The sequence below is a fragment of the Azospira sp. MPR-LB4 genome (assembly GCF_058809525.1).
In genome coordinates this window covers 3,415,412-3,525,970 of record NZ_CM179521.1, presented here as the reverse complement: position 1 = coordinate 3,525,970, position 110,559 = coordinate 3,415,412, and the positions used below count along the sequence as shown (strand labels likewise).

At 67.3% G+C, this 110,559-nt stretch carries 103 protein-coding genes, 1 tRNA gene and 1 pseudogene (2 of these 105 only partly in view); 56 read left to right on the top strand and 49 right to left on the bottom strand.

What is annotated here, in order from left to right:
- The 5 genes from AC3QLZ_RS16485 to AC3QLZ_RS16465 all read left to right on the top strand — a co-directional run.
- On the top strand, window positions 1–224 hold the 3' portion of the coding sequence (locus AC3QLZ_RS16485; protein WP_492783278.1) for a TonB-dependent receptor plug domain-containing protein. Its footprint begins 2,056 nt before the window's first position; only the last 224 of its 2,280 coding nucleotides appear in the window; its start codon lies beyond the left edge, outside the window; the stop codon is at window positions 222–224.
- A gap of 14 nt (window positions 225–238) precedes the next feature.
- On the top strand, window positions 239–847 hold the full coding sequence (locus AC3QLZ_RS16480; RefSeq protein WP_014236993.1) for a MotA/TolQ/ExbB proton channel family protein: 609 nt from the start codon (window positions 239–241) through the stop codon (window positions 845–847).
- The gene (locus AC3QLZ_RS16475) at window positions 825–1,166 is read left to right on the top strand and encodes a DUF2149 domain-containing protein (protein WP_014236992.1); all 342 of its coding nucleotides are present in this window, start codon (window positions 825–827) and stop codon (window positions 1,164–1,166) included. Before AC3QLZ_RS16480 ends, AC3QLZ_RS16475 begins: the two co-directional genes overlap by 23 nt.
- A complete protein-coding gene (locus AC3QLZ_RS16470; protein WP_014236991.1) occupies window positions 1,150–5,127 on the top strand; it encodes a cobaltochelatase subunit CobN in 3,978 nt (1,325 codons plus the stop codon). The genes AC3QLZ_RS16475 and AC3QLZ_RS16470 overlap by 17 nt, the downstream gene beginning before the upstream one ends.
- 210 nt (window positions 5,128–5,337) lie before the next feature.
- On the top strand, window positions 5,338–7,551 hold the full coding sequence (locus AC3QLZ_RS16465; protein WP_014236990.1) for an OsmC domain/YcaO domain-containing protein: 2,214 nt from the start codon (window positions 5,338–5,340) through the stop codon (window positions 7,549–7,551).
- A 96-nt stretch (window positions 7,552–7,647) separates the two neighbouring features.
- On the opposite strand, the gene cydX is transcribed toward AC3QLZ_RS16465, so the two are convergent.
- From cydX to cydP, 4 genes are read right to left on the bottom strand one after another with little or no spacing between them, the layout of a single operon-like run.
- Window positions 7,648–7,743: a cytochrome bd-I oxidase subunit CydX gene (gene cydX / locus AC3QLZ_RS16460; protein WP_014236989.1), complete on the bottom strand. Its 96-nt coding sequence runs from the start codon at window positions 7,741–7,743 to the stop codon at window positions 7,648–7,650.
- Between the two features lie 21 nt (window positions 7,744–7,764).
- Complete coding sequence (gene cydB / locus AC3QLZ_RS16455; RefSeq protein WP_014236988.1) at window positions 7,765–8,904, bottom strand: cytochrome d ubiquinol oxidase subunit II; 1,140 nt, start codon at window positions 8,902–8,904, stop codon at window positions 7,765–7,767.
- Window positions 8,905–8,917: 13 nt separating this feature from the next.
- A complete protein-coding gene (locus AC3QLZ_RS16450; RefSeq protein ID WP_014236987.1) occupies window positions 8,918–10,465 on the bottom strand; it encodes a cytochrome ubiquinol oxidase subunit I in 1,548 nt (515 codons plus the stop codon).
- The gene (gene cydP / locus AC3QLZ_RS16445) at window positions 10,443–10,691 is read right to left on the bottom strand and encodes a cytochrome oxidase putative small subunit CydP (protein WP_014236986.1); all 249 of its coding nucleotides are present in this window, start codon (window positions 10,689–10,691) and stop codon (window positions 10,443–10,445) included. Before cydP ends, AC3QLZ_RS16450 begins: the two co-directional genes overlap by 23 nt.
- A gap of 218 nt (window positions 10,692–10,909) precedes the next feature.
- Here cydP and AC3QLZ_RS16440 point away from each other — a divergent pair, with 218 nt between their 5' ends.
- The 4 genes from AC3QLZ_RS16440 to AC3QLZ_RS16425 all read left to right on the top strand — a co-directional run bounded on the left by AC3QLZ_RS16440 (window position 10,910) and on the right by AC3QLZ_RS16425 (window position 14,317).
- A complete protein-coding gene (locus tag AC3QLZ_RS16440) occupies window positions 10,910–12,172 on the top strand; it encodes a sensor histidine kinase (RefSeq protein WP_014236985.1) in 1,263 nt (420 codons plus the stop codon).
- 1 nt (window position 12,173) lies between these two features.
- Window positions 12,174–12,737, top strand: a complete 564-nt coding sequence (locus AC3QLZ_RS16435) for a response regulator transcription factor (RefSeq protein ID WP_014236984.1) — start codon at window positions 12,174–12,176, stop codon at window positions 12,735–12,737.
- A gap of 159 nt (window positions 12,738–12,896) precedes the next feature.
- Window positions 12,897–13,835 carry a ParB/RepB/Spo0J family partition protein gene (locus tag AC3QLZ_RS16430; protein WP_014236983.1) on the top strand — a complete coding sequence of 313 codons (939 nt, stop codon included), beginning with the start codon at window positions 12,897–12,899 and terminating at the stop codon, window positions 13,833–13,835.
- A 134-nt stretch (window positions 13,836–13,969) separates the two neighbouring features.
- The gene (locus AC3QLZ_RS16425) at window positions 13,970–14,317 is read left to right on the top strand and encodes a hypothetical protein (protein WP_014236982.1); all 348 of its coding nucleotides are present in this window, start codon (window positions 13,970–13,972) and stop codon (window positions 14,315–14,317) included.
- 87 nt (window positions 14,318–14,404) lie between these two features.
- Here AC3QLZ_RS16425 and AC3QLZ_RS16420 read toward each other — a convergent pair whose 3' ends face one another.
- The 3 genes from AC3QLZ_RS16420 to AC3QLZ_RS16410 all read right to left on the bottom strand — a co-directional run bounded on the left by AC3QLZ_RS16420 (window position 14,405) and on the right by AC3QLZ_RS16410 (window position 16,980).
- Entirely contained in the window at window positions 14,405–14,866 is a 462-nt protein-coding gene (locus AC3QLZ_RS16420) for a PM0630 family protein (RefSeq protein WP_492783277.1), read from the bottom strand.
- A 41-nt stretch (window positions 14,867–14,907) separates the two neighbouring features.
- On the bottom strand, window positions 14,908–16,011 hold the full coding sequence (locus AC3QLZ_RS16415) for an RNA methyltransferase (protein ID WP_492783276.1): 1,104 nt from the start codon (window positions 16,009–16,011) through the stop codon (window positions 14,908–14,910).
- A 75-nt stretch (window positions 16,012–16,086) separates the two neighbouring features.
- Window positions 16,087–16,980, bottom strand: coding sequence for a LysR family transcriptional regulator (locus tag AC3QLZ_RS16410; protein WP_043798023.1), 894 nt, complete (start codon window positions 16,978–16,980; stop codon window positions 16,087–16,089).
- Between the two features lie 153 nt (window positions 16,981–17,133).
- Here AC3QLZ_RS16410 and AC3QLZ_RS16405 point away from each other — a divergent pair, with 153 nt between their 5' ends.
- The 3 genes from AC3QLZ_RS16405 (at window position 17,134) to AC3QLZ_RS16395 (ending at window position 21,986) form a co-directional block, all read left to right on the top strand.
- On the top strand, window positions 17,134–17,850 hold the full coding sequence (locus AC3QLZ_RS16405; RefSeq protein ID WP_014236979.1) for a DUF554 domain-containing protein: 717 nt from the start codon (window positions 17,134–17,136) through the stop codon (window positions 17,848–17,850).
- Window positions 17,851–18,111: 261 nt separating this feature from the next.
- On the top strand, window positions 18,112–20,631 hold the full coding sequence (locus tag AC3QLZ_RS16400) for a response regulator (protein ID WP_014236978.1): 2,520 nt from the start codon (window positions 18,112–18,114) through the stop codon (window positions 20,629–20,631).
- A 158-nt stretch (window positions 20,632–20,789) separates the two neighbouring features.
- Window positions 20,790–21,986 carry an amino acid aminotransferase gene (locus AC3QLZ_RS16395; protein WP_014236977.1) on the top strand — a complete coding sequence of 399 codons (1,197 nt, stop codon included), beginning with the start codon at window positions 20,790–20,792 and terminating at the stop codon, window positions 21,984–21,986.
- Between the two features lie 611 nt (window positions 21,987–22,597).
- Here AC3QLZ_RS16395 and AC3QLZ_RS16390 read toward each other — a convergent pair.
- From AC3QLZ_RS16390 to rlmB, 5 genes are all read right to left on the bottom strand, one after another.
- Window positions 22,598–24,148 (bottom strand): B12-binding domain-containing radical SAM protein, encoded by a 1,551-nt coding sequence (locus tag AC3QLZ_RS16390; RefSeq protein ID WP_014236976.1) that lies wholly within the window; start codon window positions 24,146–24,148, stop codon window positions 22,598–22,600.
- Window positions 24,149–24,808: 660 nt separating this feature from the next.
- Complete coding sequence (gene ahpF / locus AC3QLZ_RS16385; protein WP_014236975.1) at window positions 24,809–26,371, bottom strand: alkyl hydroperoxide reductase subunit F; 1,563 nt, start codon at window positions 26,369–26,371, stop codon at window positions 24,809–24,811.
- 184 nt (window positions 26,372–26,555) lie between these two features.
- Window positions 26,556–27,125 carry an alkyl hydroperoxide reductase subunit C gene (gene ahpC, locus AC3QLZ_RS16380; protein WP_014236974.1) on the bottom strand — a complete coding sequence of 190 codons (570 nt, stop codon included), beginning with the start codon at window positions 27,123–27,125 and terminating at the stop codon, window positions 26,556–26,558.
- A gap of 375 nt (window positions 27,126–27,500) precedes the next feature.
- On the bottom strand, window positions 27,501–28,067 hold the full coding sequence (locus AC3QLZ_RS16375) for a hypothetical protein (protein WP_014236973.1): 567 nt from the start codon (window positions 28,065–28,067) through the stop codon (window positions 27,501–27,503).
- Window positions 28,068–28,144: 77 nt separating this feature from the next.
- On the bottom strand, window positions 28,145–28,906 hold the full coding sequence (rlmB, locus tag AC3QLZ_RS16370) for a 23S rRNA (guanosine(2251)-2'-O)-methyltransferase RlmB (protein WP_014236972.1): 762 nt from the start codon (window positions 28,904–28,906) through the stop codon (window positions 28,145–28,147).
- A 192-nt stretch (window positions 28,907–29,098) separates the two neighbouring features.
- Between rlmB and AC3QLZ_RS16365 the strand changes: the two genes are divergently transcribed.
- The gene (locus tag AC3QLZ_RS16365) at window positions 29,099–30,007 is read left to right on the top strand and encodes an HDOD domain-containing protein (RefSeq protein ID WP_014236971.1); all 909 of its coding nucleotides are present in this window, start codon (window positions 29,099–29,101) and stop codon (window positions 30,005–30,007) included.
- On the opposite strand, the gene AC3QLZ_RS16360 is transcribed toward AC3QLZ_RS16365, so the two are convergent.
- Together AC3QLZ_RS16360 and AC3QLZ_RS16355 are read right to left on the bottom strand one after the other, a co-directional pair.
- Window positions 29,995–30,129, bottom strand: coding sequence for a hypothetical protein (locus AC3QLZ_RS16360; RefSeq protein ID WP_014236970.1), 135 nt, complete (start codon window positions 30,127–30,129; stop codon window positions 29,995–29,997). The two genes, AC3QLZ_RS16365 and AC3QLZ_RS16360, sit on opposite strands and share 13 nt — an antisense overlap.
- A gap of 1 nt (window position 30,130) precedes the next feature.
- Window positions 30,131–31,351 carry an MFS transporter gene (locus AC3QLZ_RS16355; RefSeq protein WP_043798019.1) on the bottom strand — a complete coding sequence of 407 codons (1,221 nt, stop codon included), beginning with the start codon at window positions 31,349–31,351 and terminating at the stop codon, window positions 30,131–30,133.
- 105 nt (window positions 31,352–31,456) lie between these two features.
- Here AC3QLZ_RS16355 and AC3QLZ_RS16350 point away from each other — a divergent pair, with 105 nt between their 5' ends.
- The 3 genes from AC3QLZ_RS16350 to AC3QLZ_RS16340 are packed head-to-tail and all read left to right on the top strand — an operon-like array spanning window position 31,457 to window position 33,339.
- Window positions 31,457–32,029, top strand: a complete 573-nt coding sequence (locus AC3QLZ_RS16350) for a LemA family protein (protein ID WP_014236968.1) — start codon at window positions 31,457–31,459, stop codon at window positions 32,027–32,029.
- The gene (locus AC3QLZ_RS16345; RefSeq protein WP_014236967.1) at window positions 32,026–32,931 is read left to right on the top strand and encodes a GIDE domain-containing protein; all 906 of its coding nucleotides are present in this window, start codon (window positions 32,026–32,028) and stop codon (window positions 32,929–32,931) included. Before AC3QLZ_RS16350 ends, AC3QLZ_RS16345 begins: the two co-directional genes overlap by 4 nt.
- 36 nt (window positions 32,932–32,967) lie before the next feature.
- Window positions 32,968–33,339, top strand: coding sequence for a DUF1304 domain-containing protein (locus AC3QLZ_RS16340; protein ID WP_014236966.1), 372 nt, complete (start codon window positions 32,968–32,970; stop codon window positions 33,337–33,339).
- A 45-nt stretch (window positions 33,340–33,384) separates the two neighbouring features.
- On the opposite strand, the gene AC3QLZ_RS16335 is transcribed toward AC3QLZ_RS16340, so the two are convergent.
- On the bottom strand, window positions 33,385–34,272 hold the full coding sequence (locus tag AC3QLZ_RS16335; protein WP_492783275.1) for a LysR family transcriptional regulator: 888 nt from the start codon (window positions 34,270–34,272) through the stop codon (window positions 33,385–33,387).
- Between the two features lie 159 nt (window positions 34,273–34,431).
- Between AC3QLZ_RS16335 and AC3QLZ_RS16330 the strand changes: the two genes are divergently transcribed.
- From AC3QLZ_RS16330 to AC3QLZ_RS16295, 8 genes are all read left to right on the top strand, one after another.
- Window positions 34,432–35,601 (top strand): mandelate racemase/muconate lactonizing enzyme family protein, encoded by a 1,170-nt coding sequence (locus AC3QLZ_RS16330; protein WP_014236964.1) that lies wholly within the window; start codon window positions 34,432–34,434, stop codon window positions 35,599–35,601.
- A 144-nt stretch (window positions 35,602–35,745) separates the two neighbouring features.
- On the top strand, window positions 35,746–38,286 hold the full coding sequence (locus AC3QLZ_RS16325; protein ID WP_014236963.1) for an EAL domain-containing protein: 2,541 nt from the start codon (window positions 35,746–35,748) through the stop codon (window positions 38,284–38,286).
- A complete protein-coding gene (locus tag AC3QLZ_RS16320; protein WP_014236962.1) occupies window positions 38,283–38,606 on the top strand; it encodes a hypothetical protein in 324 nt (107 codons plus the stop codon). Before AC3QLZ_RS16325 ends, AC3QLZ_RS16320 begins: the two co-directional genes overlap by 4 nt.
- Before the next feature lies 1 nt (window position 38,607).
- The gene (locus AC3QLZ_RS16315) at window positions 38,608–39,471 is read left to right on the top strand and encodes an HDOD domain-containing protein (RefSeq protein ID WP_014236961.1); all 864 of its coding nucleotides are present in this window, start codon (window positions 38,608–38,610) and stop codon (window positions 39,469–39,471) included.
- Window positions 39,455–41,665, top strand: coding sequence for a PAS domain S-box protein (locus AC3QLZ_RS16310; RefSeq protein ID WP_014236960.1), 2,211 nt, complete (start codon window positions 39,455–39,457; stop codon window positions 41,663–41,665). Before AC3QLZ_RS16315 ends, AC3QLZ_RS16310 begins: the two co-directional genes overlap by 17 nt.
- On the top strand, window positions 41,662–42,975 hold the full coding sequence (nosR, locus tag AC3QLZ_RS16305) for a response regulator c-di-GMP phosphodiesterase, NosR family (RefSeq protein WP_014236959.1): 1,314 nt from the start codon (window positions 41,662–41,664) through the stop codon (window positions 42,973–42,975). Before AC3QLZ_RS16310 ends, nosR begins: the two co-directional genes overlap by 4 nt.
- Complete coding sequence (locus AC3QLZ_RS16300; RefSeq protein ID WP_014236958.1) at window positions 42,968–43,510, top strand: response regulator; 543 nt, start codon at window positions 42,968–42,970, stop codon at window positions 43,508–43,510. The genes nosR and AC3QLZ_RS16300 overlap by 8 nt, the downstream gene beginning before the upstream one ends.
- Window positions 43,511–43,523: 13 nt before the next feature.
- Window positions 43,524–44,687, top strand: a complete 1,164-nt coding sequence (locus AC3QLZ_RS16295) for an ATP-binding protein (protein WP_492783274.1) — start codon at window positions 43,524–43,526, stop codon at window positions 44,685–44,687.
- Here AC3QLZ_RS16295 and AC3QLZ_RS16290 read toward each other — a convergent pair whose 3' ends face one another.
- Window positions 44,688–46,610: an ATP-binding cassette domain-containing protein gene (locus AC3QLZ_RS16290; RefSeq protein ID WP_492783273.1), complete on the bottom strand. Its 1,923-nt coding sequence runs from the start codon at window positions 46,608–46,610 to the stop codon at window positions 44,688–44,690.
- Window positions 46,611–46,713: 103 nt separating this feature from the next.
- On the opposite strand from AC3QLZ_RS16290, the gene AC3QLZ_RS16285 reads away from it, so the two are divergent.
- A complete protein-coding gene (locus tag AC3QLZ_RS16285) occupies window positions 46,714–47,211 on the top strand; it encodes a YbaK/EbsC family protein (protein ID WP_492783272.1) in 498 nt (165 codons plus the stop codon).
- A gap of 61 nt (window positions 47,212–47,272) precedes the next feature.
- Here AC3QLZ_RS16285 and AC3QLZ_RS16280 read toward each other — a convergent pair whose 3' ends face one another.
- The gene (locus AC3QLZ_RS16280; protein WP_492783639.1) at window positions 47,273–47,977 is read right to left on the bottom strand and encodes a methyl-accepting chemotaxis protein; all 705 of its coding nucleotides are present in this window, start codon (window positions 47,975–47,977) and stop codon (window positions 47,273–47,275) included.
- A gap of 420 nt (window positions 47,978–48,397) precedes the next feature.
- Window positions 48,398–49,153: pseudogene (locus AC3QLZ_RS16275) on the bottom strand (Cache 3/Cache 2 fusion domain-containing protein); the annotation flags it as partial.
- 389 nt (window positions 49,154–49,542) lie between these two features.
- Between AC3QLZ_RS16275 and AC3QLZ_RS16270 the strand changes: the two are divergent.
- Window positions 49,543–49,617, top strand: a tRNA-Arg gene (locus AC3QLZ_RS16270).
- Window positions 49,618–49,813: 196 nt separating this feature from the next.
- On the opposite strand, the gene AC3QLZ_RS16265 is transcribed toward AC3QLZ_RS16270, so the two are convergent.
- The 4 genes from AC3QLZ_RS16265 to AC3QLZ_RS16250 form a co-directional block, all read right to left on the bottom strand.
- Window positions 49,814–50,815: an LLM class flavin-dependent oxidoreductase gene (locus AC3QLZ_RS16265; RefSeq protein WP_492783271.1), complete on the bottom strand. Its 1,002-nt coding sequence runs from the start codon at window positions 50,813–50,815 to the stop codon at window positions 49,814–49,816.
- Window positions 50,812–51,741 (bottom strand): DMT family transporter, encoded by a 930-nt coding sequence (locus AC3QLZ_RS16260; RefSeq protein ID WP_014236952.1) that lies wholly within the window; start codon window positions 51,739–51,741, stop codon window positions 50,812–50,814. The genes AC3QLZ_RS16265 and AC3QLZ_RS16260 overlap by 4 nt, the downstream gene beginning before the upstream one ends.
- 69 nt (window positions 51,742–51,810) lie before the next feature.
- Window positions 51,811–52,893 carry an alkene reductase gene (locus AC3QLZ_RS16255; RefSeq protein ID WP_014236951.1) on the bottom strand — a complete coding sequence of 361 codons (1,083 nt, stop codon included), beginning with the start codon at window positions 52,891–52,893 and terminating at the stop codon, window positions 51,811–51,813.
- Window positions 52,894–52,990: 97 nt separating this feature from the next.
- Window positions 52,991–53,575: a TetR/AcrR family transcriptional regulator gene (locus tag AC3QLZ_RS16250; RefSeq protein ID WP_014236950.1), complete on the bottom strand. Its 585-nt coding sequence runs from the start codon at window positions 53,573–53,575 to the stop codon at window positions 52,991–52,993.
- A 146-nt stretch (window positions 53,576–53,721) separates the two neighbouring features.
- Here AC3QLZ_RS16250 and AC3QLZ_RS16245 point away from each other — a divergent pair, with 146 nt between their 5' ends.
- The gene (locus AC3QLZ_RS16245; protein WP_014236949.1) at window positions 53,722–53,895 is read left to right on the top strand and encodes a hypothetical protein; all 174 of its coding nucleotides are present in this window, start codon (window positions 53,722–53,724) and stop codon (window positions 53,893–53,895) included.
- 66 nt (window positions 53,896–53,961) lie between these two features.
- Here the strand turns inward: AC3QLZ_RS16245 and AC3QLZ_RS16240 are convergent, their stop codons facing one another.
- Both AC3QLZ_RS16240 and AC3QLZ_RS16235 read right to left on the bottom strand, forming a co-directional pair.
- Entirely contained in the window at window positions 53,962–54,294 is a 333-nt protein-coding gene (locus AC3QLZ_RS16240; RefSeq protein ID WP_014236948.1) for a YnfA family protein, read from the bottom strand.
- On the bottom strand, window positions 54,294–54,908 hold the full coding sequence (locus AC3QLZ_RS16235; RefSeq protein WP_014236947.1) for a TetR family transcriptional regulator: 615 nt from the start codon (window positions 54,906–54,908) through the stop codon (window positions 54,294–54,296). The genes AC3QLZ_RS16240 and AC3QLZ_RS16235 overlap by 1 nt, the downstream gene beginning before the upstream one ends.
- Window positions 54,909–55,078: 170 nt before the next feature.
- Here AC3QLZ_RS16235 and AC3QLZ_RS16230 point away from each other — a divergent pair, with 170 nt between their 5' ends.
- From AC3QLZ_RS16230 to AC3QLZ_RS16220, 3 genes are read left to right on the top strand one after another with little or no spacing between them, the layout of a single operon-like run.
- Window positions 55,079–56,338 (top strand): efflux RND transporter periplasmic adaptor subunit, encoded by a 1,260-nt coding sequence (locus AC3QLZ_RS16230; protein WP_014236946.1) that lies wholly within the window; start codon window positions 55,079–55,081, stop codon window positions 56,336–56,338.
- 29 nt (window positions 56,339–56,367) lie between these two features.
- Entirely contained in the window at window positions 56,368–59,502 is a 3,135-nt protein-coding gene (locus tag AC3QLZ_RS16225; RefSeq protein WP_014236945.1) for an efflux RND transporter permease subunit, read from the top strand.
- Window positions 59,499–61,001, top strand: coding sequence for an efflux transporter outer membrane subunit (locus tag AC3QLZ_RS16220; RefSeq protein ID WP_014236944.1), 1,503 nt, complete (start codon window positions 59,499–59,501; stop codon window positions 60,999–61,001). Before AC3QLZ_RS16225 ends, AC3QLZ_RS16220 begins: the two co-directional genes overlap by 4 nt.
- A gap of 130 nt (window positions 61,002–61,131) precedes the next feature.
- On the opposite strand, the gene AC3QLZ_RS16215 is transcribed toward AC3QLZ_RS16220, so the two are convergent.
- Window positions 61,132–61,410, bottom strand: coding sequence for a type II toxin-antitoxin system HicA family toxin (locus AC3QLZ_RS16215; protein WP_014236943.1), 279 nt, complete (start codon window positions 61,408–61,410; stop codon window positions 61,132–61,134).
- Window positions 61,411–61,732: 322 nt separating this feature from the next.
- Window positions 61,733–62,977, bottom strand: a complete 1,245-nt coding sequence (locus AC3QLZ_RS16210; protein WP_014236942.1) for an HD-GYP domain-containing protein — start codon at window positions 62,975–62,977, stop codon at window positions 61,733–61,735.
- A gap of 190 nt (window positions 62,978–63,167) precedes the next feature.
- Between AC3QLZ_RS16210 and AC3QLZ_RS16205 the strand changes: the two genes are divergently transcribed.
- Window positions 63,168–64,844: a cache domain-containing sensor histidine kinase gene (locus AC3QLZ_RS16205; protein WP_014236941.1), complete on the top strand. Its 1,677-nt coding sequence runs from the start codon at window positions 63,168–63,170 to the stop codon at window positions 64,842–64,844.
- The gene (locus AC3QLZ_RS16200) at window positions 64,841–65,203 is read left to right on the top strand and encodes a response regulator (protein WP_043798013.1); all 363 of its coding nucleotides are present in this window, start codon (window positions 64,841–64,843) and stop codon (window positions 65,201–65,203) included. The genes AC3QLZ_RS16205 and AC3QLZ_RS16200 overlap by 4 nt, the downstream gene beginning before the upstream one ends.
- Window positions 65,204–65,242: 39 nt before the next feature.
- Here AC3QLZ_RS16200 and AC3QLZ_RS16195 read toward each other — a convergent pair whose 3' ends face one another.
- The 3 genes from AC3QLZ_RS16195 to AC3QLZ_RS16185 are packed head-to-tail and all read right to left on the bottom strand — an operon-like array spanning window position 65,243 to window position 70,574.
- Entirely contained in the window at window positions 65,243–68,323 is a 3,081-nt protein-coding gene (locus AC3QLZ_RS16195; RefSeq protein WP_014236939.1) for a hybrid sensor histidine kinase/response regulator, read from the bottom strand.
- A 5-nt stretch (window positions 68,324–68,328) separates the two neighbouring features.
- Window positions 68,329–69,492 carry an FIST signal transduction protein gene (locus AC3QLZ_RS16190; RefSeq protein ID WP_014236938.1) on the bottom strand — a complete coding sequence of 388 codons (1,164 nt, stop codon included), beginning with the start codon at window positions 69,490–69,492 and terminating at the stop codon, window positions 68,329–68,331.
- Between the two features lie 41 nt (window positions 69,493–69,533).
- Window positions 69,534–70,574 carry an HD-GYP domain-containing protein gene (locus AC3QLZ_RS16185; RefSeq protein ID WP_014236937.1) on the bottom strand — a complete coding sequence of 347 codons (1,041 nt, stop codon included), beginning with the start codon at window positions 70,572–70,574 and terminating at the stop codon, window positions 69,534–69,536.
- Window positions 70,575–70,765: 191 nt separating this feature from the next.
- Between AC3QLZ_RS16185 and AC3QLZ_RS16180 the strand changes: the two genes are divergently transcribed.
- Window positions 70,766–71,419, top strand: a complete 654-nt coding sequence (locus tag AC3QLZ_RS16180; RefSeq protein ID WP_014236936.1) for a response regulator — start codon at window positions 70,766–70,768, stop codon at window positions 71,417–71,419.
- 15 nt (window positions 71,420–71,434) lie between these two features.
- Here the strand turns inward: AC3QLZ_RS16180 and AC3QLZ_RS16175 are convergent, their stop codons facing one another.
- Window positions 71,435–71,833, bottom strand: coding sequence for an Hpt domain-containing protein (locus AC3QLZ_RS16175; protein ID WP_014236935.1), 399 nt, complete (start codon window positions 71,831–71,833; stop codon window positions 71,435–71,437).
- Window positions 71,834–72,164: 331 nt separating this feature from the next.
- Between AC3QLZ_RS16175 and AC3QLZ_RS16170 the strand changes: the two genes are divergently transcribed.
- On the top strand, window positions 72,165–73,814 hold the full coding sequence (locus AC3QLZ_RS16170) for a methyl-accepting chemotaxis protein (RefSeq protein WP_014236934.1): 1,650 nt from the start codon (window positions 72,165–72,167) through the stop codon (window positions 73,812–73,814).
- A gap of 13 nt (window positions 73,815–73,827) precedes the next feature.
- Here the strand turns inward: AC3QLZ_RS16170 and AC3QLZ_RS16165 are convergent, their stop codons facing one another.
- Entirely contained in the window at window positions 73,828–74,181 is a 354-nt protein-coding gene (locus tag AC3QLZ_RS16165) for a hypothetical protein (RefSeq protein ID WP_014236933.1), read from the bottom strand.
- 18 nt (window positions 74,182–74,199) lie between these two features.
- Window positions 74,200–75,084 (bottom strand): LysR family transcriptional regulator, encoded by an 885-nt coding sequence (locus tag AC3QLZ_RS16160; RefSeq protein WP_014236932.1) that lies wholly within the window; start codon window positions 75,082–75,084, stop codon window positions 74,200–74,202.
- 154 nt (window positions 75,085–75,238) lie between these two features.
- Between AC3QLZ_RS16160 and AC3QLZ_RS16155 the strand changes: the two genes are divergently transcribed.
- Both AC3QLZ_RS16155 and AC3QLZ_RS16150 read left to right on the top strand, forming a co-directional pair.
- Window positions 75,239–76,138 (top strand): DMT family transporter, encoded by a 900-nt coding sequence (locus tag AC3QLZ_RS16155; RefSeq protein WP_014236931.1) that lies wholly within the window; start codon window positions 75,239–75,241, stop codon window positions 76,136–76,138.
- Entirely contained in the window at window positions 76,126–76,335 is a 210-nt protein-coding gene (locus tag AC3QLZ_RS16150; protein WP_014236930.1) for a 2-hydroxymuconate tautomerase family protein, read from the top strand. The genes AC3QLZ_RS16155 and AC3QLZ_RS16150 overlap by 13 nt, the downstream gene beginning before the upstream one ends.
- A 102-nt stretch (window positions 76,336–76,437) precedes the next feature.
- Here AC3QLZ_RS16150 and AC3QLZ_RS16145 read toward each other — a convergent pair whose 3' ends face one another.
- From AC3QLZ_RS16145 to AC3QLZ_RS16135, 3 genes are all read right to left on the bottom strand, one after another.
- Window positions 76,438–77,376: an EF-hand domain-containing protein gene (locus AC3QLZ_RS16145; RefSeq protein WP_014236929.1), complete on the bottom strand. Its 939-nt coding sequence runs from the start codon at window positions 77,374–77,376 to the stop codon at window positions 76,438–76,440.
- 384 nt (window positions 77,377–77,760) lie between these two features.
- Window positions 77,761–79,026, bottom strand: coding sequence for an alpha/beta hydrolase family protein (locus AC3QLZ_RS16140; RefSeq protein ID WP_014236928.1), 1,266 nt, complete (start codon window positions 79,024–79,026; stop codon window positions 77,761–77,763).
- A gap of 1 nt (window position 79,027) precedes the next feature.
- Window positions 79,028–79,594 carry a Spy/CpxP family protein refolding chaperone gene (locus AC3QLZ_RS16135; protein ID WP_014236927.1) on the bottom strand — a complete coding sequence of 189 codons (567 nt, stop codon included), beginning with the start codon at window positions 79,592–79,594 and terminating at the stop codon, window positions 79,028–79,030.
- Window positions 79,595–79,809: 215 nt separating this feature from the next.
- Between AC3QLZ_RS16135 and AC3QLZ_RS16130 the strand changes: the two genes are divergently transcribed.
- The 9 genes from AC3QLZ_RS16130 (at window position 79,810) to AC3QLZ_RS16090 (ending at window position 87,688) form a co-directional block, all read left to right on the top strand.
- Window positions 79,810–80,499: a response regulator transcription factor gene (locus tag AC3QLZ_RS16130; RefSeq protein WP_014236926.1), complete on the top strand. Its 690-nt coding sequence runs from the start codon at window positions 79,810–79,812 to the stop codon at window positions 80,497–80,499.
- 3 nt (window positions 80,500–80,502) lie between these two features.
- The gene (locus AC3QLZ_RS16125; protein ID WP_014236925.1) at window positions 80,503–81,927 is read left to right on the top strand and encodes an ATP-binding protein; all 1,425 of its coding nucleotides are present in this window, start codon (window positions 80,503–80,505) and stop codon (window positions 81,925–81,927) included.
- 319 nt (window positions 81,928–82,246) lie between these two features.
- Entirely contained in the window at window positions 82,247–82,630 is a 384-nt protein-coding gene (locus tag AC3QLZ_RS16120; protein ID WP_492783270.1) for an ArsR/SmtB family transcription factor, read from the top strand.
- 3 nt (window positions 82,631–82,633) lie between these two features.
- Entirely contained in the window at window positions 82,634–83,113 is a 480-nt protein-coding gene (locus tag AC3QLZ_RS16115; protein WP_014236923.1) for an arsenate reductase ArsC, read from the top strand.
- Window positions 83,114–83,164: 51 nt separating this feature from the next.
- Entirely contained in the window at window positions 83,165–84,220 is a 1,056-nt protein-coding gene (arsB, locus tag AC3QLZ_RS16110) for an ACR3 family arsenite efflux transporter (RefSeq protein WP_014236922.1), read from the top strand.
- A complete protein-coding gene (gene arsN2 / locus AC3QLZ_RS16105) occupies window positions 84,204–84,656 on the top strand; it encodes an arsenic resistance N-acetyltransferase ArsN2 (protein WP_014236921.1) in 453 nt (150 codons plus the stop codon). Before arsB ends, arsN2 begins: the two co-directional genes overlap by 17 nt.
- Window positions 84,657–84,717: 61 nt before the next feature.
- Complete coding sequence (locus AC3QLZ_RS16100) at window positions 84,718–85,878, top strand: phospholipase A (protein ID WP_014236920.1); 1,161 nt, start codon at window positions 84,718–84,720, stop codon at window positions 85,876–85,878.
- Between the two features lie 101 nt (window positions 85,879–85,979).
- A complete protein-coding gene (locus AC3QLZ_RS16095) occupies window positions 85,980–87,023 on the top strand; it encodes an inorganic phosphate transporter (RefSeq protein WP_014236919.1) in 1,044 nt (347 codons plus the stop codon).
- 11 nt (window positions 87,024–87,034) lie between these two features.
- Window positions 87,035–87,688: a DUF47 domain-containing protein gene (locus AC3QLZ_RS16090; protein WP_014236918.1), complete on the top strand. Its 654-nt coding sequence runs from the start codon at window positions 87,035–87,037 to the stop codon at window positions 87,686–87,688.
- A 61-nt stretch (window positions 87,689–87,749) separates the two neighbouring features.
- Here the strand turns inward: AC3QLZ_RS16090 and AC3QLZ_RS16085 are convergent, their stop codons facing one another.
- The gene (locus AC3QLZ_RS16085; protein ID WP_043798011.1) at window positions 87,750–88,070 is read right to left on the bottom strand and encodes a hypothetical protein; all 321 of its coding nucleotides are present in this window, start codon (window positions 88,068–88,070) and stop codon (window positions 87,750–87,752) included.
- A gap of 868 nt (window positions 88,071–88,938) precedes the next feature.
- Between AC3QLZ_RS16085 and AC3QLZ_RS16080 the strand changes: the two genes are divergently transcribed.
- The 5 genes from AC3QLZ_RS16080 (at window position 88,939) to AC3QLZ_RS16060 (ending at window position 91,203) form a co-directional block, all read left to right on the top strand.
- A complete protein-coding gene (locus AC3QLZ_RS16080; RefSeq protein WP_014236915.1) occupies window positions 88,939–89,361 on the top strand; it encodes a hypothetical protein in 423 nt (140 codons plus the stop codon).
- A 66-nt stretch (window positions 89,362–89,427) separates the two neighbouring features.
- A complete protein-coding gene (locus AC3QLZ_RS16075; protein WP_014236914.1) occupies window positions 89,428–89,622 on the top strand; it encodes a hypothetical protein in 195 nt (64 codons plus the stop codon).
- 11 nt (window positions 89,623–89,633) lie between these two features.
- Window positions 89,634–90,029 carry a hypothetical protein gene (locus AC3QLZ_RS16070; RefSeq protein ID WP_014236913.1) on the top strand — a complete coding sequence of 132 codons (396 nt, stop codon included), beginning with the start codon at window positions 89,634–89,636 and terminating at the stop codon, window positions 90,027–90,029.
- A gap of 81 nt (window positions 90,030–90,110) precedes the next feature.
- Window positions 90,111–90,875 (top strand): fused MFS/spermidine synthase, encoded by a 765-nt coding sequence (locus tag AC3QLZ_RS16065; protein ID WP_014236912.1) that lies wholly within the window; start codon window positions 90,111–90,113, stop codon window positions 90,873–90,875.
- 1 nt (window position 90,876) lies between these two features.
- Window positions 90,877–91,203 carry a DMT family transporter gene (locus AC3QLZ_RS16060; RefSeq protein WP_014236911.1) on the top strand — a complete coding sequence of 109 codons (327 nt, stop codon included), beginning with the start codon at window positions 90,877–90,879 and terminating at the stop codon, window positions 91,201–91,203.
- An 11-nt stretch (window positions 91,204–91,214) separates the two neighbouring features.
- Here the strand turns inward: AC3QLZ_RS16060 and AC3QLZ_RS16055 are convergent, their stop codons facing one another.
- Window positions 91,215–92,360, bottom strand: coding sequence for an HD domain-containing phosphohydrolase (locus AC3QLZ_RS16055; protein WP_050804288.1), 1,146 nt, complete (start codon window positions 92,358–92,360; stop codon window positions 91,215–91,217).
- A gap of 242 nt (window positions 92,361–92,602) precedes the next feature.
- On the opposite strand from AC3QLZ_RS16055, the gene AC3QLZ_RS16050 reads away from it, so the two are divergent.
- Window positions 92,603–93,799 carry a glycosyltransferase gene (locus AC3QLZ_RS16050; protein ID WP_014236909.1) on the top strand — a complete coding sequence of 399 codons (1,197 nt, stop codon included), beginning with the start codon at window positions 92,603–92,605 and terminating at the stop codon, window positions 93,797–93,799.
- Window positions 93,800–93,938: 139 nt separating this feature from the next.
- Entirely contained in the window at window positions 93,939–94,208 is a 270-nt protein-coding gene (locus AC3QLZ_RS16045; RefSeq protein WP_014236908.1) for a hypothetical protein, read from the top strand.
- Between the two features lie 187 nt (window positions 94,209–94,395).
- Here the strand turns inward: AC3QLZ_RS16045 and AC3QLZ_RS16040 are convergent, their stop codons facing one another.
- The 3 genes from AC3QLZ_RS16040 to AC3QLZ_RS16030 form a co-directional block, all read right to left on the bottom strand.
- Window positions 94,396–95,196 carry an ABC transporter ATP-binding protein gene (locus tag AC3QLZ_RS16040; RefSeq protein WP_014236907.1) on the bottom strand — a complete coding sequence of 267 codons (801 nt, stop codon included), beginning with the start codon at window positions 95,194–95,196 and terminating at the stop codon, window positions 94,396–94,398.
- A 2-nt stretch (window positions 95,197–95,198) separates the two neighbouring features.
- A complete protein-coding gene (gene ntrB / locus AC3QLZ_RS16035; RefSeq protein WP_014236906.1) occupies window positions 95,199–96,089 on the bottom strand; it encodes a nitrate ABC transporter permease in 891 nt (296 codons plus the stop codon).
- Window positions 96,090–96,237: 148 nt separating this feature from the next.
- A complete protein-coding gene (locus AC3QLZ_RS16030) occupies window positions 96,238–97,515 on the bottom strand; it encodes a CmpA/NrtA family ABC transporter substrate-binding protein (protein WP_014236905.1) in 1,278 nt (425 codons plus the stop codon).
- Between the two features lie 520 nt (window positions 97,516–98,035).
- Here AC3QLZ_RS16030 and AC3QLZ_RS16025 point away from each other — a divergent pair.
- Entirely contained in the window at window positions 98,036–98,635 is a 600-nt protein-coding gene (locus AC3QLZ_RS16025) for a YIP1 family protein (protein WP_014236904.1), read from the top strand.
- A gap of 45 nt (window positions 98,636–98,680) precedes the next feature.
- Here the strand turns inward: AC3QLZ_RS16025 and AC3QLZ_RS16020 are convergent, their stop codons facing one another.
- The 5 genes from AC3QLZ_RS16020 to nirB form a co-directional block, all read right to left on the bottom strand.
- Window positions 98,681–99,076, bottom strand: a complete 396-nt coding sequence (locus tag AC3QLZ_RS16020; RefSeq protein WP_014236903.1) for a hemerythrin domain-containing protein — start codon at window positions 99,074–99,076, stop codon at window positions 98,681–98,683.
- A 122-nt stretch (window positions 99,077–99,198) separates the two neighbouring features.
- Window positions 99,199–99,774, bottom strand: coding sequence for an ANTAR domain-containing response regulator (locus AC3QLZ_RS16015; RefSeq protein ID WP_014236902.1), 576 nt, complete (start codon window positions 99,772–99,774; stop codon window positions 99,199–99,201).
- 24 nt (window positions 99,775–99,798) lie between these two features.
- Window positions 99,799–100,167 carry a sirohydrochlorin chelatase gene (locus AC3QLZ_RS16010; protein ID WP_014236901.1) on the bottom strand — a complete coding sequence of 123 codons (369 nt, stop codon included), beginning with the start codon at window positions 100,165–100,167 and terminating at the stop codon, window positions 99,799–99,801.
- Between the two features lie 211 nt (window positions 100,168–100,378).
- Window positions 100,379–100,687, bottom strand: coding sequence for a nitrite reductase small subunit NirD (gene nirD / locus AC3QLZ_RS16005; RefSeq protein ID WP_014236900.1), 309 nt, complete (start codon window positions 100,685–100,687; stop codon window positions 100,379–100,381).
- A gap of 72 nt (window positions 100,688–100,759) precedes the next feature.
- Window positions 100,760–103,198 carry a nitrite reductase large subunit NirB gene (nirB, locus tag AC3QLZ_RS16000; protein WP_014236899.1) on the bottom strand — a complete coding sequence of 813 codons (2,439 nt, stop codon included), beginning with the start codon at window positions 103,196–103,198 and terminating at the stop codon, window positions 100,760–100,762.
- Window positions 103,199–103,653: 455 nt separating this feature from the next.
- On the opposite strand from nirB, the gene AC3QLZ_RS15995 reads away from it, so the two are divergent.
- The gene (locus tag AC3QLZ_RS15995) at window positions 103,654–105,603 is read left to right on the top strand and encodes a sensor domain-containing diguanylate cyclase (RefSeq protein ID WP_014236898.1); all 1,950 of its coding nucleotides are present in this window, start codon (window positions 103,654–103,656) and stop codon (window positions 105,601–105,603) included.
- A 118-nt stretch (window positions 105,604–105,721) separates the two neighbouring features.
- On the opposite strand, the gene blaOXA is transcribed toward AC3QLZ_RS15995, so the two are convergent.
- Window positions 105,722–106,612: a class D beta-lactamase gene (gene blaOXA, locus AC3QLZ_RS15990; RefSeq protein ID WP_414635382.1), complete on the bottom strand. Its 891-nt coding sequence runs from the start codon at window positions 106,610–106,612 to the stop codon at window positions 105,722–105,724.
- 18 nt (window positions 106,613–106,630) lie between these two features.
- Window positions 106,631–106,966, bottom strand: a complete 336-nt coding sequence (locus tag AC3QLZ_RS15985; protein WP_014236896.1) for a DUF1294 domain-containing protein — start codon at window positions 106,964–106,966, stop codon at window positions 106,631–106,633.
- 130 nt (window positions 106,967–107,096) lie between these two features.
- On the opposite strand from AC3QLZ_RS15985, the gene AC3QLZ_RS15980 reads away from it, so the two are divergent.
- Window positions 107,097–108,014, top strand: a complete 918-nt coding sequence (locus AC3QLZ_RS15980) for an alpha/beta hydrolase (protein WP_014236895.1) — start codon at window positions 107,097–107,099, stop codon at window positions 108,012–108,014.
- A 93-nt stretch (window positions 108,015–108,107) separates the two neighbouring features.
- Here the strand turns inward: AC3QLZ_RS15980 and AC3QLZ_RS15975 are convergent, their stop codons facing one another.
- Entirely contained in the window at window positions 108,108–109,241 is a 1,134-nt protein-coding gene (locus tag AC3QLZ_RS15975) for an ABC transporter substrate-binding protein (protein WP_014236894.1), read from the bottom strand.
- 268 nt (window positions 109,242–109,509) lie between these two features.
- Between AC3QLZ_RS15975 and AC3QLZ_RS15970 the strand changes: the two genes are divergently transcribed.
- Window positions 109,510–109,710 carry a tautomerase family protein gene (locus tag AC3QLZ_RS15970; protein ID WP_014236893.1) on the top strand — a complete coding sequence of 67 codons (201 nt, stop codon included), beginning with the start codon at window positions 109,510–109,512 and terminating at the stop codon, window positions 109,708–109,710.
- A 71-nt stretch (window positions 109,711–109,781) separates the two neighbouring features.
- Here AC3QLZ_RS15970 and ybiB read toward each other — a convergent pair whose 3' ends face one another.
- Window positions 109,782–110,559, bottom strand: partial view of a DNA-binding protein YbiB gene (ybiB, locus tag AC3QLZ_RS15965; protein WP_014236892.1) — the 3' portion only. 206 nt of this gene lie beyond the right edge of the window; the window shows 778 of its 984 coding nt (coding positions 207–984); its start codon lies beyond the right edge, outside the window; the stop codon is at window positions 109,782–109,784.

Genomic DNA, 110,559 nt, shown 5'->3' with positions numbered 1-110,559 from the left:
CCTACACCGGCGAGCAGTTCAGCAAGGAAGACAACAGCGACGTCATCAAGAACGTCTACGGCGGCGTCAGCAAGTACTGGCTGGCCAACCTCAAGCTGAGCTACCAGTTCGACAGGAATTTCAAGGTCAGCGCCGGCATCAACAACCTCTTCGACAAGACCTACTACGAGTACTACCAGATGCCCGGCCGCAATGCCTTCATCGAGCTGAGCGCCTCGTTCTGACCCTGGGAGCCATCATGGAAATCGTTACCCTCATCGAGCAACTGCTCTACCAAGTCTCCACCGCCCTCTACCTGCCGGTGATCGGCGGCTGCGCCCTGCTGGTGGCCTACGTGCCCCTGCAACTGGGCATCACCCTGTTCGACGCCTGGCAGCGGCGCCGCGGCCATCTGCCGGAGGTGGAAAGCTTCAAGCTGCGCCTGGGCCAGCTGCGGCACCGCCTGAAGGGCTATCCGCGCCGCCTGGAAATCGAGGTGGAACGGCTGCTGCAGGCCGAGGAACTGGAACTGTCGCGGCGCCTCGACCGCATCCGCTTCGTCATCAAGGTGGGGCCGGCCCTGGGCCTCATGGGCACCCTCATCCCCATGGGCATTTCCCTGGCCGCCCTGGCCGAAGGCAACATCCCCAAGATGGCCGGCAGCATGGTCACCGCCTTCACCGCCACCGTGGCCGGCCTGGGCGCCGGGGTCCTCGCCTATCTGCTGGCCCTCTCCCGGGAACGCTGGGTGCGTGCCGACGTGCGCGAAATGGCCCACGCCGCCGAACTGGCCCTGGCGGAAAGCGGCCAGCCCCTCCCCCATCACCTGCAGACGGAGGCCGACGATGCGGTTGCTGCAGCGGCGTAGGCGCTTCTCCCTGGATGGCGAGGCCCTGGAAGACCCCATCGCCGGGGTCGCCAACCTCTTCGACGCCAGCATCGTCTTCATCGTCTCCATGATGATCGCCCTGTTCATGGCCTACAACATGATGGACCTGCTGGACCCCAGCTCCGAAGTGACCATGGTGAAGAAAAACGCTAACGGCGAGATGGAGATCATCACCAAGAAGGGCAACGAGATCAAAGCCGCCAAGGTCACCGACCAGAAACTCTCGGGCCGGGGCGAGCGCCTCGGCACCGCCTACAAGCTGCCCGACGGGAGGATCGTCTATGTACCGGCCGACTGAGGGCAGGCGCCCGATCCTGTTCCACCTCCGGCACCTCTTCCTGGGCCTGGCCCTGCTGCTCCTGGGCCTGGCCGCCCAGGCCCGGCCCCTGTCATTGGTGCTGTTCCCCGGCGACCCGGCCACCCTGACGGCGGTCAATGCGGTACAGCAGCTGCAGCGGGAGCCGGCCTTGAAGCAGGTGCGCTTCCACATCGCCTCCTCCTCCCAGCCCAGCCCGGCGGACCTGGAAGCCCTGGCCAAAGCCGACCTGGCCCTGATCTACAACATGGGCCGGGACCTGGCGAAGCAGATTGCCCCCGCCGTGGCCGAAATCAACCGGCGCGGCGCCAAGGCCTACGCCGTCGGCTCGCCCTTCGAGGAAGGGGAACGGGATGCGGGCCTGAGCCGCAACGAGGAACTGCGGGCCTACGCCCAGGCCGGCGGCGTGGACAACTACGCTGCCATGCTGCGCCTGGCCCTGGCCCGGGAATTCGGCCTGCCCCTGGCGGCCCCGCCGCCCCGCCCCTTCCCCGCCGTGGCCCTGTGGAATCCCCGCAGCGGCCAGCTCTTTAGCCGTTTCGAGGACTACGCGGCGGACTACCTGCGGCAGCGCCCCGGCGCCGCCGAGCGGGTCTGGGTGGGCATCGTCTTCAACCGGGTCACGGCCCAGGCCGGCCGCTCGGCCCTGCTCGAAGCCATGGTGGAAAGCCTGGAGCGGCGGGGCTTCAACGTCGCCCCGGCCTTCGGTTTCCCTTCCGAGAATGCCGTCAAACAGTACTTCATCGACCCCAGGGGCAAGGCCCGGGTGGCGGCCCTGGTGGGCCTGGCCCTGAAGATGGGCAACGTACCGGAGAAGACCATCCCAGTCATGCAGGCCCTGGACGTGCCCGTGGTCAATGCCCTCTCCCTCTTCAACCAGAGCCGCCAGGAATGGGAGGATTCGCCCATGGGCCTGAGCCTCAACGAGCGGGCCTGGCAGATCGCCGGAGCCGAATTCGCCGGCGCCGTGGCTCCCACCGTGGTGGCTTCCAAGGAGCGTCTGACCGATCCCCGCACCGGCCTGGAATACGTGGTGGAGGCCCCCATCCCCGAGCGCATCGAGCGCCTGGCGGACCGGGTGAAGAAATGGGTGGAGCTGCGCTACGAGCTAAACACCAACAAGCGGGTGGCGGTGATCTACTACAACTATCCGCCGGGCAAGGAGAACATCGGCGCCTCCTATCTCAACGTGCTGCCCCGCTCCCTGTGGCAGATTCTCTCCCGCCTGGAGCAGGCCGGCTACAACGCCCAGGGCCGCCCGGCCACGGAAGAAGCCCTGTTCGACGCCCTGCGGGAACACGGCACCAACATCGGCAACTGGGCTCCCGGTGCCCTGGAAAAAATGGTGCGCAGCGGCCACGCCATGCTGCTGCCGGTGAGCGACTACCGCAAATGGTTCGACCGCCAGCCGGAAAAGCTGCGCCGCGCCATGGTCCAGGCCTGGGGCGAGCCGGAAAACTCCAGGGTGATGCTGTGGAAGGACGGCAAGGGCAAGCCCCACTTCGTCTTCCCCGCCCAGCGCTACGGCAATCTGGTCTTCGCGCCCCAGCCTTCCCGGGGCTGGGAGGGCGATATCAAGAAGATGTACCACGACGTGGCCCTGCCGCCCCACCACCAGTACCTGGCCTTCTACCTGTGGCTGCAGAAGGGCTACCAGGCCCATGCCATGGTGCATGTGGGCACCCACGCCACCCATGAATGGCTTTCCGGCAAGGAGGTGGGCTTCACCGCCGCCGATCCGGGGGAGGCCATGGTGGGCGACGTGCCCCAGCTCTACCCCTACATCGTGGACGACATCGGCGAGGCCCTGCAGGCCAAGCGGCGCGGCATGGCCACCATCATCTCCCACATGACGCCTCCCTTCGACAAGGCCAGCCTCAACCTGGAACTGGTCAAGCTGCGGGGCCTCATCGACGACTACGTGGTGGCAGCCCAGAAGAGCGAATCCGCCGCCGCAGCCGCTCTCGGCGAGATCAACACCCTGGGCCGCAAACTGGGCGTGCTCAAGGACATCGGCAAGGACACCCTGGCCAACGGCGAGGAGGTGGAGAAACTGGAGCACTACCTAAAGGAGGTGAGCGAACACCAGGCCCCCTACGGCCTGCACACCTTCGGCATCGCTCCGCCCAGGGAGATGCAGCGCAGCACCGCCGAGGCCATCCTGGCCCTGGCCGGCAAGCTGGCCCCAGCCGAATACCAGCGCCGCCTGGAAGCCCTGATGGCCAATATGGAAGCCAGCGGCAAGGCCGAGCTGGACGCCCTGGAGGCGGGGCTGGCCGGGCGCTACGTGGCCGCCGGCCCGGGCAACGACCCGATCCGCAATCCGGACTCCCTGCCCACGGGACGCAACCTCTACGGCTTCGACCCCTCCCGCCTGCCCACTCCGGGCACCTGGGAACAGGGCCGCAGCCTGGCCGAGAAGTTCGTCGCCGACTACCGGCAGCGCCACGGCCAGTACCCGGACCGGGTGGTGTTCAACCTGTGGAGCACCGAGGCCATGCGCCACGAGGGCGTCACCGAGGCGGAAATCCTCGCCCTGCTGGGAGTGAAGCCCCAATGGGACGAACGGGGCCGGGTCAGCGGCCTGGAGATCATTCCCCGGCGCGACCTGGGCCGCCCCCGGGTGGACGTCACCGTAGTGCCCTCGGGCCTCTACCGGGACGCCCTGCCGACCCTGATGCTGCTGGTGGACGAGGCCGTCTCCAAGGTGAAGGACCTGGAGGAGGACGACAACCCCATCCGCACCAATGTGGGCAAGACCCGCCAGGCCCTGGAACAGCGTGGCATCGCCCCGGCCGAGGCGGCGCGCCTGGCGGCAGTGCGGGTGTTCACCGAACCTTCCGGCGCCTACGGCACCGGGGTGGACAACGTGGTCCAGGCCGCCAACACCTGGGATAAGGAAAGCCAGGTGGCCGACGTGTACTTCAACCGGGTCGGCCATCTCTTCGGCCAGGGCTACTGGGGCGACCGCCCCGGCGGCGCGGCCCTGGCGGTGGACATCTTCAAGATGGCCCTGAAGGATGCCAAGGCGGCCATCCACTCCCGCTCCTCCAACCTCTACGGCACCCTGGATAACGACGACGTGTTCCAGTACCTGGGCGCCACGGCCATGGCCATCCGCCAGGTGAACGGCAAGTCGCCGGAAACCCTGGTGCTCAACCTGGCCGACGGCAAGGGCGGCAAGCACGAGACCCTGGACAAGTTCATGGGCCGGGAAATGCGGACCCGCTACACCAACCCGGAATGGGTCAAGGCCATGCTCAAGGAAGGCTATGCCGGCGCCCGCTTCGTCATGAAGGTGACCGAGCACCTGTGGGGCTGGCAGGTCACCGTGCCGGAGGCGGTGGACGGCGCAAAGTGGCAGGAGATGTACGAGACCTACGTGGCCGACCGCAACCGGCTGGGCGTCAGGGACAAGTTCCGGGAAGCCAAGAACCTGCGTGCCTACCAGGCGGTGGTGGACAAGATGCTGGTGGCCATCAACAAGGGCTACTGGCAGGCCGAGCCCCGGGTGAAGGCCCATCTGGAGCAGGTGAACCGGGAAGTCATCGCCGAAGCCGGCGTCGCCTGCAATGCCAACAGCTGCAGCAGCGCCGAGGTCACCGCCCTGGCCCAGGCCCAGGACGCCCGGGACATGGCCGAGGCCCGCAGCCTGCCCGCCCCGGGCAAGGGCGCCCGCGCCCCCGGCCGCAGCAGCGCCCTGCCGGCCGCCGCAAGCAAAGCCGCCCAGGCCGCACCGCCCCCCGGCGCCAAGGCGGCACCGCCCCCGGCCCCCAGGCCAACGCCGCCCGCCCAGGCCGGTGAGCCGGTGCAAGGCTACGCGGTGCAGGAAAGCAAATCCGCCAACAGCCCCCTGCCGCCGGCCGTCACCCACTGGGCCCTGGCCGGCCTGGGGGCCCTGGTGCTGCTCGGCTTCGCCTGGCGCGCCCGGCGCCGGCCATGAGCACGGCCTAGGCCGGACCGTCCCCCTCCGGGGTGATCCTGCTGTCACCCCGGCGTTTGCGCGCAGCCTTCGGGCTGCGTTTTTTTTGCCGGGCTTTTGCCGAGCCTCCGCCGGGCCAGGGGGCCGGCCGAGGAATAGGGCTTTCCCCGGGAAACCCGGATAATGGCGGCCGCTTCGCTTTATTCGTCTGCACACATTTTTGGATTCGCCATGGAAATCAAGGTCAATTTTCTCGACAAGCTGCGCCTGGAGGCCAAATTCGACGACTTCACGGTCATCGCCGACCAGCCCATCCGCTACAAGGGCGACGGCTCGGCGCCGGGGCCCTTCGACTATTTCCTGGCATCCTCGGCCCTCTGTGCGGCCTACTTCGTCAAGCTGTACTGCGAGACCCGCGGCATTCCCACGGAGAACATCCGCCTCTCCCAGAACAACATCGTCGATCCGGAAAACCGCTACCAGCAGACCTTCAAGATCCAGGTCGAGCTGCCCGCGGACATTTCCGAGAAGGACCGCCTGGGCATCCTGCGCTCCATCGAACGCTGCACGGTGAAGAAGGTGGTGCAGACCGGCCCCGAGTTCATCATCGAGGAGGTGGAAAACCTGGACGCCGACGCCCAGGCCCTGCTCACCGTCAAACCCGATGCCGGCCACCAGACCTACATCCCGGGCAAGGACCTGCCCCTGGAGCAGACCATCGCCAACATGTCCGCCTTCCTGGCGGGCCTGGGCATCAAGATCGAGATCGCCTCCTGGCGCAATCTGGTGCCCAATGTGTGGTCTCTGCACATCCGCGACGCCCATTCCTCCATGTGCTTCACCAACGGCAAGGGCGCCAGCAAGGAAAGCGCCCTGGCGTCGGCCCTGGGCGAGTACATCGAGCGCCTGAGCTGCAACCACTTCTACACCCACCAGTTCTGGGGCGAAGAAATCGCCAACGCTCCCTTCGTGCACTACCCCAACGAGCGCTGGTTCAAACCCGGCAAGAAGGACGCCCTGCCCAAGGAAATCCTCGACGAGTACTGCCTGGAAATCTACAACCCGGACGGCGAACTGCGGGGCTCCCACCTCATCGACACCAACTCCGGCAACGTGCAGCGCGGCATCTGCTGCCTGCCCTTCGTGCGCCAGTCCGACGGCGAGGTGGTGTACTTCCCCTCCAACCTCATCGACAACCTCTACCTCAGCAACGGCATGAGTGCCGGCAACACCCTGGCCGAAGCCCAGGTGCAGTGCCTGTCGGAGATTTTCGAGCGGGCGGTGAAGCGGGAAATCCTCGAAGGCGAAATCGCCCTGCCCGACGTGCCTGCGGAAGTCCTGGCCAAGTATCCCGGCATCGTCGCCGGCATTAAAGGCCTGGAAGAACAGGGCTTCCCCGTGCTGGTGAAGGACGCTTCCCTCGGCGGCCAGTTCCCGGTGATGTGCGTCACCCTGATGAACCCCCGCACCGGCGGCGTCTTCGCCTCCTTCGGCGCCCATCCCAGCATGGAAGTGGCCCTGGAGCGCAGCCTCACCGAGCTGCTGCAGGGCCGCAGCTTCGAGGGCCTCAACGACCTGCCCCGGCCCACCTTCGAAAGCCAGGCGGTGACCGAGCCCAACAACTTCGTGGACCACTTCATCGACTCCAGCGGCGTGGTCTCCTGGCGCTTCTTCAGCGCCAAGGCCGACTACGATTTCGTCGAGTGGGACTTCTCCGGCCACGGCGAAGAATCCAATGCCCATGAAGCGGCCACCCTGTTCGGCATTCTCGAAGAGATGGGCAAGGAGGCCTACCTGGCGGTGTACGACCAGTTGGGTGTCACCGCTTGCCGCATCCTGGTGCCCGGCTACTCGGAAATCTACGGGGTGGAAGACCTGATCTGGGACAACACCAACAAGGCCCTGGCCTTCCGCGAGGACATCCTCAACCTGCACCGTTTGAGCGACAAGCAACTGGCCGCCCTGCTGCAACGGCTGGAAGAGAGCGAGCTGGACGACTACACCGACATCATCGGCCTCATCGGCGTCGAGTTCGACGAGAACACGGTGTGGGGCCAGCTGACCATCCTGGAACTGAAGCTGCTGATCCATCTGGCCCTGGGGCAGCTGGCGGAGGCCCACGACCTGGTGGGCGCCTTCCTGCAGTTCAACGAGAACACCGTGGATCGGGGCCTCTTCTACCAGGCCATGAACGTGGTGCTGGAAGTGGTGCTGGACAAGGATGAAGGCGGGGACCTGGACCTGGCCGACTACGAGGCCAACTTCCGCCGCATGTTCGGCAACGAGCGCATGGACGCGGTGATCGGCTCGGTGCAGGGCACCCTGCGCTTCCACGGCCTGACCCCGATCAGCATGAAGCTGGAAGGGCTGGACCGGCACCAGCGGCTGATCGACAGCTACAAGAAGGTGCATGCCGCTCGGGCCAAGGTGGCAGCCGGCGGCTGACCCGGAACGGCGGCCCCGCATCGGCCGCCGCCCCACTCCCATAAAAAAACCGGGCCCGAGGGCCCGGTGAAATTCGTTCCAGGGAGGGAACGAGCGCTATTCCTGCGTGTGCTTTGCTTCCAGCCACAGGGCGTTGACCACCGCCAGCAGCACGGCGAAACCCAGGCCGAGAATCCAGGTGAAATACCACATGGCATGTACTCCTTTGCTTGATTAGTAGAGGGCCTTGTCGTTGGCGACGATGTAGTCCCGGGTCACCTTGCCGGCCATCACCCGGTAGGCCCAGCCGGTGTAGGCGATGACGATGGGGGTGAAGATCAGGGCCACGTAGAGCATGACGTTGAGGGTCACGTAGCTGGAGGTGGCATCCCAGGCGGTGAGGCTGGCCTTGGGCAGGGTGGAGGACGGCAGCACGAAGGGGAACAGGGCGACGCCGGCGGTGAGGATCACCGCCAGGCAGGCCACGGAGGAACCGACGAAGGCCACCAGGATCTTGCCGGCCCGCAGGCAGGCCAGGGCCAGCAGCCCCCCCGCGTAGGCCAGGGCAGGCACGGCCCACAGCAGGGGATACTTCTGGTAGTTGGCGAACCAGGCCCCGGGCTGGCGCACCACTTCCTTCATCAGGGGATTGAGGGCACCGCCCACGTCGGCGATGGACTGGATGACGAAGCCGTCGAGACGGCCCACCCACACCCCGGCGGCGGAGAAGGCGGCCAGCAGCAGCACCGCCAGCACCGTACCGGCGCCCCTGGCGCGGGCCTGCAACTCCCCTTCGGTGCGGTGGGCGAGGAAGGTGGCGCCCTGCAGGGCCAGCAGGGACAGGCTCACCACGCCGCAGAGCAGGGCGAAGGGATTGAGCAGGGCCCAGAAGCTGCCGGTGTAGAAGGAGCGCATGGTTTCGTCCAGGTGGAAGGGCACCCCCTGGAAGAGATTGCCGAAGGCCACGCCGAACACCAGGGCCGGCACCGCGCTGCCGGCGAACAGGCCCCAGTCCCAGGCGCTGCGCCAGGCCGGATGGGGCAGCTTGGAGCGGTACTCGAAGCCCACCGGACGGAAGAACAGGGCGAACAACACCAGCAGCAGGGCCCAGTACATGCCGGAGAAGGCGGTGGCATAGACGAAGGGCCAGGCGGCGAAGATGGCGCCGCCGGCGGTGATGAACCACACCTGGTTGCCGTCCCAGTGGGGCGCCACGGTGTTGATCATGACGCGCCGGTCGGTGTCGTCCCGGCCGAGGATGGGCAGCAGGATGCCGACGCCCATGTCGTGGCCGTCCATGATGGCGAAGCCGATGAGCAGCACGCCCACCAGCAGCCACCAGATGAGTTTCAGGGTCAGATAATCGAACAGCATCTCAGTCGTCTCCTCAGGCGTTGGCGGGCGCGGCGGCGGGCTGCAGGGCGGCGGGGCCGAGGCGGGCGTACTTGAACATCAGGTACATCTCGGCGACCAGCAGCAGGGTGTAGAAGCCGACGAAGCCGGCGATGGAACCCCACAGGCTGGCGGCGGAAAGGCTGGAGGCCGACAGATGGGTGGGCAGCATGCCGAACACCGTCCACGGCTGGCGGCCGTATTCGGCGACGAACCAGCCGGACTGGATGGCGATCCAGGGCATGGGGATGAACCACAGGGCCCAGCGCAACAGCCAGGTCTTCTGCTGGAAGCTGTTCTTGACGCTGTACCAGAAGGCCAGCCCCACCAGCAGCAGCATGGCAAAACCCAGCAGCACCATCAGGCGGAAGGTCCAGAACAACGGCGCCACCCTGGGCACGGAATCGTGGGCCGCCTGGTCCAGCATGGCCGGGGTGGCCTGGGCCAGGTCCGGGCTGTAGCGCTTGACCAGCATGCCGTAGCCCATGTCCTGCTGGTGCTTGGCGAAGGTGGCCTTGGCCGCTGCGTCGGCCGGATTCTGGCGCAGGGCCTCCAGGGCCAGCACCGCCTGCACGCCGCTTTCGATGCGCTGCCGGTTGGCGGCGCGGATTTCCTTGATGCCGGGCAGGGTCTCGGACACGGAGCGGGTGGCAATCAGGCCCAGCACGTAGGGAATGCGGATTTCCCAGTCGTTGGCCTGGCGTTCCTCATTGGGCCAGGCCAGCAGGTTGAAGCCCGCCGGCGCCGCTTCCGTCTCCCACATGGCCTCGATGGCGGCCAGCTTGGACTTCTGGGATTCGGACACGGCATAGCCGGATTCGTCCCCCAGCACGATCACCGACAGGCAGCCGGCCAGGCCGAAGGCGGCGGCGATGCGGAAGGAGCGGCGGGCGAACTCCACGTGCAGGCCCTTCAGCAGATACCAGGAGGAGATGCCGAGCACGAACAGGGAGCCGGTGACGTAGCCGGCGGCCACCGTATGCACGAACTTGGACTGGGCCACCGGGTTGAACACCAGGGCGGCGAAATCCACCAGTTCCATGCGCATGGTCACCGGGTTGAAGGTGGAGCCCACCGGGTCCTGCATCCAGCCGTTGGCGATGAGGATGAGCACGGCGGAAAGGTTGGTGCCCAGGGCCATGAGCACGGTCACCGCCAGGTGGCCGGCCTTGGACAGGCGCTGCCAGCCGAAGAAGAACAGGCCCACCATGGTGGATTCGAGGAAGAAGGCCATCAGCCCCTCGATGGCCAGGGGGGCGCCGAAGATGTCGCCCACGTAATGGGAGTAGTAGGCCCAGTTGGTGCCGAACTGGAACTCCATGGTGATGCCGGTGGTGACGCCCAGGGCGAAATTGATGCCGTAGAGCTTGCCCCAGAACTTGGTCATGTCCCGGTAGATTTCCTTGCCGCTCATGACGTAGGCGGTCTCCATCACCACCAGCAGCCAGGACAGGCCCAGGGTCAGCGGGACGAAGAGGAAGTGGTACATCGCCGTGGCGGCGAACTGCAGCCGCGACAGGTCAACGACCGTCGAATCGATCATGGTGAACCTCCCTTATGGGTTGTTTTGTGGAACCGGTGAGCTGCTGGGCCATGCGCTGTTCATCCACGGCGACCCGGTAGGGGGCCACGTAGTTGAGCCACAGCACGCGCAGGAGAATGATCTTGAGCAGGAGCACCACGGCCAGGTGACAGGCCAGGCGGTGGCGGGCGAGGAAAGCGGAGAGGCCGCGGCGGGGCCGGGCGGACGAGACATGCTGGGCGGACAAGGGACACTCCCTTCCAGGCGGGGCGGCGAAGGCCCCGGGGAAAAAGGACGCCCCATTGCTGGGGCGTCAATCCTAGTCGTTAGTCCAGGCTTGGAAAGCTTAGACGGGGCGGATTCTGACCGCCGGCGGCGGCCTCGGGAAGTGACTAAATGTCACGCGACAAGCGGTCACGCCCTTGTCCATAATGCCGCCGTCGCCACCCCTTCGGAGCCGCCTGCATGCCCTCGCCAGCGCCCTTCCCGCCGCCCCGGCCCCTGCGCCGCCTGCGCCTCGACGCGGACCTCCTGATTGCCCTGCGCTGGGGCTCGGTGCTGGCCATGGCCGCCATCACCCTGGGCTTTCCCCGCCTGCTCGGCATCACCATCGCCCCCCTGCCCCTGCTGGCCACGGCCACCTTCCTGGCGCTGGTGAACGGCGCCGCCATGTTGCTGCGCCACTGGGACCGGGAACCCATTCCCGCCATGACCCAGCTGATGGTGGACCTGCTCTCCTGGAGCATCGTCATCTACTTTTCCGGCGGCGCCACCAATCCCCTCATCTCCCTGCTGCTGCCCGTGGTGGCCATCGGTGCCGCCATGCTGCCGACCCTGCAGGCCTGGCTGCTGGGGGCCTTTTCCATCCTCACCTATTCCTTCCTGTGGAATTTCTACCAGCCCCTGGAAGTGAAGGACGCCACCATCGCCGTGCAGCTGCACCTGCTCGGCATGTGGCTGACCTTCCTCGCCTCCGTGCTCATCTCGGTGTGGTTCATCACCCGCATGACGGCCGCCATCCGCATCCGCGACCAGGCCCTGGCCCGGGCCCGGGAAAACGAGATCCGCAACGGCTGGGTGGTCTCCCTCGGCACCCTGGCCGCCGGCGCCGCCCATGAACTGAGCACGCCCCTGGCCACCATGAAGCTGGTGGTGGACGATCTGGTCGAGGATGCCGAACTGCCGCCCCGGACGCGCCAGGAACTGGCGGGCCTGAAACTGCAGATCGACAAATGCAAGAGCGCCCTCACCCGCCTCACGGCGGAGGCCGGCCGCCCCCGGGCCGAGGAGCGCCGCCAGCGGCGGGTACAGGACTGGCTGGAGGAATGCGCCCACGGCTGGCGGGCCCTGCATCCGGCCGCCAGCATCGCCCTGCGCATCGATGCAGAAGCCGCCGGGCGCCTGGTGGCCGCCGACGTTGCCCTGGAACAGGCCCTGCACAACCTGGTGGACAACGGCGTGCGCTTCAGCCCCGAGTGGCTCGAAGTCAGCGCCACCGTGCATGGCCCCTGGCTCCACCTGGTCATTGCCGACCAGGGGCCGGGCATTCCCGAAGATGTGCTGGCCGCCGCCGGCCAGCCCCTGCCGGTGCATTCGGACTCGGGCCTGGGCATCGGCCTGCTGCTGGCCCGCAGCGCCATCCAGCGCTGCGGCGGCCAGCTCCATCTGGCGCCCCGGCAGCCCCGGGGCACCGACGTCACCCTCAAACTTCCCCTCAAGGATTGCTGACATGAATCCCGTCACCGACGCTGCCGACGGCAACGAATCCCCCCTGCTGCTGATCGTGGACGACGACCAGGCCTACTGCAGTGCCCTGGCCAAGGCCATGGGCCGGCGCGGCTTCCAGACCATCGCCGGGCACGACCCGGAGAGCGCCCTGGCCCTGGCGGCCCGGCACGAACCGGAGTACGTCGTGCTCGACCTCAACCTGGAAGGCAAGTCGGGCCTCAACCTGATCGAACCCCTGCTCGAATGCAGCCCCGGCGCCCGTATTGTGGTCCTCACCGGCTACGCCAGCATTCCCACCGCCGTCGGCGCCATCAAGCTGGGGGCCCTGGAATACCTGATCAAGCCGGTGGAGGCCGGCGACATCGTCAAGGCCCTCACCGCCGACCACTGGGAAATCCCCCCCATCGCCACGGACGAGCGCATGACGGTGCAGCGGGTCGAGTGGGAATACATCCAGCGCATCCTGCGGGAAAACGGCGGCAACATCACCGCCACCGCCCGCTCCCTGAAAATGCACCGGCGCACCCTGCAGCGCAAACTGGCCAAGCACGCCCCCGCCGCCTGAAGCCCATGGCGGCGCCAGACCTGCACCGCGGCTACGATCCGCGGCCATCCGTCAAGCCTTGAAAAAGGCGGGAAAACCGAGGAACATCCGCCCCCTTCGTCGATCCGCGCCGGCCTGCCGCCGCGGATCGCACCACTACCAACCGACGGCGGAGGGGCCATGGCCTTCAAAGACAATCCCGCGGAATTCCGCATCATCGACATCGCCCTGATCGAGCCCGGCCCGGACCACGTGCGCCAGCACTTCGACGAGGCCAGCCTCAAGGGCCTGGCCAACTCCATCGGCCGCAAGGGCCTGATCCATCCCCTGGTGGTGCAGCCGGCGGACGGCGCCGGGCGCCACGCCCTGGTGGTGGGCGAACGCCGCCGCCGCGCCGCCCTGCTGGCGGGCGAGACCGCCGTGCCGGTGCTGGTGCGGGCCTGCAGCCCGGAGGAAGTGCTGGAAGTGCAGGTCTTCGAGAACCTGGGACTGGGCGTGCGCGCCGCCCTGGACCCGCGGGACATGGCCAACGCCATCCAGACCATTGCCGAGCGCTTCGAGAGCAAGGATGCGGCCGCCGAACACTTCGGCCGCACCGCCACCTGGCTGGCCCAGGCCACCGCCGCCGCCAACCTGTCGCCCCAGGTCAGCGCCCTGCTCGAGTCGGGCAAGATTTCCAGCACCAGCACCGCCATCCAGCTGGAGAAGCTGGCCCAGAAGAACGAGGCCAAGGCGGAAACCCTGATCGGCCAGATCGCCCAGCTGCCCGAAGGGGAGAAGCTGCCCAAGCAGGTGGTGGAAAAGGTTCTGGTGGAAGAAGGCCTGCGCCGCGGCAAGAAACCGGACACCCCGCCGCAAGCCGCGCCGGATATGGCTCCCAGCCCGGCTGCAGCCCAGGCGGCAAGCCCCTCCCCGGCCGCGGCCGATGTGCCGCCCTGGGAAGAGGCCCCCGTCGCTCCCGCGGCGCCCGCCATGCCGGCGGCACCGGCGACGGAACGGCGCCGGGTCAATCCGGGCAAGGTGAAGATGGTGGCCGAAATCCTGGGCCTGGAAGCGGAAGACGAAGAGGCCGTGCTGGCCCGCCTGATCGACGAATTCCTGGCCCTCAAGGGCGCCTGAGGCGTTCCCGGCCGGGTGCCTGACTCGCCCGGCCGCAGCGGCAGCGCCACTGCGTGTAAAGGCAGGTCAAATCAGGTAAAAAGCCTTGCCGGGGCTGCGGGAGTGCCTAGACTTGGCGGTATCCGGAGGCCCCCATGAGTTCCATCACCGCCCTGTCATCCCTTTCCAGCCTGAGCAGCTACAGCAGCACCAGCATCACCCAGGCCAGCAGCAGCGTGGCCGTGGCCCGGCTGGCGCAACAGGCTGTCAGCCTGTCCACCGCCTCCGGCGTCATCGCCGGCCTCTCCGGCAGCACGTCGGAAACCACGGTGGACAGTCTTTACAACTCCCTGGTGGCTGCTGCCAACCAGAACGTGGACGACGACAGTTCCTCCTCCAGCAGCACTAGCAGCACCTCCGGCATCTACAGCGCCGACGGCACCCTGAGCGCCGAGGATTCCCTGCTCTCGGCCCTGGTCGGCAATCTTTCCACCTACGCCTGAAGACCGGCCGGCAAGCGCTCCCGACCGCCATGCGGCGGACCGCTTCCCTAGCCGGAAACCGTCCCCGTCGTTGCCTCGCGTCGAGTCTTACTTCACGTCAAACTCGAAGCGGGCGGCCACCTGGCCTTCCACCAACACCTGCAGGCGGCGGTGGCCCGCCGGCTCGTTGGGGCCCACCGACCACTCGGCGTAGATGTGGCCGTCCATGGGGGCCAGCAGGCGCTCGCTGACCTGGGTCCGCTTGTCGTTGGAGAGGCCCAGGTTGCGTGCCACTTCCTTCTCTTCCGCCGTGCCCTTGTTGGGCCGGGGCTGCACGTATTCCTCGCTGACCTTGAGGGTGCGCTTGCTGGTCTTGACCTCGATCACCCAGCCGTAGCGCTGGCCCAGCACGTGGGGCACCACGTCGGTGGGAGTGAACACCAGGTCGCCCTTCTTCTCTTCAAAGATGCCGAATTCGGCGGCCACCACTTCCACCGGGGCTTCCGCCGGCGGCGCGCCGTGGGCCAGGCTGCAGACGAGGAGGAGGGAGAACAGGAATTGGCGCAGCATGGATGGCTCCAGTGGGTGTGGGGGAGGCGCCGCCGCCGGCTTCAGGGGCGCGGCTGCCGACGCCGGGGCGCCGGGCCGGAAATGGCCTGGGGCGCAGCGGCGGCCTGGGGACTGCTCGGGTCCTCCGCCAGGCTGCGGGCCCGCAGCTGGCCGCAGCCGCCGTCGATGTCCTGGCCGGCGGAATTGCGCAGTTTGGTCAGGATACGCCGCTGGTGCAGGTAGCGAGCCAGATACCGGGCCCGTTCCCAGACCGGGCGGCGGAAGGCGCCCTCGCCGGCCTCATCCTCCCCGCCGACGGCGTTGAAGGGGATCAGGTTCATGATGGCGTATTTGCCGCTGAGGAGGCGGACGATGCCGTCCATTTCCGCCTCGCTGTCATTGACCCCGTCGAGCAGGGTCCATTGGTACTGGATGGGGTAGCCGGTGCTGCGGGCATATTCCTCGCCCAGTTCCACCAGTTCCTCCGGCGTCAGGCGCGGCGCCTTGGGCAGCAGCTGGGCCCGCAGCTCGGCCCGGCTGGTGTGCAGGGAGAGGGCCAGGGCCGGCTTCACCGCCTGCTGGGGCAGGCGCTCGAAGACGCGACGGTCGCCGACGGTGGAAAAGACCAGGTTCTTGTGGCCGATGCCGCCGGCGCTGCCGAGCAGGTCGATGGCGGCCAGCACGTTGTCCAGGTTGTGGGCCGGTTCGCCCATGCCCATGAAGACCACCTTCTTCACCGGCCGCCGGGCCCGGGCCAGCACCACCTGGGCCACGATCTCGCCGCTGGAGAGCTGGCGCAGCAGGCCGTCCCGGCCGGTCATGCAGAAGGTACAGCCGACGGCGCAGCCCACCTGGGTGGAGACGCAGACCCCGTCCCGGGGCAGCAGCACGCTTTCCACCGCCTGGCCGTCGCCCAGGCGCACCAGCAGGCGTGCCGAGCCGTCGGCCCCCGGGTGTTCGGAATGGACCCGGGCCAGGGCCTCCAGGTCGGCGGCCAGGGCCGGCAGTTCCTCCCGGATGGCCTTGGGCAGGTAGTCCTGGGCCTGGCGGCGGCGGGCGCCGGCATCCAGGGGCTGGGCCTGGAGCCAGGCGCGCAGCACCCGGTCCTCGTGGCAGGTCTTGGCGCCGAGGGCGGCCAGGCGTTGGCGGATGTGTTCGAGTTGCATGGGGGCGGAATGCTAGCACCGCCGGCAGCGCCGGCATAGGCGCCGCGCCGCTTGCGGCTCCTGGCGGCGGTGCCCCTAGGCCCCTGGCTCGGCCCAGAGTTCCAGCAGGGCCCCCACCAGGTCCGCGTCGCCGCCGCTGCGGGGGCAGACCAGGGACAGCTGGTAGTCCGGCAGGGGCACGGCCAGGTCATAGACGCGGAAGGCCGGATCGGCGCCCGCCGCCAGCCCCTCCACCTCCGAGGCCGGCAGCACCGCCAGGCCGCGGAAGCCCTGCAGCAGCAGGTCCCGCAGCATGCCGGCGTCGGAACTGTAGAGGGCCACCCGGGGCAGCAGGCCGGCTTCGTGGAACTGCTGCTGCAGGCGCTCGTAGGTGCCGATGCCGACGGAGCGGCGCAGCAGCAGCAGGGGATGGGCCGCCAGCTCGGCCAGGCCCAGGCGCTGCCCGGGGGCGAAGAGGTCGGCGGGGCCCAGGGCCACCGAGGGCGAGGCCCGCAGGCGGTGCACATTGAAGCTGTCGGGCTGCAGGGGCGGCTGCATGAAGGCCAGGTCCAGCTGGCCGGTGCGCAGCAGGTGTTCCAGGTAGCTGGAATCCCCCACCACCAGACCGATCTCCCGGGCCGGGAAGCGGGCCATGAGGGCCTCGCAGCGGGCCAGCCAGGGGGCGCGGCAGGTGGGCGACAGGCCGACGCGCAGGGCCGGCCCGCTCTGGGAGGCGAGACGCAGCACCTCGTCCCGGGAGGATTCCACCGCTCGCAGGATGTCCCGGGCGCGGCGGTAGAACAGGCGCCCGGCCTCGGTCAGCTCCAGCTGCCGGCCCTTGCGCAGGAACAAAGGGGTGCCCAGTTCCTCCTCCAGCTCCTTCAGACGCTGGCTGAGGGGAGGCTGGGCCATGTGCAGTTCCCGGGCGGCCCGGCTGATCTGGCCCTGCTCGACGATGGTGCAGAAGTAGTGCATGCGCTTCAGGTCCATGGGCCACCCATATCAATCCGATATTCCAGACAACGAAAACGGTAATTTATTCGCCACGCCGGAATCCTTAACATACCGGATTGCTTAATCAAGCCGCCACGTCATGCAGAGCCCCCCGCGGGCCGCCGGCGGCCTTCCCCGGAGAAACACCCCATGCTGGGACCCCTGGCCAACAGCGCCGCCCTGATCCTGGGCGGCCTCGGCGGCGCCGTGCTCGGCCGCCGCCTGCCCCGCCGCGTGCGGGAAACCCTGCCCCTGACCTTCGGCATCATCGCCGCCGCCATCGGCACCACCCTGATGAACAAGGTGCACGCCCTGCCGGCGGTGGCCCTGGCCCTGATCCTGGGCTCCCTGGCGGGGGAGCTGGCCCATCTGGAACGGGGCCTGGAGAAGGCCATCGGCTGGGCCCAGCGCCAGGCGGAAAGGCTTATGCCGGGGGAGAAGGGCAATCCCCGGGTGGAAGGCTTCGTCGGCAAGTTCGTCACCCTGCTGGTGCTGTTCTGCGCCAGCGGCATGGGCATTTTCGGCGCCACCCAGGAGGGCATGACCGGGGATGCCCACATCCTCCTGGCCAAGTCCATCCTGGACCTGTTCACCGCCCTCATCTTCGCCGCCGAACTGGGCCCGGCGGTGGCCCTCATCTGCCTGCCCCAGCTCCTGGTGCAGGGCGCCCTCTTCCTCGGCGCCGGCCTGCTGGTGCCCCTGGCGACGCCGGAGATGCTGGCCGACTTCTCCGCCTGCGGCGGCGTCATCATGATGGCCACGGGCCTGCGCATCTGCGGCATCAAGTTCTTCCCCATCGTGAACATGCTGCCGGCCCTGTTCCTGGCCATGCCCTGCTCCCTGCTGTGGGCCCGCTGCTTCGGCTGAGCCCGGGGCCGCGCTGCGGCTGACAGCCGGCCGCCCGCTTCTCCCGCCACCCGCTTCTCCCGCGCCCGCTTCTCCCGCCGAACGCATCGGCCCCGGCGCTGTCCGACCACTTTGGCCAGCACGCCGCTCCCGGCTCCCCTCCTGCCGTTTCATGACTTTTGCCCGCCGGAGCCGGGGCCGGCCTATGCCATACTGCTAGGCGAACGGGATGGAGCGCCATCCCCGCCGACCATTCTCGCCCTCCCCTTTCCAGGTGGCCCGATGACGCAGTTCCCCGCCGTCCCCGCAATCACCCGCCTGCTCGGCACCCTGCTCCTGGCGTGCTGTGCGGCCCTGTCCGCCGGGCCCGCCGGTGCCGACGAGCCGCCCCTGCGGGTCACCAGCGACGACAACTATCCGCCCTACATCTTCCGCGACCCGAGCGGCCAGCCCGTGGGCTATCTGGTGGACCTGTGGTCCCTGTGGGAGCAGAAGACCGGCCGCCGGGTGCAGCTGATCGCCACCGACTGGGGCCGGGCCCAGCGCCTCATGGCGGAGAACGAGGCGGACGTGATCGACATGATCTTCCACACCGCCGCCCGGGACGCCCTCTACGAATTCTCCCAGCCCTACGCCAACCTGCCGGTGGGCATCTACAGCCACAGCTCCATCAGCGGCATCAGCAACACGGACAACCTCAAGGGTTTCCTCATCGGCGTCCAGGTCGGCGATGCCTGCATCGAGGAACTGCAGGGCAAGGGCGTCACCAACCTGCGCCAGTTCAAGAACTACGCGGAAATGATCGCCGCCGCCATGGCTGAGGAGATCAAGCTTTTCTGCCTGGACCAGCTCCCGGCCAACTATTACCTCTACCGCCTGGACCTGCAGCGCCAGTTCCGCAAGTCCTTCGACCTCTACCAGGGACGCTTCCACCGGGCCACGCGCAAGGGCGACACGGCCACCCTGGCGGCGGTGGAACGGGGCATGGCCCTCATCAGCAACGAGGAACGGGCGGCCCTGGAAAAGAAGTGGATGGGCTCGGCCATCGACTACGTGCCCTACATGCCCTACGCCCGGTATTTCGGTCTGGGCCTGGCCCTGCTGCTGGTCGCCGGCGCCGGCCTGGCCCTCTGGGTGCGGGTGCTGCAGGCGGCCGTGAAGCGCCGCACCGCCGAACTGGAGCGGCAGCGCAGCCACCTGCACACCCTGCTGCGGGGCATTCCCGATCCCCTCTGGCTGAAGGACGAGGCCGGCGTCTTCATCGCCTGCAACCCGGCCTTCGAACGCATGATGGGCCGCCCGGAGCAGGAGATCATCGGCTGCAGCGACTACGACTTCGTCAGCCGGGAACAGGCCGATTTCTTCCGCGACAAAGACCGCCAGGTGCTGGTCGCCGGCACGCCCCAGAGCAACGAAGAATGGATCACCCAGGCGGACGGCTCCGGCCAGCGCCTGTTCGAGACCGTCAAGACGCCCATCGTCGAGCCCCAGGGCAAGGTGCTGGGCGTCCTCGGGGTGGCCCGGGACATCACCGAGCGCAAGCGCCTGGAGGCCGAGGTCAGCAATTACAGCCACCACCTGGAAGAGCTGGTGGCCGAGCGCACCGAGGAACTGGCCCGGGCCCGGGATGCGGCCAATGCCGCCAACGTGGCCAAGAGCGCCTTCCTCGCCAACATGAGCCACGAGATCCGCACACCGATGAACGCCATCATCGGCCTCACCCACATCCTCAAGAAGGGCGAGCCCTCGCCCCAGCAGCAGGACCGCCTGGACAAGATCGACGATGCGGCCAGCCACCTGCTGTCCATCATCAACGACATCCTGGACCTCTCCAAGATCGAGGCCGAGCGCCTGGTGCTGGAGGAACAGCCGGTGGAGCTGGGGCGCATCGTCAGCCACATCTTCTCCATGCTGGCCGAGGGGGCGCGCAAGAAGGACATCGTCCTCAAGTCGGAAGTCGATCCCCTGCCGCCCTACCTGCTGGGGGACCCGACCCGCCTGACCCAGGCCATCCTCAACTACGCCAGCAATGCGGTGAAATTCACCGAATGGGGCAGCGTCACCCTGCGGATCAAGGTGCTGGAGCTGACGCCGGCGGACGTCTTCCTGCGCTTCGAGGTGGAGGACACGGGCATCGGCATCGCCCCGGAAGTCCAGCCCCTGCTGTTCGCCCCCTTCCAGCAGGCCGACGGCAGCACCAGCCGCCGCTTCGGCGGCACCGGCCTGGGCCTGGTCATCACCCGGCGCCTGGCCCAGATCATGGGTGGCGACGCCGGCGTGGACAGCCGCCTGGGCTTCGGCAGCACCTTCTGGTTCTCCGCCCGGCTCAAGCTGGGCGAGGCCCGGGCCGCCCTGCCCGAGGACGGCCCCCGCCCCGATTCGGCCGAGGGCGAACTGCTGCAGCACTACCGGGGCACCCCCATCCTCCTGGCCGAAGACGACTCCATCAACCAGGAGGTGGCCCGGGAACTGCTCGAATACGCCGGGCTGCGGGTGGATATCGCCGCCGACGGCAACGAGGCCGTGGCCTGCCTGGAACGGGGGACCACGCCCTACGCCCTGGTGCTGATGGACATGCAGATGCCCGGCATGGACGGCCTGGAGGCCACCCGCCACATCCGCCGCCTGCCCGGCATGGAAAGCCTGCCCATCATCTCCATGACCGCCAACGCCTTCGGCGAGGACCGGGAACGCTGCCTGGAGGCCGGCATGAATGACTTCGTGCCCAAGCCGGTGAATCCGGAAGTGCTCTACGCCATGCTGCTGAAGTGGCTGCCCCGGCCGCAGACGCCCAACGCCTGAGCCATTTTTGCCGCCCGCCCCACGCTTTTGCTGGCCGTGGCGGCCCGGGCGGCTACAATAAGCCCCTGCCGCCACGGCCCCCTGCCCCGCTTCCGGGGCAATCCGGCCCGCCCGGCGCGGCCTCTTTCTGACCACTTCACCAACGGAACCAGCGCACCATGTTCGAACACGTCGACGCCTACGCGGGCGACCCCATCCTCACCCTGGTCGAAACCTTCCACAAGGACTCCCGGACCACCAAGGTCAATCTGGGCATCGGCCTCTATTACGACGAACAGGGCCGCATCCCCCTGCTCGGCTCCGTGCGCCAGGCCGAGGCCGCCATCGCCGCCGCCCCCGCGCCCCGCTCCTACCTGCCCATGGAAGGCGCCGCCGACTACCGGGCCGTGGTGCAGAAGCTGCTCTTCGGCGCCGACAGCGCCGCCCTCAAGGCCGGCCGCATCGCCACCATCCAGACCCTGGGCGGCTCCGGGGCCCTGAAGGTGGGCGCCGACCTGCTCAAGCGCTACTTCCCCAAGAGCGAAGCCTGGGTCAGCAACCCCACCTGGGACAACCACCGCTCCATCTTCGAAGGCGCCGGCATCGCCGTGCACGACTATCCCTACTACGACGCCAACACCGGCGGCGTGGACTTCACCGGCATGGTGGCCTGTCTCAAGGGCCTGCCCGAGCAGAGCATCGTCCTGCTGCACCCCTGCTGCCACAACCCCACCGGCGTGGACCTCTCCCGGGAGCAATGGCAACAGGTGATCGCCATCGTCGCCGAGCGCAAGCTGATCCCCTTCCTCGACATCGCCTACCAGGGCTTCGGCGACGGCCTCGATGAAGACGCCTACGCCATCCGCGCCCTGGCCGATTCCGGCCTGCCCTTCCTGGTCAGCAACTCCTTCTCCAAGAACCTCTCCTTCTACGGCGAGCGGGTCGGCGGCCTCTCCGTGGTGTGCAAGGACGCGGAAGAAGCCGGCCGGGTCCTGGGCCAGCTCAAGTTCACCGTGCGCCGCAACTACTCCAGCCCCCCCATCCACGGCGAACTGGTGACCACCATCGTCATGAACGATGCCGCCCTCCACGCCGAATGGGTCAAGGAAGTGACCGAGATGCGCACCCGCATCCAGGCCATGCGCCAGAAGCTGTATGAAGTGCTGACCGCCCGGGTGCCGGGCAAGGACTTCTCCTACTTCACCAAGCAGCGCGGCATGTTCAGCTACACCGGCCTCTCCCCCGCCCAGGTGGACCGCCTGCGGGAAGAGTTCGGCGTGTACCTGGTGCGCTCCGGCCGCATGTGCGTGGCCGGCCTCAACACCGGCAACGTGGCCTACGTGGCCGAAGCCATGGCAGCGGTGCTGCAAGGCTGACGGGATTTCCCCGGCGATCTGCCGGGAGAAGCAAAAGGGACGGCCCTCCCGGCGATGCCATTGCCGGGAGGGCCGTCTTTATTGGGGTGTGGCTGGGTGGGTTGGCTTGATTTGCCGCCCGGGAATGGCGGACTGTTTCTCGAGGCGAAGCCGGGTGTGATTCCTCGAAGGCGGGATGCCTGAGTCTTCAGGCGCAAGGGGTGTCTGAATCTTCAGACGTGGTGGGTTTAGTTACCGCTGTGTTCCGCGCCTGACGCGCGGGTTACTTATTCTTGTCTCGCCAAGAATAAGTAACCAACAAGAAGGCGAGCCCGGTTTGGCGCCCCGCGTGCCGCGGGGTTCCCTGCGCTACTCACTTCCGGCGGGGGCTGCGCAACTCGGGCCTAAAGGCCCTCAAACAGTGCTCGCCCTTTTCCCGCCACAAGCTCCGTTGCTCGGCGCCGCACAGGGCGAGATTAACGCTCTCCGAATTCAGCTATCGACCCCAAACGGTAATTGCCAGGGGAAAGCAGATGTTCAACGTTTGAGTTCACCGGACTGCGCGGCTTTTCGCGCAGCTCCGGTGGAATGATGGGTTGGGCATCTGGGCAATAAGCGGTGAATGGCATTGCTCAAAGAAATTTCTCAAGCGCCATACAAACGAGGTCGCCACGTCTGCGTGAGAACTTACTGAGGTCTACTGTTAGGGGGTCGCCTCCCTGCTGTGTCAACGTGATTAGCATCTCCAAAGCGTCAAGTTCTACAGCACGTATTGTTCCCAATGCTTCGCGTCGCTCTTGTCGTTGAGTCCCGGTAGGAACCTCACCTCGAGTCGCCGCCTGAAGCCTGTAAATGGATTCTTGCTCAATAGCTTCCCAGGCCCGGAATACCTCGTGAACCGACTCAACCTGGGTAGAACGCCACCGATAGGGAAAGGTAAGCTGATCCACATCTAATGGGCCAGCAATCAGGTTCTTCTGTTGGTAATCGTCGACAAGAGGGGTGCCTGCCTCAAGGCGTACTTCCTTTGTTAGACGAGCATCATGAAACCAAAGCCCGCTACTCCGAAGAAATGTCAGATTTGTGGCGGCTTCTTGTAGCGTCATTTCAGGATCGAAGAAAATGAATCCAATGTCCATGCTTAGACCTGCGCGACGCAAGATTTGTAGTGCCCGGAGGTTTCGGTCGGTGGTTGCTGGCTTACGATATCGTTTTGCTTGTTCTCCCGCGCCAGACTCAATACCAACAAACACTTCTCGTAAGCCGGCTTCCTGAAGAGCCGTCAATACAGTTACCCCAGATGGATGATGGGCCGTCTTTCCAGCAAGAATACTCGCAACGCGCATATCAACGTATAGAGAAAAGTCACCTGAGATATTTCCCCGGTCCTTCTCGTTTGCGATTGCTCTAGCCAGAGATAGCGCCCGAGTAGGATCGGCGCCCATGAAGTCTTCGTCGGTGAAGTAGGGATGTCGAACGCCGGCTGCTGACAGCTCGCATAGTTCTTGAACGATGCGCGGAACGTCAATAACACGCCATTCGATCTTGTCGTTGTACTTATGCTGGATAGCGCAAAAAGTACACCGACCATATGAACACCCCCGGGATGACTCTGCCCTAACTATTCCGCCAAGCGAGACTAGCTGCTTTAAGAATGGGCGGGATGGTGCGGGATACTTGGAGAGGTCGACATTCTTACGACGAGTACTAACGACACCTCTTGTGGTACGGAACTTCAGATTTGGAATCGATGCCTCGCCGAGCACTTCGCGCCAGTGCTCACGTGACACCTCTTGCATGAGCTTCACTAATAGAGTGAATGCTTCTTCACCCTCACCAATCACCACAATAGCCTCTGGAAACTCAGACAGAAGACTCTCGGGGGCAAATGTGGCTATAACTCCCCCAAGTACGAGCACTGGCTTTATCTCGGGCTGGATAAGTTTCCACTTTGCCACCAATCCCCGTACTGTTCTCAAACTGCCTAACGGAGTGGAGATGCCAATTACATCTGACTGACGTATTTCGTCTGAGGTTGGCAAACCGGTTATCGGCTCAAAGTACTGAGATACATGGGCTCTAGTGCCGAGTTCTTGTTCAACGGCTGCCGCAATCATGCCTATGCCAATTGGCTCGTTGATCTCTTCTCGGGATGACCCCGGATCAACTAGAACGATTTGCATGGCTGAGAACAACTACAAATGGGGAAAGGAAAATGCGCAAGATCAAGATGCCCAACTAGTAATAGACGACAAAAACGTCCAATAAAAACGGGACTGTCCAATATCCTGGAACACCGGACAGCCGAATCTATTGTCCCGCATGGGATTCAGCAAACCTTCCGTTTACTGGCCCCACTAAAAATCCGTGAAACCGGACAGCCTCAAAGTTACCGTCGGCACACTCACACCGCAACCAAAAGTTGCAAATCGCATATCCAAAGCAACTGAATCACCCACTCCCAACCGGTGCGATCACCTTCGCCACGTCACAGGCTTCCCATCCCCTTCCACCTCCGCCGAGCAGCGCAAGGCGGGCGGGGGGATTTCGGCGAGGACTGTCTGAGGCCCGCAGGGCCGAGTTCCGCAGCCGCCCCGACCGACTGAGCAGCGCAGGGGAGCCCGCAGGGCCGGGGGTGAGGGTCGCCTTCTTGTTGGTTACTTATTCTTGGCGAGACAAGAATAAGTAACCCGCGCGTCAGGCGCGGAACACAGCCGCAAAATCAACAACCCACGCCCGAAGCCCCCCCACGACAAACCAGCAAAACCCCATAACAAAAACCCGCCCCGGAACCTCCGGGACGGGCTTCTTGCTGGCTTGCTACAGGAGAAACAGGAAATAACTCAGGCCAGGGCCGAGCTGCGGATCAGGTGGTCGAAGGCCGAGAGGCTGGCTTTGGCGCCCTCGCCCATGGCGATGATGATCTGCTTGTAGGGCACGGTGGTGCAGTCGCCGGCGGCGAAGACGCCTTCGGCGGAGGTCTCGCCCTTGGCGTTGATGACGATCTCGCCCCGGTCGGAGAGTTCGACGGTGCCCTTGAGCCAATCGGTGTTGGGCAGCAGGCCGATCTGCACGAAGATGCCTTCCAGGGCGACGGTCTTTTCCTCGCCGCTGACCCGGTCCTTGTACTTGAGGCCGTTCACCTTCTGGCCGTCACCGGTCACTTCCGTGGTCTGGGCTTCGGTAATCACCGTGACGTTAGGCAGGCTGAGCAGCTTCTTCTGCAGCACGGCGTCGGCCCGCATTTCCTTGCCGAATTCCAGCAGGGTGACGTGGGCGACGATGCCGGCCAGGTCGATTGCAGCCTCGACGCCGGAGTTGCCGCCGCCGATCACGGCGACGCGCTTGCCCTTGAACAGGGGGCCGTCGCAGTGGGGGCAGTAGGCCACGCCCTTGGTGCGGTACTCGGCTTCGCCGGGCACGTTCATTTCACGCCAGCGGGCGCCGGTGGAGAGGATCACGGTCTTGCTCTTCAACACGGCGCCGTTGGCCAGGGTCACTTCGGCGGGCTGGCCGTTGGCGGCGGGCTTGAGGGCGGCGGCGCGCTGCAGGTTCATGATGTCCACCTCGTATTCGCGCACGTGCTGCTCCAGGGCCATGGCCAGCTTGGGGCCTTCGGTTTCCTTGACGGAAATGAAGTTCTCGATGCCCAGGGTGTCCAGCACCTGGCCGCCGAAACGCTCGGCCACCACGCCGGTGCGGATACCCTTGCGGGCGGCGTAGATGGCGGCGGCGGCGCCGGCCGGGCCACCGCCCACCACCAGCACGTCGAACACTTCCTTGTCGGAGAGCTTGGCCGCATCCCGGGCGGCAGCGCCCGTATCCACCTTGGCCAGGATTTCGCCCAGTTCCATGCGGCCGGAGCCGAAGGCCTGGCCGTTGAGGTAGATGGCGGGCACGCCCATGATCTGGCGCTCTTCCACTTCCTGCTGGAAGACGCCGCCATCGATCATCACCGCTTCCACATTGGGGTTGAGCACGGCCATGGTGTTGAGGGCCTGCACCACGTCCGGGCAGTTGTGGCAGGAGAGGGAGATGAAGGTCTCGAAGCTGAACTTGCCGTCCAGGCCCTTGATCTGCTCGACCACCTCGGCCTCCACCTTGGGCGGGTGACCGCCGCTCTGCAGCAGGGCCAGCACCAGGGAGGTGAATTCGTGGCCCATGGGGATGCCGGCGAAATGGATGCGGGGACTCTGGCCGGCCCGGGCGATGCCGAAAGAGGGACGGCGTGCGGCCTGGCCGTCTTCGCGCAGACTCACCTTGTCGGACAGCTCGGCGATGTCGGCCAGCAGGCTGCGCATTTCCTGGGCGGTGGCGGAATCGTCCAGGGAGGCCACCAGTTCGATGGGCTGGACGAGTTTTTCAAGGTAAGCCTTGAGCTGGGTCTTGATGCTGCTGTCGAGCATGGTCTTATCTCCCTAAATCGAAGTGATGCTGTACGGAAACGGATGAAATACGGTGCGGCATGCAATGGAAAGGCGCCCGCATGGGGATGGATGTGCGGGAGCACACCCGGCGGGCGCCTTTGCGCTGCAATCCGCCGCGGCGGGCCCGGCTGGCCGGGCACCGCGCTGCGGAAGGAAGAAGGTCTTAGATCTTGCCGACCAGGTCGATGGAGGGAGCCAGGGTCTTGGCGCCTTCCTTCCACTTGGCGGGGCACACCTGGCCGGGGTTGGCGGCGGTGTATTGGGCGGCCTTCAGCTTGCGCAGGGTTTCGGAAACGTCGCGAGCGATTTCGTTGGAATGGATTTCCAGGGTCTTGATCACGCCGTCCGGGTTGATGATGAAGGTACCGCGCAGGGCCAGGCCTTCTTCGGGGATATGCACGCCGAAGGCGTTGGTCAGCTGGTGGGTGGGATCACCGATCAGGGGGAACTTGGCCTTGCCCACGGCGGGGGAGGTTTCGTGCCACACCTTGTGGGAGAAGTGGGTGTCGGTGGTGACGATGTACACCTCGGCACCGGCTTTCTGGAATTCGGCGTAGTTGTCGGCGGCGTCTTCGATTTCGGTGGGGCAGTTGAAGGTGAAGGCGGCGGGCATGAAAATCAGGACGGACCACTTGCCCTTCAGGTCGGTGTCGGAAACGGTGATGAACTTGCCGTTGTGGAAGGCATTGACGTTGAAGGGCTGGATGACGGTGTTGATCAAGGAAGTGCTCATCGTTTTATCTCCTGAGTTGAGTGAAACAAAGTTGGGGTTGGGTGAGGCGATGGGTGAATAGTAAAGACCCCGGCGAAATTACTCTAATTGATTGTATTCATATTTAAGATAGCCAATGACTATCGACAAATGAAGCAGCTTCCGGCACGGGGCCCCGACCGGCGGCAGACGCCGACATGGGGGTGGATGAAACCTGGGCTTAAGGGGGAAGGGACAGCGAAAGGCCGGCAGATGTTCCGCGGCAGCGGGGAAAGTCATCCACATTTCCTGTGGATAACCCTGTGGGAGAGCTGGGGGCAGTAGCCGCCAGGGCCCGCCGTTACTGGGATTGCCTTACCCTGCCACGAAAAGCGGCAGGGGCGGCGGAGGGCACATTCAGGCCGAGGCGCGCAAGACCCCGGGGAAAAAATATTCCGGGCCGTGGGGAGTGAGAACGAGATGGAAACGGAGGTTGCCGCTGCGGGCCGCCTCCTGGCTGACCAGGGCTTTCTGGGCCTTGGCGTCGCCGGCCAGGGCCTGGTACTGGTCGACGAAGGCCTGCTGATCGTCGGCAGCCTGCACGGTCTCGGCCGTGGCGGCGATGGCGGTGAAGCGCTGGGTCAGTTCGGCATTGGCGGCGAACAGGCGCTCGATCTGCTGGCGGTCGGGAGTGTTGTTGACCACCGTCACATGCCCGTCGGAAGCGACGGCCAGCATGGGTTCCGGCGAGGTGCGAAGCCCCTCTTCGCGGAATTTCTTGCCGACCTCGGCGGCAAAATCCGCCACCTCGGCGGACAGCCACTGCCGCGCGGCATCGACCTGCTGGCCGTCCACCGCTTCGGTCAGACTGGCCGCAACGGCTGGAAGCACCTGTTTTGGCGCAGCTTCCGGGGCGCTGCCGGCCCGTGCCTGGGCCTGATAGGCTGCCTGGGGAAAGGCGAGCGACGTGGCGCTCACAAACATGAAAAAGCCTCCGCATATGGTTTTGCGAAGGCTTATTGCAAGACGGATGCCAGCCGGGGCGGCGGGCCCCGGGGCGCTTAGGGCTGCAGGCGGCGGCGGGCTTCGTAGAGGCAGACGCCGGAAGCGACGGAGACGTTGAGGCTCTCGACGCTGCCGAACATGGGAATGCGCACCAGCTGGTCGCAGGTCTCCCGGGTCAGGCGGCGCATGCCCTCGCCCTCGGCCCCCAGGACCCAGGCGGTGCCCTTGGGCCACTCGGCGGTATACAGGTCGCCGTCGGCCTGGTCGGCGGTGCCGATGATCCAGATGTCCCGCTCCTTCAGTTCGCGCAGGGTGCGGGCCAGGTTGGTGACGGTGATGTAGGGCACGGTCTCGGCGGCGCCGCTGGCCACCTTCAGCACGGTGTTGGTGAGGCCCACGGAACGGTCCTTGGGAGCTATCACCGCATGGGCGCCCACTGCATCGGCCACCCGCAGGCAGGCACCCAGGTTGTGGGGATCGGTGACCCCGTCCAGGATCAGCAGCAGGGGCGGCTCCTCCAGGGTGTCGAGCACGTCGTCCAGGGTCACCTGGCGCTCGTTGGCGTCCACCTTGGCCACCACGCCCTGGTGCCGCTGGCCCGGGGCCAGGCCGTCGAGGCGCTTGGCGTCGGCGGGAATGACGCGGATGCCCTGGGCCTCCGCATGGCGCAGCAGGTCCTTGGCCCGGGCGTCCTTGCGGCTCTGGTCCAGGTACACCTCCTTCACCGCATCCGGATTGTGGCGCAGCTTGGCGATGACGGCATGGAAGCCGTGGATGAGGCGGGTGGGGTGATTCTTTTCGGGAGCGGCCTGGGACATGGGGAGGCAATCGGAAACGGTTCGGGCCGCCATTGTAGACCAAGGCCCGGGCCGGCCCCAGCCCGGCGCCGGCAAGAGAAATGCCTTGCCCGCCCCATAGGCCCCGGCTAGTATTCAAGTCGGCGGAACTGATGCCGTTAAATCAGTCAGTTGAAGGCTTTTATTACAGCGATTTTTTAACTACGGCCCATCATGCTCGATCACGCCCTTCCCAGCCTGGATTCCTGGGTCCTGTTCTTCTCCGAACAGGAACTGCCCGTCTTGCGGCACACCGTGCGGCGCCTGGAAGAGGCGCGGGAACGCATGGACAGCATCAGCGGCCGGGAGATCGCCAGCATCATCCTGCAGGACCCCATGATGACCGTGCGCATGCTGGCCTACATCCAGCCCCTGCGCGGTTCCCGCCTGCGCAACGACGTCACCACCATCGACCAGGCCGTGGTCCTTTTAGGTATCGAACCCTTCTTCAAGAAGTTCGAAAACCTGCCCATGGTGGAAGACACCCTGAAGGAGCAGCCCCAGGCCCTGCTCGGCCTCATCAACGTGGTCCGGCGCGCCCAGCGGGCCGCCCAGTACGCCTACGACTGGGCCCTGTGGCGGCACGACCTGAACATGGAAGAAATCGTGGTGGCCACCCTGCTCCACGAACTGCCCGAACTGCTGCTGTGGTGCTGCGCCCCCAAGCTGGCCCTGCAGATCAAGGCGCTGCAGAAGTCGGACCGCGCCCTGCGCTCGGTCACCGCCCAGGAAACCGTACTCGGCGCCCACTTCGCCGAAATGCAGCAGGCCCTGTGCCGGGCCTGGAACCTGCCCGAGCTGATGCTCAAGCTCACCGACGAGGAACAGGCCAGCGCCCCCCGGGTGCGCAATGTCCTGCTGGCCGTCAATCTGGCCCGCCATTCCGCCAACGGCTGGGACGACGCGGCCCTGCCCGACGACTACCGGGACATCGCCGAATTCCTGCACGTCCATGTGTATACGGTGATGAAGAAAGCCGGCGCCCCCATCCCGCCGGAAATGGAAGCGGCGGAACTGGGCCTCAGCGACGAGGCCGAGGCCGGGACCGCCGACCCAACCGAGCCCCCGGCTCAGCCGCAGTAGCGCAGGTTGGCCAGGTCCAGCAGCAGTTCCGGCGCCTGGTAACCGAGGAAGATCAGCACCAGCAGGGCGGCCGCCAGAGCCGCCCCCACTCCCCAGAAAAACCAGCGCCAGTGGCGGGCCATTTCAGGCACCTGCCGGCTTCGGCTCGGCCCGCTGCACGGGCCGCTCGTCAATGGGCCAGCAGAGGATGGCGGCGATCACCGAAAGGCCGATGGAGAGCAGCCAGGCCAGGTCGTAGGAGCCGGTCTTGTCGAAGATCATGCCGCCCAGCCAGGCGCCGAGGAAGCTGCCCAGCTGGTGGCCGAGGAAGACGATGCCGGCCAGCATGGACATGAAGCGCAGGCCGAAGACCTGGGCGATGAGCCCGTTGGTGAGGGGCACCGTGGCCAGCCACAGCAGGCCCATGCAGGCGGAGAAGATCCAGATGCTGGCCACCGACAAGGGGGCCAGCATGAAGGCGCCGATGACCACCACCCGGGCGCCGTAGATCAGCATCAGCAGGTTTTTCTTGCTGCCCTTGCCGCCGGCCCAGCCGAAGAGGAAGGAGCCGAAGATGTTGAAGAGGCCGATGAGGGCGATGCCGGTCATGCCGACGTTGGCGGAGAAGCCCGAATCCACGGCGAAGGACGGCAGGTGCAGCATGATGAAGGCGGTCTGGAAGCCGCACACGAAGTAGCTCCAGAACAGGTAGTGGAAACTCCTCTGCCCGCCCGCCTCCACCAGGGCGGCCCCGGCGGACTGGCCGGCGCCGCTCACATGCTTGTGGCCGTCGGCCATGGCATAGGCCAGGGGCGCGATGAGGCCGACGCCGCAGGCCAGGAGGAACAGGGCGGCCTGCCAGCCGAAGCTGCTGATCAGGGCCTGGCCGATGGGCAGCACGGCGAACTGGCCGAAGGAGCCGCCGGCGCTGGCGATGCCCAAGGCCAGGCTGCGCTTTTCCGGCGTCGTGTGGCGGCCGATGACACCCATGATGACGGCGAAGGTGGTGCCCGACAGCCCCAGGCCCACCAGTACCCCGGCGGACAGGTCGAGAGCCAGGCCGGTGCTGGAAACGGCCATCAGGGCCAGGCCCACGACATAGAGCAGGGCCGAGGCGGCGATCACCCGGCCGGCCCCGTAGCGGTCGGCGAAGGCGCCGGCGAAAGGCGAGCCCAGGCCCCACACCAGGTTCTGGATGGCGAAGGCGAAGGAGAAGACTTCCCGGTTCCAGCCCAGGGCGCCGGTCATGGGCTGCAGGAAGAGGCCGCCGGTATGGCGGATGCCCATGGAGAGAGTGAGGATGATGCAGCCGCACACCAGGATCAGGGTCGGCGTGCGCCAGGCGGACGGGCTCGATGGGGACATGTTGTTTGTTCTCTGCAGCATGGGGTCCGCCATTATAGGCAGGCCGGGGACGGCACAGTTCAAAGCCGGTATTATTCCCACGTCAATCAACAGGGAGCGCTGACAATGAGCGTAGGCGGCATGATTTTCCTCGGCCTGGTGGTGGTGGCCCTGATCTACGGCATCACCCTCTACAACGGACTGGTGGGTCTCAAGCACGGCGTCGCCAAGGCCTGGGCCAATATCGACGTGCTGCTCAAGCAGCGCCACGACGAACTGCCCAAGCTGGTGGAGGTGTGCAAGCAGTACAAGGAATTCGAACAGAGCACCCTGCAACGGGTGATCGAGGCCCGCAGCCAGGTGCAGAGTGCCCGTCAGGCCCAGGATGTGGGCGCCCTGGGCGAGGCGGAAGGCGCCCTGCGCCTGGGTCTTGGCCGGCTCTTCGCCGTCGCCGAGGCCTATCCCGAACTCAAGGCCAACGAGCACTTCATGCAGCTGCAGCAGCGCATCACCGCCCTGGAAAATTCCATCGCCGACCGCCGCGAGCTGTACAACGAGGCGGTGAACATCAACAACGTGCGGGTCGACCAGTTCCCCGACGCCATCATCGCCCGCCTCTTCCGCTTCGATCCCCAGCCCCTGCTGGAATTTGCCGCCGCCGAAAAGGCGGACGTGGACATCAAGCAGCTCTTCAGTTGATCCCCCGCCACTTCAAGCTCCACTGGCAAACGGGCCAGTGGATCACCTCGGGCGCCCAGCTGGCCCTGCTGGTGATCGGGGCCCAGACCGAATCTCCCCTGGGCTGGAGCGTCTGCCTCGGGCTGATGGCCCTGCTCAGCCTGTGGGCCTGGAGCGGCGCCCTCAAGCGGCGCCGGGCCATCGCCGACACCCCCACCTCCCGCATCGCTTCCGCCGCCCAGGGCTACGTCGAACTGCAGGGCAACGGCCGCCCCATGGCCGGCCTGCCCCTGGTCTCGCCCCTCAGCGGCGGCCGCTGCCTGTGGTATCGCAACACCACGGAGCAGAAGGATTCGGAAAACCAGTGGAAGGTCATCAACCGGGACGAAAGCGAGGCTTCCTTCGTCCTCGACGACGGCAGCGGCCTCTGCGCCGTGGACCCGGCCGGTGCCGAAATCCACACCCGGCACAAGCAGCAGTGGAGCGAGGGTGACTACCGCCATACCGAATGGACCCTGCGGGACGGCGACGACATCTATGTCCTAGGCGGCTTCCACACCCGGGGCGGCGGCGACGCCCTGCTGGACCCGGCGGAGGACCTGAAGCAGGTGCTGGCCGAGTGGAAGCGCAACCCGGAGGAACTGCACCGGCGCTTCGACCTCAACGGCGACGGCGAGCTGGACATGGAGGAATGGCGGCTGGCTCGCCAGGCCGCCCGGCGCGAGGTGGCGCAGCTGCACCGCCAGGCCCGGGCCGTTCCCGACATCCACCTCATGGGCCGCCCCGATGGCGGTCGGCTCTACCTCATTGCCAATCTGGCGCCGGAAAAGCTGGCCCGGCGCTACGGCCTGTGGGCCCTCTTCCACCTGGCCGTCTTTTTCGCCGCCCTGGGCGCCCTGCCCTGGGTCTGGCAACAACTATAAAAAAACCGGGCGCCGCCCATCCCCCAAGGAGACAACATGACCGTCCTCAGCACCGCTGCCGCCATCGCCACCCTGCTGGTGGCCCTGCTCCACGCCTACATCCTGGTGCTGGAAATGTTCTGCTGGAACACCCCGAAGGGCCGCAAGGCCTTCGGCCTGACACCGGAGTTCGCCGCCGCCACCCGGGTCCTGGCCGCCAACCAGGGCCTCTACAACGGCTTCCTGGCCGCCGGCCTGCTGTGGGGGCTGCTGCCGGGCGAGGCCGGCTTCTCCATCCGCTGCTTCTTCCTCGGTTGCGTGGTGGTAGCCGGCATCTTCGGCGCCGCCACCGCCAGCCGCCGCATCCTCTTCGTCCAGGCCCTGCCCGGAGCCCTGGCCCTGGGGCTCAATCTGCTGGCGGCACTGTAAGCCGCCCGCGCCCGGCCAGGGCCGGCGCACCAGGCCGGGTGGCCATCAGGGATTGAAGCGGGCCGCCAGAAAATCCAGGAAGGCCCGCAGCCGGGCCGAGAGATTGAGGCGGGGCGGGTAGATGGCGTAGAGGTCCGCCGGCGGCAGGGACCATTCCCCCAGCACCGCCCGCAGGCGGCCGCTCTCCAGGTATTTGGCCGCATCCCATTCGGAGCGCACCACCAGGCCCTGGCCTTCCAGAGCCCATTGCTGCACCACGTCGCCGTCGTTGCTCGACAGGCCGCCCCGCACCTTCACCGCCACGCTGTCCTTGCCCTTGGTGAAACGCCACAGGTGGTAATCCTCGTCGTTCTGGCGGTGGATGATGCAGGCGTGGCGGGCCAGTTCCTCCGGGCTTTGCGGCTCGCCGTGGGCCTCCAGGTAGAGGGGCGAGGCGCAGACGAAGCGGCGGTTGGACATGATCTTGCGCGCCGCCAGGCGGGCGTCCGGCGGCTCGCCGAAGCGCAGGCCCAGGTCGAAGCCCTGCTCCGCCAGGTTGAGGGGCCGGTCGGTGAGTTGCAGCTGCACTTCCACCGCCGGGTGCTGGCGCACGAACTCACTCACCAGGGGGGCGATGTGGCTGCGCCCGAAGCCCAGGGTGGCGTTGATGCGCAGCCGCCCCCGGGGTGCCGCCTTGCTGCCGGCCACCTCGTTCTCCAGCTCCCGGATGTCTTCCAGGATGGTCCGGGCCCGGGCCAGGAACACCTCCCCTTCGGCGGTCAGGCTCATGCGCCGGGTGGTGCGCTGCACCAGCCGCACCCCCAAGCGGGCTTCCAGCTGGGCCAGGCGCTTGCTCAGGGCCGGGGCGGTGAGGTGGAGTTCCCGGGCAGCGGCGGCCAGGCTGCCCTGGCGGGCCAGGAGGACGAAGAATTCCAGGTCGGAAGCGGTGTTCATGGGGCGCCTCTCATTGATAACTTTCGTTCATCAATGTTGTGAATATGGCTCAACTATAAACCAGTGCAGCGGGACTAACCTTCGCTCCGTACTCCAGCCCTTCCGCCGCCCTGCCGGCTCCTGCTGACCCCTGTCAATTACGCTAAGAAGGAAAGCCCCATGCGCATCGTCGATATCCGGGAAGTGACCCGGCCCATCTCCTCCCCCATCCGCAACGCCTACATCGACTTCTCCAAGATGACCCTGTCCCTGGTGGCCGTGGTCACCGACGTCATCCGCGACGGCAAGCCGGTGGTGGGCTACGGCTTCAATTCCAACGGCCGCTACGGCCAAGGCAGCCTGATCCGGGAACGCTTCCGTCCCCGCATCCTCGAAGCCGCCCCCGATTCCCTGCTCGACGAATCCGGCAACAACCTGGACCCCCACAAGGTGTGGGCCTGCATGATGAACAACGAGAAGCCCGGCGGCCACGGCGAGCGCTCCGTCGCCGTGGGCACACTGGACATGGCCATCTGGGACGCGGTGGCCAAGATCGAGGGCAAGCCCCTCTACCAGCTGCTGGCCGAACGCTACGGCAACGGCACCCCAAAGCGGGAGGTCTTCGTCTACGCCGCCGGCGGTTACTACTGGCCGGGCCAGGACCTGCAGGCCCTGAAGAACGAGATGCAGGGCTACCTGGACCGGGGCTACAAGGTGGTGAAGAAGAAGATCGGCGGCGGCACCCTGGCCGACGACCTGAAGCGCATCGAGGCCGTGCTCTCCATCCTGCCCGCCGGCTGCAAGCTGGCGGTGGATGCCAACGGCCGCTTCGATCTGCCCACCGCCATCGACTACGCCAAGGCCCTCTCCCAGTACGACCTGTTCTGGTACGAGGAGGCCGGCGATCCCCTGGACTACGCCCTGCAGGCCGAGCTGGCCAATCACTACGCCGGCCCCATGGCCACCGGCGAGAACCTCTTCTCCATGCAGGACGCCCGCAACCTGATCCGCTACGGCGGCATGCGAGCCGACCGGGACTGGCTGCAGTTCGACTGCGCCCTCTCCTACGGCCTGGTGGAATACCTGCGCACCCTCGACATGCTCAAGGAGCACGGCTGGAGCCCCTCCCGCTGCATTCCCCACGGCGGCCACCAGATGTCCCTGGCCATCGCCGCCGGCCTGGGGCTGGGCGGCAACGAATCCTACCCGGACCTGTTCCAGCCCTTCGGCGGCTTCCCCGATGGCGTGCAGGTCAAGGACGGCATCGTCACCCTGCCGGAACTGCCGGGCATCGGCTTCGAAGGCAAGGCCGACCTCTACGCCGAGATGAAGGCCCTGGGCGAAGCCTGAGCAGGGGCCGCCGCTTGCGGCCAGCCGGTCCGCCCCGCCAGCGGCGGCCAGCCCCCGGGGGCCCAGCGACTGGGGTTTGACCTAGGTGTATGCCAGCAGGGATATTTGCTACAAATACACCAGAAAATCCTCCCAGGCCGCCCCATGCCCCCTTTCACCCACGTCCCCTGCACCGGCCCCAGCGACGCCGTGGCAGAGCGCATCGCCCAGATGGCAGAGTTCCTGCCGGAAAGTCTGTGGCTGGTGGACGTGGCCTCGCGCCAGGTGATCTACGCCAACCCGGCCTACGAGAAGGTGTGGGGCGCCAGCCGGGAAAGCCTCTACCAGGACCGCCACGACTGGCTCCAGCAGGTCCATCCGGAGGAGCAGCAACGCCTGCGGGACGCCATCCGGCGCCGGCCCCACGGCGGCCTGGACATCCGCTTCCGCATTCTCACCGAGCGGGAGGAGGTGCGCTGGCTGCACATGAAGAGCTTTGCCATCGGCGACGGCCCCCGGCCCCACACCATCGGCGGCATCGCCTTCGACGTTTCCGACGTCCTGGCGGCCGAGGCCCGGGCTCACCACCTGACCCATTTCGACGGCCTCACCGGCCTGCCCAACCGCAACCAGTTCCGCGAACAGCTGGTGGAAGCCCTGCGCCACGCCGAGCGCCGGCAAAGCCAGGCCGCCCTGCTCTGCCTGGGCCTGGACGGTTTCCAGAGCGTCAATGAGAACCTGGGCTACCGCATCGGCGACGCCGCCCTGGCCCAACTGGCCCAGCGCCTGCGCCGGGACCTGCGCGGCGGCGACCTGCTGGGCCGCCTGGGAGGCGACCTGTTCGGCCTGCTGCTGACGGATGAGGGCAGCCTCGACATCTCCCAGGCCGCCCGCCGCCTGATCGACCTCACCGCCACCTCCCTCGAGGTGGAGGGCAGCGACGTCTATCTGGGGGCCAGCCTGGGCATCGCCGTCTATCCCTCCGACGGCACTTCCGCCGACCAGCTGCTGTACCGGGCCGAGACCGCCCTGCACGACGCCAAGCAGCACGGTGGCGGCACTTTCCGCTTCTTCGAGGCTGCCGCCAACGAGCGCCTGCGCAGCCGCCAGCAGACGGAACAGGCCCTGCGCCTGGCGGTGCAGGAAAACCAGTTCGTCCTGCATTACCAGCCCAAGGTCAGCTGCAACAACGGCACCATCATCGGCGCCGAAGCCCTGATCCGCTGGCAGCATCCCCAGCACGGCCTCATTTCCCCCGCCGAATTCATCCAGGCCATGGAGGAAAGCGGCCAGGTGGTGGCCGTGGGCCGCTGGGTCATGCACCAGGCCTGCCTCCAGGCCAGTCGCTGGCATGCCCGGGGCCTGGGCCCGTTCTCCGTGGCCGTCAATCTCTCGGCCCGGCAGCTGCGGGAGGGCAACCTGGTGCAGCAGGTGCGCCAGGTCCTGGAGGAAACCGGGCTGGCCGCCCGCTGGCTGGAACTGGAACTGACCGAATCCATGCTGATGGAGGACGTGGAGGAGACCATCGCCACCCTCGGCGAACTGCGGGCCCTGGGCGTACGCCTGTCGGTGGATGACTTCGGCACCGGCTATTCCAGCCTCTCCTACCTGAAGCGCTTCCCCCTGGATGCAGTGAAGGTGGACCGCTCCTTCGTCCAGGACATCGTCGCCGACCCCAACGACGTCTCCATCACCCGGGCCGTCATCACCATGGCCCATGCCCTGCAGATGAAGGTCATCGCCGAGGGGGTGGAAACGGAAGCCCAGCTCGCCCTGCTCATCGCCAACCGCTGCGACGAAATCCAGGGGTATTATTTCAGCCGGCCGGTTCCGGCGGAGGAGATGGAAATCATGCTGGAAAACGGCAAGACCATCCCCGAGGATCTGATCCATCCCCGGGAAAGAAAGCGCACCCTGCTCCTGGTGGACGACGAGGAAAACATCCTCTCCGCCATGAAGCGCCTGCTGCGCAAGGAAGGCTACGACATCCGGATCGCCAGCGGCGGCGAGGAAGGCCTCAAGCTCCTGGCCGAACACCCGGTGGACGTCATCATTTCCGACCAGCGCATGCCCGGCATGACCGGGGTGGAATTCCTGCGCCGGGCCAAGGTGCTGCATCCGGAAAGCATCCGCATCGTCCTCTCCGGCTATACCGAGCTGCAATCCGTCACCAGCGCCATCAACGAGGGCGCCATCTACAAGTTCCTGACCAAGCCCTGGGACGACGAGCAGCTCAAGGAGCACATCGCCGAGGCCTTCCACCAGAAGGAACTGGCGGACGAGAACCGGCGCCTCTCCAGCGCCGTGCAGCTGGCCAACCGGGAACTGGAAAGCGCCAACGGCCGCCTGCAGCAACTGCTGGAAGAGCGGGAGCAGCGCATCAACCGCAACGAGACGGCCCTGGACGTGCTGCACGAAGTGCTGGAAATCCTGCCCTGGCCCCTGCTCGGGGTGGACGACGAAGGCATCATCGTCACCATGAACGGCCAGGCCGAAAACCTCCTCGGCTCCCAGGGCGGGCTGCTGGGCGAGCCCCTGGACTCCGTCCTGCCCCCGGCCACCTGCGACCTGCTGCTGCGCCAGGGCGTCAAGGAAACACCCCTGCAGCTGCGCGAGCGCACCTTCCTGGCCCGCAGCCATTCCCTCGGCCTCGCCTCCGCCGGCCGGGGCCTGGCCATCACCCTGATGCCGACGAGCCCGTCATGAACCAGGAACCGCGCTGGCTGCCCCTGGCCGAGGTGATCCCCGGCACCCCCCTGGCCGCCGACCTGGCTGACGGGGAAGGCCAGTTGCTGCTCACCGCCGGCTCCCGGCTCGATGCCCACCGCCTGCAGCAGCTGGCCCGCCAGGGCATCGCCACGGTGCCGGTGCCGCCGCCCCCGCCGCCGCCCACCCCGGAGGAAATGGCCCGCCGCGAAGGGGAGGCCCGCCTGCGCATGGAGCGGCGCTTTGCCCACGCCGGACACGGTCAGGCCAGCCGGGCCCTGTTCCAGGTCCTGCTGCAGCGGCAACTGGAGATGCCCTGAGATGTCGCCCCAGGCCTGCCCTCCGCCGCCGGACCGGGACACTGTCGCCGCCCGCATCGCCGCCCTGCCCAGCCTGCCCAGCGTGGCGGCCGAGCTGCTCAGCGGCGACGCCATCGAGGAGCTGGACGTGGCGCCCCTGGCCCGGCGCATCGCCGCCGACCAGGTTCTGGCGGCCCGGGCCCTGCGGGTGGCCAACTCGCCCTTCTACGGCATGCCGGGCATGGTCGGCTCGATCCAGGAGGCCATCGTCGTGCTCGGCTTTCGCGCCGTGCGTTCCCTGGTCATTTCCGCCGCCGCCGTGCAGGCCCTCGCCAGCCTCAAGCCGGGCCGCAACTTCTCGCCCCGCACCTTCTGGCGCCATAGCGTCGGCACCGCCGTGGCGGCCCGGCACCTGGCCATGCTCAGCGGCCGCAACGCCGAGGCCGCCTTCACCGCCGGCCTGCTGCACGACATCGGCCAGCTGGTGCTGTGCGTCGCCTTCCCCCGTCACTACGCCGCCGTCCTGGCCCGCAGCCAGGGCCACGAACTGCCCCTGGTGGCCGCCGAACTGGAATACCTGGGCCTCACCCATGCCGAGGCCGGCGCCATGCTGGCCACCCGCTGGGGCCTGCCCCAGAGCATGAGGGAAGCCATCGCCCTGCATCATCAGCCCGACGAGGCCCGGGCCGACTCCCTGGTGGACCTGACCCACGTCGCCAACGTCCTGGCCCATGGCCTGGAATTCTCCACCCCCCTGGAAGAACCGGTGCCGCCCCTTTCCGACACGGCCTGGAACCGGCTCAACATCGACTGGGCCCGGCTGGCGCCGACCCTGGACCAGATCGCCAACGAGTTCGAGGATACCCTGCATGCCCTCCTTGCCTGATCCCGGTCCGATCCCCCCCGGCCTGCCCGAGCTGCTGCACGGGGAAGTGCTGCTGCGCCACCTGCAGGTGAGCGTGGCCGACGACCAGGGCGCCATCCTCTACGTGAACGAGCGCATGTGCGAAGCCTGCGGCTACCGGCCGGATGAGCTGCTGCAGCACAACTACAGCGTGCTGGCCACCGGCCGCCATCCGCCCGAGTTCTTCGCCGAGCTGTGGCAGACGGTGCGGGCCGGCTTCGAATGGCGCGGCGAAATGTCCAACCGGCGCAAGGACGGCTCCGAATACTGGATCGAGCTGACCGTGGTGCCCCTGCCGGCAGAGGGCAACCTGCCCCGCCGCTACGTCGGCCTGGGTTCGGACATCACCCGCATCGTCGAGGCCGAGCAGCAGCTGCGCAGCAGCGAGGCCCGCTTCCGCGGCCTCACCGAAACCATCAGCGCCGCCGTGATCCTCTACAAGGGCGGCCCCATGCTCTACGTGAACCGGGCCATGGAGCGCCTGACCGGCTACAGCCGGGCCGAGCTGCTGCAGATGAGCTTCTTCGACCTGGCCCATCCCTCGGTGCGCGACCTCCTGCAGGAACGGGCCGCCGCCCGGCTGCGCGGCGAGGCCATGCCGGCCACCTACGAGGCCCCTTTTGTCACCAAGGCGGGCAAGACCATCTGGATGGAGATCACCGCCGCCCGCATCGAATACGAGGGCGGCTACGCCGGTCTCGGCACGGCCATCGACATCACCGAACGCAAGCGGGCCGAGGCGGCCCAGCGCAGCACCCAGCAGATGCTGCAGCAGATCATCGACGGCGACCCGGTGCCCACCTTCGTCATCGACGCGGAGCACCGGGTGACCCACTGGAACGCGGCCTGCGCCCTGGTCACCGGCATGCCCGGGGAGAAGATCATCGGCAGCACCCGGGCCTGGTCCGGCTTCTATGCCGAAGAGCGGCCGGTGCTGGCCGAGCTGGTGGTGGACGGCACCGCCGACAGCCGCATCACCGGCCTCTACGGCGACACCTTCCGCCGCTCCCCCATCATTCCCGGGGCCTACGAGGTGGAATCCTTCTTCCCCAATTTCGGCGACCGGGGCCGCTGGCTGTTCTTCACCGCCGCCCCCCTCAAGGATGCCCAGGGCCGCATCATCGGCGCCATCGAGACCCTGGTGGACGTCACTGAGCGTAAGGAGGCCGAGGAGGCCCTGCGCAATGCCCACACCAAGCTGGAGATACTGGTGGAACGGCGTACCGCCCAGCTTTCCCTGGCCAAGCAGGCCCTGGAAGAGGACGTGCGGCGGCGGGAAGCTTCGGAGAACGAGCTGCGCCAGCGCAACGCCGAACTGCTGGAGGTGAACAAGCGCCTGCAGGAAGCCCAGGAGCAGCTGGTGCAGTCGGAAAAGATGGCCTCCATCGGCCAGCTGGCCGCCGGCGTCGCCCACGAGATCAACAATCCCATCGGCTACGTGCAATCCAACCTGTCCACCCTGGGCCGGTACCTGGAGGACATGCAGACGGTGCTCGACTCCCTGGCGACGGCGGTGGCCCAGCTGCCGTCCGAGCACCCGGCGGCCCAGGCCGTGGCCCGGGTCAAGCAGGACCTGGACTTCGACTTCCTGCTGGAGGATCTGCCCAGCCTGGTGACCCAGTCCCGGGACGGCATCGACCGGGTGCGCAAGATCGTCGCCGACCTGAAGGACTTCTCCCGTCTCGACGCCTCCCAGGATTGGCAGTGGGCCGACCTGCACCAGGGCCTGGATTCCACCCTCAACATCGTCAACAACGAGATCAAGTACCGGGCCGAGGTGGTCCGGGAATACGGCCAACTGCCGGAGGTGGAATGCCTGCCCTCCCAGCTCAACCAGGTCTTCCTCAACCTGCTGGTGAACTCGGCCCACGCCATGCCCGAGGGCCAGATGGGCCGCATCACCCTGCGCAGCGGCCACGACGAGCCGGCGCACCAGGTATGGCTGGAAGTGGAGGACAACGGCAGCGGCATCTCCCCCGAAAACATGCACCGCCTGTTCGACCCCTTCTTCACCACCAAGCCCGTGGGCAAAGGCACCGGGCTTGGCTTATCCTTGTCCTACGGCATCGTGCAGAAGCACCACGGCCAGATCACCGTCAGCAGCGAGCTGGGTAAGGGCACCACCTTCCGCATCGTCCTGCCGGTCAGCCAGCCAAAAGAGGGAGCAACCCCATGAGCGACGGCAACCTGCCCGCCCCCCCCGCCACCATCCTGTGCGTGGACGATGAGGCCAACATCCTCGCCGCCCTGCGCCGCCTGTTCCGTCCCGCCGGCTACAAGGTCCTGCTCGGCAACAGCGGCGCCGAGGGCCTGCAACTGCTGGAAGCGGAAAACGGCGAGGTGGACGTGGTCATCTCCGACATGCGCATGCCGGAGATGGACGGCGCCCGCTTCCTCGCCCAGGTCAGGGCCCGCTGGCCCAAGGCGGCGCGCATCCTGCTCACCGGCTACGCCGACATCGAATCCACCGTGGCCGCCATCAACCAGGGCGAGATCTACCGCTACATCGCCAAGCCCTGGAACGACAGCGAAGTCATGCTGACGGTGAAGGACGTGCTGGAGCGCAAGGCCCTGGAGCGGGAAAAGGCCCGCCTGGAAGAACTGACCCGGCGACAGAACGAGGAGCTGAAAAGCCTCAACGCCAGCCTGGAGGAGAAGGTCCAGGCCCGCACCCAGGAACTGGCCCTGGCCAACGAGAAGCTGAAGACCAGTTTCATGACCTCGATCCGGGTCTTCGCCAACCTCATCGAACTGCGGGAAGGCCGCATGGCCGGCCACTCCCGCCGGGTGGCGGACCTCTCGCGCAAGACCGCCAAGCAGATGAACCTGTCGCCCCGGGACAGCCAGGACGTGTTCCTCGCCGGCCTGCTGCACGACATCGGCAAGATCGGCCTGCCCGACCACCTGCTGGCCAAGAACGAACTGCAGATGACCCCGGAGGAGCGGGGCCTGTGGCGCAAGCATCCGCTCAAGGGCGAACAGGCCCTGATGGCCCTGGAGGACCTGCGGGGCGCCGCCCGCCTGATCCGCAGCCACCACGAACGGGTGGACGGCCAGGGCTACCCCGCCGGCGAAATGGAAGGGGCCATTCCCCTGGGGGCCCGCATCCTGGCGGTGGCCAACGACTACGACGGCCTCATCCAGGGCACCCTCAACGGCAAGAAGCTGAACGAGCAGGCCGCCCTGGAGTTCATCGACAAAAGCCGGGGCCGGCGTTACGACCCGGCGGTGGTGGATGCCTTCCTGGTGGTCTGCGGCGGCATCAAGGAGCCGCCGCCGGTGGGCCTGCCCCTGCTGCCCGCCGAACTGGAGCCGGGCATGGTCCTGGCCCGGGATTTCCTCAGCCGCGACGGCATCCTGCTGCTGGCCGCCGACTATGTCCTGGATGAAAACCTGATCCGGCAGATTCGCGAATACGAGAAGAGCGAATTCGGCGGCCGCATCACCCTCCACATCCATCCACCGAAGATCGTCGATCATGAATAACCGCCCACCCCGCATCCTGCTCGTGGACGACGAGCCCGCCGTCCTGTCGGCCCTGGCCCGTCTGCTGCACCGCCAACTGCCGGCCGGCCCCGAAGTGGAAACCTTCACCTCCCCCCGGGCCGCCCTGGCGCGGGCCTGGGAAGTGCCCTTCGCCCTGGTGGTGAGCGACTACCGCATGGCCGAGATGGACGGCATCGCCTTCCTCAAGGAATTCGCCGAAATCCAGCCCCATGCCCTGCGCCTCATGCTCTCCGGCGCCGCCGACTTCGACGTGCTGGTGAGCGCGGTGAATGCCGTGGGCCTGCACCGCTACCTGATCAAGCCCTGGGACGACGAGGAAGTATGCAGCGTGCTGCAGGGCGCCTATGCGGAATTCGGCCGCCAGGAGGCGGAGCGCCAGCTGGCCCTGGAACGGCAGCGGCAGCTGGGCCAGCTGAGCCCGGAGGAAATCGAACGGCGCCGCCTGGAGGCGGAGGAACCGGGCATCACCCGAGTCAACTGGGGCCCCGACGGGGCCATCCATCTCGACGATTGAAGGGGCCGCCGCCATGCACCCCCTGCTCGAACGCCAGATTCGCCGCCACCTTGGCGAACACCCGGAAACGGTCCTGCCGCCCCCGGGCGATGCGGCCTGGGAGCACCTGTTCAACGCCATCGGCGAATCCTACGAGCAGCTGGACCGGGACCTGCTGCTGCGGGAACAGGCCCTCAACCTCACTTCGAAAGAACTCAACCGGCGCAACGACGACCTGCGCCGAGAACTGGCCGAGCGCACCGAGACGGAAGAGGCCCTGCAGCGGGAAAAAGGCGAGCAGGCGGCCCTCATCACCCGGCTCGAGGATGCCAAGCGGCAGCTCCTGTATTCGGAAAAGATGGCCTCCATCGGCCAGCTGGCAGCAGGGGTGGCCCACGAGATCAACAACCCGGTGGGCTTCGTGCAGTCCAACATCAACACCCTGGCCGGCTACGTGGAGGACCTCTTCGCCCTCACCGACCTGCTGGAGGAAGTGGCCGCCGGCCTGCCCGACGATTCGCCCCTGGGGCGCAAGATCCGGGAAAGCTGCGAGCGCTACGACCTGGAATTCCTGCGGGAAGACGTGCCCAAGCTGCTCAGCGAATCCCGGGACGGGGTCAGCCGGGTGCGCAAGATCGTGCAGGACCTGCGGGACTTCTCCCACCCGGACGAAGGCAAGTTCGCCTGGATCGACCTCAACCCGGGCATCGTCTCCACCCTCAACATCGTCAACAACGAGCTGAAGTACAAGGCCGAGGTCATCACCGAGCTGGGGGAACTGCCCTTGATCGAGGCCAACCAGAACCAGCTCAACCAGGTCTTCCTCAACCTGCTGGTGAATGCGGCCCACGCCATCAAGGACAAGGGCGTCATCAACGTGGCCACGCGCCACCTGCCGGAAAGCGGGGAGGTCTGCATCAGCATCGCCGACACCGGCGCCGGCATCCCGCCGGAAAACCTGAAGCGCATCTTCGACCCCTTCTTCACCACCAAGCCGGTGGGCAAGGGCACGGGTCTGGGCCTTTCCCTCTCCTACGGCATCGTGCAGAAGCACCACGGCCGCATCGAGGTGGACAGCCAGGAGCGGGCGGGCACCCTGTTCCAGGTCTTCCTGCCCATCCACCAGCCGGCAGCCAGTGCCGCCGGGGAGGAGGCCGCTCCGGCGGCAGAGGCCAGCGCCGCCGGGCAGCAGGCCTGATCAGCCCTTGCTCTTGGCTTCCAGCTCTTCCCAGCGTTCCAGCAGAAGCAGCAGTTCCTCGTCGATCTCCCCCAGTCTGGCGGAGCAGCGCTGGGCTTCCTGGGGGTCCCGCTGGTACAGGCCCGGGTCTTCCAGGCGCTGGCTGAGGCCGGCCTGCTCCGCCTCCAGGGCGGCAATGCGGTCGGGCAGGGCTTCCAGCTCCTTGTTTTCCTTGTAGCTGAGCTTCACCGGCTTGGCTTTGGCGGCCTTGTCCTCCTTCGGCGCCGCCGCCTTCTCTTCCCTGGCCTGGGCCTTGGCCGCCTGGCTTTCCTCCGCCTGGCGCCTCTGCTGGTAGGCAAACCAGTCGCTGTAGCCGCCGGCGTATTCGTGCCACACCCCGTCGCCTTCGGCGGCGATGGTCTGGGTCACCACGTTGTCGAGGAAGGCCCGGTCGTGACTGACCAGGAACAGGGTGCCCGGGTAGTCCTGCAGCAGCTGCTCCAGCAGCTCCAGGGTTTCGATGTCCAGGTCGTTGGTGGGCTCGTCCAGCACCAGCACGTTGGCGGGACGGGCGAAGAGGCGGGCCAGCAGCAGGCGGTTGCGCTCGCCGCCGGAGAGGGATTTCACCGGCGAACGGGCCCGCTGGGGGGCGAAAAGGAAGTCACCCAGATAGCTGATGACGTGCTTTTTCTCGTTGCCGATTTCCACGTAGTCGGAGCCCGGGGAGATGACGTCGGCCAGGGCCGCCTCCTCATCCAGCTGGCTGCGGAACTGGTCGAAATAGGCCACCTCCACCTTGGTACCCTGGCGCACGCTGCCCTCGTCGGGCTGCAGCTCGCCCAGGATGAGGCGCAGCAGGGTGGTCTTGCCGGCGCCGTTGGGGCCGATGAGGCCGATCTTGTCGCCGCGCATGAGGCGGGTGGAGAAGTCGCGGACGATGGTGCGCTCGCCGTAGCGCTTGGTCACATGGATGAGTTCGGCCACCAGCTTGCCGCTCTTCTCCCCCGAGTCCAGGGCCAGTTCCACCTTGCCCTGGCGCTCGCGCCGGGCCGCCCGCTCGCGCCGCAGCTGCTCCAGGCGCAGCACCCGGCCTTCGTTGCGGGTGCGCCGGGCCTCCACGCCCTTGCGGATCCACACTTCTTCCTGGGCCAGGAACTTGTCGAACTTGGCGTTCACCACCGCCTCGTCGGCCAGCATGCGTTCCTTGCGCTCCTGGTAGGCGGCGAAATTGCCGGGAAAGCTCACCAGCTGGCCCCGGTCCAGCTCCACGATGCGGGTGGCCAGGCGGTTGAGGAAGGCCCGGTCGTGGGTGATGAAGAGCAGGGTGACGTTGGCTTCGAGGAGCAGGTTTTCCAGCCAGGCGATGGCGCCCACGTCCAGGTGGTTGGTGGGTTCGTCCAGCAGCAGCACTTCCGGCGCCACGGCCAGAGCCTGGGCCAGGGCCAGGCGCTTCTTCTGGCCGCCGGAAAGACCGCCCACCCGGGCCTCCGGGTCCAGGGAAAAACGCTGGATGGCAGCTTCGGCCTGGGCATTGACGGCCCAGGCGCCGCGGGCCTCCAGGTCGGTCTGCAACTGGTGCAGGCGGGCCAGCAGGACCTCATGGTCGGCCCCCTCATCCGCCAGGCGGTGGGACACCTCATGGTATTCGGCCAGCAGGGCCGAGGTGTCGCCCATGCCGCCGACCACGGCCTGGAACACGCTCTGTTCCGGATCGAAGGGCGGCTCCTGGGGCACGTAGCCGATGCGGGCGCCGGGCTGGCGCCACACCTCGCCGTCGTCCAGGCCGCCCTGGCCGGCCAGGGCCTTGAGCAGGGAGGACTTGCCGCAGCCGTTGCGGCCGATCAGGGCCACCCGTTCCCCCGGGTCCAGCTGGAAGTCGGCGTGGTCGAGCAGGGGCACGTGGCCAAAGGCAAGGCAGGCGGATTTGAGTTGCAGGTAGGGCACGGAAGGCAGCCGGTGGAAGCAAAGGCCGCTATTGTAGCCTCCCCCGCCGCGGGCCAGTCCCCGGGCTTGCCCGGCGGGGCGCCGCCGCCTTAAGCTTGGCCCCATGAAACCTGCCAGCCACCCCACCGCCCTGCGCCTGCAGGCCCTGCTCCAGGCCGCCGGCCACGACGCCGCCGTGGTCGAGTTCGACCAGCCCACCCGCACCAGCGCCGAAGCCGCCCAGGCCATCGGCTGCAGCGTGGCGGAAATCGCCAAGTCCGTGGTCTTCCGCCGCCGCAGCGACGGCCGCGCCGTGGTGGTGGTGGCCTGTGGCGACCAGCGGGTCAGCGAGAAGAAGGTCAAGGCCCTGGTGGGCGGCCCCATCGAGCGGGCCGAGGCGGAATTCGTGCGCCAGGCCACCGGCTACGCCATCGGCGGCGTCTCGCCCCTGGGCCAGCCCGGAGAGGTGATCCTGCTGCTGGATGGTCTCTTGCAGCGCTTTGCCACCGTCTGGGCCGCCGCCGGCACGCCCTTCTCCGTCTTCCCCCTGGCCCCGGCCGACCTGCAGCGTCTCACCGGCGCGCCCTGGGCCGACGTGCACCAGGAAGCGCCGACCGCCTGAGCCGCCATAAAAAAGCCCGGCAGGTTTCCCCGCCGGGCCGCCATGGACGGGCTGAGCCGCCTCAGACCTTGAAGCGCTGCAGGGCCGTCTGCAGTTCCTGGGCCAGGGTCTGCAGGTTGCGGGCGTACTCGGTGTTCTGGGTGGAGGTGGCGCTGCCCTCTTCCGCCATCTGGGCGATCTGCTCCACCAGACGGGCGATTTCCTGGCTGACCACGCTCTGCTCCCGGGTGCTGTCGGCGATGTCGCGCACCGTGCTGACCGACTTCTCGGTATTGGCATCGATGACCTGCAGGGCCTCGCCGGCCTCCCGGGCCATTTCCACGCCGGCTTCCACCTGACGGCTGACCACCTGCATGCCGGCCACGGCGCTCTGGGTCTCGCCGGTGATGGCAGCGATGGTGTCGGCAATTTCCTGGGTGGAGGAACTGGTGCGCTCGGCCAGCTTGCGCACTTCGTCGGCCACCACGGCGAAGCCCCGGCCCTGTTCCCCGGCCCGGGCCGCCTCGATGGCGGCGTTCAAGGCCAGCAGGTTGGTCTGGTCGGCGATTTCCTTGATCACGCCGACGATGCCGGAAATCTGCTGGGAGCGCTCGCCCAAGCTGTGGATGACCTCGGCGGAGCGGCCGATTTCGCCGGCGATGCGTTCCATTTCCTCCACCGTCTTCTGCACGATGCTGCGGCCCCGATGGGTGGATTCGGCGGCTTCCTCGCCCACCTGGGCGGCGTCGCCGGCGCTGGCGGCCACGTGGGAAATGCTGACGGACATCTGCTCCACCGAGGCGGCCATGCCGGAGGCGGACTGGGACTGCTGCTCCGCCGCGTCCATGGCCTGGTGGGAGGCATTTTCCACTTCGGAGGCGGCCGCATTGACGCGACCGGCGGCGGCGGAAATCTCGCCCACCAGGCTGCGCACATTGGCCGCGGTCACGTTGAGGGAGTGCCCCAGGCGCTGCACCTCGTTGCCGCTGTTGCCGTCCGCATCGCGCACGCTGATGGTCAGGTCCCCGGCGCCGAGGCGGTCCATCTGCACCATGAACTCGGACAAGGGCTTCAGGCGCACATTGACCAGGAAGAAGATCACGGCACAGGAAAGCAGGGCCGCGACGATGCTGGAAATGACCAGGAAATTGCGCAGCTTCATGCTCTCGGCGAGGAACTCGTCCTCCCAGGAGGCACCCACCAGACGCCAGCCCCAGCGTTCCGAGGTACCGGCCACGCCCAGCTTCTTGCGCATCTTGCCGTTGGCGTCCTTCATCTCGTAGGTGAGCAGACCGTCGGGGCCGGCCACGGCCTTGGCGATGCTGTCCCGGGTCTCCCCGTCCATGCCTTCCAGGGTCTTGCCGGCCAGGGTAGGGTGGGCCACGAATTCCACCAGGGTCTTGTCGTCCTTGGTCTAGCGGGCGATGTAGACGTAACCGGTATCGGCCACCTTGACCTTGCCGAAGAGGGCCCGGACATCCCGCAGTTCGCTGTCCAGCTTGATGCGCACGGAAATACCGCCGTAGACCTTGCCCTCCGCCGTCTTCAGGGCCTTCACCGTGCTGAAGTAATAGGTGCCGTTGCGGATGGCCAGGCCACCGTAGTCCTTGCCCTGCAGGATGGCGTCGGCCACCGGGTCGCCGGCCTTGATTTCGGTGCCGTCCTGATAGACCCCGTCCTTCTTCAGCAGGGTGGCGGCCCGGTACAGCTTGCCTTCATGCACGGCCAGCACTGCCGCATCCTCGCCGGTCAGTTCCTGGAAGGCCAGCAGCATCTTGCGGTTAGCGTTGAGCACTTCGCCGCCGGCCCGGATCACCGGCAGGTCCACATTGCCGGTGCGGACCATGCCCGAGCCCAGGTTGAAATCGCCGGGCAGCTGGCGACGGAAGAAATTCATTTGCCGCTCGCCCCGGGCCAGAACGCTGTCGAAGACGCTATCCAGGGTGTCCTGCAGGATACTCATCTGTTCCTTCAGGTCGGATTCGGCCAGGGCCACCGCCGAACGGGACGCCATGGAGGTGGCCATGACGGTCATGGCAGTGAAGATGATGACAAGCAGGGAGGCCGCGACGATGATGATCTGTCGGGCGATGGGCAGTCTGCGGTATAGGTCGAGCATTTTTGAACCCCCTATTTATTATTGGTTGGCTACCCGCCAGGCGGGATGGCTGTGTGCCGGGAACGGTTCCCCACGGCATGTTTCAGCATTATCAATCGCTGATTTACTAAAGTAATACAACTATTTCACGCTGTGACCTAGGTGAATCCCGGACGCCCGCCCCCGGGAAAACCCTGGCCTGTGGCGCGGCTGGCGGCAGCCGGAGGCTGCGCGTACAATACGCGCCCGCGGCTGTCTCCGTAGTTAAATGGATATAACTTTCCCCTCCTAAGGGAAGATTAGTGGTTCGATTCCACTCGGGGACGCCAGTCCCGCCGCCCCACTCCGTAGCACTCCGTAGCACTCCCCACCTAGCCCGTCCCGCCTCGTTCTGCGGCAATCCTGGGCCCGACTCCCTGCTAGCGCTCGTCCCCAGGCCATCCCGGCCTGAAACCCAGTATTGGCGCGCCCGCCGGCCTTGCACCGGCGGGAATGTCCGTCCTGCCTGCCCCGGCGGGCGGGCCTTCAGCCGGCCCAGGCCCGGGCCGCGATCTCCAGGGAGCGCAGGCGCAGGGCCGGCTCGAACACGTCGCACACCAGCATCAGCTCATCGGCCCCGGTGCGGGCCTGCAGGGCGGCCAGGCCCCGGGCCACGGTATCCGGCCCGCCCACCACGGCGACGCCGAGGAAGCCGTTGATGGCGTCCCGCTCGTGGACATGGAGGCTCTCCATGAAACCCTCCCGGGGCGGCGGCAGGCCGGCCCGGTCTCCGCGCAGGATGCCCAGCACCCGCTGCCGGCTGCTGCTGGCGAGGAAATCGGCGGCGGCATCGTTCTCCGCCGCCACCAGGGGCACGCCCACCATGACGTGGGGCCGGCGCAGGGTGGCGGAGGGCTGGAATTCGTGGCGGTAGAGGGCCACCGCCTGGTCCAGCATGGCCGGGGCGAAGTGGGAGGCGAAGGCATAGGGCAGACCCCGGGCCGCCGCCAGGCGGGCGGCGAAGAGGCTGGAGCCGAGCAGCCAGATTGGCACCTGGGTGCCGGCCCCTGGTACCGCCACCACGGCCTGGCCCGGCTGCAGGGGACCCAGCAGGCGCTGCAGCTCGGCCACCTCCCGGGGGAAGTCGGCCTCCGTCTCCACCCGATCCCGGCGCAGGGCGCGCATGGTGGTCACGTCCGTGCCGGGGGCCCGGCCCAGACCCAGGTCGATGCGGCCCGGATAGAGTTCGGCCAGGGTGCCGAAGGCTTCGGCCACCACCAGGGGCGCGTGGTTGGGCAGCATGATGCCGCCGGCCCCGACCCGGATGCGGGAGGTGGCGCCGGCGATGTGCCCCACCAGCACGGCGGTGGCGGAGCTGGCGATGCCCGGCATGTTGTGGTGCTCGGCCAGCCAGTAGCGGGTGAAGCCGAGGGCTTCCACATGACGGGCGGTGTCCCGGGCGATGGTCAGGGCCTGGGCGATGCTGCCCCCTTCCCGCACCGTCACCAGATCGAGCAGGGAGAGGGAGGCCTTGCCGGTGGTGGTCATGGATTTTTTCCTTCCGGTCCCGCCGCCGGGACCACGATGGGATTGCGTTTGCTGGCCAGCCAGCCGAAGAAGGAGAGCAGGGCCAGGCCGCCGCCGATGAGCAGGATGCCCGCCACCTCGCTGGCCTGGAAGGCCTCGCCGAAGGTCAGGCGGGAGGAAAGGATGGCCACCACCGGGGTGCCCAGCACCGAGAGGCTGGCCTCCCAGGCCGGCACCCGGTCCAGGATGTAGATCCACAGCCACCAGCAGAGGGCCGTGCTGGCCACGGACATGAACATGAGGATGCCGACGTAGGACAGGTTCCAGTCCGTCGGGTGTTCAGGAACGACCAGGGCCAGCAGGGTCAGGGGCACGGCGCCGATGATCATCTGCCAGGTGGTGAGCACCAGCAGGTCCACCGGCTGGGCACCGCGCAGGCGCTTGATGAGGATGGTGCCGACGGCCCAGCAGAGGGCGGCCATGAGGCCGAGGAACTTGCTGAAGAGGCTCGAATGCATGTCCCAGGGCGCGATGATGAGCAGAAGGCCGACCAGGGTGCTGCCGGCGGCCAGCCACTGCTTGCCCCGCACCCGCTCGCCCAGGATGGGCCAGGCCAGCAGCAGGGTCCAGATGGGCATGGTGAAGATGAGCACGGCGGTCTTGCCCGGCCCCCCTTCCACCAGGGCCCAGGTCTGGAAGACCATGAAGCCGGCCACCTGGGTCAGGCCGATGGCCAGGGTCTGGCCCGGGGCCACCAGCCTGAGGGGCTTGCCCAGCAGGCGCAGCACCACCACCAGGGCCAGGGCGGCGCCGATACATCGCTCCGCGGCGAAGGCGAAGGGGGCGGCATGGGCCAGGCCCTGCTTGGCCAGGACCCAGGTGTAGCCCCAGGTGAGGGAAAGGACGACCAGGGCCAGGAGCGGCAGCCAGCGGCGATAGGCGTTCATGGAAATTCCGTCAAAAGGATGAAGGCGCCGCGATGGCCGAAGCCGCCGCGGCGTGGGTAGGGCTGTCGCTCAGGCCAGGGCCGGGTAGTCGGTGTAACCCTCGGCGCCGCCGCCGTACAGCTTGTCGGCCCGCAGTTCGTTGAGGGGGGCGCCGCTCTTGAGGCGGTGGGGCAGGTCCGGGTTGCTGATGAAGGGCCGGCCGAAGGCCACCAGGTCGGCATGGCCACTGGCCACCGCCGCTTCGGCGCTGGCGCCGCTATAGCCGTTGTTCACCATCCAGGTGCCGCCGAAGGCCCGGCGCAGGGCCTCGTAGTCGAAGGCGGGAGCGCCTTCGGGCTGGCGCGGGCCGCCGGTCTCGCCTTCGATGACGTGCAGGTAGGCCAGACCCAGGGGCGCCACCTGCTCCACCACATAGCCGTAGAGGGCCTGGGGATTGCTGTCCAGGGGCGCGGCGAAGGTGGTGAGGGGGCTCAGGCGCAGGCCGGTGCGGCCGGCGCCGATTTCCCCGGCCACGGCCCGCACCACTTCCAGCAGCAGCCGGGCCCGGTTGGGGATGGAGCCGCCATAGGGGCCGCTGCGGTCATTGACGCTGTCACGCAGGAACTGTTCCAGCAGGTAGGTGTTGGCGCCATGCACTTCCACCCCGTCGAAGCCGGCGGCGATGGCGTTGCGGGCAGCCTTCCGATAGTCCTCCACCAGGGCCGGCAGTTCCTCGTCGGCCAGGGCACGGGGCGCGGACACGTCCACGAAGCCTTCCTTGGTGAAGGTCTTGGTGGGGGCCGGACGGGCGGTGGAGGAGACCGGGGCGGCGCCGCCGGGCAGCAGGGAAGAATGGGAGATGCGGCCCACGTGCCACAGCTGCAGGACGATGCGGCCGCCAGCGCCATGGACGGCGTCGGTCACCTGGCGCCAGGCCGCCACCTGCTCCTCGCTGTAGATGCCCGGGGTGTCCAGGTAGCCCTGGGCCATGGGGCTGATGGGGCTGGCCTCGGCGATGATGAGGCCGGCACTGGCGCGCTGGCGGTAGTACTCCACCGTCAGGGGGCCGGGCTTGTTGCCGGCGATGGCCCGGTTGCGGGTCAGGGGTGCCATGACGATGCGGTTGGCCAGGGAAATGTCGCCGACGGTGACGGGATCGAACAGGGAAGGCATGGATTGGCTCCTCGAAAAGGATGTTGCTGATTAGACCGGTCGTCTATGACTGCGAAACAATAAAAGGGCCGCCACTGGGGCGGCCCCGGGGGAAAACTCAGGGGGTCAGCATCTTGCGGGTGAAGGCCATGGCGTTCTCCAGGGAGGCCCGGTTGCGGTGCAGCTTGCCCAGCAGGCTGGCGCCCAGCCACAGCTGGTACAGGGTCTGGGCCGTCTCCCGGGGTTCCAGGGGCGGCAGGGAGGCATCGGCCACGCCGGCTTCCACCAGGGCCGCCAGGCGTGCCACGATCTGCTCGGTACCGTCCCGCAGGGTGATGCGCATGGCGTCGGAGAGATCGGCCACTTCGGCACTGAGCTTCACCACCAGGCACTTCTGGGCATTGCAGGCGTCGCTCTGGGCATCCATCCAGCGCTGCCAGTAGCGTTCCAGCCGTTCCCGGCCGCTGGCGGCGGGGTCCCGGCTCAGCTCGTCGATGCGCTCCAGGTAGCCGGCGAAGTGGTCCTGCAGCAGGGCCTGACCGAACTGCTCCTTGGACTCGAAGTAGTGGTAGAAGGAGCCCTTGGGCACCCCGGCTGTCTTGAGAATTTCATTGAGGCCGACGGAAGAAAAGCCCTTGCCGGCGATGAGCCCCTTGCCGCTGTCCAGGATGTGCTGACGGGTATTGTCGTAGCGAGTGTTCATGGCCGCCACAATACCAACAATTAGACCAGTCGTCTAGTCTTAAATGGAGGCCGAAGGGAAGCCGCCATCGGCGTGACTTATCTCATACCCCGACGCCGGGAACGAGGCGATATACTTCGGCGATGAACCATCCAGCCGCGCCGACCATGGCCCCTCCTCCCACCTGCATCGACTGCAAGCACGCCCTGGAAGTGGCCGAAGAACCGGGCATGGTGGCCTGCACGGCCCACCTGGAGTACTTCCCCGCCGACCACCCGGCCACCTGCGCCGACTTCATCTACCCCCCCCATCACCACTGTCTTTGTCGGCAGGAACACTGAAGAGGACCGTCCGGTCGCAAAAAAGCCCGCAGCAGCGGGCTTTTTTCATGGCCGGGGCCACAAGGCTCAGGCGGAGCGGGGGGCGAACATGATGATGGCCATGCCGGCCAGGGCCACCGTGGCGCCGACTCCGTCCCATAGGGTGGGGCGGATGCCGTCCACCAGCCACAGCCAGAGCAGGGCGACGCCGATGTAGACGCCGCCGTAGGCCGCGTAGGTGCGGCCGGCGGCCTGGGGATGGAGGGTCAGCAGCCAGGCGAACAGGCCCAGGCTGAAGGCCGCCGGCAGCAGCAGCCAGACCGAGCCCCCCTTTTTCAGCCACAACCAGGGCAGGTAGCAACCGATGATTTCCGCCACGGCGGTGGCGACGAACAGCAGCAGGGCCTGCAGGGCGGGCATCAGGGGCGCCGCAGCAGCAGGTGCTGGCGGATCATGTCCGGCACCTTGAGGCGCAGCAGGTCGCCGGGCTGGCTGGAGAGCCAGTTGTTGAAAAGGCCGGCGGTGAAGGACAGGGTGTCGTAGGCGGCCCCCTCCGGGTCCAGGCCGGGGCGCAGGTAGCCTTTGTCGGCGGCGCGCTGGTAGGAGCGGATGAGCTTGGCGAGGAAGTCCATGCAGGGTTTGTTGACTTCCTGCAGCACCTGCGCAAATTCATCCACATACTCGCAGCGCAGGGTCATAATCTCGAAAACCTGACGGACTTCCGAACGTCCGTCGATGATGCGGAAAAACGCCAGCAGGCTCTGCTCGATGCCGTCGAGGGGATTCGGGAGATCCGGCGAATCCAGGTAGGCATCCACCTCGTCCAGCACCGCCAGGGAATCTTCCCGCATGGCGAAGAACAGTTCTGCCTTGTTCTCGAAATGCCAATAGACGGCGCCCCGGGTTACTCCGGCCACCCGGGCGATCTTTTCCAGGGACGTACGGCTGACGCCGCATTCGTGGAATACGCAGCGGGCCGCATCGATGATTTCGCGCCGGGTCTGTTCCGCCTCGGCCTTGGTTTTCCTGACCATGCTTCCTTCCTCTGGAACGGCGCCTGGCGCCGCTCCGCGAACCATTGGCCCCGCCTGCACACCAAGTGTTTGCCGGGCCGTTTGATACACAACGTTACAAATAGGTCGATTTACATACAACCTTGATTGTATATAATCATCAGCATAATTCAAAGTCCGGAGTTCCACTCATGTCGTCCACCCAACAATCTCCCGCCCCCCTCCTCCGCCTGCGGCCGGCTGCCGCCGCCCTGGTGCTGGCCCTCGGCCTGGCTGCCTGTTCCGGTGAAAACGCCGCCCCCCAGGGCGGCGCCCCCCAGGCCCTGCCGGTGACCGTGTTGGAAATGCAGCCCCAGAACCTGCCGGCCTCCCTGGAGCTGATGGCCCAGACCGAAGGTGCCAAGGAAACGGAAGTGCGCGCCCGGGTGGGCGGCATCCTGATGAAGCGCCTGTACCAGGAAGGTGCCCTGGTGAAGGCCGGCCAGCCCCTGTTCCAGATCGACCGGGCGCCCTACGAGATCGCCCTGGCCGAAGCCAAGGCCAAGGCCGAGCAGACGGCCCGGGAAGAAGGCCGCCTGAAGGGCCTGCTGGCCCGCCAGGCCGTGAGCCAGAAGGAATACGACGATGCGGCCTCCAACAACGCCATCGCCCAGGCCGCCCTGCGCCAGGCCCAGCTGAACCTGTCCTGGACCACCGTCACCGCCCCCGTTTCCGGCACCTCCGGCCGGGCCGTGAAGTCCGAAGGCAACCTCATCAACACCTCCGACGCCAGCCTGCTCACCTCCGTGTACCAGGCCAATCCGATGTGGGTGCGCTTCGGCCTCTCCGAGTCCGACACCGCCAACCTGCCCGGCGGCCAGCTGAAGGCCGAGATGGTCAGCGGTGTCGAACTGATCCTTCCCGACGGCAGCGTCTATGACAAGCCGGGCAAGATCAACTTCCTCGCCTCCACCATCGACACCACCCTGGGCACCCAGCAGCTGCGCGCCGAATTCGATAACAGCGACGGCAAGCTGCTGCCCGGCCAGTTCGTGCGCGTGCGCCTGCTCACCGGCAACCGGGAAGGCGTCTTCCTGGTGCCCCAGGCTGCCGTCATGCAGACCGAACAGGCCCGCCTGGTGATGGTGGTGGACGCCGAAAGCAAGGTCGCCCCGCGCCCGGTGCAAACCGCCGAATGGCGCGGCAAGGACTGGGTCATCACCGGCGGCCTCAAGGCCGGCGACAAGGTGATCGTGGACAACCTGATGAAGGCCCGCCCCGGTGCGCCCGTGGCGCCCCACGGTCCCCAGGCTGCACCCGGCGCCCCTGGCGCCGCTCCGGGCACCCCGGCCCAGGGCCAGCCTGCCGCCGCCAAGCCGGCCGATGCCGCCCCCGCCGCCGCGCCTGCCAAGGGCGCCGAGGGTGATGCCGCCAAGACGCCCGCCCAGCCTGCTGCCCAAGGCAAGCAATAAGCTGAGCCAGAAAGGGATTCGAACCCAACATGTCACGCTTTTTCATCAATCGACCGATCTTCGCATCGGTCATCTCCATCGTCATCGTCATCGCCGGGATCATGGCATCCCGGGTGCTGCCCATTTCCCAGTACCCGGAAATCGCGCCGCCGACGGTGATCATTTCCGCCTCCTACCCCGGCGCCTCCGCCGAAACCCTGGCCAAGACCGTCGCCGCCCCCATCGAGGAGCAGCTTTCCGGCGTTGAAAACCTGATGTATTTCAACTCCACGGCCTCCGCCAACGGCTCCCTCTCCATCACCGCCACCTTCGAGGTCGGCACCGATGTGGACATGGCCACGGTGAACGTGAACAACCGGGTCAAGATCGCCGAGCCGCGCCTGCCGGACGTGGTGCGCCAGTACGGCGTGACCGTGCAGAAGCGTTCCAACGACATCCTGATGGTGGCTGCCATCACCTCGCCGGAAGGCACCCGCACGCCCCTGTATCTGTCCAACTACGCCCTGGTCAATATCCTGGACGACCTGAAGCGCATCCCCGGCGTCGGCGATGCCCAGATCTTCGGCGCCCTGGACTACTCCATGCGGCTGTGGCTGCGGCCCGACCGCATGGCCCAGCTGGGGGTGACGACGACGGAAATCTCCAACGCCATCGCCGCCCAGAACAAGCAGAACGCCGCCGGCAAGATCGGCCAGGAGCCGGCCCCCAACGGCCAGCAGCTGGTCTACACGGTGACTGCCAAGGGCCGCCTGACGACGCCGGAGCAGTTCGGCAACATCGTCATCCGCGCCGACGGCCCCAAGGGCGCCCTTTACCTGAAGGACGTGGCCCGGGTCGAGCTGGGTGCCCAGAACTATGACGCCTCCACTGCCCTGATGGGCAAGCCCGTGGTCGGCGTCGGCATCTTCCTGCAGTCCGGCGCCAATGCCCTGGACGTGGCCAAGAAGGTGAAGCTGCGCATGGACGAACTGAAGCAGAAGTTCCCCAGCGACGTGGATTACGTGGTCCCCTTCGACACCACCAAGTTCGTCCAGGCCTCCATCACCGAAGTGGTGCACACCCTGGTGGAAGCCCTGGTCCTGGTGGCCATCGTCGTCTTCGTCTTCCTGCAGAACTGGCGCGCCACGGTGATTCCCCTGGTGGCCGTGCCCGTCTCCCTGATCGGCACCTTCGCCGGCCTGTGGCTGTTCGGCTTCTCCATCAACACCCTGACCCTGTTCGCCATGGTGCTGGCCATCGGCATCGTGGTGGACGACGCCATCGTGGTGCTGGAAAACGTCGAGCGCCTGATGTGGGAAGAGAAGATGGCGCCCAAGGAAGCGGCCATCGAAGCCATGCGCGAAGTTTCCAGCGCCGTGGTGGCCATCGTCCTGGTGCTGTGCGCGGTGTTCATCCCCGTCGCCTTCCTCGGCGGCATCGCCGGCATGCTGTACAAGCAGTTCGCCGTCACCGTGGCCATCTCAGTCACCCTCTCCGGCATCGTCGCCCTGACCCTGACGCCGGCCCTGTGCGCCCTGCTGCTGCAGCCCAAGCATGAAGAGCCGGCCATCTTCCGTCCCTTCAACCGCCTCTTCGAGCGCTTCACCAAGTCCTACACCGACACGGTGAACAAGACCCTGCATCACCGCATCATCGGCACCGTGGCCTGCGTCGTCATCCTCGGCGGCAGCTTCTTCATGTTCCGCGCCGTGCCCGGCGGCTTCGTGCCGGCGGAAGACCAGGGCTACCTGATCAGCGCCCTGATGCTGCCCGACGGCGCCAGCCTGCAGCGCACCCGCGCCACCGGCGACCAGTTCCAGTCCATGATCAAGCAGGACGAGGCAGTGGACCGGGTCTTCGTCATCGCCGGCAACGACATCATCGGCGGCGGCATGAAGCCCAATGCCGGCACCGTCTTCATCCCGCTCAAGGACTGGGACGAACGCAAGGCCGGCGCCGACGACCTGGCGAAGAAGTTCATGGGCATGGGCATGATGCTGCCGGACGGCCTCGGCCTGGTGTTCAACCCGCCCGCCATCCGCGGCCTGGGCAACGCCGGCGGTTTCGAAGCCTACATCCAGGCCCGCGGCGATGCCGATCCCCAGAAGCTCTCCGGTGTCGTGCAGCAGTTCATGGAAGGCCTGAAAAAGCGCCAGGAACTGGTGGGCATCAACACCTTCTTCCGCCCCACCTCGCCCCAGCTGAGCGTCGAGGTCAATGAAGCCAAGGCCATCTCCATGGGCATCGCCGTCAGCGACGTGTACCAGACGCTGCAGGCCACCATGGGCACCCTCTACGTCAATGACTTCAACCTCAACGGCCGCACCTACCGGGTGCAGCTCCAGGCCGACGGCCAGTTCCGCTCCAAGCCGGAAGATCTGGGCCGGGTGTACGTTAAGAGCAGCAGCGGTTCCATGGTGCCCGTCTCGGCCCTGATCAAGGTCAAGTCCGTGGTCGGCCCGGAACAGCTGGAGCGCTTCAACGGCTTCCTCTCCGCCAAGGTCATGGGCAGCTCCGTGCCCAAGGTCAGTACCGGCGACGCCATCAAGATCGTCGAGGAAGTGGCCAAGGAAACCCTGCCCGCCGGCTACGAGCTGGAATGGACCGGCCAGGCCTTCCAGGAAAAGCGCACCGGCACCACTTCCGCCGTCGCCTTCGGCTTCGGCATCATCATGGTGTTCCTGATCCTGGCGGCCCAGTACGAGAAGTGGTCCCTGCCCCTGGCGGTGATCCTGGCCGTGCCCTTCGCCCTCTTCGGCGCCCTGGCGGCGGTGATGATCCGCGGCATGCCCAACGACATCTACTTCCAGATCGGCCTGGTGGTGCTGATCGGCCTGGCGGCGAAGAACGCCATCCTGATCGTCGAGTTCGCCGCCCAGAAGCGGGCGGAAGGCCTCGGCGTGCTGGAGGCGGCCCTGGAAGGTGCCCGCCTGCGCTTCCGCCCCATCGTCATGACCTCCCTGGCCTTCATCCTCGGCGTCTTCCCCCTGGTCAAGGCCACCGGGGCCGGCGCCGCGGCGCGCAAGTCCATGGGCACGGGCGTGTTCGGGGGCATGCTGGCCGCCACCTTCATCGCCACCATCTTCATTCCCATGTTCTTTACCTGGCTGTCGGGCCGCCGTGCCAACCTGCCGGAAGGCTCCTACCACCACGTTGCGCACGATAACAAGGAGGAAGGCCAATGAGCCGCCCTGCATCCCACGCCCCCTTCGCCCTGAGCCAGGGCCTGGTCGCCACCCTGACCCTGCTGGCCCTCGCCGGCTGCGCCGTGGGCCCCGACTACAAGCGCCCCGAAGCCACCCTGCCGGAAGCCTACGTGGCCACCGCCGAAGCCGCCCCGGCGGCCCAGGCGCCGGTGGAAAAGGAATGGTGGAAGCTGTTCCAGGACGCCACCCTGAACGACCTGGTGCGCCAGGCCCAGGAGCACAACCACGACCTGCTGCTGGCCGTGGCCCAGGTGGAAGAGGCCGAAGGTGTGGCCCGGGAAGCGGGCGCCGCCTTCTTCCCCCAGATCGACGCCAACGCCAGCGGCGGCCGCAACGAGATCAGCATGAAGACCGACCCCCTGCCGGCGGCCAATACCCAGCGTCTGCGGGACAGCCGCAAGGCCAGCCTCAGCACCTCTTTCGAGATCGACGTGTGGGGCAAGCTGCGCCGCGCCAACGAGGCCGCCCGGGCCCAGCTGCTCTCCAGCCGCTACGCCCGGGACACGGTGGAATTGTCCGTCGCCTCCCTGGTGACCAATGCCTACCTCACCCTGCGCGCCGCCGACGCCGACCTGGCCCTGACCCGGGACACCGTAGCCACCCGGGAAAAGGCCCTGGACATCGTCAAGAGCAAGCAGGAAGCCGGCAGTGCCTCGCCCCTGGACCTGCACCAGGCCGAAAGCACCCTGGCCACCGCCCAGGCCCAGGCCGCCAGCCTGCGCCGGCAGCGGGCCGTGGCCGAGACCCAGCTGGCCCTGCTCACCGGCAAACCCGACCTGAAGATCGCCGCCGGCGACCTGCGCCAGCTGCCCCTGCCGCCGGTGCCCCCGGCAGGCCTGCCCTCCTCCCTGCTGGAAGCCCGCCCGGACATCCGCCAGGCCGAGGAGACCCTGGTGGCAGCCAATGCCAAGATCGGCGTCGCCAAGGCCGCCCTCTACCCCAGCCTGTCCCTCACCGGCAGCCTGGGCAGCGAGAGCGCCGCCCTCACCAACCTGTTTACCTCGGCCGCCGGCGCCTGGTCCCTGGGGCTGGCCGCCACCATGCCGATCTTCGACTTCGGCCGTAACGCAGCCCGGATCGACCAGGCCACGGCCAAGCAGAAACAGGCTCTGATCAGCTACCAGAAGACGGTGCAGACCGCCTTCAAGGAAGTGAACGACGCCCTGGTGGGACTGCGGGAAAACGGCGAAGGGGAACGGGCCCAGGAGAAGCGGGTGCAGGCCACCCAGAAGACCCTGGAACTGGCCCAGCTACGCTACGAGGCCGGCTATTCCGCCTTCCTCGAAGTGCTTGACGCCCAGCGCAGCGCCAACGACGCCCTGCTGGACTACGTCAGCACCCGCCAGGCCCGCCTGACCTCCGCCGTGGACCTGTTCAAGGCCCTGGGCGGCGGCTGGAAGGACGACTTCAAGGCCGAATCCCTGAAGAACTCCGGCAACGACCAGGCCGCCGCGCCGGTGGCCAAGGCCGGCCAGTAAGGCTCAAACCCCCGAGGCCGGCACCCCCGCCGGCTTCTTCAGCCCCTCCCGCATGCGCCGGAGGGGCTTTTTTTTGACGGGTAGGGAACAGCGTCCCGCGGTGCCGCACGACGCGACCGGGCCCTGCGTCTCAGTCCGGCCCCTTTTCGTAGGCGGAAAGAGAAACGCCGGCGTGCCCCAGAAATTCCCGCAGCTGCTTGATGTCGGTCTTGGAGCAGGTGGAACTGTTGTGAGGATGGTGGAAGAAGCCTTCCACCTTGTTCAGCACCACCCGGTAGCGGGCGCCGTGGATCGGCTCGACGGCGGCCCCCAGATGGTGCAGCAGGGATTCGACCTCGCGCCAGTGGATGTTGGCGCTCAAGGGGTCCTGGAAAATACTGCGCAACAGGTTGGCGTGCTTGTGGCTCATGGCAGTACTCCGCAAGGGAAGATCACCGCCCCATTCTACGCGCCGCGCCGGGCCAAGCTAGCCGTCTTTGCGAGCACCAAAGAAAAGCCCATGCAAGCATCGCATGGGCTTTCCGTTGCTGCCTCCCTGGCCCTTCAGGCTCGGGAATCCGGCTTTTCGCCGTCGTTGGTGCTACCCGGTAATCTCAAAAGACAAGCCTATCTGCAACGGTCATAGGGTCTCCTTGAAACACGGCGACTGCCAACTGCCATCGTGGGTGCCGCCAGCCACGACACAGTTCCAGACTAGCACAGCCGCCACGGAAAGCCTACGGGGAAAATCCTTACGGCGCTCCTTCGACGTAGTAGTCGATGCGGCCCCGGGGCGCCAGATACTCCACCACTTCCAGGGGCATGTTGGCCGGGTTGAGAGTGCTCTCCACGTTCAGCTCGGCTTCCTTGAGGTCGAGCATGAGGGCCTCATGGCGGGGAATATCGGCGTCGTAGAGCATCACCAGGGGCTGCAGCAGGCGGTTGGGGTTGCTTTCCACCACCAGGCCCACGGCGCCGTTGGAGAGGGTGACGAAGGTGCCGGGCGGATAGACCCCCAGCACCTTGACGAAACGTTGCAGCAGATCCGGATCGAAGGCCCCGCTTTCCTTCTTGAAGAGATGGCCCAGGGCCTCCGCCGGGGTCTTGGCGCTCTGGATGTCGAAGGGGTTGCACAGGTTGTCGTAGCGATTGGCCAGGGCAGCGATGCGGGCCAGACGGGGAATCTTGTCTCCGGCCAGGCGGTTGGGGAAACCGTTGCCGTCCCAGCGCTCATGGTGGCAGGCAATGATGTTGCGGGCCGGCACGGCCATGCCCTTGGCCCCGGCCACGGCCTTGATGCCGTAGCCCACGTGGGCCCGGTAGTACTCCTCTTCCGGCGGGGTGCGGGTGGTGGCGCGCAGGATGCGGGGAGGAATCTCGGTCTTGCCGGCGTCGTGCAGCAGGGCGCCCACCCCCAGGTATTTCATCTCCTCTGCCGACAGCTCCGCCGCCTTGCCCAGCAGCAGGGACAGCACCATGACGTTGATGGAGTGGAAGGCCAGGCCTGCCTCCCGCACCTTCTGGCTCATCAGCTGGATGACCACGCTCTCCGAGCCCATCAGGCCATCGACGATGCGGCTGGCCAGCTTCTGGGCTTCGGCGTGGGCCTCCGCCGGCTGGGGGCCGAGGGTCTTGAGGATTTCCGAGGCGGCGCTGATTTCCTGATCGTATTCCCGCTCGCGCCGGGCCAGGCGTTCCCGCTGGCGCCGCACCCGCTCCATGCGCAGTTTCTTCTCGTCGAGCATGCCGGCCAGGGCCGCCGCACCGAAATCCACCTCTTCCGGCGCGGCGCTGCGGGCCACTTCGGGCAGGGGCACGGTGGTGCTGCGCTGGGGATCCCAGGGCACGTCCTCCAGGCCCATTTCCTTCAGGACCTGGATCTGCTTCTCGCTGGAGATGCGGAACTCGTTGAGCAAAAAGGGATGGCGCACCCAGCCCACATGGGACAGGGAGATGAAGAGGCCGGGCTGGAGCCGGTTGATGCTGACACGCTGCATGGCTATCGGTGAGTGAGGGCTGGCGGCATTGTAGACCACGTAAGGGCTGGCGGCACGAGGAGAAATGCCCTTTTTCAGGGAGATTCCCCGGGGTCCGACCTAGGGTTTCACCCGGGACCGTATTTTGTCCGTTTCAATATACTGGAATCCGTTATCCGGATACCCACGTCATCCCTTGAAGCTGACACCGATGCCCGAACTGTCCCGCCCACCCGCCAGCAATCCCCACTCCGCCTCGGCCCAGGGGCGGCGCCTGGTGTGGACCTTCGCCCTGGCCCTGCTGGTGCTCAACTGGTGCGCCATCACCTTCAAGATCCACAACGAGGAAAGCCTGGAAATCGCCTCCATCAACCAGGACAACCTGAACCTGGCCCGGGCCCTGGAAGAGCACACCCTGCGCACCCTGAAGAGCGTGGATCAGGCGGTGATGTTCCTCAAGTACCAGTACGAGCGGCATCCGGAGAAGGTGGACATCGCCGCCTACGTGCGGGACGGGATGATCTTCTCCAATCTCTTCAACCAGCTGGGCATCATCGATGAGCACGGCAAATACATCCTCTCCAACCTGCCCAACCACAAGGTGCTGGACCTCTCGGACCGGGAGCATTTCCGCGTGCACATCGCCCGCGACACGGGCCAGCTCTTCGTCAGCAAGCCGGTGCTGGGGCGGGCCTCGGGTAAATGGTCGCTGCAGCTGACCCGCCGCATCAACAAGCCGGACGGCAGTTTCGGCGGCGTCGTGGTGGTCTCCCTGGACCCCCTCTACTTCACCCAGCTCTATGCCGACGTTAACCTGGGCCCCCACAGCGTCATCACCCTGCTGGGGCTGGACGGCATCGTCCGCGCCCGCAAGTCGGGCAAGGATGAACAGGTGGGCCAGAGCCTGGCCAACAGCCCCATCCTGACGGCAGCCAGCAAGGAGGCCAGCGGCACCCTGGAACTCACCAGCAGCATCGACAAGATCGACCGCTTCTTCGCCTACCGGGTCCTTTTCGACTATCCCCTGATGGTGATCGTCGGCAGCGACCGCAACGAGGCCCTGGCCGAAACCCGGCACCGGGCCTGGAGCTACCTGGCCTTCGGCGGCCTCGTCACCCTCATCGTGCTGGCCTTCTCCTGGGGCATCGGCCTGCTGCTGGCGCGCCTGGAACAGAGCCGGGCCAAGGCGGAAGAGGCCAACCGGCTCAAGTCCGAGTTCCTCGCCTCCATGTCCCACGAACTGCGCACGCCCCTCAACGGCATCATCGGCTATGCCGAACTGCTGCAGGAAAGCACCGACGACCAGGACCTGCGGGAATACGCCGGCACCATCCACAGCAGCGGCAGCCACCTGCTGGAACTGGTCAACTCCATCCTCGACCTGGCCAAGATCGAAGCGGGGCGCTTCGAACTGGCGCCGACCCTGGAGCCGCTCCAGCCCCTGTTGCAGCGGGTGGTGCAGGCCCACCAGCCCCAGGCCGACGGCAAGGGCCTGGCCCTGAACCTGGAAATCGACCGGGACGTGCCCCGGCAGCTGCTGTGCGACCACCTGCGCCTGACCCAGGTGCTCAACAATCTGGTGCACAATGGGGTGAAATTCACCGATCGGGGTACAGTGGACGTGAGCGTACGCAGGGATGGCAAGCGCATCCGCTTTGCGGTGCGCGACAGCGGCCCCGGCATCGCCCCGGCGGATCAGGAGACGATCTTCGACAAGTTCCGCCAGGGCGAGAGCTTCGCCACCCGGCGCCAGGGCGGCAGCGGCCTGGGCCTGGCCCTGTCGCGCCAGCTGGTGGAACTGATGGGCGGACGCCTGACGCTACAATCCGAACCGGGCCGGGGCAGCGAGTTCTACTTCACGCTGCCCATCGGCGAGAAGGAGGAATGATGAAAGTGCTGGTGGTAGACGACCACAAGGTCAATCGCATGTTGCCCCGCGCCATCCTCAGCAAGCTGGGGATCGAGGTGCTGGAAGCGGACTCCGGCGAGGCGGCCCTGGAATGCCTGGCCCGGACGCCGGAGGTGGATCATGTGCTGCTCGACGTGAGCATGCCCGGCATGACCGGCATCGAGGTCTGCCAGCGCCTGCGGGAAGAGGAAAGGACCCGGGGCCTGCACATCATCGCCTACACCGCCCACGCCTTTGCCAGCGAGAAGAACCAGATCATGGAAGCGGGTTTCGACGACCTGCTGATCAAGCCCATCAACCGGGAAGGCCTGTTGCAGGCCCTGGGCATGGCCCAGTAGGGTTCCACCGCACCAACTCCCGCGGCAGCAGCGCCGCCCCTAGCGGTCGAACTGCTGCAAGCCCTGCAGCAACGCCTCCAGCGCCAGCCGCAGTTCCGCCAGATGGGCCGGCTGCACCGCTTGGTGGGGCGCCAGGCGCTCCACCTCGGTCGCCTGCTGCACCAGCGGCGAAGGGCCGAAATTGGCCGCCGCACCGCGCAGGGAATGGGCCACCCGCCCCAGGCGCTCCCAGTCAGCCGCGGCCAGGGCCTCCTCCATCGCGGCCATTTCCAGCCGCGCCAATCCGGGAAAGACGTCGCCGATGATCTGCAGCACGTCCCTGTCGGCCCCTTCCAGCATCCTGCCGTAGTCGAAGCCCCCCTCTTCCTGCCCGGGCCGGGCCAGACCCGCCAGCACTTCCTGCAGGTCCTTCTGCTGTAGGGGCTTCAGCAGGTAGCCGTCCATGCCGGCCACCAGCCCCCGTTGCCGGTCCTCCCGCCGCGCCGCCGCCGACAGGGCGTAGATGCGCAGAGGCGCCAGGCCCCTGGCCTGTTCGTCGGCCCGGATCAGGCGGGTCGCCTGCTCGCCCCCCATCTCCGGCATCTGCATGTCCATCAGCACCAGGTCGAAGCGCCGGCGGGCCGCTGCCGCCACCGCCTCCCCGCCGTGGCGGGCCAGGGTCACCCGGTGGCCCATGCGTTCCAGCATGTTGCGCATGAGCTGCTGGTTGACCGGATGGTCTTCCGCCAGCAACACCTCCAGGCCTGCCGGCGGCGTGCCGGCAGCCTCCGCCACCGTGGCGGGGACCCCGGCCACGGCGGGCTCCAGCAATGCCTGCAGGCTGCGCCACAGCTCGTCGGCCAGGGCCGGCTTGCCGAGGTAATGTCCCACGCCCAAAGCCTTGCAACGGGCGATCTCCTGGCGCATGCGGCTGGGGCTGAGCAGCATCAGCAGCGGCACCCGGCCGGGACTCCGGGCCAGGTGCTCGAGCAGGTCCCCAGCGTCGCCGTCGACCGGACGGGAATCGGCCACCACGCCGTCCCACTGCCCCTGTTCCAGCAAGGCCAGCCCTTCGGCACCGCTGGCCGCAGCCACCACCGTCGCCCCCCAGGACGCCAGCAGCCCCTGCAGGCGACAACGCTGGCGGGCATTGGCCACCACCAGCAGTAGGGCCGGCTTGCCGGACAGGCGGCGTTCCGGTTCTGGCGCGGCCGCCCCGTCCGTCGGTAGCTGCAGGGTGAAATGGAAGGCGCTGCCCTGGCCGGGCACGCTGTCCACCCAGATGCGCCCCCCCATCAGTTCGCACAGGCGGCTGCAGATGGTCAGTCCCAGGCCGGTGCCGCCGAAGCGCCGGGTGGTGGAACTGTCTTCCTGGGCGAAGGCCTCGAAGATGTGCTCCTGCTTTTCCGGGGCAATGCCGATGCCCGTGTCGCTGACGCAAAAGTACAGCACCTGCCCCGCCGCCCCGGGTTCAGCCAGTTCCACCGCCACCTCGATCTCGCCCCGCTCGGTGAACTTGATGGCGTTGCCCAGCAGATTGAGCAGGATCTGGCGCAGGCGCCCCGGATCGCCGAGCAATCGCCGCGGCACCCCGGGACCGCGCCGGGCCAGCAGTTCCAGGCCCTTCTGGTCGGCCCGCACCGCCACCGTGCGCAGGGCATCGGCGCAGACCTTCTCCAGGTCGAAGGGAATCAGTTCCACATCCAGCCGCCCGGCCTCGATCTTGGAGAAGTCCAGGATGTCGTCGATGATCGACAGCAGGGCGTTGGCGGACATCTGTACCGCTTCCAGATAGTCCCGCTGTTCCTCGGTCAGCTCCGTATCCAGGGCCAGCTCGGTCATGCCGATGACCCCGTTCATGGGGGTGCGGATTTCGTGGCTCATGTTGGCCAGGAAGTCGCTCTTGGCCCGGTTGGCATTCTCGGCCGCCTCCTTCGCCCGCAGGATTTCCGCCTCCCAGCGCTTGCGCTCGGAGATATCCATGATGGTGCCCACCAGGCCGCGCACGCTGCCGTCCGGCCGGGTCAGGGCCGCCTTGTTGTAGAGGGTGTCGTAGCGGGCGCCGGCAGGGGTGATGAGCTCGATTTCGTAGCTCTGCCGCCCGCCCCGGGCAAACACCTCCTCATCCCGGGCCACGTGCTGTTCGGCCAGTTCCGGCGGCAGCAGGTCCCGCACGTGGCGGCCGATCCAGAGGCTCGGCTCGATGCCGAAGAAATCGGCGAAGGCCTTGTTGAAGCCCTGGTAACGGCCCTGGGTGTCCTTGAAATAGAGGGGAACCGGCAGGGTGTCGAGCACCTGGCGGGAAAAGTGCAGTTGCTCGTCCAGGCGCGCCTCGGCCAGTTTGCGCGCCGTGATGTCGGTGCGGATGGCGATGTACTGGTAGGGCACGCCCAGGTCGTCGAAGAAGGGCACCACGGTGGCGCTGACCCAATACAGGCGGCCGTCCTTGCTGCGGTTGCAGACCTCGCCCTGCCACACCCGGCCATGGACGATGGTGTCCCACATCTCCTGGTAGAAGGCGGGGGGATGGATGCCGGACTTGACCACCCGGTGGTTGCGCCCCACCAGTTCCTCCCGGGAATAGCCGCTGATTTCGCAGAAGCGGTCGTTGGCCTCGATGATGAAGCCTTCCACGTCGGTGACGCTGACGATGGCGTGCTGGTCCAGGGCGAACTTCTGCTGCTCCAGGCTGGAATGGGCCTGGTGCAGGCGGATGCGGCTCGACTCCCGCTCCCGCACCAGGGTGTCCATCAGCTGGGAGAGGGATTCCAGGCTGGCATCCTCCGGGCTCAGGGCCGGCAGTCCCATCTGGCCGAGGAGGCGGTTGGCGGTTTCCCGCAGGGAGGCGATGGACTGCTCCCGTGCCACCAGTTCCTGCTCCTGGCGGGCATAGGCCCGGTTCAGGTCCTCCGACGACAGTTCCAGGCTGCGGGTACGCAGGGCCTGGTCCCGCTCCGCCTGGGCATAGGCCTCCCCCACCCGGCGCAGGAAGGCCGGCAGGCCCGCCAGGGCCACCGCCACATCCGGCGCGATGTCCTCCCGGGCCGCCAGGTGCAGCAGCTTGTCGCACAGGGGTTGCAGTTCCGCCTCGCCCGCCACCCCGAGGGAGCCTTTCAACTGGCGCAGCAGCAGGCGGTGCATGGCCCTCAGACCTCGGTCAGCAGGGTGATGGTCATGGTCTGGTTGTGCAGGCGGCAGGAATCGGGGCCAACGGCGCCGGGGGCCGCATTGAAAGGGCTGATCTCGCCGTAGGAATAGAAGCCGGTGAGGGTGCAGTTGCGGCCGAAAACGTCGGCCACCGCTTCCACCTCCTCGTCCACCCGGCCGCCCAGCACCAGTTTGCGTCCGACGCAGCTGACCAGGATCGCCAGGGCCTCCCCGGGCACCATGGCCCGGGCCATTTCCGCCGCCCGCTGGGCCCCGTCCACCAGGGCATTGGGATTGGCGTGCATGAGCTTGAGGTAACCGTCCGGATCGATTTCGCCGGCCAGGATGAGGCTGCCGGAGGCTTCATCCACCCCCAGGATGGTGCGGATCAGGCCGACGCTGGAGCGGTCCTTGTCGGCCATGGAAAAGGGGAAGAGCAGGCCCGAGGCCGGCAGGTCGCGGGCGTATTCGCCCAGGTAGCGCTTGTAGATGTCGAGGGCCGGCTCCCCGTCCAGTTCGTAGAGCACGTTGTTCTCGCAGCGGGTGACCTTGCGCGCCGGGCCGAAGGGCTCCCAGCCGCCGAAGGAGCCGTGGCCCACCCGCAGGGCCTGTCCGTAGAGCCCCACCGCCACCACCCGGTGCTCGGCCACGCCCTGGGAGGACAGCACCCAGGTGCGGGAAAAGGCGCCGCCATCGCCGGCCAGGCCGCCGCTGACGGCCACGCCGGGCGGCAGTTGGCGGCTCATGCCGGCCACCAGGGCGCTGCCGTTGATGGCCACGCCCTGGGCAAAGACCAGCACCGCCCGCAGCCCCTCTCCCGGCAACTGGGCCGCCAGGCGCTCGCCGGCGGCACCGGAATCGGCCATGCAGGCCAGCTCCGTGGTCACCTCCCGCACCGTGGTGGCGTCGAAATGGACGGCGGTGACGACGATGCTGCCTTCGCACACTTCCTCGCCGACGATCTCGCCGGCAGTGCTGCAACCGATGCGCAGGGCACCGGGAAAGACCTCGGCCAGGAGAGCGGTGAAAGCGCCATCGGCCAGACGTTCGGCGGTAAAGAACACCAGCAGCAGCTGGGGCTCGATGGCCTGCAGGGGCGCCAGGGCGGCCCGGATGTGGGCCGGCTCCCGGGCCACGGGAAGGTGGATCTGAAGAACGCGCATGACTGATTCCTCCTCTGCTCTTTTCTTGTCTTCTCTCGATGCTACTGGTCCTGGAAACGCTCCCGGATTGCCAGCACTTCGTCCCACGCCGCCAGGAAGGCTTCGACGCAGCGGGGGTCGAAATGTCTGCCGGCATTCTGCTCCAGGTATTCCCGGGCCTGGGCCAGGGGCCAGGCCTGCTTGTAGGGACGGGGCGACGTCAGGGCGTCGAAGACGTCCGCCACCGCCACGATGCGCCCCAGGAGCGGAATGGCCTCGCCCTTGAGTCCCTGGGGATAGCCGCTGCCGTCCCACTTCTCGTGATGGGCCCGGGCGATCACCGCCGCCATCGCCAGGACCGGGGAACGGGCCTGGCGCAGTATCTCGTAACCCTGCTCGGCATGCTGCTGCATGATCATGAACTCGGCCGGGGTCAGGCGCCCGGGCTTGAGCAGGATCAGGTCCGGCGTCCCCACCTTGCCCACGTCGTGCATGGGCGCCGCTTCCAGCAGCATTTCCAGCTCCGCCGGCGCCAGCCCCAGCTGGCGGCCGATGAGCACCGAATAGTGGGCCATGCGCAGGATGTGGGCGCCCGTCTCCGGGTCCCGGTATTCGGCGGCCTTGGCCAGGCAGACGATGGTCTCCCGCTCCCGCTCCAGGAGGCCGGCGGTGGCCTTGGCCACCTCCTCCGCCAGCCAGGCCGCCCGGTCCGCCAGCTGCCGCTGGCTGCGGCGCAGGGCGCACATGTTGCGCACCCGGGCGAGGAACTCGTCCTTGTCCACCGGCTTGTTGAGAAAATCGGAGGCCCCCTGCTCCAGGGCCCGACAGCGCACGTCCCGCAGGTTGTTGGCGGTGACCATGATCAGCGGCACCTCGGCCATGCCCGGCAGTTGGCGGAAGTGGCTGATGAATTCCAGGCCGTCCGGCGCCGGCATCATGTAATCGACCACCACCACGTCCGCCTGCCCCTGTTCGCACCAGGCCAGGGCCTCGCTGGAGGAAAGGAAGCCATGGACCCGCACCCCCTCGATCCGTTCGGCGAGGACGCGGAACAGGGTCAGGTTGATTTCGGAATCGTCGATGACGACCAGATTCAGCTCCACGGCGCGACCTTCCCGGCGACATTGGCGATGGCAGATGCGCCCATTATGGAACCGGGGCCCCGGGCCGATTGTGCATAAGTTCCTGCCGGGCCGCCGCGGCCTGTGGGAACATGCCGGGCACCTGACAGGATGCTACACTTGGCCATCAGGTTCCCATCCCTCCAACGGCCCCCATCCGATTGCCAGCCCCTATGACGGACACAACGCCTGCCATCCGCCTGCTGCTCGCCGACGACCAACTGCTGGTGCGTGCCGGCATCCGCTCCCTGATCCAGACCCTGCCCGAATACGTGGTGGTGGCCGAATGCGCCGACGGCCTGGAAGCCCTGGAACGGACCCAGGCCCTGAAACCCGACGTGGCGGTACTGGACATCGACATGCCGAACCTGTCGGGCATCGAGGCGATGCGCCAGATCCGCACGGTATCGCCGGAAACCAAGCTGATGGTGCTCTCCGGCATCGACCGCCGCGAGGTGGTGGAGGCGGCCCTGGAGGCGGGGTGCCACGGCTACCTGCTCAAGGACTTCGTCCTCGCCGAGCTGCAGCTGGCCCTGGACAAGGTGATGGACGGCAGCTGCTACCTGTCGCCGAAGATCCAGCAGCAACTGCTGGACGCCATGCGCACGGACCGCCGCGAAATGCTGCCGCCGCCCCAGCTGACGCCGCGCCAGGAGCAGATCCTGCGACTGGTGGCCCTGGGCCGCACCACCAAGGAAATCGCCCGGGAACTGAGCATCAGCCCCAAGACCGTGGAATTCCACCGGGCTCAACTGATGGAGCGCCTTGGCGTGAGGGATGTGGCGGGCATGACCCGCTATGCGATGCAGCACGGCATGGTCTCCTGAAAGCGCGGCCGCCCCTCAGTCGTCCACGGCTGCCAGGGAGCGGTTGAAGGCGGTCATTTCCGCCGCCACCTGCTGCAGTTCCTCCCGCCACAGGGCGCTTTCATCCACCCCGGCCGGCACCGCCCCGGCCAGCAGCAGGGCCTCGATCTCCCGCGCCCGCGCCACGATGCGCCCGGTGGCGAAAATGGCGCAAACCCCCTTGATGCGATGCACCGTGCGGCGCAACGGCTCCGGCATGCCGGACTCGGCCGACTCGGCCAGGGCCTGGTCCAGCTCGCCCAGCAGCTGGGGGAAGTTGTCGAGGAAGGTCTGCACCAGATCCCGCACGCTGTCCCGGTCGCCGTTGAGCATGCGCAACAGCCCTTCCGGATCGCAGGCCGGCGAGGAAGACGGGGGGGCAACGGAATCGGTCATGGCATGGGCTCCAGCAAGCGGGGTGCGCTCGAAATTTTACGGCAACGGCATCAGGGCGACGGCAGGCCTTACCGGCCATGCCGCAAACCGGCGTCTCCGGCCCGGCAGGGGACGGGGACAACGGTCCGTCCTTCCATTCGCGACGCTCCTGCGACAAGTTCGTGCAGTTTTGCCAAAGATGAATAGCAGGGGAACTGGGGTATCACCTAGGGCCTAACCGGGGCGTTACCCGAGCTGGCAAGCGCCTTTTCCGCTGGCATCCTCCACCGCATCGACAAGATCCCCGCCACGGGGACGCCGTCCTGCAGTCCCACCGGAGGAGACTACCATCGTGTTTGCCAATCTGCGCCTGAAGAGCCGGATGTTCATCCTGATTGCCCTGGCGGTATTCGGCATGGGCACCATCACCATCCTCGGAGCCCTGGGCGTCAGCCGGGACCTCCACGAGGGCCACCAACAGACCGTCAGGGCCGCCGTGGAGGCGGCCTACAACATCATCGCCGGCTACCAGGCCCTGGAGAAGGCCGGCAAGATGAGCCGCAGCGAGGCCCAGAAGGCCGCCGTCGAAAGCGTGCGCATGGCCCGCTACGGCGGCACCGACGGGCGCTCCGAGTATTTCCATATCTGGACCCCGGAAGGGGTGACGGTGATGCACCCGATCCGCCCCGAATGGGAAGGCAAGGACGTCACCGGGGAGGTCCGGGACGTCAAGGGCCGGCCGACCCTGCGCAACATCATCGACGGCGCCATCAAGCAGCCGGACGGCGCCTTTGTCGAGACCCTCTTCCCCCACCCCGGCCAGCCGGCGGAGAAGGCGGTGGACAAGCTGCAGTACGTGAAGCTGTTCGCCCCCTGGGGCTGGGTGGTTGGCAGCGGCATCTACCTGGACGACGTGCAGGCCGAAGTGCGCCAGCGGACCCTCGAGGATTCCCTGATGGCGCTGGTGCTGCTCGCCCTGGTCGCCGCCGGCACCTACCTGGTGGGCCGCAGCGTGCTGCAGCAGGTGGGGGGCGAACCGGGTGTGGCCATCGACCTCATGCGCCAGGCGGCCGATGGCGACCTGACGGTCCGGGTCGAGACGGCGCCGGCCGGGTCCATGCTGGCTTCCTTCAGCCATATGGTGGCCTCCCTGCGCCAGGTGGTGAAGGAGATCGGCAGCAATTCGAGTCAGCTGACCCACAACGCCGAGCGCATCAGCACCGCCGCCCGGGAAGTGTCCCTGGCCGGGGAACAGCAGTCCGACGCCACGTCCGCCATGGCCGCCGCCATCGAGGAACTGACCGTGAGCATCAATCACATCTCCGACAACAGTCGGGATACGGAACGCAATTCCAGCGAATCGGCCCAGCTGGCAGCCGAGGGGGAAACCCGGGTGGCCAATGCGAGCGGCGCCATCAAGGCCATCGCCGGCACCGTCAGCGACGCCTCGGGCCGCATCCGGGACCTGGAAACCCAGACCCGGGAAGTCTCCGGCATCGCCTCGGTGATCAGCGCCATCGCCGCCCAGACCAACCTGCTGGCTCTCAACGCCGCCATCGAGGCGGCCCGGGCCGGGGAACAGGGCCGGGGCTTCGCCGTGGTGGCCGACGAAGTGCGGCAGCTGGCGGAACGGACGGCCAAGGCGACGGTGGAGATCGAACAGATGATCAGCCATATCCAGACCGACACGGACATGGTGGTGCAGGCCATGGGGGCGGCCCTGCCCCAGGTGGAGAGCGGCGTCGCCCTGGCCGAGGAGGCGGCACAGTCTCTGCGCCAGATCCGCGAAGGGTCGGAACTGACCCTGCACCGGGTGCGCGACGTGGCCGAGGCCACCATGGAACAGAGCAGCGCCAGCACCAGCATTGCCCAGCGGGTGGAGCAGGTCGCCCAGATGGTGGAGGAAACCAGCGCCGCCATGAAGAACACGGCGGAAACGGCGGAGGCGGTGGAGCAGATCGCCAGCCGCCTCGATGCCCTGGTGCAGCGCTTCCGCACCTAGGGCGGCAACTGCCTCAGGCCGGCGGCTGGCCGCCCGCCCGGTCGCCCTGGCCCGACTCGGCCCAGAGGGCCCGGGCGAAGGCCTTCCAGGCCGGCCCGCCGTGGGTCAGCACACCCTCTTCGGCGCTTTCCTGCATGGTGCGCAGCATCAGGGCGGCAAAGGCGAACAGCTCGGCCTTGGCCTGTTCCTGGTGATTGCAGCAGGCGGCTGCCGCCCGGCTGGCATCCCGGGCATGGTCCAGGGCCTCCCGGGCCAGCAGGCGCACCTGGGTCTCGTTGTTCCAGTCGATGCCGAGGACGATGCCGCGGCGGACGATTTCCGTCTCCAGCTCGTTGGCATCGCTCTGAAAGTTTTCAAAACCGCTCATTTCCGACTCCCGGCCGCCTCAGGCGGCCTGTTCCAGACTTTGATCAACGCTGTCGGCCAGCTGCTCCACCAGGGCGCTGACGGCGGGAATGGCGGCGCCGCGCCGCCACAGGGCCACCGTATTCACCAGGCCGCTGCGCCCGGGTAGGGGATGGGCCGCCAGCAGGTCGGCGCCGGGATAGTTCTCCAGCACCGCCCGGGGCAGCAGGGCCACCCCCATGCCGGCCACCAGGCAGCCGAGGATGGCGTGATAGGAGGAGACCTCCACCACCCGTTCCGCCAGGATGCCGTCCCGGGCCAACCAGTCTTCCAGGCGCTTGCGGTAGGCGCAGCCGGGGGCAAAGGTGATGATGGTGCTGGCCGCCAGGTCCCGGGCCGAGTGCACCGGGCCGTGGCCAGCCTCGGTGACGATCACCAGCTCTTCCTCGAACAGGGCCCGCTTCTCCAGCCGGGGGTCGTCCACCGGCTCGGCCACCAGGCAGGCATCCAGCTCGCCGGCCAGGACCTGGGCCACCAGGCGGCGGGTGTCGCCGGTGCTCAGTTCCAGACGCACGTCCGGATAGGCCCGGTGAAAACCGGCCAGGGGCCCGGGCAGGCGCACCGCCGCCGTGCTCTCCATGGAGCCCAGGCGCAGGCGGCCCCGGGGCGTGGCGTCCTGCACCGCATGGCGGGCCTCCTCGGCCAGGTCCAGCAGGCGCTCCGCATAGGCCAGCAACTGGCGGCCGGCGGCGGAGAGGTTGAGGCGCCGCCCCTCGCGCACGAACAGTTCCACTCCCAGGTCCGCCTCCAGCTGGCGCACCCGGGTGGTGACGTTGGACTGCACCCGGTTGAGGCGCACCGCCGCCCGGGTGATGCCGCCCTCCGCCACCACGGTGCGGAAGATGTGCAGATCTGCCAGTTCCATGAACGCCGCTCCTTGCCCCCTTGCCCGGGGGCCTCGATTCAAATCTCAAACGAAGAATATAAAAATCTTAATAATTCATTTTTCAAGAACATGATGCGCCGCTACAGTGCTCCTGGCAAGACCATAAAAACACCCCAACCCCAGGAGACAACCCATGGACAACCAGCATCTCCGGCGCGGCTATTTCTACGCCGCCCTGACCGTCGCCGTCTGGTCCGGCTTCATCCTCGTCTCGCGCCTGGGCGGCAAGAGCCCCCTCACCGCCTGGGACGTGACCGCCCTGCGCTTCGGCACCGCCGCCCTGATCCTCCTGCCCGTGTGGCTGTGGCGGCGGCCCCGGCTGAACTTCAGCTGGCGCATGGTGATCCTGGCCGTCACCGGCGGCTGCGGCTACGGCGTCCTGGTCTATGCCGGCTTCAAGCTCACCTCCGCCGCCCACGGCGCCGTGCTGCTGCCCGGCATGCTGCCCTTCCTGGTGGCCCTGATGGCCTGGCTGGTGCTGGGGGAACGCCCCTCGCCCCAGCGCTGGCTCGGCCTGGTGGGCATCGCCGCCGGCATCGCCTGCCTGGCCACGGACAGCTTCGGCAGCAGCGTCGGCGACTGGCGCGGCGACCTGCTGATCCTGGCCTCCAGCCTCTCCTGGGCCATCTACACGGTGCTGGTGCGGCGCTGGCAGGTGGCCCCCTGGGATGCCACCCTGGGCGTCGGCCTGGTCTCGGCCGCCCTCTACCTGCCGGTCTACGTGCTGTGGCTGCCCCACAACCTGGCCGCCGCCAGCCTCTCCACCATTGCCCTGCAGGCCGCCTACCAGGGCGTCCTGGCGGTCATCGTGGCCATGATGTTTTTCATGCGCGCCGTGGCCATCCTGGGCCCCACCAAGGTCGGCACCCTGATGGCCCTCATTCCCGCTGTGGCCGGCACTGCCGCCGCCCCGCTCCTGGGCGAGCCCCTGTCCCCCTGGCTGATGGCTGGCCTGGTGCTGGTCAGCCTGGGCGCCTGGGTCGGCAGCCAGACCCGTTTTTTTGTCAGAAGGAACGCCGTATGCCCTACGTAAATATCAAGATCACCCGGGAGGGTGCCACCGCCGAACAGAAGGCCACCCTGATCCGGGGCGTCACCCTGCTGCTGCGGGACATCCTGGGCAAGAACCCGGAGACCACCGTGGTCACCATCGACGAGGTGGACACGGACAACTGGGGCATCGGCGGCGACAGCGTCACCGTGCGCCGGGCCCGGGAAAGGCAGGGCTGAGGCGGGCCCGTCCCATGGCGACAGAATTGCTCGCCGGGGATGGAACACTCCATGAAAAAAGGGCGCCCGCCAGGGCGCCCTTTTTTTGCGGCAGCAGGCCGCTCAGGCAGAGGTGGAAATGGAACTCAGCAGCTGGGAGAAATTGCTGCCACTGCCGCTGCCGTAGGACTGCACCAGGTCCATGATCCGCTTCAGCACGGCAGCTTCGTTGGAGGCCGAAGTGCTGCCGGAATCGCTGGAGGAGGAGCTGTCGCTGGAGGTCTGGGTGGACTCCTGGTAGGCCATCGCTTCCTGCTGGGTCACCTTGCCGTCGCCATTGGCATCGGCCGCATCGAAGTTGCTGGAGATGGTGTTGAGCAGTTCCGACAGCTTGCTGTCGGAGGTGTCGCTGGCCATGGATTTCACCTGATCCAGGGTCAGGCCTTCGTCGCCACCGCGACCACCGGGAGGCGGGGGCGGCATGCCGTTGGCCGCAGCCGTGGTGCTACCGGAACCGGCGGCATCGGCGGACTCCTGGTAGGCCATGGCTTCCTGCTGGGTCACCTTGCCGTCGCCGTTGGCATCGGCAGCATCGAAGTTGGCGGCCAGGCTGTTCATCAGTTCCGACAGGTTGGTGTCGTCGGTGGAGCTGGCGATGGCGCTCAGTTCGTCCTGGGTGTAGCCCTCGTCTTCTTCGCCTTCTGCAGGCGGAGGCGGCGGCGGGCGCATGCCGCCGCCCTGGGCGGCACTCATGCGGCTGGCGTTGAACTGGCTGTCCAGTTCGTCGGCCAGTTTCTGCAGGGTGGAGGACATCTCGTCCTTGGTGACCTTGCCGTCCCCGTCCCCGTCCAGGGTGCTGAAGACGTCGTCCACGCTGGCCGAAGAGTCGGAACCGAGACCGCTGAGGGCGGACTCCAGATCGCTCTTCTCCAGGTAACCCTGCCCCTTGGTATCGAGTTTGGAAAAAATATCCTCGACCATCTTCGACGGATCGGGACGCCGATGGCTGCTGATGCCGGCGTATTGCGCCGCGCTGCTGCCTACGCTGGAAATGCTGGACATGACAGTTCCTTTCAGGGAATGACTCAAGCGGATTCATGCAATGGACGGTCTCGCCGTCATGGGCAAAGAACAACTGCCACCGGGAGTTCCGTCGCTACAGTTCCTACGCAAGGATTCGGCCTGAAAAGGCCTGAATTTAGGCCTAAAAAGGTAAATGATGGTTAAGAATGGTTAAGAGAAATCCGATCGTCGAAAAACCGTGAGTATTTGAAAGATTGAAGCGCCGGAAAAGGCTTCTACCTAGCCACTCAGATACGACTAACAAAAACAACGATTCTTTATAAATCAATAAATTGAAATGCTTAACAAAACTTAACAATCGACAAAACCAGACCATCGTACATAAACGGCAATACTTGCCGAATGGCTGGAGAATATTGCCGCTCACCGCCGTTGCAGCCGGGCGGCTTCGTCGAGCCAGGCGGGAGCATTGCGTTCCAGCCATTCCCGGGCGATGGGGTCCTGCCGCACCTGCTCGTCCAGCCAGGCGGTGCTGACGTGCTGAACGTAGAGGCGCTGGCGTTTGCCGTCGTTGCCGCCGCCCATGCCCGGACCGCCGCGATCGTCACCATCCATGCCGCCACCCGGCCCACCCATGCCGCCGGAAGGACCACCACCCATACCACCACCCATACCACCACCGGGACCGCCCATGCCGCCTCCGGGGCCACCCATGCCGCCACCCCGTCCGCCGCCCATGCCACCACCGGCACCGCCGGATGCGCCATCGGGAGCCCCCTTGCCAGCCGTTGCCCCAGCGTCATCCGCACCACCGGCAAAGAGGCGGTGGTTGGCGCCGTAGAGCAGCAGCAGGGTGGCCCGGCCTTCCGGCAAATAGCGGAAGGGCGCCTGCCGTGCCGCCGGATTGGTCACCAGGCCATAGCTGTCGCTGTCGTCGGAGCCGGTCACCAGCAACACCGGCGCGGTTACCGCCCCGTAGCGCTGGGCGAAGCCGCCGGCCAGGCCGTCCACATGGGGGCTCAGGGCCAGCACCGCCGCCACCCGCTCCAGGGGCGGCACCAGGGCGGTGCCGTTGCGCCCCCGTTCCCCGGCCAAAGCCAGGGCCGTCTGGGCGCCCAGGTCGTAACCGGCCAGCACCGGGCTGCCCGCATCGAGGCGGGTCCAGGGCCCCTGGCCGGCGCCCTGGCGCCGGCGGACTTCGGCCAGCACCCGCGTCACCAGGCGCGCCCGGCGTTGCAGGGCAGGCTGGGCAAAGGCTTCCCGGGCCAGGTTCTGGAAATCCGCATTGCGCGCCCGTTCGCTGCGCAGGGCCGCCGGCCCCTGCTCTTCACCCTGCAGGGAGAGCACGCCATAGCCCGCCTCCGCCCACTGCTGGCGCCAGGCCAGGCCGGCATCGGCACTCTCCCCCAGGCCCGGCATGTAGAGCAGCAGGGGGAAGGGGCCGCTTTCCCTGGGCATGAGCAGGGCCACATCGACGCTGTCCTCCTCCAGGAACCAGGTCTGGCGCAGGCTTTCGCTGCCGAAATGCCGTTCCGGGCGATAACCCCGCTCGGCCAGGCGCCGTTCCGCGCTGTCGTCGGGCCGGGGCCGGGAATTGCCGCAGGCGGCGAGCATGCTCAGCAGCAGGGCACCGCCACCAAGGGAGAGGAAGCGCCGGCGCGGCACGAAGGGAGGATTGCGCAAGGCCATGTCAGCTCCGGCGGGGTTCGGGCCGGGATTCGGGACGACCGTCGCGCGGAGAGACAGGCTCGCCACCCCGGCCGGATTCCCATTGCCGATCCCGCTTCTGCCGCAGTTCCTCGACCTGGCGCCGCTGTTCCGGCGTCAGCACCTCCAGGGCCTGGCGTTCGCCGCGCAGGCGCAGCAGGGTCACTTCCGCCCAGGCCCTGGCCCGGGCATCCACCAGGCTGCGCAGGCGGCTTTCGTCGCCCCCGGCGGCGGCGCGCAGGTCCGCGTCGGCCTTCTGCAGGGCCTTGCCCTTGTCGCGCATGACCCGGGCCTGGTTGAGGAAGAGGTCGAACAGCTTGTCCTTCTGGGCCTCACTCAGCTGGATCTCCCGGGGGAAAGGCATGGCCGGGCCGAAATCGGCGCCGGAAAAGCCCCCCGGGCCCATGCCATCGCCGTGGCGGTGTTCGCCCTCGGGCGGCAGTATGGGGCAATGGCCCGGTGCGGCCATGGGGCCGTCGGCGCGGGCGGAGAAAGAAGCGGCCAGGCTGAGCGCCAGCAGGGCCGAGACAACGGTGGATCGCAGATTCATGATCGGACTCCTCAGGGGAAAACGGTGGGAAGGTCGGGAAGCTGGCTGCCCCGTGACGGAGGTGGCGGTCTCGACATGGAGCCATGGTCGTACCGGCGGCGGTAAAGGGCGGTTCGCCCACTGTAAAGGCTGGTAAAACTTGTAACCGCAAGGCCGGAGAGGCACTTGCGGCGGCTATCATGGCGTCCGTAATCCCCTGTTAATTCGAGACAAGCATGACCAAGCTGCTACTGGTAGACGACGACACCGAACTGGCCAACATGCTCCGGGAATATCTGGAGCGAGAGGACTTTTCCGTCACCCTGGCCCACGACGGCGAAGCGGGGGCCGCCGCCGCCCTTTCCGGCGATTACGCCCTGGCGGTACTGGATGTGATGATGCCCAAGGCCAGCGGCATGGACGCCCTCTCCCGCATCCGCGCCGCCAGCGACATGCCGGTGATCATGCTGACCGCCAAGGGCGACGACATCGACCGCATCATCGGCCTGGAGATGGGCGCCGACGACTACGTGCAGAAGCCGTGCACGCCGCGGGAACTGGTGGCCCGCATCCGGGCGGTGCTACGCCGCTTCCAGACCAGGGAGAGCGCGGACGACATTCCCGCCCAGATCCGGGTCGGCCCCCTGACCCTGTGGCCCGCCCGCCGCGCCGCCCAGTGGGGCGAGGCGCCCCTGACCCTGACCAGCACCGAATTCAACCTGCTCCAGGTCCTGGCCCGCAACGCCGGCAAGGCCGTGAGCAAGCCGGACCTATCGGAACAGGCCATGGGCCGGCCCTTGAGCCGCTTCGACCGCAGCATCGACGTGCACATGAGCAGCATCCGCCACAAGCTGGGCCTGCGGGAAGACGGCCGCACCTGGATCCAGACGGTGCGCGGCATCGGCTACCAGCTCACCCGGGAGTAGGGTTTGAGCCGCCTCTTCTGGAAGTTCTTCGTCACCTTCTGGCTGACCCTGCTCACCGCCAACATCATCGTCGGCGGTCTCATCTGGCTGCACCGTTCCGCCGAATTCGAGCAGCAGCAGGGCAGCCGGCCCGGCCAGCCGCCGACCTTCATGCTCGGCGTCGCCGCCAGCCTGCTGCAGCACGACGGGGAGGAATCCCTCAAGCAGCTGCTGCGGGACTGGCAGCAAAGCCATCCGGAACCTATCTATGCCGTAGACGCCCAGGGGATGGACCTCCTCGGCCGGCCGGTCCCGGAAGGCGCGCTGGACAAGGCCCGCCAGGGCATCCGTGACGGACAGCCCGGCCCCTGGCGCCTGGCGCAGCGCTCCATGAGTTCCCCCATTCTCCTCTTCATGCCCGGCGGCCCCTTCCGCCCGGAGGACCTTTTCGGCCCCGGCGGCGGCCCGCCGGAAGCGCACCTGCTGGGGGAACCCGGCGGCCCGCCGCCGCCCCACCGGAACATGGGTCCCAAGCCCCCCCTGCCCTGGCTGCTCATCGCCACCGGCCTGGTGGCCAGCCTGGCCTTCAGCGCCCTCCTGGCGTGGACCATCGTCGGCCCCATCCGCCGCCTGCGCCAGGGTTTCCGCGCCGTCGCCGCCGGCCGCCTGGAAACCCGCCTGGGACAGGAGTTCGCCAAGCGCAAGGACGAGATCGGCGAACTGGGCCAGGAATTCGACGCCATGGCCCAGCAGCTGGAAGCCCTGATGGCCACCCAGCGCCGCCTCTTCCACGACGTCTCCCACGAGCTGCGCTCCCCCCTGGCCCGCCTGCAGGCGGCGGTGGGCCTGGTGCACCAGGACCCCAGCCGCATCGCCGGCGCCCTGGAGCGTATCGAGCGGGAAACCCAGCGCCTGGACGAGATGGTGGATGAACTGCTGACCCTGGCCCGCCTCGATTCCGGCACCTCCGGTCCCCTGGAAGACGAGATCGACCTGCCGGCCCTGCTGCACAGCATCGTGGACGACGCCGCCTTCGAGGCCGAAGCCCAGGGCCGCCACGTGGACTTCCAGGACCGCTGCGGCGAGGCCCCGGCCTTCATCCGCGGCCGCCCGGAACTGCTCGGCCGGGCCCTGGAAAACGTCATCCGCAACGGCATCAAATACACCGCCCCCGGCACCCGGGTCACGGTGGAGGCCGAACGGGACGGGGACAGCCTCCGGGTCCGCGTCGCCGATGCCGGCCCGGGCGTGCCCGAAGCGGAACTGGACGCCATTTTCGTCCCCTTCTTCCGCGGCGCCGACCGGGAGCAGCAGCGGGGCTACGGCCTGGGCCTGGCCATCGCCCGCCGCGCCATCCAGGCCCACGGCGGCAGCATCCGGGCCAGCAACCGCCCCGATGGCGGACTCCAGGTGGAAATCCACCTGCCCCTGCAGCCCATCCCGGCCTGAGCCCCTCGCCCCGACGGCCCCTGCGCCGTCGGAGCATCCGCAGCAAGGCCCCTGGCGTGGCCGGTGACCCGTCACCGACTTCCACACACTTCCTTGCCCAGACGCCTGCTGCTCCAGCCCTGCCCCAGCCCAACCAGCAGATCATTTGCCGGCCCATTGGTCACCCCGCTTGCGGGGCCGGCTGCCGAGCCAGTTGCCGGCCATCTTTCCTCCTGCGCCGCCCGCCGGCACGGGCCATTCACCGTCGGCCCCTGCCGCCATCCCCGCCTTCATTGCCACCGTCACACATATATTTCAATAGTTCTTGTAAAATTGCAGCATGAACCAGGACATCGCCACCACCGTTTTCGAATCCCTGGCCTCCGGCATCCGCCTGAAGGCCTTCCGCCTGCTAGTGAAGCAGGGCACCGCCGGCATGGTGGCGGGGGAAATTGCCGCCACCCTGGGGCTGCCGCCCAACAACCTGTCCTTCCATCTCAAGGGCCTGGCCCAGGCCGGGCTGGTTAGCGTCACCCAGGAAGGGCGCTTCCAGCGCTACCGGGCCAACCTGCCCCTGATGCTGGAACTGATCGCCTACCTCACCGCCGAGTGCTGCGGCGGCCACCCGGAACAGTGTGCCGCCCTGGGCCAGGCGGCCGGCTGTTCCCCCTCCCTGCTGCCGGTCCTGCAGGGGCAACCGCCCAACGACCAGGAGCAAGCCTGAGCCATGAACGTCCTTTTCCTTTGCACCGGCAATTCCTGTCGCTCCATCCTGGCGGAGGCCACCTTCAACCATCTGGCCCCGGCCGGCTGGCGGGCCATGAGCGCCGGCAGCCAACCCACCGGCCAGGTCCATCCCCGCTCCCTGGCCCTGCTGGCCCGGGAAGGCATCCCAACCGCCGCCTGCCACAGCAAGTCCTGGGAGCAGCTGCCCGAAGTGCCGGACCTGGTCATCACCGTCTGCGCCAGTGCCGCCGGCGAGACCTGCCCGGCCTACCTGGGGCCGGCGCTGCGCTGTCACTGGGGGGTGGAGGATCCGGCCCATGCCAGCGGCAGCGAGGCGGAAATCGAGGCCGCCTTCGCCACGGCCTATCGCATCCTGCGCCACCGCATCGAAGCCTTTTTCGCCCTGCCCCTGCAGCAACTGGCGACCGATCCGGACCGCTTCAAGGCCGAACTGCAACGCATCGGCCACCTCCTCCCCTGACCGGCCTGCCGCCCTGACCGCCAGCCCCGCTCCATCAACGAAAGCCCCGCCATGAACCAGCCCTGCCCGGCCCCCCGGCCAGCCATGAACCTCTTCGAACGCTATCTGACCCTGTGGGTGGGCCTGTGCATCGTCGCCGGCATTCTCCTCGGCCAGGCCCTGCCCCAGTTCTTCCAGGCCGTCGGCCGGCTGGAGGTGGCCCGGGTGAACCTGCCGGTGGGCCTGCTGATCTGGGTCATGATCATCCCCATGCTGGTCAAGGTGGATTTCTCCGCCCTCGGCGAAGTGCGCCAGCACGTGCGGGGCATCGGCGTCACCCTGCTGGTGAACTGGCTGGTCAAGCCATTCTCCATGGCCTTTCTCGGCTGGCTGTTCATCCGCCAGCTGTTCGCCCCCCTGCTGCCGGCCGAACAGATCGACAGCTACATCGCCGGCCTCATCCTCCTGGCCGCAGCCCCCTGCACCGCCATGGTCTTCGTCTGGAGCCGCCTGACCAACGGCGACCCCTTGTTCACCCTGTCCCAGGTGGCGGTGAACGACAGCATCATGGTGCTGGCCTTCGCCCCCCTGGTGGCCTTTCTCCTCGGCCTCTCCGCCATCACCGTCCCCTGGGCCACCCTCATCACCTCGGTCGTGCTCTACATCGTCATCCCGGTGCTGCTGGCCCAGGCCTGGCGCCGCTCCCTGCTGGCCCGGGGCCCGGCGGCCTTTGACGCGGCCATGGCGCGCATCGGCCCCTGGTCCATGGCCGCCCTGCTGGCCACCCTGGTGCTGCTCTTCGCCTTCCAGGGCGAGGCCATCCTGGCCCAGCCCCTGGTCATCGCCCTGCTCGCCGTGCCCATCCTGATCCAGGTGCTGTTCAACGCCGCCCTGGCCTACGGCCTCAACCGGGCCCTGGGAGAAAAGCACAACATCGCCTGTCCCTCGGCCCTCATCGGCGCCTCCAACTTTTTCGAACTGGCGGTGGCAGCGGCCATCAGCCTGTTCGGCTTTGCCTCCGGCGCCGCCCTGGCCACGGTGGTGGGCGTGCTCATCGAAGTGCCGGTGATGCTGCTGGTGGTGCGCATCGCCAACGGCAGCAAGGACTGGTATGAGCGCCGCAGCTGATTTCCGCCGCGGCGGCGAGCCCGACCTGGAGTCGGTGCGAGCCCTGCTGCAGGCCTGTGGCCTGGCCGCGGACGATCTCGGCCCGGACCTCATGCCGGCCTTCCGCCTCTATCGTCGGGGCCAGGAGCTGCTGGCCTGCGGCGCCATGGAATACCGGCAGCAGGCAGCCCTGCTGCGCTCCCTGGCCGTCCGCCCGGAGGCCCGGGGCACTGGGCTGGCGAAGGCCCTGGTAGGCCGCCTGGAGGCCGAGGCGGCCCAGGCCGGCATCACCGATGTCTATCTCCTCACCACCACGGCCCGGGACTGGTTCGCCGCCCGCGGCTACAGCGTGGCGCCCCGCAGCCAGGCCCCCGCCGGCATCGCCGCCCACGCCCAGTTTCGCAGTACCTGCCCGAGCAGCGCCGTGCTGATGCACAAGCACCTGCCGCCGGCCTGATTACCTGCTTTTACGGCAGTCGGGGCTTTGCCCGACGGCCATCCTCTGCCATCATCCGGCCATGACTTCCCGCCGCCCCAAGAAGATGAGCGCCGCTCCCCGCCTGTTCCTGCTGGCCGCCCTGGCGGGCGCCGGCCCGCTCCAGGCGGCGCCCGCCTGGCTCATCGCCAGCGACGACGAAAACGCCACCGCCGGCCGGGCGCTGCGCCTGGAAATCGCCAAGCCGGCAGCGGCTGCAGGCTGGCCCGGCACCATGAGCCTGCGCCTGGTGGTTGGCGAACGCATCCTCAACCTGCCCCTGCGGCCGGCCGGCGCCGTCTCGCCCGACGGTGCCCGGCGCCCCTACCTGGCCCAGTTGCCGGAGGACATCGCCGGCCTGGTACGGGTCGAACTGGCGGACCGGGATTCCAACCGCCTGGCCCTGCTGGCGGCGGCACCGGCCCCCGGCGCACCGGCACCGGCGGCGGAAACCCAGCCTGAAGGCGTCGCCGCCAACGACTATCCGGACGAGCCGGTGATCTCCGCCAACGAGCCCATGTACCTGGTGCTGGGCAGCCGCGGCGGCGTCAATGCCCGCTTTCAGCTGAGCTTCAAGTACCGCCTGGTGGAGCCGGACGGCGCCATCGGCCAGGCCCTGCCCTGGCTGCGCAACCTGCACTTCGGCTACACCCAGACTTCCATCTGGGACCTGGCGGAGGAATCCAAGCCCTTCCGCGACACCAGCTACCGCCCCAGCCTGTTCTGGCAGTGGAACCTGGGGGAAGGCAATTCGGGCCTGCGCCCCGCCCGCCTGCGGGCCGGCTACGAGCACGAATCCAACGGCAAGGACGGCAGCAGTTCCCGCTCCATCGACATGCTTTTCGCCCAGCCCACCTGGCGCTGGGATTTCAACGGCGGCACCAGCCTCAGCTTCTCGCCCAAGTTCTACGGCTATCTGGACAAGGAAGACAACCCGGACATCGCCCGCTACCGAGGCCACGCCGACTGGATCGCCCGCTACGGCAAGGACGACGGCTGGATGCTGGCGGCCCAGGTGCGGCGCGGCACGGCGGGCAAGGGCAACGCCCAGCTGGACCTCTCCTACCCGCTGCGGGAAAGCATCTTCGCCCGGGCCGGCGGCTTCCTCCACTTCCAGCTCTTCTCCGGCTACGGCGAAAGCCTGCTGGACTACAACCGGGAACGGGAGACCCAGGTCCGCGTCGGCTTCTCCATCGTGCGCTGAAGATCGGCTTCTGGTGCGGCGCAGCACCGGGTCGGGGGATTTGCAGGACGGCCATCCTGGGGTAATGTCCGTCATACCACCGACACAATGAGAACAACAACGTGGACCTCCTCTTCTGGCTCGCCGTCGCCACCGTCGTGGTGGTGCTCTGCTTCGACTACACCAACGGCTTCCACGACGCCGCCAACATCGTCGCCACCGTCATCGCCTCCCGGGCCATGACCCCGGCCCAGGCGGTGATCATCGTCGGCATCTTCGAATTCCTCGGCCCCCTCCTGGGCGGCACCGCGGTGGCCAACACCATCGGCTCCTTCGTCCGCCTCGACGGCATCGATCCGGCCAGCGCCCTGACCATCCTGCTGTGCGGCCTGCTCGGCGCCATCGTCTGGAACCTGTTGACCTGGTGGCGCGGCATTCCCTCCTCCTCCTCCCACGCCCTGGTGGGCGGGCTGGTGGGCGTGGTGGTGGTGTCCGCCGGCGCCGACCAGGTGGTGTGGGGCTTTCGCGAACTGTTCCACAACGGCCATGTCAGCGGCGTGATGAAGGTCCTGCTGGCCCTGCTGCTCTCCCCGCTGATCGGCTTCTGGTGCGGCTACGCCGTGCAGCGCCTGATGCACGCCCTGCTGCTGGCGGCCAAGCCTGCCGCCAACCGGGGCCTGAAGGGCGCCCAGTTCCTCACCGCCGCCGGCCTGGCCTTTTCCCACGGCGCCAACGACGCCCAGAAGAGCATGGGCATCCTCACCCTGGTGCTGCTGCTGGGCGGCTTCATCCCCACTTTCACGGTGCCCTTCTGGGTCATCCTGGCCTGCGCCTCGGCCATCACCCTGGGCATCCTTTCCGGCGGCTGGCGCATCGTGCGCACCCTGGGCTTCGCCATCTACCGGGTGCGCCCCCTGCACGCCCTCAATTCCCAGCTGACCTCGGCCGCCGTCATCTTCGCCGCCTCCCTGGCCGGCGCCCCGGTCTCCACCACCCACGTGGTGGCCACCTCCATCATGGGCATCGGCGCCTCGGAGCGGCCCCGGGCGGTGCGCTGGAACAAGGCCAAGGAAATCGCCACCACCTGGGTCATCACCATCCCCGGCGCCGCGCTGGCCGCCATCCTGATCTACGCCGTGCTGCGCCTGTTCCTCGGGCCGGCTTAAGGAGAACCACCATGGACAGCAACGACGACGACCGCCAGAAGCCCATCTTCCGCCGCCTCTTCGACCGGGTCTTTCCCAAGGTGCCGGATTTCTTCCGCCTGCTGGCAGAACAGGCGATCCAGGTGAACCACACGGCCAACCTGCTGGTGGAATACATGGAGACCGGCGATGCGGCCATCGGCCAGCAGATCCGCCAGGACGAGCACGAGGCGGACCGGCTGAAGATCCGCAACCTGCACACCTTGAACGAGGCCTTTTCCACCCCCATCGACCGGGAGGACATTTACCGGGCGATCCTGGACATGGACGAGGTGGTGAACTACTGCAAGACCACGGTCAGTGAAATGAGCGTGCTGGAAGTGACGCCAGACAAGTTCGATCTGGAAATGGCCCTGCACCTGAAGGAAGGGGTGGATGCTCTGGTCGCCGGCTTCACCAAGCTGGCCACCCAGCCCGGCGCCGCCGCCCTCGATGCGGACATGGCGCGCAAGGCCGAGCGCAAGGCGGAGAAGTCCTACCGCCGCGCCATCGCCGCCCTCTTCCAGGGCGACGACTACATCACCATGTTCAAGCGGCGGGAAATCTACCGTCACCTCTCCAACGCTGCTGATCGCATGGCCAACTGCGCCAACACCCTGCACGACATCGTGGTGAAGATCACCTGACGGCGCCCCGGGCCGGCCCCCAGCCGGCCCTTATCGGCAGCCCAGCCTGCCGGCTGTCCTCTCACACGGCCAGCTCGACCAGGCTGTTGACCCGCTCCGGCTTCAATTCCCCATCCTCCCCCAGCAGGTCGTAGACCAGCAGGATCAGATGCACCCGCTTCTGCAGCGGGATGGTGGCCCCCAGGACCGCCAGCCGCTCCTCCACGGACTGTATGGCCCGGGCCAGGCGCAGGGATTCGGGCGGCACCGACTGGTCGTTCAGATGCATCGAGCCCTGGCCCGTAAGCAGCCAGTTGGCATTGATCCCGGCGCGGATCAGGCCGGCGATGGCTTCGGCGCCGGGCAGAGCCAGTTCGATCTCGTATTTGCGGTAGGTGCTCAAAGGAATACCAGATATGGAACATATCTCGACCTGTTTCAGGCCTAAGACTGCCCGCACTTCCTTCAACCTTTGCCCAAGCAATATTCCAGGAGCCATTATTATCTTTTTATAAATCAGATTGTTAACAATTAATGAAGGCCCCGGGCGCCAACCCGTATGCATCCAAATATGGCATTGACAACATTCCATATTTGGCATTAAATACTATCGTGGTCATAGTTATCCTTTGTTATCAGGAAAATCGGCCCATGCCGACTTTTCGCACAAGGGTTACCTGGGCACCGGGAGAGCAAGACAGCAAGAATCGGCGACACCGATTCCCAGACTGTTCAAGGGAGCACAGACAGGAAGGCCGGCCAGCCTAGTTTGCCGGCCTCCGGCACTGCGCCTCCGCAGGCAGTTCAATGTATCGCCTTTTTCCCCCGCCCAACAACCCGGGTAAACCTTAGGTAATCCCGAAGAAACACGGGCTTTTCCCCTGAATCACGCTGTTGCGACAGTTTCCAGCGATGGGAGACGGGGCACTGCTTCCCCAATTTCTTCGGCATATAACACGGAAAAAGATGACCGGAAGCGGCAGATGAATATTCGCAATCGATTATAGCAACAGGTCACCAGCCACCACCGAACGCAGATCAGGATCAAAAGAACATTTCGACAGGTGAGGTCCCCGCGATGAACGCCAGGCAGAACAGCAGTCCGCCCTCCGCGACAAAGCCGCAGCAGTTCCCCCATCCCCCTCTGGACCCGGAGGCGGTGGAGCTCATGGTGCGGCAGTGCATCCGCCACACCTGGTACATGATCGCGGGCTTTCTCGCCTCTTTTGGACTGATGTCCCTGCTTTTTGTTCTCCGCTAGGAGCCGGCCGATGCCAGTCACAAGCGCAAGACTGACGGGGCTGGACGACCAGGGTTCACCCCTGGTGATCAAGATCGACCAGGTGCTGGCCTACCGGGACCGCATCCACCACGCGCGTTGCCGGGTGGCCGCCAACCAGACCCTGGACGCCCTCAAGGATCTTGGCGTTTCCGCCCGGGTTTTCGGAAAACTGACCCAGCCCGGCAAAAAACTGCCTTATCCCTCCCCCATCGAACTTTGCATCGTGGAACCGGCGGCGGCGGACGGGGAACTGGCCTCCACCGTCGGCCAGACCATCCGCGACGTGGCCGGCCCCCTGGGCGTGCGCGTCCTGTGGCTGGAGCAGCTGACGCCGAAGATGCGCCTGCACATCCTCGAGCACGGCCGCAGCAGCCTGGGCGCAGGCAATGACAGCCCCTGCAACTCACCTTAAAACGACACTTCTGGCAGTTCGAGTACCCAGTTATGGATTTATCCGCCACAGATACGGGAGGGAGTCATGGCCAAACACCGGAGCCGCCACCGGCAAGGCAGAAAAGGGAATGAAGCGGTCACCACCGGCAAGGACGGGCACCTGTTCGACTTTGCCGAAATCGACGCGCTGCTGAACAAGAGCTATCGCCGCACCTGGCTGGTCCTACTGGCCCTGGGGGGAGCATTTTTCACCCTCTCGGCCATGGCCATGCTCAACTAGGCGATACCACCATGACCTCTCCGGCACCATTGATTCAGGAAGCCTTGCCCGGCGGCGACTTTGGCCCGGGCGACAAGCGGCAGCAGTACCGCAACCGGCTCTGCCGCGAGCGCAGTGCCGCCGCGGCCAACCGGGCGGTGGCACTGCTGGCGGAAATGGGCATCAAGTCCCGCATCTTCGGCCCCCTGACCAGGAACCGGGAGGATTTTTCCCCGGGCAGCGGCATCGACCTGTGCGTCTTCGACGAGAACCCTCTCAACGGCCCCGAAGGCCCCCGTTACCGGGACATCATGCTGGCCGTCAGCACGGCGGGTGAAGGCCTGCTGATCCAGGTCCACTTCCTCTCCCAGCTCTCGCCGCCCCTGGCCCGCACCGTGCAAAGCACCGGCCTGCCCCGGATCAACTGAGGCGGAACGGCTCCCCGCCGGGACTAGCCAAAAGCGGCCATCCGGGCCAAGATGTGGCCCCTTTGACCAGCGACCACTCCCATGAGCCATCCGCGTCATGACATCGACGTCAGCGAAGAAGCCGGCGTCCGCTATCTGCATTTCGGTTCCGACTGGGTCCAGGGGGCCATGCGCATCGCCCGGCCGTGGAACCTGGAACTGGCCTACACCCGGGAAATGATGGCCGGCCTGCTGCTGCGACAGGAGACGCCCTGGCCCCGCCACGCCCTGCTGATCGGCCTGGGCGCCGGCTCCCTGACCAAGTACATCTACCGCCACCTGCCCCAGACCCGCATCACCGTGGTGGAGATCAATCCCGAGGTGGAGCTGGTGGCCCGTTTCCACTTCAAGCTGCCCCAGGACCCGGCACGCCTGACCATCCACATCGATGACGGCGCCGCCTTCATGGCCGCCAGCCAGGAACAGTACGACCTGATCCTGGTGGACGGCTTCGATCCCGACGCCCGGGCCGGCGGCCTGGATACCGCCCCCTTCTACCAGCACTGCCGGGAACGGCTGACGGCCGACGGCCTGCTCAGCATCAACCTGCTGGGACGCAACCGGGGCTTTGCCGCCAGCGCCGAACGCCTGCGCCAGGCCTTCGACGGCCGCGCCCTGGTCTTCCCCTCCTGCGACAGCGGCAACGCCATTGCCTTCGCCGCATCCGGCAATCCGGTCGCCGTCGGTCTGGACGAACTGCGGACCCGGGCCGAAACGCTGAAGCGGGAAACCGGGCTCAACCTGCTGCCCACCGTGACCCGCCTGCAGATGGCCGGCAGCCTGGCCGGCGGACGCCTGAGTCTGTGACATGCACTGGCTGCACCTGGCCATCGCCATCGTCGCCGAAGTCATCGCCACCTCGGCCCTGAAAGCCGCCGCCGGCTTTACCCGGCCCCTGCCCTCCCTGGTGGTGGTGGCCGGCTACGGCCTCGCCTTCTACTTTCTCTCCCTGACCCTCCGGGTCATTCCCATGGGCGTCGCCTATGCCGTGTGGTCGGCCGTGGGCATCGCCCTGGTCTCCCTCATCGGCTGGCTGGTGTACGACCAGCGTCTGGACGCTCCTGCCTTGCTGGGGATGGGGCTGATCGTCGCCGGCGTCGCCGTGATCCAGCTCTTCTCCCGCACCGCCCACTAGGGGGCGACCCCTCAGCCGAGGAAGTCCTCGGCGAACCGGCCCTGGATGCGGTCGATCTCGCTGCGGTTGCGCAGCAGGGCATCGACGCAGTCGTGGTCGAACTTGCGCCCGGCCATCTCGGCCAGCATGGAAAAGGCCTGGTCGTTACTCCAGGCCTCCTTGTAGGGGCGCTCGCTGGTGAGGGCGTCGAAGACGTCGGCCACGGCGACGATGCGGGCCTCCACCGGGATGTCGTCGCCCCGCAGGCCATGGGGATAGCCGCTGCCGTCCAGGGACTCATGGTGGTGCAGGACGATGTTGCGCAGCATTTCCGAACGCTGCATGCCCTGGATGCCGAAATTTTCCAGCATGGAATCGACGATCTGCCGCCCCTTCACCGTGTGCTGCTGGATCTGCACAAACTCCTCGGGTTCCAGCCGGCCCGGCTTGAGCAGCAGGGAATCGGGCACCGCCACCTTGCCGATGTCGTGCAGGGGGGCGAAAAGGTACAGGTACTCGACGAAGGCATCGTCCAGCTTGAAGCGGGGTGCCACTTCCTGGGCAATGATGCGGGAGTAGTGGGCCATGCGCTCCAGGTGCGCCCCCGTCTCGAAATCCCGGATCTGGGCGATCTGGGTCACGGTGCGCACCGAGGCCATCAGGGTGCGCAGGCAGGCCAGTTCGTTGACCACCACCAGGGACAGCTGGTGCCCCACCATATTCAGGTGGTGCAGGGCCTGGGCGTCGAACACCCACTTCTGCCGGGAATTGAAGAAGAGAAAGCCGTAGAGAGCGCCGTTATGGGCCACCGGCATGGTGTAGCTGGCGCCGTAGCCGCTGCTGCGCACCCGCCGGGAATGCTCCCGCACCAGATCCTGGGACAGCACGTCCATGTCGTTGATGACCCGGGGGCGCCGGGAGGTGGCGATTTCCGTCAGGGACGAGGAGGCCGACAGCTTGCTCTCGTAGAAGGAAAGGGGCGCTTCCCCGTCGCTGGAATGGAGGAAGGTTTTCAGGTTGTCCGTCAGGGGCTCGTAGGAGGCGACGGCGATACGGTCGATGAATGGCAGGGACTGGCGCAGGTGGTCGTGAATCCGTTCCAGCTTCTCCTGCAGGGGCAGGGACTGGTGCAACAGGTCCAGCCCGTCTTCATGGGAGAAGACAGGCAGGTCCGGCAACAGCGCTGGAGGCTGGACAAGGGAAGAAACCACGGTCACGGTCGGATACCACCACACAGAGCGAAAGGCATTATACGAATCATAATCATCAAGCCGCAATATGACGGGTTGCTGACAAGCTGGATTAACCGGCGCAAGCAGACAGGCGCCGGGAAAAAAATGCAGCAAAAAACCTGCCACAAAACGGAAACGGCAGCGTAACCCCCGCATCGTATGGTCGGATTTTTCCCTGGGAAGACGCCATGCACGTACTGATGCTTTCCGATGTGTATTTCCCGCGCATCAACGGGGTTTCCACCTCCATCGAGACTTTCCGCCGGGAATTCGAGGCCGCCGGGGACCGGGTCACCCTCATGGTGCCCGACTACCCGGGCGCCCAGGCCGAGCCCGGCATCATCCGCATCGCCTCCCATCGCCTGCCCCTGGACCCGGAAGACCGGCGCATGGAACTGCGCACCATCCTGGCCCACGAGGAACAACTTCGGGGCATGGACATCGACCTGATCCACATCCAGACCCCCTTCATCGCCCACTACGCCGGCACCGCCCTGGCCAAGCGGCTGGGGGTTCCCTGCGTCGAGACCTACCACACCCTGTTCGAGGAATATTTCCACCACTACATCCCCTTCCTGCCCAAGGGCATGCTGCGGGGGCTGACCCGGCGCTTTTCCCGGCGCCAGTGCAATGCCCTGGACGGGGTCATCGTCCCCTCCACCGCCATGGCCGAGCGCCTGCAAAGCTACGGCGTCACCACGCCTCTGCGGGTGGTGCCCACCGGCATTCCCCTGCAACAGTTCGGCCAGGGCGACGGCGCCGCCTTCCGCCAGCGCCTCGGCCTGGCGCCGGAAACGCCGGTGGCCCTGTTCGTCGGCCGGGTGGCGGGGGAAAAGAACATCGACTTCCTCCTTCAGGCCCACCGCCTGGCCCTGCTGCGCCTGCCGGAACTGCATCTGGTGGTGGCCGGCGAGGGCCCGGCCCTGGCGGGTCTGCGGCGGCTGGCGGAGGCCCTGGGCACCAGCGACAAGGTCCGTTTCGTCGGCTACCTGCACCGCCGGGACGAGCTGCCGGCCTGCTATGCGGCGGCCGACGCCTTCGTCTTCGCCTCACGCACCGAGACCCAGGGCCTGGTACTGCTGGAGGCCATGGCCGAAGGGGTGCCGGTGGTGGCCCTCTCCATCATGGGCACCCGGGACATCCTCATGCCGGCGCGGGGCGCCGTCTCGCCGCCCGACGATCCGGCGGAGTTCGCCGAGGCCCTGGCCAACCTGCTGCAGAACCCAGAACAACGCCAGCGGCTGGCCCGGGAAGCCCGGGAATACGTGCTGGAATGGTCGGCCCCTGCCTGTGCCGGGCGCCTGCGCCAGGCCCTGGCGGAATTGCTGCAGAGCCGCATGAACACAGGGCCCCTGACCCCTTGCACATCTTCGCCAGTGGACTAACATGAGGGTGTTCTCCCACCCATTACACCCGCACAAAGGGGGGACGGTCCTACAACAACAAAATGCTTTCCTGGCCGCCCGACCGGCAACACCGGGGCCGAGCCGACAGACCGTCTTAGCAATACAGGAGGAGAATCCCATGCTGTCCTTAAAAGACTGCCTCGACTTCTGCGACATGGAGCAGGAAGAAATTTCTGCCATCGCCCAACACGAGCACATTCCCGTCATCGTCGCCGCCGAGCTGTGCGACACCCTGCTGCATACGGAAGAAGGGGTGCGCGATCTGCACTCCATGCTTCTGGACAACATCGCCACCGCCCTGGAACACGGGGAAGTGGAACGGGCCAACGAGCTATCCCGCACCTACCAGCACTTCCAGACCAGCCACCCTTTGGCGCCCAGAGCCTGAGGCGCTATTGACCGGCCCCAAGCCGGCCGGGATTCGGCGCCTTCTACTCTCCCCGGCGGCCGAATCCCACCTTCTTCCTGCACTCTGCGGCAGTCCTTGCGCCGCTTCCACCCACCTGCGCCGGCAGCGGCGATCCGGCCTGTGAGCCCCGGATCGCCGCCCGGCGGCAGAGACCCGGGACCACGCTTCAGGCTGCCAGCACTTCCTTGTGGGCCTGCTTCTCGTAGAGGAACTCCAGCACCGCCGCCCGGGCGGCGATGTATTTCGGGTCGTTGGCCAGGGCCAGGCGATTGCGCGGCCGCGGCAGGTCCACGCTGAGGATTTCGCCGATGGTGGCGGCCGGGCCGTTGGTCATCATGACGATGCGGTCCGACAGCAGCACCGCCTCATCCACATCGTGGGTGACCATGACCACGGTGGCCTGGGTGGCATCGCAGATCTTCATCAGCTCGTCCTGCAGCTTGGCTCGGGTCAGGGCATCCAGGGCGCCGAAGGGCTCATCCATGAGCAGCACCTTGGGCTGCATGGAAAGGGCCCGGGCAATGCCCACCCGCTGCTTCATGCCCCCGGAAATCTCGTGGGGGAACTTGGTCTCGGCGTGGGTCAGGCCCACCAGGGCCAGGGCGTCGTGGGTGCGCTGCTTCAGCTTGGCCTTGCCCTCCTTGGCAGCGAAAACCCGCTCCACCGCCAGGTAGACGTTGTCGAAGCAGGTCAGCCAGGGCAGCAGGGAATGGTTCTGGAAGACCACCCCCCGCTCCGGCCCGGGGCCGGCGATCTCCCGGCCGTCGCAGATGAGAGCACCATCCGTAGGCCGGGTGAGGCCGGCGATGAGGTTGAGCAGCGTGGACTTGCCGCAGCCGGAGTGGCCGATGAGGGCGATGAACTCCCCCTGGCGGATGGACAGATCCACGTCGCGCAGGGCGACGAACTTGCCTTTCTTGGTATCGAAGGTCTGGCCGACGGCTTCGATCTGGACGAATTTTTCCATGCTTACTTCTCCTCGTAGCTGAAGCGGTTGGCCAGCAGCACCAGGGCCTGCTCCAGCAGGAGCCCCACCAGGCCGACGACAAAGATGGCGATGATGATGTGTTCGACGTTGAGGTTGTTCCACTCGTCCCACACCCAGAAGCCCAGGCCGACGCCACCGGTGAGCATTTCCGCGGCGACGATCACCAGCCAGGCGACGCCGATGGAAAGGCGCACCCCGGTGAGCATGTAGGGCAGCACGGCGGGAAAGAGGATCTTGGTGAACACCTTCCACTCCGGCAGGTCCAGCACCCGGGCCACGTTCAGGTAGTCCTTGGGAATGCGCTGCACGCCCACGGCGGTGTTGATGATCATGGGCCAGATGGAGGAGATGAAGATGACCCAGATGGCCGCCGGGTTGGCCGCCTTGAACACCAGCAGGCCGATGGGCAGCCAGGCCAGGGGCGAGACGGGCCGCAGCAGGCTGATGATGGGCGACATCATGCGGTTGAGGAAATCGAAGCGCCCCAGCAGGAAGCCGGCGGGAATGCCGATCAGGGCGGCCATGCCGAAGCCGATGCCGACACGCTGCAGGGAGTTGAGGATGTTCCAGCCGATACCCATGTCGTTGGGACCGTTCTGGTAGAAGGGATCGGCAAAGAGCTGCACCGCCGAGGCCCAGGTCTTGGCCGGCCCGGGCAGCTGGGGGCTGGTCATGGAGACCAGGTACCAGAGGCCGACGAAGACGGCCAGGCCGATCAGGGGCGGCAGCACCACCTTGAGCACACCCACCAGGGCCTCGTTGCTGCGCCGGCCGGCGGCAGCCCGGGCCGGCTCCTGCGCCGATGGCGGCACCGGGGCCGCCGTCACGGAGGCGGCCGGGCCGCTCCCCACACTGCTGTCATTCATGGCCATGGCGGCTGCTCCCTGGTCTGTTGCATCGTTCGTCGGGCTGGCCGCCAGCGCGGTGTTGCCCTGAATCAAAGTCATCGTCGTCATGATCATTCCCCCATGCACGGATGGAGGCGGCCCCCGGCCCCGCCGGGACGGCCGCCGGTTGCTTTTAGGCGCGCACCTTGAAACTGGCGGCGTATTTCTTCGGGTCCTTGCCGTCCCACACCACGCCGTCGATCAGCTTGGAGGAACGCAGGTCGCTCTTGGGCACGGCCACCCCGGCCTTCTCCGCCGCCTGGCGGTACAGGCCCACCTGGTTGATGGCCTTGGCCACGCCCAGGTAGTCCGGATCGTCCTTGAGCAGGCCCCAGCGGCGGTGCTGGGTGAGGAACCACATGCCGTCGGAGAGGTAGGGGAAATTTACCTGGCCGTCGTTGAAGAACTTCATGTGGTTCTTGTCGTCCCAGGTCTTGCCGATGCCGTTGCTGTAGCGGCCCAGCATGCGGTCCAGGATCACGTCCACATCCGTATTGACGTAGGCCTTGGCGGCGATGGTCTCGGCCGTCTCCCGGCGATTGGCCAGGGAGGCGTCGATCCAGCGGGAAGCCTCCAGGATGGCGGCGGTGACGGCCACGGCGGTCTTCGGGTGCTTGGCCGCCCAGTCGGCGGTGGTGCCCAGCACCTTTTCCGGATGGTCGGTCCAGATGTCCTGGGTGGTGGCGGCGGTGAAGCCCACCTTGTCGATGATGGCCCGGGCGTTCCAGGGCTCGCCGACACAGTAGCCGTCCATATTGCCCACCCGCATGTTGGCCACCATCTGGGGGGGCGGCACGGTGATGGTCTTGACGTCCTTCATGGGGTTGATGTCGTGGGCCGCCAGCCAGTAGTAGAGCCACATGGCATGGGTGCCCGTGGGGAAGGTCTGGGCAAAGGTGAATTCCCGCTTCTCGCTGCTGATCAGCTTCTTCAGGGCGGCGCCGTCGGTGACGCCCTTGTCCTTCAGCTGGCTGGAGAGGGTGATGCCCTGGCCGTTGTTGTTGAGGGTCATGAGGCTGGCCATGTCCTTCTTCGGCCCGCCGATGCCCAGGTGCACGCCGTAGATGAGGCCGTACAGCACGTGGGCCGCATCCAGTTCCCCATTCACCAGCTTGTCGCGCACGGCGGCCCAGGAGGCCTCCTTGGTGGGCACGATCTTGATGCCATACTTCTTGTCGAAGCCCTTGGCCGCGGCCATGACCACGGAGGCGCAGTCGGTCAGGGGAATGAAGCCGATCTTCACCTCGGTCTTTTCCGGTGCGTCGGAACCGGCGGCAAAGGCGGCGGCACGCAGACCGGGAGTCAGGCCCATGAGCGCTGCTCCCAAGCCCAGGAGGCCGGCGGATTTGACGAACTCGCGGCGTTCCGCCGCCACGGCATCGGGTGCCTCGAATTGCTTTTGCTTGGACATTCCATGCTCCTTGACCTCAGAAAAAAGAAAAGGCGTCACACCCGCGTGAGAGGAGAGAGAACACGCGGATGGACGCCTTTGTCCGTTTGCCGGTCAGGGCTTCACTGCGCTGCCCGGCGTTGCTCGAACCGCCATTGGTCCGACTTACGACCTAGTTCAGCAACCACCGTGCCAGGCAGCAAAAATATCTGGAATTCACCGTTACTTCATATAGATAGCCACATTCCCACCACCCTGAAAAAATCCATCCGCGGCACCGGAGCGCACTGCTGCGGTGCGCCATGGCGTGACCGCCGCACAAGAAGGGGGAACCCGGGCCGGCGGTTGCAGCGACAGCGGAGGAAGGACAGCGGAATGGGGAGCGACGGCGGGAGAGGAAAGGGGAACGGCGAAAGCGCCGACCCCATCTATGACCAAACGCCTAAAGACACTGGCATCCGATGTTCTTATGATTATCGGGTTGTTGATGGCATGCAACACAAAATAATGCTCCCGCACGTATCGGGAGCGGGAGGGAAACATGGATATCCAGCAACAGCCCATGGAAGCCCCGCGTTTACTGTCGGGCTGGATGATGGGCAGTGCAGGCACGCAGGAAAACCACGACATCCTTTGGGACGACGTGGAGCATCTGCCCTCCGCCGCCGTCAGTTTTCTCCTCATCGCCCTGCCCCTCTCCCTGCTGCTGCCGGTGATGGCCAACTTCGCCGGCAACGCCTACGGCAACCGCATCATCGCCGGCTTCATTGCCCCCAGCTGGGAACGCCTGCTGCTCATCCTGGCCTGGGAACTGCTGATGGTGCCCCTGCTGGCGGGCGTCGCCCACCTGGCCGGGCGCTTCTTCCAGGTGCCGATGAACCGGCGCCAGGCCTTCCTGGTGGTGACCCTCAGCACCATTCCCCTATGGCTGGCCTCCCTGGCCCTGGCCGTGCCCAGCCTGATTTTCATCCTCATCACCGGCATGGTCGCCCTGGCCCTTTCCAGCTACGCCATGTACCGCTGCATCCGCCGCCTGCTGGCGGTGGAGGACGACTGCCTGGCCACCCTCTTCTGCGGCGTCATCATGGTCTGCGCCCTGCCGGCGTGGACCGTCATCCTGGCCCTGGTCCTGATCCACTAGACCAGGGCGCCATCGCCCCTGCCGGGGCCGCGTCCCGGCACAACCTCAGCCGACGGCGAAGGCCGGATATTCCTGGGCCTTCTCGAACAACTCCCGTTCCTCGAAACGCACGTGATCGCTCAGGGCTGTGGCGAAGGCTTCCAGGGCGCCCCGGTCGCCCCGGCCGATGCGCTCGGCCAGGCCCCGCAGCTGGGCGTGCTCGGCCAGGGTGCGGGCCACCAGCTGGTGCTCGCCGGCGGCTTCCAGCCAGGGCAGCAATTCCTCTTCCTCGCGCTGGAAGTGGGGTTCCAGCTCGGCGGCGAAGAGGCTCGACATCTGGCCCGCCAGGGCGTTCATGGCCGCCTGGTCGGCCGCCAGCACGGCCTTGCGGCAATCCAGGGACAGCTTGAGGGCGGTGTGGTGTTCGCGGGACAACTGCAACAGGGCGGGATGGCGTTTCATGGCGGACTCCCGGAAAGGGTGATGGGAGACAGTATGGCGCCGGACGGGGAACCGGGGCCAGGATGCAAATCAAACCCAGCATCACCCGGGTCAAAGCCAGGGATGGGCCGGCGGCCCGGCCTTCAGAGCAGGACCTTGGCCATCTCGATGACGTCCCGGGAGACCCGGGAGATGCTCTGGCCCCGGTCCATGGCCAGGCGGCGCAGGGCGTGGTAGGCCTCTTCCTCTTCCATCTTGCGGGTCTTCATGAGCAGGCCCTTGGCCCGCTCGATGATCTTGCGGTCGGACAGCTTCTGCGTGGTTTCCGCCAGTTCCCGGCGCAGGGCCAGGGTTTCCTCGAAGCGGGCCCGGGCCACCTCGACGATGGGCTTGATGCGGGCCGGGTCCAGGCCATCCACCACGTAGGAGGAGACGCCGGCCTTCATGGCCTCCCGGATCAGGCCCGAATCGTCGTCGTTGGCGAAGATGATCACCGGCCGGGGCATGTCCCGGTTCATGGCGGAAAGGTGTTCCAGGGTGTCCCGGCTGGGGCTGTCGGTTTCGATGAGGATGACGTCGGGCTTCAGTTCCTCCACCCTTCCCGCCAGGTCCAGGGACGAGGCCAGCACGGCCGCCACCTGGTGGCCGGCCTTGACCAGGCCGGCGCAGATGTCGGCGGCCCGGCTCTGGGATTCATCGATGACGAGAACGCGCAGCATGGGTCGGAGGATTCCTGAAAAGGCCTAGTCGAGGGCGAGGATGTGCTCGGCCATGGCGTCGATCACGCCCGGGGCTTCGCCGATGGCGCCGGCGATGTGGATGCTGAGCTGGGGATGCTGCCGTGCCGCGGCTTCCACCTGCAGGGGCAGGTCCCGCTTCAGGTGGCCGCTCTGGGCCATGAACATGGGCGCCAGGCGGATGCTGGTGACGCCCTCGTCGGCCAGCTGGGCGACGCACTGTTCCAGGGTCGGTTCCATGAATTCGAGGAAGGCCAGGGCGACGCGGCGCTGGGGCTCCCGCGCCTGGATGGCGCGCTGCACGCGCTGCATGGGCTCGGCCCACTGGGGGTCCCGGGCGCCGTGGCCGAAAAGGATGAGGGCAGTTTGGATCATGTCTGGATTATGGGTGAAGGCAAGGGGCGAGGGAATTGATCGATATCGCCTTTTGCCGCAGCCGGCAAAGGCCGCGACGTCCCCTGCTTCGGCCGCCGGAACGGCCATTGGTTCCATGCCATCGCCAGGAGGCAGCAGGGACGGACTTCTCCGCCATGGCATGGCCGTCAGGCCCGTCCCTTCTGCCTCTCCGGGCATGGCCGTTTCCCTGTCAGGCCTGGAGCCAGACCCGGCCGTCTTCCACCTTCACCTGGAAGCGGGCGGTACAGCCCTGGTCCGGCGCCACCGCCTCGCCGCTGGCCAGCTCGATGTTCCAGCTGTGCAGGGGGCAGGTCACCCGCTGGCCGTGCACGATGCCCTGGGAGAGGGGCCCGCCCTTGTGGGGGCACTTGTCGTGGAGAGCGAAGACGGCATCGCCGTCGGTGCGGAACACGGCAATATCGCCGCCCGGGTGCTGCACCACCCGGGAACCCAGCAGGGGGATGTCTTCCAGGGCGCAGAGGTTTTTCCATTGGCTCATTTTTCGTTCCTTAAAACCGTTTTGCCACAGAGGGCACAGAGAACACCGAGAGAATCGTGCCGGCCTGCCGGCTTAGAAGGCCAGGGGCTCGAATTCACGCCGGGCCGGGGCTTCCTGGTGCTCGGCCCAGGGATCGGCGGCATCCTTGAGGGAATCGAGCAGGCGGGCGTGCAGGGCCTTGCGGTTGTCCTCGTCCTCCACCACCAGGCGCTTGACGTGGTCCAGGCCCACCCGCTGCACGTAATGCACGGTGCGCTCCAGGTAGAAGCCCTCCTCCCGGTAGAGCTGGAGGAAGGCGCCGGAGTATTCCTTGACCTCTTCGGCGGTGGCCACCTTGCACAGGAACTGGGCCGCCTCGGTCTTGATGCCGCCGTTGCCGGCGACGTGGATTTCCCAGCCCGAATCGACGGCGATGATGCCCACGTCCTTGATGCCGGATTCGGCGCAGTTGCGCGGGCAGCCGGAGACGGCCAGCTTCACCTTGTGGGGGCTCCACATGTCGAACAGCATCTTCTCCAGCTCGATGCCCATGCCGGTGGAGTCCTGGGTGCCGAAGCGGCAGAACTGGCTGCCGACGCAGGTCTTCACGGTGCGGATGGACTTGCCGTAGGCGTGGCCGGAGACCATGCCGGCCTGGGCCAGGTCGGCCCACATGTGAGGCAGGTCCTCCTTCTTCACCCCCAGGAGGTCGATGCGCTGGCCGCCGGTGACCTTGACCATGGGCACCTGGTACTTGTCCGCCACGTCGGCGATGGCCCGCAGTTCGTTGGGCGTGGTGACGCCGCCCCACATGCGCGGCACCACCGAATAGGTGCCGTCCTTCTGGATGTTGGCGTGGGCCCGCTCGTTGATGAAGCGGCTTTGCGGATCGTCCATGGCCTCGTGGGGGAAGGTGGAGATGAGGTAGTAGTTGAGGGCCGGGCGGCACTTCTCGCAACCGTTGGGATTCTTCCAGGCCAGGGCTTCGATCACCGCCGGAATGGAGGTCAGGTGCCGCTCCCGGATGGCCTGGCGCACGGCCCCGTGGCTGTGCTCGGTGCAGCCGCACATGGGCTTCTCGGCGCTGCTGGCGGCCTGGTAGGCGCCACCCACGGTGGAAGCCAGGATCTGCTCCACCAGGCCGGTGCAGGAACCGCAGGAGGCGGAAGCCTTGGTGTGCTTGCGCACCTCGTCCAGGGTGAACAGCCCCTTCTCCTTGATGGCCTTGACGATGACGCCCTTGGTGACGCCGTTGCAGCCGCACACCTCGGCGCTGTCGGCCATGGCGGCGGCCTTGTTGTGGCCCTGGTGGCCCGTGTCCCCCAGGTTGCTCTGGCCGAACATGAGGTGGTCGCGAATCTGGCTGACGTCCTTGCCCTCCCGCAGCAGCTGGAAGTACCAGGAACCGTCCGCCGTGTCGCCGTAGAGCACGCCGCCCACCAGCTTGTTGTCCTTCAGCACCAGGCGCTTGTACACGCCGCCGGCCGGGTCGTGCAGAACGATGTCCTCGGTGTCGCTGCCGCCCATGAAGTCGCCGGCGGAGAAAAGGTCGATGCCGGTGACCTTCAGCTTGGTGGAAGTCACCGAGCCCTGGTAGCGACCGATGCCGTAACCGGCCAGATGGTTGGCGCAGACCTTGGCCTGCTCGAACAGCGGCGCCACCAGGCCGTAGGCGATGCCGCGATGGCTGACGCATTCGCCCACGGCGTAGATTTTCGGATCGTAGGTCTGCAGGGTGTCGGAGACGACGATGCCCCGGTTGCAGTGAATGCCGGAAGACTCGGCCAGGGCCGTGTTGGGGCGGATGCCCACCGCCATCACCACCAGGTCGGCGGGAATCTGCATGCCGTCCTTGAAGCGGATGGCCGCCACCCGGCCGCTCTCGCCGGCGATGAGGGCTTCCGTGTTCTTCTGCAGCAGGAATTTCAGGCCCCGCTCCTCCAGGGACTGCTGCAGCATGCGCCCGGCCACCTCGTCCAGCTGGCGCTCCAGCAGCCAGGGGCCGACGTGCACCACGGTCACGTCCATGCCCCGCAGCTTGAGGCCGTTGGCCGCTTCCAGGCCCAAGAGGCCGCCGCCGATGACCACCGCGTGGCGATGGGTCCTGGCCGCCTCGATCATGGCGTCGGTGTCGGCGATGTCCCGATAGGCGATCACCCCCGGCAGGTCGTTGCCGGGGATGGGCAGCATGAAGGGGTTGGAGCCGGTTGCCAGCAGCAGGCGGTCGTAGGACTCCACCGTGCCGTCCTCGGCGACGACCTGGCGCCTGACCCGGTCCACCTTGGTCACCTTCTTGTTGAGGTGCAGCTTGATGCCGTTGTCGGCGTACCACTGCAGATCGTTGAGGACGATCTCGGGCACCGTCATCTCGCCGGCCAGGACCGGGGAAAGCAGGATGCGGTTGTAGTTGGGATGGGGTTCGGCGCCGAAGACGGTGATGTCGTAGTGGTCCGGGGCGATCTTCAGCAGCTCTTCCAGGGTGCGCACGCCGGCCATGCCGTTGCCCACCAGCACCAGTTTGGGTTTGTTCATGAAGCACTCCTTCGGTCGCCGGCTTCCGGGGTGCGGGACGGGCCTCGGACGGCGCCCGCGCCATTGCGGTACGCCGTCGTGCCCTCCCGCAACGCCATCAGGCAGCGAGAGAAAACATTGAAGGGCAGTGCTTCACGTTGACCCCGAGGGCCACACCACCGGCAGTCCCGCCGCCCAGGCGACAGGAGTACGCCTGAGATTTAGCAATCGCCATGCCATTCCGTAAGCACATGATTTAAATGAGATAACACCAAACCCGCCGCCCGCTCCGCCGCACACAACTGGTGCATCGCCGCCTCGCCCTGCCCCGCCAGCGGGCGCCCGGCACCGTCCCTCGGCTGCCGCCCGCCGCCGGTCCCCTGCTGGCCCAAAGGCCTATTTGAGGAAGTCCGGGCCCATGCCAGAATGGGCCGACAGACGAGTGCTTCGTGCGCCCCATCCCAATGGAGAACGCCATGGCTCCCGAAAACAGTACCGCCCCCCCCAACCGCCCGCCCCTGGTGCGTCCCGGACGCAGCCTGCTGGTCGGCTGGCTGCTCCTGGTGGCCATCATCATCGGCCTGGTCTTCCGGGAAATCGGCGAAACCCGGGAACGCCTCTACAACGCCGCCTGGGACAACCTCAGCACCCTCAACCTGGCCCTGCTGGAACAGATGGAGCGGGCCATCACCGCCACCGACCAGGCCCTGCTCAACGCCCGCCAGGAAGTGGCCGCCATGCCGCCACTGGTGGCGGAGAAAAACCCGGCCCGGCGCGAGGAGCAGGCCCGGCGCGAGGAGCAGGCCCGGCGCCTGCACCAGCTGCTGCGCAGCCAGGTCACCGCCACCCCCTTCGTCACCAACCTGGTGCTGGTGGACGCCCAGGGCAATGTGCTGGCCCACTCGGCCCGCCACCCGGTACCCGCCATGAACGTGCGGGAGCGGGAATACTTCCGCCGTCTGCGCGACACGGCCGAGGCCGAGCCCCTCATCTCGCCCCCCACCCGCACCCTGCTCGACGGCTCCCAGCGGCTCATCTTCTCCCGCCGCCTGGTGGGGCCCCGGGGCCATTTCGCCGGCGTCATCCTGGCCAGCGTCAGCCTGGCCGATGTGGTCTCCTTCTACCGCTCCGTGCTGCACCTGCCCGGCGGCGCCGTGGCCCTTTACCACAGCAACACCACCCTGCTCGCCCGCTACCCGGAAATGCCCGACAGCCTGGGCCATGCCTACCCGGAACAGGACCTGTTCCTGCGCACTCCCGGCCGCGGCGCCAGCGGCACCCTGCTGGAAACCAGCTCCATGGATGGGCGCCAGCGCCTGAAAAGCTTCCGCGAGGCCAAGCGCTATCCCATCCTGGTCTCCGTCTCCCAGGAGGAAAGCGAACTGCTGCGCCCCTGGCGCGCCACCACCCTGCACATCATCCTCATGGGCCTGGGCAGCATCGTCCTCTGCTCCCTCTTCATCGGCCTCATCTGGCGCCAGCTGCAACGCCTGGAGGAACAGGCCCGGGCCCTGCGGGAAAGCGAAGGGCGCTTCCGCAACCTGGTGGAACGGGCCGGCGACGCCCTCTTCCTGCACGACCCCGGCGGCCGCATCGAGGACGTGAACCAGCAGGCCTGCGACAGCCTGGGCCTGCCCCGGGAGGAGCTGATCGGCAGCAATATGGACGCCTTCGAGGTCGGCATTCCCGCCGCCGAACTGCACCAGCTGTGGCACAACCTGGACACCAACGCCCCGGTGACCCAGGAAGGCCGCCACCGCCACCGCCTGGGCCACGAATTCCCGGTGGAGATGCGCATCGGCGCCTTCGCCTCCGGCGGCCGCCGCCTGATCCTGACCCTGGCCCGGGACGTCACCGAGCGCCAGGCCTACCAGGAGAAGCTGCGCCAGCAGGCCCTGCACGACGGCCTCACCGGCCTGCCCAACCGGGTCCTCTTCAACGACCTCCTGGGCCAGCTGCTGGCCCAGTCGGAACGGCAGGAGCGGGCTTTCGCCCTGCTCTTCGTGGACCTGGACCATTTCAAGGAAGTGAACGACACCCTGGGCCACGCCGCCGGCGACCGGCTGCTGCAGGAAGCGGCGGCCCGCCTGCGGGGCTGCCTGCGCAAGGCCGATACGGTGGCCCGCCTGGGGGGCGACGAATTCGCCGTGCTCCTGGCAGAGGTGGCGGGGGCCGAGGATGCAGAACAGGTGGCGGAAAAGATCGTCGCCGCCATGAACCGGCCCTTCCCCCTGCCGAACGGCGAGGGCCACGTCTCCGCCAGCATCGGCATCGCCCTCTACCCGGAAGCCGGCAAGGACGCAGAAACCCTGCTGCGCCACGCCGACTGGGCCATGTACCAGGCCAAGTCCGGCGGCCGCAACGGCTACCGGCGCTACCGGCACGTGGTGGGGGAAACGACTCTGGGCCAGGGCCTGGGGCTGTAAGCCATCGGGCCGGGCAGCACCCGGCTGGGAGCCAGGCGGGACGGGCCTGACGGCGATGGCATCGTCGGGAGCCTTATCCCGCGGGCCTCACCGCCATGGCAGACCCCTTAGGCAAGCCCTATTTGCCTGGCAGGGCGGTGCCGGGCGGGGCGGGAGACACGGCCCCGGTCATCGCACCCGAGGCATTCGCCCCGCTCGCCCCCGGTGCCGCCGGCAGGGCGCCGATGGCCGCCAGGATGGCCCGGGCCACCCCTTCCCGCTTCGGCAGATCCGCCATCCGCCCCGGCGTATCCAGGTTGAGGGCGAAGAACACCGGTCCCTGGGGCCACTCCACCCAGCCCACCCACCAGCCGATGCGGCCGTCCCAGCCGGTCTTGGCCCGCAGGATCCAGTCGCGGCCGGCCTCCACGATCATCACGTCCTTCACCAGCCGCTGGTGGGCCAGGGCCAGCGGCAACTGATTGCGGTAGAGGCGCTCGAGAAAGGCCACCTGCTCCTCGGCGGAAATGCGCAACTTGCCGTCCAGCCAGTAGCCGTCCTCGCCGCCGGACGGCTCGGCGTTGCCGTAGTCCATGGCCTGCAGCAGGCGCCGGGCCCGGGCCTCGCCGATCTGCCGGGCAAAGCCCTGGTACACCCAGACCACGGATGCGCGCATGGAGGAACGCAGGTCCTGGTCCCGGTTCCAGGCCGGGATGGCGCGCTGCACCCCGTCCCAGGGCAGGACCTGGAATTCGTCCCGCAGCACGCCGCTCTCCAGGGCCATCAGGGCATGGGCGATCTTGAAGGTGGAGGCGGGCACATAGCGCCGCGCCGCCCGCTCCGCATCGTAGCGCCACAGGCGGTGGCCGCCGCCGCGCCGGTCCGCCACCACCATGGTGCCGCGGGCCTCGGCGGCGGCGAAGAAGGCGCCCCACTCGTGCCGCTCGTCCGCGGTTTCCGCCCGGGCGGCAACGCCGCCCCCCAGCAGGAGCAGACAGAAAACCAGGGACCGAAGCATGCAAAATTTCATCATGGGCGCCTCACGACCTCAGCCCGGCACGGGGATGGCCGGCATGGAAAAGGGAAAGCCGCCGCCCGGCCCCAGCCACCACAGCAGCAGGGCCAAAACCGCCAGATTGGCCGCCACTGTCAGCCAGAACCAGGTACGGAAGGGCTGCTTGCGGCTTTTGTGACGCAGCCAGGCCTGGGCCAGCCAGGCTCCCGGCCAGCCGCCGAGCAGGGCCAGGCCATGCAGGGTGGCCTCGCTGATGCGCCAGGCACGGCGCCGGGCCGCCGACTTGTCCCAGGCGTACACCAGCAGGGTGAGCAGGCTGAGGGCGGCGTAATGGAGCGGCAGCAGGGAGAGGATCGGGGCGGATGACAAGGCAGGCTCGCGGCAAGGGTTCGGCATGGGGCGCATGACGCCGGGAAAACTGGCGGATAATGCGCCTTCCCGCCCCTCCCGCACAACCGGGAGGCCACCGCCGTACCCTGCCCTGCCCACCGGATCCGCCATGCCCAGCCTCAAAGCCCGCGCCGTCATCTTCCTGCTCAAGCACCGCCACTGGTTCCGCCTCAAGGCCCGGCGCGAGAGCATCACCTTCGACACCTCCATCCCGGCCCTGCGGGCCCAGGTGGAAAAATCCGGGGTGATCTTCGGCAAGCTGCCCCCCGACATCGCGGTGGACAGCTTCAACCTGGGCAGCATGAGCCTGGAGTGGATCCGCCCGCGGGACGACGCCGGCGGCAGCGCCATGCTCTATTTCCACGGCGGCGGCTACGTCATGGGCTCCCACCGCTCCCACCGGGCGGCGGTGGCCAAGTTCGTCGCCGGCAGCGGCGTGCCGGCCCTGGTCTTCGATTACCGGCTGGCCCCGGAGCATCCCTTCCCGGCCGCCCTGGACGACGCCCTGGCGGCCTGGGAGTGGCTGCTGGCCCGGGGCCAGGACCCGGCCAGGGCCGTCTTTGCCGGCGATTCGGCCGGCGGCGGCCTGCTGCTGGCGGCCCTGCTGGCCCTGCGCGACAAGGGCCGGCCCCTGCCGGCGGCGGCGGTGGCCCTGTCGCCGTGGACCGATCTCACCAGCAGCGGCCCCTCCTACCAGGAATCGGACCCCCTGGCGCCGGACGGCTGCTGGGAGGTTTTCAGCCGCTACTACGCCGGCGAGCGGGACCGGCGCGAGCCCCTCATCTCGCCCCTCTTCGGCGACCTGCAGGGCCTGCCGCCCCTGCTGCTGCACGCCGGCGGCGCCGAGATCATGCGCGACGACGCCATCAGCTTCGCCGCCAAGGCCCGGGCGGCGGGCGTGGAGGTGCGGCTGGAGCTGGGGAAAGGCATGTTCCACTGCTACCCGGCGGTGGCGCCCCTGTTCCCCGAAGCCACGGCGGCCCTGGCCGACTGCTGCGCCTTCATCCGCCAGTACGCCAGGGGCTGAAGGGCACCGGCCTGGAAAGCAGAAGGGGCGGCCTTTGCAGCCGCCCCTTGTCGTTCAAGCCCGTCCCTGCTGGCTGCCAGGGCAGGCCACTTTTCAGCGCAGCAGCCGGCCGCTGTTGCCGACGATGGTCACTTCGGAGAAGCGGGAGCCCAGGTGCTTGCCGGAGAAATCCAGGAGGAAGCCCCCCGCATCCCAGGGCGCCATGGATTCCAGGGCGCTCACCAGCTTTTCCCGGGTCGGCTGGGGCCCGGCCCGGCGCAGGCCTTCCACCATGGCCTTGGCGGCGATGAAGCCTTCCAGGTTGGTGTAGGTGATGCCGCCCTTGGGCTTCAGCGCCGGCGGCAGGGCGTCGAACTCCCGCACCACGCCGCTGGAGGCGCTCCAGGGATAGGGCGTCACCTGGGAGATGGCGATGCCCGCCGCCTCCGCCCCCATCTCCGCCTGCAGGGCCTTGTAGCCCACCACGGAAAGGGCGAAGAACTGGGGCTGCTTGCCGGTGGCCCGCATCTGTTTGACGAACAGGGCGGTGGGCTTGTAGGTGCTGATCATGACCACGGCCTGGGTGTCGGCGGCGGCGATGGCCTTGACCGCCTCGGTCACGTCGTTCTTCACCTTGTCGAAGCTGCCGCTGGCGATGACCTTCAGGTTGCGCTTCTTCAGGGCCACCTCCACGCCCTTGAGGCCGGCCTTGCCGAAGGCGTCATTCTGGTAGAAGACGGCGATGTGGTTGATGCCCAGGGTGGTCAGCTGGTCCACGATCTTTTCCGTCTCGTCGCCGTAGCTGGCCCGCAGCCAGAAGGTCTGGGGCGAGGCCTGCTCCCGCAGCTCATCGGCCCCGGTGTAGGGCGCCACCGAAGGCACGCCCCGCTCGTTCACCAGGGGCATCAGGGCCGTGTAGTTGGCGCTACCGAACATGCCGAGAAAGGCGAAGACGCCCTCCTTGTCCAGCAGCTGCTTGGCGTTCTCCACGCTCTTTTCCACCACATAGCCGTCGTCCAGGGTCACCAGCTCGATACGGCGGCCGTGGATGCCGCCCTTGCTGTTGATCCACTTGAGATAGGCCTGGGCCCCGTCCCGGTACTCGCTGCCCAGTTCGGCCAGGGGCCCGCTGAGGGGCAGGGACTGGCCCAGCTTGATGACATTGCCCTGCTGGGCATGAAGCGACGTCGCCAGCAGGGCCCCACAAACGAAATAGAGCCCCGTGAGGGCTCGCCGTAGCGCCTTCATCCACAATCTCCTTTGGTGTCTCGATGCCGCCTGGTAGGGGACCGGTATGCTCCGGTTCGGGCCTCGTTCGCTGACGGGCTGGCCACAGTCTAGGAAGGGACGCAGCGGGAGATTGTCATCTGCACGACAATTGGCCCCAGGCCCCGCCTGGCCTGCATCGGCGGCGGGCGGCGGGGAGCCGGCAAGGACTGGCGGCGATGACCGGAGCATCCGCCGGCGCCTTTTCCATGGCACCATGGCCGACCCCCAACCGACCCGAGGAGATCCCATGCCCTACGTCAATATCCAGATCACCGCCGGCGCCAGCCGGGAACAGAAGGCCCGCCTGGTGGCGGAAGTCACCGACAGCCTGGTGCGGGTGCTGGGCAAAAAGCCGGAACACACCCACATCGTGATCCAGGAAATCGCCGAGGAAAACTGGGGCTTTGCCGGCCTGCTCACCGACGACTGGAAGCGGCGCCAGGGCTGAGCCCCCAAAACAAAACCCGCCTGGCGGCGGGTTCGGGCGGAGCGCGGCCCCACGGCCAGGGCCGGGACGGTCTAGACAGTGGTCAGGCCGTTGCCTTCCACCGCCACAATGGCCTTGGCCTGGTTGAAGTCTTCCGCATAGCCGCTGGCGTAGAGGCAGCAGGCCAGCTGGTTGGCCAGGGGCAGGGGCAGGCTGGCCTGGCCGTCCAGCACCTTGCGGATCCACTGGGCGGTGACCTTGGCGTCGCACTCCTCCGGCAGGTTGGGCAGGGCCTTGAGGCTTTCGTGCTCGGCCTCGAACAGCACCTCGCACTGCTCCTCGTGCAGGTACTCGATGCGCGGGCGGCGCTTGGGATTGGCGAAGGGCTCCCCTTCCGAGGCCCGCAGCAGCAGGGCCCGGCCGCCGCCATAGGAGAGGATGTCGCGCATCAGGTCCATGTAGGCCGGATGGGTGGCGGCCCCCAGCAGGACGCCGCCGCCCTTGAAGGGGTCGAGCATCTTCACCAGGCTGTGGGCGCTGTTGCGCAAGCCCAGGCGGCTGCGCAGGGAAAGCAGGTTGTGCAGCCCCGGGCTGAGCACGTTGAGGGGCACGAAGGCCACGCCGTAGCCGTCCATGGCCTGCTGCACGGCGCTGTGGCTGGCGCAGGGCATCAGGCCCAGTTCGCGGAAGACGTGGGCCGAGGTGACCCGGCCATAGCCTTCGAGCAGGCCGTGCACCAGCACCGGCACGCCGAAGCGCTGCAGCAGCAGGGCCAGCAGGGGCGTCAGGTTGGCCCCCTTGCGGGCGCCGTTGTAGCTGGGAATGACCACCGGCCGGATGCGCCCGGGAGGCGGCCGCAGGGCATGGACC

Excerpts from the sequence above, each read along its gene's own strand:
- AC3QLZ_RS16480 (WP_014236993.1), top strand. The coding sequence starts at position 239 with ATGGAAATCGTTACCCTCATCGAGCAACTGCTCTACCAAGTCTCCACC.
- AC3QLZ_RS16475 (WP_014236992.1), top strand. The coding sequence starts at position 825 with ATGCGGTTGCTGCAGCGGCGTAGGCGCTTCTCCCTGGATGGCGAGGCC.
- AC3QLZ_RS16470 (WP_014236991.1), top strand. The coding sequence starts at position 1,150 with ATGTACCGGCCGACTGAGGGCAGGCGCCCGATCCTGTTCCACCTCCGG.
- AC3QLZ_RS16465 (WP_014236990.1), top strand. The coding sequence starts at position 5,338 with ATGGAAATCAAGGTCAATTTTCTCGACAAGCTGCGCCTGGAGGCCAAA.
- cydX (WP_014236989.1), bottom strand. The coding sequence starts at position 7,743 with ATGTGGTATTTCACCTGGATTCTCGGCCTGGGTTTCGCCGTGCTGCTG.
- cydB (WP_014236988.1), bottom strand. The coding sequence starts at position 8,904 with ATGCTGTTCGATTATCTGACCCTGAAACTCATCTGGTGGCTGCTGGTG.
- AC3QLZ_RS16450 (WP_014236987.1), bottom strand. The coding sequence starts at position 10,465 with ATGATCGATTCGACGGTCGTTGACCTGTCGCGGCTGCAGTTCGCCGCC.
- AC3QLZ_RS16440 (WP_014236985.1), top strand. The coding sequence starts at position 10,910 with ATGCCCTCGCCAGCGCCCTTCCCGCCGCCCCGGCCCCTGCGCCGCCTG.
- AC3QLZ_RS16435 (WP_014236984.1), top strand. The coding sequence starts at position 12,174 with ATGAATCCCGTCACCGACGCTGCCGACGGCAACGAATCCCCCCTGCTG.
- AC3QLZ_RS16430 (WP_014236983.1), top strand. The coding sequence starts at position 12,897 with ATGGCCTTCAAAGACAATCCCGCGGAATTCCGCATCATCGACATCGCC.
- AC3QLZ_RS16425 (WP_014236982.1), top strand. The coding sequence starts at position 13,970 with ATGAGTTCCATCACCGCCCTGTCATCCCTTTCCAGCCTGAGCAGCTAC.
- AC3QLZ_RS16420 (WP_492783277.1), bottom strand. The coding sequence starts at position 14,866 with ATGCTGCGCCAATTCCTGTTCTCCCTCCTCCTCGTCTGCAGCCTGGCC.
- AC3QLZ_RS16415 (WP_492783276.1), bottom strand. The coding sequence starts at position 16,011 with ATGCAACTCGAACACATCCGCCAACGCCTGGCCGCCCTCGGCGCCAAG.
- AC3QLZ_RS16410 (WP_043798023.1), bottom strand. The coding sequence starts at position 16,980 with ATGGACCTGAAGCGCATGCACTACTTCTGCACCATCGTCGAGCAGGGC.
- AC3QLZ_RS16405 (WP_014236979.1), top strand. The coding sequence starts at position 17,134 with ATGCTGGGACCCCTGGCCAACAGCGCCGCCCTGATCCTGGGCGGCCTC.
- AC3QLZ_RS16400 (WP_014236978.1), top strand. The coding sequence starts at position 18,112 with ATGACGCAGTTCCCCGCCGTCCCCGCAATCACCCGCCTGCTCGGCACC.
- AC3QLZ_RS16395 (WP_014236977.1), top strand. The coding sequence starts at position 20,790 with ATGTTCGAACACGTCGACGCCTACGCGGGCGACCCCATCCTCACCCTG.
- AC3QLZ_RS16390 (WP_014236976.1), bottom strand. The coding sequence starts at position 24,148 with ATGCAAATCGTTCTAGTTGATCCGGGGTCATCCCGAGAAGAGATCAAC.
- ahpF (WP_014236975.1), bottom strand. The coding sequence starts at position 26,371 with ATGCTCGACAGCAGCATCAAGACCCAGCTCAAGGCTTACCTTGAAAAA.
- ahpC (WP_014236974.1), bottom strand. The coding sequence starts at position 27,125 with ATGAGCACTTCCTTGATCAACACCGTCATCCAGCCCTTCAACGTCAAT.
- AC3QLZ_RS16375 (WP_014236973.1), bottom strand. The coding sequence starts at position 28,067 with ATGTTTGTGAGCGCCACGTCGCTCGCCTTTCCCCAGGCAGCCTATCAG.
- rlmB (WP_014236972.1), bottom strand. The coding sequence starts at position 28,906 with ATGTCCCAGGCCGCTCCCGAAAAGAATCACCCCACCCGCCTCATCCAC.
- AC3QLZ_RS16365 (WP_014236971.1), top strand. The coding sequence starts at position 29,099 with ATGCTCGATCACGCCCTTCCCAGCCTGGATTCCTGGGTCCTGTTCTTC.
- AC3QLZ_RS16360 (WP_014236970.1), bottom strand. The coding sequence starts at position 30,129 with ATGGCCCGCCACTGGCGCTGGTTTTTCTGGGGAGTGGGGGCGGCTCTG.
- AC3QLZ_RS16355 (WP_043798019.1), bottom strand. The coding sequence starts at position 31,351 with ATGTCCCCATCGAGCCCGTCCGCCTGGCGCACGCCGACCCTGATCCTG.
- AC3QLZ_RS16350 (WP_014236968.1), top strand. The coding sequence starts at position 31,457 with ATGAGCGTAGGCGGCATGATTTTCCTCGGCCTGGTGGTGGTGGCCCTG.
- AC3QLZ_RS16340 (WP_014236966.1), top strand. The coding sequence starts at position 32,968 with ATGACCGTCCTCAGCACCGCTGCCGCCATCGCCACCCTGCTGGTGGCC.
- AC3QLZ_RS16335 (WP_492783275.1), bottom strand. The coding sequence starts at position 34,272 with ATGAACACCGCTTCCGACCTGGAATTCTTCGTCCTCCTGGCCCGCCAG.
- AC3QLZ_RS16330 (WP_014236964.1), top strand. The coding sequence starts at position 34,432 with ATGCGCATCGTCGATATCCGGGAAGTGACCCGGCCCATCTCCTCCCCC.
- AC3QLZ_RS16325 (WP_014236963.1), top strand. The coding sequence starts at position 35,746 with ATGCCCCCTTTCACCCACGTCCCCTGCACCGGCCCCAGCGACGCCGTG.
- AC3QLZ_RS16320 (WP_014236962.1), top strand. The coding sequence starts at position 38,283 with ATGAACCAGGAACCGCGCTGGCTGCCCCTGGCCGAGGTGATCCCCGGC.
- AC3QLZ_RS16315 (WP_014236961.1), top strand. The coding sequence starts at position 38,608 with ATGTCGCCCCAGGCCTGCCCTCCGCCGCCGGACCGGGACACTGTCGCC.
- AC3QLZ_RS16310 (WP_014236960.1), top strand. The coding sequence starts at position 39,455 with ATGCCCTCCTTGCCTGATCCCGGTCCGATCCCCCCCGGCCTGCCCGAG.
- nosR (WP_014236959.1), top strand. The coding sequence starts at position 41,662 with ATGAGCGACGGCAACCTGCCCGCCCCCCCCGCCACCATCCTGTGCGTG.
- AC3QLZ_RS16300 (WP_014236958.1), top strand. The coding sequence starts at position 42,968 with ATGAATAACCGCCCACCCCGCATCCTGCTCGTGGACGACGAGCCCGCC.
- AC3QLZ_RS16295 (WP_492783274.1), top strand. The coding sequence starts at position 43,524 with ATGCACCCCCTGCTCGAACGCCAGATTCGCCGCCACCTTGGCGAACAC.
- AC3QLZ_RS16285 (WP_492783272.1), top strand. The coding sequence starts at position 46,714 with ATGAAACCTGCCAGCCACCCCACCGCCCTGCGCCTGCAGGCCCTGCTC.
- AC3QLZ_RS16280 (WP_492783639.1), bottom strand. The coding sequence starts at position 47,977 with ATGTCCGTCAGCATTTCCCACGTGGCCGCCAGCGCCGGCGACGCCGCC.
- AC3QLZ_RS16265 (WP_492783271.1), bottom strand. The coding sequence starts at position 50,815 with ATGACCACCACCGGCAAGGCCTCCCTCTCCCTGCTCGATCTGGTGACG.
- AC3QLZ_RS16260 (WP_014236952.1), bottom strand. The coding sequence starts at position 51,741 with ATGAACGCCTATCGCCGCTGGCTGCCGCTCCTGGCCCTGGTCGTCCTT.
- AC3QLZ_RS16255 (WP_014236951.1), bottom strand. The coding sequence starts at position 52,893 with ATGCCTTCCCTGTTCGATCCCGTCACCGTCGGCGACATTTCCCTGGCC.
- AC3QLZ_RS16250 (WP_014236950.1), bottom strand. The coding sequence starts at position 53,575 with ATGAACACTCGCTACGACAATACCCGTCAGCACATCCTGGACAGCGGC.
- AC3QLZ_RS16245 (WP_014236949.1), top strand. The coding sequence starts at position 53,722 with ATGGCCCCTCCTCCCACCTGCATCGACTGCAAGCACGCCCTGGAAGTG.
- AC3QLZ_RS16240 (WP_014236948.1), bottom strand. The coding sequence starts at position 54,294 with ATGCCCGCCCTGCAGGCCCTGCTGCTGTTCGTCGCCACCGCCGTGGCG.
- AC3QLZ_RS16235 (WP_014236947.1), bottom strand. The coding sequence starts at position 54,908 with ATGGTCAGGAAAACCAAGGCCGAGGCGGAACAGACCCGGCGCGAAATC.
- AC3QLZ_RS16230 (WP_014236946.1), top strand. The coding sequence starts at position 55,079 with ATGTCGTCCACCCAACAATCTCCCGCCCCCCTCCTCCGCCTGCGGCCG.
- AC3QLZ_RS16225 (WP_014236945.1), top strand. The coding sequence starts at position 56,368 with ATGTCACGCTTTTTCATCAATCGACCGATCTTCGCATCGGTCATCTCC.
- AC3QLZ_RS16220 (WP_014236944.1), top strand. The coding sequence starts at position 59,499 with ATGAGCCGCCCTGCATCCCACGCCCCCTTCGCCCTGAGCCAGGGCCTG.
- AC3QLZ_RS16215 (WP_014236943.1), bottom strand. The coding sequence starts at position 61,410 with ATGAGCCACAAGCACGCCAACCTGTTGCGCAGTATTTTCCAGGACCCC.
- AC3QLZ_RS16210 (WP_014236942.1), bottom strand. The coding sequence starts at position 62,977 with ATGCAGCGTGTCAGCATCAACCGGCTCCAGCCCGGCCTCTTCATCTCC.
- AC3QLZ_RS16205 (WP_014236941.1), top strand. The coding sequence starts at position 63,168 with ATGCCCGAACTGTCCCGCCCACCCGCCAGCAATCCCCACTCCGCCTCG.
- AC3QLZ_RS16200 (WP_043798013.1), top strand. The coding sequence starts at position 64,841 with ATGATGAAAGTGCTGGTGGTAGACGACCACAAGGTCAATCGCATGTTG.
- AC3QLZ_RS16195 (WP_014236939.1), bottom strand. The coding sequence starts at position 68,323 with ATGCACCGCCTGCTGCTGCGCCAGTTGAAAGGCTCCCTCGGGGTGGCG.
- AC3QLZ_RS16190 (WP_014236938.1), bottom strand. The coding sequence starts at position 69,492 with ATGCGCGTTCTTCAGATCCACCTTCCCGTGGCCCGGGAGCCGGCCCAC.
- AC3QLZ_RS16180 (WP_014236936.1), top strand. The coding sequence starts at position 70,766 with ATGACGGACACAACGCCTGCCATCCGCCTGCTGCTCGCCGACGACCAA.
- AC3QLZ_RS16175 (WP_014236935.1), bottom strand. The coding sequence starts at position 71,833 with ATGACCGATTCCGTTGCCCCCCCGTCTTCCTCGCCGGCCTGCGATCCG.
- AC3QLZ_RS16165 (WP_014236933.1), bottom strand. The coding sequence starts at position 74,181 with ATGAGCGGTTTTGAAAACTTTCAGAGCGATGCCAACGAGCTGGAGACG.
- AC3QLZ_RS16160 (WP_014236932.1), bottom strand. The coding sequence starts at position 75,084 with ATGGAACTGGCAGATCTGCACATCTTCCGCACCGTGGTGGCGGAGGGC.
- AC3QLZ_RS16155 (WP_014236931.1), top strand. The coding sequence starts at position 75,239 with ATGGACAACCAGCATCTCCGGCGCGGCTATTTCTACGCCGCCCTGACC.
- AC3QLZ_RS16150 (WP_014236930.1), top strand. The coding sequence starts at position 76,126 with ATGCCCTACGTAAATATCAAGATCACCCGGGAGGGTGCCACCGCCGAA.
- AC3QLZ_RS16145 (WP_014236929.1), bottom strand. The coding sequence starts at position 77,376 with ATGTCCAGCATTTCCAGCGTAGGCAGCAGCGCGGCGCAATACGCCGGC.
- AC3QLZ_RS16140 (WP_014236928.1), bottom strand. The coding sequence starts at position 79,026 with ATGGCCTTGCGCAATCCTCCCTTCGTGCCGCGCCGGCGCTTCCTCTCC.
- AC3QLZ_RS16135 (WP_014236927.1), bottom strand. The coding sequence starts at position 79,594 with ATGAATCTGCGATCCACCGTTGTCTCGGCCCTGCTGGCGCTCAGCCTG.
- AC3QLZ_RS16130 (WP_014236926.1), top strand. The coding sequence starts at position 79,810 with ATGACCAAGCTGCTACTGGTAGACGACGACACCGAACTGGCCAACATG.
- AC3QLZ_RS16120 (WP_492783270.1), top strand. The coding sequence starts at position 82,247 with ATGAACCAGGACATCGCCACCACCGTTTTCGAATCCCTGGCCTCCGGC.
- AC3QLZ_RS16115 (WP_014236923.1), top strand. The coding sequence starts at position 82,634 with ATGAACGTCCTTTTCCTTTGCACCGGCAATTCCTGTCGCTCCATCCTG.
- arsB (WP_014236922.1), top strand. The coding sequence starts at position 83,165 with ATGAACCAGCCCTGCCCGGCCCCCCGGCCAGCCATGAACCTCTTCGAA.
- arsN2 (WP_014236921.1), top strand. The coding sequence starts at position 84,204 with ATGAGCGCCGCAGCTGATTTCCGCCGCGGCGGCGAGCCCGACCTGGAG.
- AC3QLZ_RS16100 (WP_014236920.1), top strand. The coding sequence starts at position 84,718 with ATGACTTCCCGCCGCCCCAAGAAGATGAGCGCCGCTCCCCGCCTGTTC.
- AC3QLZ_RS16090 (WP_014236918.1), top strand. The coding sequence starts at position 87,035 with ATGGACAGCAACGACGACGACCGCCAGAAGCCCATCTTCCGCCGCCTC.
- AC3QLZ_RS16080 (WP_014236915.1), top strand. The coding sequence starts at position 88,939 with ATGCCAGTCACAAGCGCAAGACTGACGGGGCTGGACGACCAGGGTTCA.
- AC3QLZ_RS16075 (WP_014236914.1), top strand. The coding sequence starts at position 89,428 with ATGGCCAAACACCGGAGCCGCCACCGGCAAGGCAGAAAAGGGAATGAA.
- AC3QLZ_RS16070 (WP_014236913.1), top strand. The coding sequence starts at position 89,634 with ATGACCTCTCCGGCACCATTGATTCAGGAAGCCTTGCCCGGCGGCGAC.
- AC3QLZ_RS16065 (WP_014236912.1), top strand. The coding sequence starts at position 90,111 with ATGAGCCATCCGCGTCATGACATCGACGTCAGCGAAGAAGCCGGCGTC.
- AC3QLZ_RS16060 (WP_014236911.1), top strand. The coding sequence starts at position 90,877 with ATGCACTGGCTGCACCTGGCCATCGCCATCGTCGCCGAAGTCATCGCC.
- AC3QLZ_RS16050 (WP_014236909.1), top strand. The coding sequence starts at position 92,603 with ATGCACGTACTGATGCTTTCCGATGTGTATTTCCCGCGCATCAACGGG.
- AC3QLZ_RS16045 (WP_014236908.1), top strand. The coding sequence starts at position 93,939 with ATGCTGTCCTTAAAAGACTGCCTCGACTTCTGCGACATGGAGCAGGAA.
- AC3QLZ_RS16040 (WP_014236907.1), bottom strand. The coding sequence starts at position 95,196 with ATGGAAAAATTCGTCCAGATCGAAGCCGTCGGCCAGACCTTCGATACC.
- ntrB (WP_014236906.1), bottom strand. The coding sequence starts at position 96,089 with ATGGCCATGAATGACAGCAGTGTGGGGAGCGGCCCGGCCGCCTCCGTG.
- AC3QLZ_RS16030 (WP_014236905.1), bottom strand. The coding sequence starts at position 97,515 with ATGTCCAAGCAAAAGCAATTCGAGGCACCCGATGCCGTGGCGGCGGAA.
- AC3QLZ_RS16025 (WP_014236904.1), top strand. The coding sequence starts at position 98,036 with ATGGATATCCAGCAACAGCCCATGGAAGCCCCGCGTTTACTGTCGGGC.
- AC3QLZ_RS16020 (WP_014236903.1), bottom strand. The coding sequence starts at position 99,076 with ATGAAACGCCATCCCGCCCTGTTGCAGTTGTCCCGCGAACACCACACC.
- AC3QLZ_RS16015 (WP_014236902.1), bottom strand. The coding sequence starts at position 99,774 with ATGCTGCGCGTTCTCGTCATCGATGAATCCCAGAGCCGGGCCGCCGAC.
- AC3QLZ_RS16010 (WP_014236901.1), bottom strand. The coding sequence starts at position 100,167 with ATGATCCAAACTGCCCTCATCCTTTTCGGCCACGGCGCCCGGGACCCC.
- nirD (WP_014236900.1), bottom strand. The coding sequence starts at position 100,687 with ATGAGCCAATGGAAAAACCTCTGCGCCCTGGAAGACATCCCCCTGCTG.
- nirB (WP_014236899.1), bottom strand. The coding sequence starts at position 103,198 with ATGAACAAACCCAAACTGGTGCTGGTGGGCAACGGCATGGCCGGCGTG.
- AC3QLZ_RS15995 (WP_014236898.1), top strand. The coding sequence starts at position 103,654 with ATGGCTCCCGAAAACAGTACCGCCCCCCCCAACCGCCCGCCCCTGGTG.
- blaOXA (WP_414635382.1), bottom strand. The coding sequence starts at position 106,612 with ATGAAATTTTGCATGCTTCGGTCCCTGGTTTTCTGTCTGCTCCTGCTG.
- AC3QLZ_RS15980 (WP_014236895.1), top strand. The coding sequence starts at position 107,097 with ATGCCCAGCCTCAAAGCCCGCGCCGTCATCTTCCTGCTCAAGCACCGC.
- AC3QLZ_RS15975 (WP_014236894.1), bottom strand. The coding sequence starts at position 109,241 with ATGAAGGCGCTACGGCGAGCCCTCACGGGGCTCTATTTCGTTTGTGGG.
- AC3QLZ_RS15970 (WP_014236893.1), top strand. The coding sequence starts at position 109,510 with ATGCCCTACGTCAATATCCAGATCACCGCCGGCGCCAGCCGGGAACAG.